Origin of the sequence: Klebsiella sp. K5-45 (assembly GCF_030128605.1) — a bacterium.
In the GTDB taxonomy this organism is placed as follows: Bacteria; Pseudomonadota; Gammaproteobacteria; order Enterobacterales; family Enterobacteriaceae; genus Klebsiella; species Klebsiella quasipneumoniae.
This window is the reverse complement of sequence record NZ_JAKUZW010000003.1, coordinates 287,331-395,776: the sequence shown is the minus strand read 5'-3', so window position 1 is coordinate 395,776 and position 108,446 is coordinate 287,331. Positions and strand designations below refer to the sequence as shown.

The 108,446-nt window shown below is 55.6% G+C and carries 130 protein-coding genes, 1 tRNA gene, 2 pseudogenes and 1 other annotated feature (1 of these 134 only partly in view); of the genes and pseudogenes, 84 read left to right on the top strand and 49 right to left on the bottom strand.

The genetic code is table 11. The features are described 5' to 3' along the window. On the top strand, positions 1-1,098 hold the 3' portion of the coding sequence (locus tag MKS11_RS08695; protein WP_087771464.1) for a beta-galactosidase. It extends 960 nt beyond the left edge of the window; the window shows 1,098 of its 2,058 coding nt (coding positions 961-2,058); its start codon lies off the left edge, out of view; its stop codon occupies positions 1,096-1,098. A gap of 64 nt (positions 1,099-1,162) precedes the next feature. Beyond that, a complete protein-coding gene (locus tag MKS11_RS08690; protein WP_004204757.1) occupies positions 1,163-1,477 on the top strand; it encodes a glucose PTS transporter subunit EIIB in 315 nt (104 codons plus the stop codon). A gap of 136 nt (positions 1,478-1,613) precedes the next feature. On the opposite strand, the gene MKS11_RS08685 is transcribed toward MKS11_RS08690, so the two are convergent. Beyond that, entirely contained in the window at positions 1,614-2,885 is a 1,272-nt protein-coding gene (locus tag MKS11_RS08685; RefSeq protein ID WP_004204756.1) for a maltoporin, read from the bottom strand. A gap of 270 nt (positions 2,886-3,155) precedes the next feature. Between MKS11_RS08685 and MKS11_RS08680 the strand changes: the two genes are divergently transcribed. The 3 genes from MKS11_RS08680 to ykgO all read left to right on the top strand — a co-directional run bounded on the left by MKS11_RS08680 (position 3,156) and on the right by ykgO (position 4,746). Next, on the top strand, positions 3,156-4,226 hold the full coding sequence (locus tag MKS11_RS08680) for a LacI family DNA-binding transcriptional regulator (protein WP_004204755.1): 1,071 nt from the start codon (positions 3,156-3,158) through the stop codon (positions 4,224-4,226). Between the two features lie 116 nt (positions 4,227-4,342). Then, positions 4,343-4,606, top strand: a complete 264-nt coding sequence (locus tag MKS11_RS08675; protein WP_004204754.1) for a type B 50S ribosomal protein L31 — start codon at positions 4,343-4,345, stop codon at positions 4,604-4,606. Next, positions 4,606-4,746 (top strand): type B 50S ribosomal protein L36, encoded by a 141-nt coding sequence (gene ykgO, locus MKS11_RS08670; RefSeq protein ID WP_002892018.1) that lies wholly within the window; start codon positions 4,606-4,608, stop codon positions 4,744-4,746. The genes MKS11_RS08675 and ykgO overlap by 1 nt, the downstream gene beginning before the upstream one ends. Here ykgO and MKS11_RS08665 read toward each other — a convergent pair. Further along, positions 4,743-5,441 carry a GNAT family N-acetyltransferase gene (locus MKS11_RS08665; RefSeq protein ID WP_064187826.1) on the bottom strand — a complete coding sequence of 233 codons (699 nt, stop codon included), beginning with the start codon at positions 5,439-5,441 and terminating at the stop codon, positions 4,743-4,745. The two genes, ykgO and MKS11_RS08665, sit on opposite strands and share 4 nt — an antisense overlap. 100 nt (positions 5,442-5,541) lie before the next feature. Here MKS11_RS08665 and MKS11_RS08660 point away from each other — a divergent pair, with 100 nt between their 5' ends. Next, the gene (locus tag MKS11_RS08660; RefSeq protein ID WP_087771463.1) at positions 5,542-6,999 is read left to right on the top strand and encodes a PLP-dependent aminotransferase family protein; all 1,458 of its coding nucleotides are present in this window, start codon (positions 5,542-5,544) and stop codon (positions 6,997-6,999) included. Here MKS11_RS08660 and MKS11_RS08655 read toward each other — a convergent pair. After that, entirely contained in the window at positions 6,968-7,438 is a 471-nt protein-coding gene (locus tag MKS11_RS08655; protein ID WP_049093338.1) for a YlaC family protein, read from the bottom strand. The two genes, MKS11_RS08660 and MKS11_RS08655, sit on opposite strands and share 32 nt — an antisense overlap. A 42-nt stretch (positions 7,439-7,480) precedes the next feature. Between MKS11_RS08655 and MKS11_RS08650 the strand changes: the two genes are divergently transcribed. Continuing rightward, a complete protein-coding gene (locus MKS11_RS08650; RefSeq protein ID WP_032426076.1) occupies positions 7,481-7,603 on the top strand; it encodes a hypothetical protein in 123 nt (40 codons plus the stop codon). On the opposite strand, the gene maa is transcribed toward MKS11_RS08650, so the two are convergent. From maa to acrA, 5 genes are all read right to left on the bottom strand, one after another. Then, positions 7,575-8,141 (bottom strand): maltose O-acetyltransferase, encoded by a 567-nt coding sequence (gene maa, locus MKS11_RS08645; RefSeq protein WP_004204750.1) that lies wholly within the window; start codon positions 8,139-8,141, stop codon positions 7,575-7,577. The genes MKS11_RS08650 and maa overlap by 29 nt on opposite strands. Before the next feature lie 157 nt (positions 8,142-8,298). Further along, positions 8,299-8,517 (bottom strand): HHA domain-containing protein, encoded by a 219-nt coding sequence (locus MKS11_RS08640; RefSeq protein WP_002892050.1) that lies wholly within the window; start codon positions 8,515-8,517, stop codon positions 8,299-8,301. Between the two features lie 26 nt (positions 8,518-8,543). Continuing rightward, positions 8,544-8,918 (bottom strand): Hha toxicity modulator TomB, encoded by a 375-nt coding sequence (tomB, locus tag MKS11_RS08635; RefSeq protein WP_002892066.1) that lies wholly within the window; start codon positions 8,916-8,918, stop codon positions 8,544-8,546. 484 nt (positions 8,919-9,402) lie between these two features. After that, positions 9,403-12,549: a multidrug efflux RND transporter permease subunit AcrB gene (acrB, locus tag MKS11_RS08630; protein WP_284109500.1), complete on the bottom strand. Its 3,147-nt coding sequence runs from the start codon at positions 12,547-12,549 to the stop codon at positions 9,403-9,405. Positions 12,550-12,571: 22 nt separating this feature from the next. Next, positions 12,572-13,765: a multidrug efflux RND transporter periplasmic adaptor subunit AcrA gene (gene acrA / locus MKS11_RS08625; protein WP_004204747.1), complete on the bottom strand. Its 1,194-nt coding sequence runs from the start codon at positions 13,763-13,765 to the stop codon at positions 12,572-12,574. Between the two features lie 142 nt (positions 13,766-13,907). Here acrA and acrR point away from each other — a divergent pair, with 142 nt between their 5' ends. Both acrR and mscK read left to right on the top strand, forming a co-directional pair. Then, positions 13,908-14,558, top strand: a complete 651-nt coding sequence (gene acrR / locus MKS11_RS08620; RefSeq protein ID WP_004204746.1) for a multidrug efflux transporter transcriptional repressor AcrR — start codon at positions 13,908-13,910, stop codon at positions 14,556-14,558. 128 nt (positions 14,559-14,686) lie between these two features. Continuing rightward, positions 14,687-18,034, top strand: coding sequence for a mechanosensitive channel MscK (mscK, locus tag MKS11_RS08615; RefSeq protein WP_087771462.1), 3,348 nt, complete (start codon positions 14,687-14,689; stop codon positions 18,032-18,034). A 35-nt stretch (positions 18,035-18,069) separates the two neighbouring features. Here the strand turns inward: mscK and MKS11_RS08610 are convergent, their stop codons facing one another. From MKS11_RS08610 to priC, 3 genes are all read right to left on the bottom strand, one after another. After that, positions 18,070-18,981 carry an Rpn family recombination-promoting nuclease/putative transposase gene (locus MKS11_RS08610; RefSeq protein ID WP_048294268.1) on the bottom strand — a complete coding sequence of 304 codons (912 nt, stop codon included), beginning with the start codon at positions 18,979-18,981 and terminating at the stop codon, positions 18,070-18,072. A 67-nt stretch (positions 18,982-19,048) separates the two neighbouring features. After that, positions 19,049-19,222, bottom strand: coding sequence for a pleiotropic regulatory protein RsmS (rsmS, locus tag MKS11_RS08605; protein WP_004204742.1), 174 nt, complete (start codon positions 19,220-19,222; stop codon positions 19,049-19,051). 12 nt (positions 19,223-19,234) lie between these two features. Continuing rightward, positions 19,235-19,762: a primosomal replication protein N'' gene (gene priC / locus MKS11_RS08600; protein WP_048294269.1), complete on the bottom strand. Its 528-nt coding sequence runs from the start codon at positions 19,760-19,762 to the stop codon at positions 19,235-19,237. A gap of 69 nt (positions 19,763-19,831) precedes the next feature. Between priC and MKS11_RS08595 the strand changes: the two genes are divergently transcribed. From MKS11_RS08595 to MKS11_RS08555, 9 genes are all read left to right on the top strand, one after another. Beyond that, the gene (locus MKS11_RS08595; RefSeq protein ID WP_004204740.1) at positions 19,832-20,209 is read left to right on the top strand and encodes a DUF454 family protein; all 378 of its coding nucleotides are present in this window, start codon (positions 19,832-19,834) and stop codon (positions 20,207-20,209) included. A 150-nt stretch (positions 20,210-20,359) separates the two neighbouring features. Then, complete coding sequence (apt, locus tag MKS11_RS08590) at positions 20,360-20,911, top strand: adenine phosphoribosyltransferase (protein WP_087771461.1); 552 nt, start codon at positions 20,360-20,362, stop codon at positions 20,909-20,911. 92 nt (positions 20,912-21,003) lie between these two features. Further along, positions 21,004-22,911, top strand: a complete 1,908-nt coding sequence (gene dnaX, locus MKS11_RS08585; RefSeq protein WP_023319861.1) for a DNA polymerase III subunit gamma/tau — start codon at positions 21,004-21,006, stop codon at positions 22,909-22,911. Next, positions 22,244-22,308 (top strand) — a sequence feature (DnaX frameshifting element). (Overlaps the previous gene by 65 nt.) A 57-nt stretch (positions 22,912-22,968) precedes the next feature. Further along, a complete protein-coding gene (locus MKS11_RS08580) occupies positions 22,969-23,301 on the top strand; it encodes a YbaB/EbfC family nucleoid-associated protein (RefSeq protein ID WP_002892173.1) in 333 nt (110 codons plus the stop codon). Further along, the gene (gene recR, locus MKS11_RS08575) at positions 23,301-23,906 is read left to right on the top strand and encodes a recombination mediator RecR (RefSeq protein WP_002892177.1); all 606 of its coding nucleotides are present in this window, start codon (positions 23,301-23,303) and stop codon (positions 23,904-23,906) included. Before MKS11_RS08580 ends, recR begins: the two co-directional genes overlap by 1 nt. A gap of 111 nt (positions 23,907-24,017) precedes the next feature. After that, positions 24,018-25,892, top strand: a complete 1,875-nt coding sequence (gene htpG / locus MKS11_RS08570; RefSeq protein ID WP_004177228.1) for a molecular chaperone HtpG — start codon at positions 24,018-24,020, stop codon at positions 25,890-25,892. 222 nt (positions 25,893-26,114) lie between these two features. After that, complete coding sequence (gene adk / locus MKS11_RS08565; RefSeq protein ID WP_284109499.1) at positions 26,115-26,759, top strand: adenylate kinase; 645 nt, start codon at positions 26,115-26,117, stop codon at positions 26,757-26,759. A gap of 128 nt (positions 26,760-26,887) precedes the next feature. After that, positions 26,888-27,850 (top strand): ferrochelatase, encoded by a 963-nt coding sequence (gene hemH, locus MKS11_RS08560; RefSeq protein WP_017898889.1) that lies wholly within the window; start codon positions 26,888-26,890, stop codon positions 27,848-27,850. A 63-nt stretch (positions 27,851-27,913) separates the two neighbouring features. Next, on the top strand, positions 27,914-29,218 hold the full coding sequence (locus MKS11_RS08555) for an inosine/guanosine kinase (protein WP_032455647.1): 1,305 nt from the start codon (positions 27,914-27,916) through the stop codon (positions 29,216-29,218). Positions 29,219-29,252: 34 nt separating this feature from the next. Here the strand turns inward: MKS11_RS08555 and ybaL are convergent, their stop codons facing one another. Then, positions 29,253-30,929 carry a YbaL family putative K(+) efflux transporter gene (gene ybaL / locus MKS11_RS08550; protein WP_004204732.1) on the bottom strand — a complete coding sequence of 559 codons (1,677 nt, stop codon included), beginning with the start codon at positions 30,927-30,929 and terminating at the stop codon, positions 29,253-29,255. 225 nt (positions 30,930-31,154) lie between these two features. Then, positions 31,155-32,375, bottom strand: a complete 1,221-nt coding sequence (locus MKS11_RS08545) for an MFS transporter (RefSeq protein WP_004204731.1) — start codon at positions 32,373-32,375, stop codon at positions 31,155-31,157. A 268-nt stretch (positions 32,376-32,643) separates the two neighbouring features. On the opposite strand from MKS11_RS08545, the gene ushA reads away from it, so the two are divergent. Beyond that, on the top strand, positions 32,644-34,296 hold the full coding sequence (ushA, locus tag MKS11_RS08540) for a bifunctional UDP-sugar hydrolase/5'-nucleotidase UshA (RefSeq protein ID WP_004204729.1): 1,653 nt from the start codon (positions 32,644-32,646) through the stop codon (positions 34,294-34,296). 105 nt (positions 34,297-34,401) lie between these two features. Here the strand turns inward: ushA and ybaK are convergent, their stop codons facing one another. From ybaK to copA, 3 genes are all read right to left on the bottom strand, one after another. Next, on the bottom strand, positions 34,402-34,881 hold the full coding sequence (ybaK, locus tag MKS11_RS08535; protein WP_048294272.1) for a Cys-tRNA(Pro)/Cys-tRNA(Cys) deacylase YbaK: 480 nt from the start codon (positions 34,879-34,881) through the stop codon (positions 34,402-34,404). Positions 34,882-35,082: 201 nt separating this feature from the next. Beyond that, positions 35,083-35,877 (bottom strand): TraB/GumN family protein, encoded by a 795-nt coding sequence (locus tag MKS11_RS08530; RefSeq protein WP_023319864.1) that lies wholly within the window; start codon positions 35,875-35,877, stop codon positions 35,083-35,085. 131 nt (positions 35,878-36,008) lie between these two features. Continuing rightward, positions 36,009-38,510, bottom strand: a complete 2,502-nt coding sequence (gene copA, locus MKS11_RS08525; protein WP_087771499.1) for a copper-exporting P-type ATPase CopA — start codon at positions 38,508-38,510, stop codon at positions 36,009-36,011. Positions 38,511-38,616: 106 nt separating this feature from the next. Between copA and cueR the strand changes: the two genes are divergently transcribed. Next, positions 38,617-39,027 carry a Cu(I)-responsive transcriptional regulator gene (gene cueR, locus MKS11_RS08520; RefSeq protein WP_004204725.1) on the top strand — a complete coding sequence of 137 codons (411 nt, stop codon included), beginning with the start codon at positions 38,617-38,619 and terminating at the stop codon, positions 39,025-39,027. Here the strand turns inward: cueR and MKS11_RS08515 are convergent. Both MKS11_RS08515 and MKS11_RS08510 read right to left on the bottom strand, forming a co-directional pair. Beyond that, positions 39,024-39,482 carry an NfeD family protein gene (locus tag MKS11_RS08515; protein ID WP_017898886.1) on the bottom strand — a complete coding sequence of 153 codons (459 nt, stop codon included), beginning with the start codon at positions 39,480-39,482 and terminating at the stop codon, positions 39,024-39,026. The genes cueR and MKS11_RS08515 overlap by 4 nt on opposite strands. Then, complete coding sequence (locus MKS11_RS08510; RefSeq protein WP_004204723.1) at positions 39,479-40,396, bottom strand: SPFH domain-containing protein; 918 nt, start codon at positions 40,394-40,396, stop codon at positions 39,479-39,481. Before MKS11_RS08510 ends, MKS11_RS08515 begins: the two co-directional genes overlap by 4 nt. Before the next feature lie 140 nt (positions 40,397-40,536). On the opposite strand from MKS11_RS08510, the gene fetA reads away from it, so the two are divergent. Both fetA and fetB read left to right on the top strand, forming a co-directional pair. Next, positions 40,537-41,214, top strand: a complete 678-nt coding sequence (gene fetA / locus MKS11_RS08505) for an iron efflux ABC transporter ATP-binding subunit FetA (RefSeq protein WP_004204722.1) — start codon at positions 40,537-40,539, stop codon at positions 41,212-41,214. After that, complete coding sequence (gene fetB / locus MKS11_RS08500; RefSeq protein ID WP_087771459.1) at positions 41,201-41,983, top strand: iron efflux ABC transporter permease subunit FetB; 783 nt, start codon at positions 41,201-41,203, stop codon at positions 41,981-41,983. The genes fetA and fetB overlap by 14 nt, the downstream gene beginning before the upstream one ends. Positions 41,984-42,090: 107 nt before the next feature. Here the strand turns inward: fetB and MKS11_RS08495 are convergent, their stop codons facing one another. From MKS11_RS08495 to tesA, 3 genes are read right to left on the bottom strand one after another with little or no spacing between them, the layout of a single operon-like run. Next, positions 42,091-42,945, bottom strand: coding sequence for a co-chaperone YbbN (locus MKS11_RS08495; RefSeq protein ID WP_004204720.1), 855 nt, complete (start codon positions 42,943-42,945; stop codon positions 42,091-42,093). 58 nt (positions 42,946-43,003) lie between these two features. Next, positions 43,004-43,813, bottom strand: coding sequence for an SDR family oxidoreductase (locus MKS11_RS08490; protein ID WP_072140396.1), 810 nt, complete (start codon positions 43,811-43,813; stop codon positions 43,004-43,006). After that, positions 43,803-44,426, bottom strand: coding sequence for a multifunctional acyl-CoA thioesterase I/protease I/lysophospholipase L1 (gene tesA / locus MKS11_RS08485; RefSeq protein WP_284109506.1), 624 nt, complete (start codon positions 44,424-44,426; stop codon positions 43,803-43,805). Before tesA ends, MKS11_RS08490 begins: the two co-directional genes overlap by 11 nt. Between tesA and ybbA the strand changes: the two genes are divergently transcribed. Both ybbA and ybbP read left to right on the top strand, forming a co-directional pair. Then, positions 44,397-45,083, top strand: a complete 687-nt coding sequence (gene ybbA / locus MKS11_RS08480) for a putative ABC transporter ATP-binding protein YbbA (RefSeq protein WP_004146399.1) — start codon at positions 44,397-44,399, stop codon at positions 45,081-45,083. The genes tesA and ybbA overlap by 30 nt on opposite strands. Then, positions 45,080-47,494, top strand: a complete 2,415-nt coding sequence (ybbP, locus tag MKS11_RS08475) for a putative ABC transporter permease subunit YbbP (protein ID WP_087771458.1) — start codon at positions 45,080-45,082, stop codon at positions 47,492-47,494. The genes ybbA and ybbP overlap by 4 nt, the downstream gene beginning before the upstream one ends. On the opposite strand, the gene MKS11_RS08470 is transcribed toward ybbP, so the two are convergent. Beyond that, positions 47,456-47,584 carry a hypothetical protein gene (locus tag MKS11_RS08470; RefSeq protein ID WP_032426074.1) on the bottom strand — a complete coding sequence of 43 codons (129 nt, stop codon included), beginning with the start codon at positions 47,582-47,584 and terminating at the stop codon, positions 47,456-47,458. The two genes, ybbP and MKS11_RS08470, sit on opposite strands and share 39 nt — an antisense overlap. A 91-nt stretch (positions 47,585-47,675) precedes the next feature. Between MKS11_RS08470 and MKS11_RS08465 the strand changes: the two genes are divergently transcribed. Next, entirely contained in the window at positions 47,676-48,821 is a 1,146-nt protein-coding gene (locus MKS11_RS08465; RefSeq protein ID WP_087771457.1) for a porin, read from the top strand. A gap of 108 nt (positions 48,822-48,929) precedes the next feature. On the opposite strand, the gene mnmH is transcribed toward MKS11_RS08465, so the two are convergent. The 6 genes from mnmH to ppiB all read right to left on the bottom strand — a co-directional run bounded on the left by mnmH (position 48,930) and on the right by ppiB (position 53,454). Continuing rightward, the gene (mnmH, locus tag MKS11_RS08460) at positions 48,930-50,006 is read right to left on the bottom strand and encodes a tRNA 2-selenouridine(34) synthase MnmH (protein ID WP_048294276.1); all 1,077 of its coding nucleotides are present in this window, start codon (positions 50,004-50,006) and stop codon (positions 48,930-48,932) included. Between the two features lie 111 nt (positions 50,007-50,117). After that, a complete protein-coding gene (purK, locus tag MKS11_RS08455; RefSeq protein WP_004204712.1) occupies positions 50,118-51,185 on the bottom strand; it encodes a 5-(carboxyamino)imidazole ribonucleotide synthase in 1,068 nt (355 codons plus the stop codon). Further along, entirely contained in the window at positions 51,182-51,691 is a 510-nt protein-coding gene (purE, locus tag MKS11_RS08450; RefSeq protein WP_004204711.1) for a 5-(carboxyamino)imidazole ribonucleotide mutase, read from the bottom strand. Before purE ends, purK begins: the two co-directional genes overlap by 4 nt. Positions 51,692-51,787: 96 nt before the next feature. Further along, on the bottom strand, positions 51,788-52,126 hold the full coding sequence (locus MKS11_RS08445; protein WP_049117071.1) for a hypothetical protein: 339 nt from the start codon (positions 52,124-52,126) through the stop codon (positions 51,788-51,790). A 107-nt stretch (positions 52,127-52,233) separates the two neighbouring features. Then, positions 52,234-52,956 (bottom strand): UDP-2,3-diacylglucosamine diphosphatase, encoded by a 723-nt coding sequence (gene lpxH, locus MKS11_RS08440; protein WP_004204708.1) that lies wholly within the window; start codon positions 52,954-52,956, stop codon positions 52,234-52,236. Positions 52,957-52,959: 3 nt separating this feature from the next. After that, a complete protein-coding gene (ppiB, locus tag MKS11_RS08435; RefSeq protein ID WP_004151319.1) occupies positions 52,960-53,454 on the bottom strand; it encodes a peptidylprolyl isomerase B in 495 nt (164 codons plus the stop codon). Between the two features lie 175 nt (positions 53,455-53,629). On the opposite strand from ppiB, the gene cysS reads away from it, so the two are divergent. Then, complete coding sequence (gene cysS, locus MKS11_RS08430) at positions 53,630-55,015, top strand: cysteine--tRNA ligase (RefSeq protein WP_004204706.1); 1,386 nt, start codon at positions 53,630-53,632, stop codon at positions 55,013-55,015. A 45-nt stretch (positions 55,016-55,060) separates the two neighbouring features. On the opposite strand, the gene ybcJ is transcribed toward cysS, so the two are convergent. Both ybcJ and folD read right to left on the bottom strand, forming a co-directional pair. After that, on the bottom strand, positions 55,061-55,273 hold the full coding sequence (ybcJ, locus tag MKS11_RS08425) for a ribosome-associated protein YbcJ (RefSeq protein WP_004143016.1): 213 nt from the start codon (positions 55,271-55,273) through the stop codon (positions 55,061-55,063). A gap of 1 nt (position 55,274) precedes the next feature. Next, the gene (gene folD / locus MKS11_RS08420) at positions 55,275-56,141 is read right to left on the bottom strand and encodes a bifunctional methylenetetrahydrofolate dehydrogenase/methenyltetrahydrofolate cyclohydrolase FolD (protein ID WP_004143017.1); all 867 of its coding nucleotides are present in this window, start codon (positions 56,139-56,141) and stop codon (positions 55,275-55,277) included. 339 nt (positions 56,142-56,480) lie between these two features. Between folD and MKS11_RS08415 the strand changes: the two genes are divergently transcribed. Beyond that, a tRNA-Arg gene (locus tag MKS11_RS08415) sits at positions 56,481-56,557 on the top strand. Between the two features lie 18 nt (positions 56,558-56,575). Here MKS11_RS08415 and MKS11_RS08410 read toward each other — a convergent pair. From MKS11_RS08410 to MKS11_RS08350, 13 genes and pseudogenes are all read right to left on the bottom strand, one after another. Next, positions 56,576-57,736, bottom strand: a complete 1,161-nt coding sequence (locus tag MKS11_RS08410) for a site-specific integrase (protein ID WP_284109498.1) — start codon at positions 57,734-57,736, stop codon at positions 56,576-56,578. A 134-nt stretch (positions 57,737-57,870) separates the two neighbouring features. Continuing rightward, positions 57,871-57,963: pseudogene (locus tag MKS11_RS08405) on the bottom strand (helix-turn-helix domain-containing protein); the annotation flags it as partial. 3 nt (positions 57,964-57,966) lie between these two features. After that, entirely contained in the window at positions 57,967-58,182 is a 216-nt protein-coding gene (locus MKS11_RS08400; protein WP_063079899.1) for a TraR/DksA family transcriptional regulator, read from the bottom strand. 1 nt (position 58,183) lies between these two features. Then, positions 58,184-58,402, bottom strand: a complete 219-nt coding sequence (locus MKS11_RS08395) for a hypothetical protein (protein ID WP_284109497.1) — start codon at positions 58,400-58,402, stop codon at positions 58,184-58,186. Further along, positions 58,399-58,926: a phage N-6-adenine-methyltransferase gene (locus tag MKS11_RS08390; RefSeq protein ID WP_117121043.1), complete on the bottom strand. Its 528-nt coding sequence runs from the start codon at positions 58,924-58,926 to the stop codon at positions 58,399-58,401. Before MKS11_RS08390 ends, MKS11_RS08395 begins: the two co-directional genes overlap by 4 nt. After that, positions 58,923-59,081, bottom strand: a complete 159-nt coding sequence (locus MKS11_RS08385; RefSeq protein WP_023283323.1) for a DUF1317 family protein — start codon at positions 59,079-59,081, stop codon at positions 58,923-58,925. The genes MKS11_RS08390 and MKS11_RS08385 overlap by 4 nt, the downstream gene beginning before the upstream one ends. Then, the gene (locus tag MKS11_RS08380; protein ID WP_064169424.1) at positions 59,078-59,758 is read right to left on the bottom strand and encodes a lambda exonuclease family protein; all 681 of its coding nucleotides are present in this window, start codon (positions 59,756-59,758) and stop codon (positions 59,078-59,080) included. Before MKS11_RS08380 ends, MKS11_RS08385 begins: the two co-directional genes overlap by 4 nt. Beyond that, the gene (bet, locus tag MKS11_RS08375; RefSeq protein ID WP_284109496.1) at positions 59,755-60,600 is read right to left on the bottom strand and encodes a phage recombination protein Bet; all 846 of its coding nucleotides are present in this window, start codon (positions 60,598-60,600) and stop codon (positions 59,755-59,757) included. The genes MKS11_RS08380 and bet overlap by 4 nt, the downstream gene beginning before the upstream one ends. 15 nt (positions 60,601-60,615) lie before the next feature. After that, complete coding sequence (gene gamL / locus MKS11_RS08370) at positions 60,616-60,900, bottom strand: host nuclease inhibitor GamL (protein ID WP_284109495.1); 285 nt, start codon at positions 60,898-60,900, stop codon at positions 60,616-60,618. Between the two features lie 7 nt (positions 60,901-60,907). Then, entirely contained in the window at positions 60,908-61,879 is a 972-nt protein-coding gene (locus MKS11_RS08365; protein WP_284109494.1) for a hypothetical protein, read from the bottom strand. An 87-nt stretch (positions 61,880-61,966) separates the two neighbouring features. Continuing rightward, positions 61,967-62,161 (bottom strand): hypothetical protein, encoded by a 195-nt coding sequence (locus tag MKS11_RS08360; protein ID WP_019704100.1) that lies wholly within the window; start codon positions 62,159-62,161, stop codon positions 61,967-61,969. Further along, a complete protein-coding gene (locus MKS11_RS08355; protein WP_004201106.1) occupies positions 62,154-62,264 on the bottom strand; it encodes a hypothetical protein in 111 nt (36 codons plus the stop codon). Before MKS11_RS08355 ends, MKS11_RS08360 begins: the two co-directional genes overlap by 8 nt. Beyond that, on the bottom strand, positions 62,261-62,476 hold the full coding sequence (locus MKS11_RS08350) for a hypothetical protein (protein ID WP_284109493.1): 216 nt from the start codon (positions 62,474-62,476) through the stop codon (positions 62,261-62,263). Before MKS11_RS08350 ends, MKS11_RS08355 begins: the two co-directional genes overlap by 4 nt. A 324-nt stretch (positions 62,477-62,800) precedes the next feature. On the opposite strand from MKS11_RS08350, the gene MKS11_RS08345 reads away from it, so the two are divergent. Next, positions 62,801-63,004 (top strand): hypothetical protein, encoded by a 204-nt coding sequence (locus MKS11_RS08345; RefSeq protein WP_096645176.1) that lies wholly within the window; start codon positions 62,801-62,803, stop codon positions 63,002-63,004. 30 nt (positions 63,005-63,034) lie between these two features. Here MKS11_RS08345 and MKS11_RS08340 read toward each other — a convergent pair whose 3' ends face one another. From MKS11_RS08340 to MKS11_RS08330, 3 genes are read right to left on the bottom strand one after another with little or no spacing between them, the layout of a single operon-like run. After that, a complete protein-coding gene (locus MKS11_RS08340) occupies positions 63,035-63,415 on the bottom strand; it encodes a hypothetical protein (RefSeq protein WP_224347532.1) in 381 nt (126 codons plus the stop codon). Between the two features lies 1 nt (position 63,416). After that, positions 63,417-63,845, bottom strand: a complete 429-nt coding sequence (locus MKS11_RS08335; protein WP_064392090.1) for a hypothetical protein — start codon at positions 63,843-63,845, stop codon at positions 63,417-63,419. A 49-nt stretch (positions 63,846-63,894) separates the two neighbouring features. Beyond that, a complete protein-coding gene (locus tag MKS11_RS08330; protein ID WP_032420811.1) occupies positions 63,895-64,605 on the bottom strand; it encodes a LexA family transcriptional regulator in 711 nt (236 codons plus the stop codon). Positions 64,606-64,709: 104 nt separating this feature from the next. On the opposite strand from MKS11_RS08330, the gene MKS11_RS08325 reads away from it, so the two are divergent. The 49 genes from MKS11_RS08325 (at position 64,710) to MKS11_RS08085 (ending at position 99,930) form a co-directional block, all read left to right on the top strand. Then, positions 64,710-64,901 (top strand): Cro/CI family transcriptional regulator, encoded by a 192-nt coding sequence (locus MKS11_RS08325; protein WP_001548452.1) that lies wholly within the window; start codon positions 64,710-64,712, stop codon positions 64,899-64,901. A gap of 79 nt (positions 64,902-64,980) precedes the next feature. Continuing rightward, the gene (locus MKS11_RS08320; protein ID WP_001548453.1) at positions 64,981-65,202 is read left to right on the top strand and encodes a CII family transcriptional regulator; all 222 of its coding nucleotides are present in this window, start codon (positions 64,981-64,983) and stop codon (positions 65,200-65,202) included. A gap of 133 nt (positions 65,203-65,335) precedes the next feature. Continuing rightward, positions 65,336-66,064, top strand: coding sequence for a helix-turn-helix domain-containing protein (locus MKS11_RS08315; RefSeq protein ID WP_284109505.1), 729 nt, complete (start codon positions 65,336-65,338; stop codon positions 66,062-66,064). Then, entirely contained in the window at positions 66,061-66,837 is a 777-nt protein-coding gene (locus MKS11_RS08310) for a replication protein P (protein WP_004178817.1), read from the top strand. The genes MKS11_RS08315 and MKS11_RS08310 overlap by 4 nt, the downstream gene beginning before the upstream one ends. Beyond that, positions 66,837-67,139 (top strand): helix-turn-helix domain-containing protein, encoded by a 303-nt coding sequence (locus tag MKS11_RS08305; RefSeq protein ID WP_095463523.1) that lies wholly within the window; start codon positions 66,837-66,839, stop codon positions 67,137-67,139. The genes MKS11_RS08310 and MKS11_RS08305 overlap by 1 nt, the downstream gene beginning before the upstream one ends. Beyond that, a complete protein-coding gene (locus MKS11_RS08300) occupies positions 67,136-67,642 on the top strand; it encodes a hypothetical protein (protein WP_284109492.1) in 507 nt (168 codons plus the stop codon). Before MKS11_RS08305 ends, MKS11_RS08300 begins: the two co-directional genes overlap by 4 nt. After that, on the top strand, positions 67,642-67,830 hold the full coding sequence (locus MKS11_RS08295) for a hypothetical protein (RefSeq protein ID WP_023339691.1): 189 nt from the start codon (positions 67,642-67,644) through the stop codon (positions 67,828-67,830). Before MKS11_RS08300 ends, MKS11_RS08295 begins: the two co-directional genes overlap by 1 nt. A 4-nt stretch (positions 67,831-67,834) precedes the next feature. After that, positions 67,835-68,878, top strand: coding sequence for a DUF551 domain-containing protein (locus tag MKS11_RS08290; protein ID WP_284109491.1), 1,044 nt, complete (start codon positions 67,835-67,837; stop codon positions 68,876-68,878). Beyond that, a complete protein-coding gene (locus MKS11_RS08285; protein ID WP_284109504.1) occupies positions 68,878-69,066 on the top strand; it encodes a hypothetical protein in 189 nt (62 codons plus the stop codon). Before MKS11_RS08290 ends, MKS11_RS08285 begins: the two co-directional genes overlap by 1 nt. Next, positions 69,059-69,367, top strand: coding sequence for a hypothetical protein (locus MKS11_RS08280; RefSeq protein ID WP_284109490.1), 309 nt, complete (start codon positions 69,059-69,061; stop codon positions 69,365-69,367). Before MKS11_RS08285 ends, MKS11_RS08280 begins: the two co-directional genes overlap by 8 nt. A 302-nt stretch (positions 69,368-69,669) precedes the next feature. Continuing rightward, on the top strand, positions 69,670-69,957 hold the full coding sequence (locus tag MKS11_RS08275; protein ID WP_135717520.1) for a hypothetical protein: 288 nt from the start codon (positions 69,670-69,672) through the stop codon (positions 69,955-69,957). Then, entirely contained in the window at positions 69,945-70,253 is a 309-nt protein-coding gene (locus MKS11_RS08270; protein ID WP_135717519.1) for a hypothetical protein, read from the top strand. Before MKS11_RS08275 ends, MKS11_RS08270 begins: the two co-directional genes overlap by 13 nt. Before the next feature lie 19 nt (positions 70,254-70,272). Continuing rightward, positions 70,273-70,710: a hypothetical protein gene (locus tag MKS11_RS08265; protein WP_086627755.1), complete on the top strand. Its 438-nt coding sequence runs from the start codon at positions 70,273-70,275 to the stop codon at positions 70,708-70,710. Positions 70,711-70,886: 176 nt separating this feature from the next. After that, on the top strand, positions 70,887-71,483 hold the full coding sequence (locus MKS11_RS08260; protein ID WP_023283341.1) for a DUF1367 family protein: 597 nt from the start codon (positions 70,887-70,889) through the stop codon (positions 71,481-71,483). Between the two features lie 5 nt (positions 71,484-71,488). Further along, positions 71,489-71,659 (top strand): NinE family protein, encoded by a 171-nt coding sequence (locus tag MKS11_RS08255; RefSeq protein ID WP_032413853.1) that lies wholly within the window; start codon positions 71,489-71,491, stop codon positions 71,657-71,659. Then, on the top strand, positions 71,652-72,290 hold the full coding sequence (locus MKS11_RS08250) for a recombination protein NinG (RefSeq protein ID WP_284109489.1): 639 nt from the start codon (positions 71,652-71,654) through the stop codon (positions 72,288-72,290). The genes MKS11_RS08255 and MKS11_RS08250 overlap by 8 nt, the downstream gene beginning before the upstream one ends. Continuing rightward, positions 72,287-72,427 carry a YlcG family protein gene (locus tag MKS11_RS08245; protein ID WP_211775953.1) on the top strand — a complete coding sequence of 47 codons (141 nt, stop codon included), beginning with the start codon at positions 72,287-72,289 and terminating at the stop codon, positions 72,425-72,427. The genes MKS11_RS08250 and MKS11_RS08245 overlap by 4 nt, the downstream gene beginning before the upstream one ends. Beyond that, complete coding sequence (locus tag MKS11_RS08240; protein WP_211775952.1) at positions 72,424-73,113, top strand: bacteriophage antitermination protein Q; 690 nt, start codon at positions 72,424-72,426, stop codon at positions 73,111-73,113. The genes MKS11_RS08245 and MKS11_RS08240 overlap by 4 nt, the downstream gene beginning before the upstream one ends. A gap of 590 nt (positions 73,114-73,703) precedes the next feature. Continuing rightward, positions 73,704-73,973: an HP1 family phage holin gene (locus MKS11_RS08235; protein WP_012542609.1), complete on the top strand. Its 270-nt coding sequence runs from the start codon at positions 73,704-73,706 to the stop codon at positions 73,971-73,973. Then, a complete protein-coding gene (locus MKS11_RS08230; protein WP_284109503.1) occupies positions 73,951-74,448 on the top strand; it encodes a lysozyme in 498 nt (165 codons plus the stop codon). Before MKS11_RS08235 ends, MKS11_RS08230 begins: the two co-directional genes overlap by 23 nt. Beyond that, complete coding sequence (locus tag MKS11_RS08225; RefSeq protein WP_284109488.1) at positions 74,445-74,834, top strand: DUF2570 domain-containing protein; 390 nt, start codon at positions 74,445-74,447, stop codon at positions 74,832-74,834. The genes MKS11_RS08230 and MKS11_RS08225 overlap by 4 nt, the downstream gene beginning before the upstream one ends. Further along, the gene (locus tag MKS11_RS08220) at positions 74,719-74,976 is read left to right on the top strand and encodes an Rz1 lytic protein (RefSeq protein WP_284109487.1); all 258 of its coding nucleotides are present in this window, start codon (positions 74,719-74,721) and stop codon (positions 74,974-74,976) included. The genes MKS11_RS08225 and MKS11_RS08220 overlap by 116 nt, the downstream gene beginning before the upstream one ends. A gap of 137 nt (positions 74,977-75,113) precedes the next feature. Further along, the gene (locus tag MKS11_RS08215; RefSeq protein ID WP_284109486.1) at positions 75,114-75,866 is read left to right on the top strand and encodes a hypothetical protein; all 753 of its coding nucleotides are present in this window, start codon (positions 75,114-75,116) and stop codon (positions 75,864-75,866) included. Between the two features lie 60 nt (positions 75,867-75,926). Next, positions 75,927-76,667, top strand: coding sequence for a hypothetical protein (locus tag MKS11_RS08210; RefSeq protein WP_284109485.1), 741 nt, complete (start codon positions 75,927-75,929; stop codon positions 76,665-76,667). Positions 76,668-76,670: 3 nt separating this feature from the next. Beyond that, positions 76,671-78,002: a terminase large subunit domain-containing protein gene (locus MKS11_RS08205; protein WP_284109484.1), complete on the top strand. Its 1,332-nt coding sequence runs from the start codon at positions 76,671-76,673 to the stop codon at positions 78,000-78,002. An 11-nt stretch (positions 78,003-78,013) separates the two neighbouring features. Then, a complete protein-coding gene (locus MKS11_RS08200; RefSeq protein ID WP_284109482.1) occupies positions 78,014-79,429 on the top strand; it encodes an anti-CBASS protein Acb1 family protein in 1,416 nt (471 codons plus the stop codon). After that, complete coding sequence (locus tag MKS11_RS08195) at positions 79,426-80,256, top strand: hypothetical protein (RefSeq protein ID WP_064174991.1); 831 nt, start codon at positions 79,426-79,428, stop codon at positions 80,254-80,256. Before MKS11_RS08200 ends, MKS11_RS08195 begins: the two co-directional genes overlap by 4 nt. 12 nt (positions 80,257-80,268) lie before the next feature. After that, positions 80,269-81,885 (top strand): NUDIX hydrolase, encoded by a 1,617-nt coding sequence (locus MKS11_RS08190; RefSeq protein ID WP_135725379.1) that lies wholly within the window; start codon positions 80,269-80,271, stop codon positions 81,883-81,885. 15 nt (positions 81,886-81,900) lie between these two features. Continuing rightward, positions 81,901-82,761: a hypothetical protein gene (locus tag MKS11_RS08185; RefSeq protein ID WP_284109481.1), complete on the top strand. Its 861-nt coding sequence runs from the start codon at positions 81,901-81,903 to the stop codon at positions 82,759-82,761. Between the two features lie 13 nt (positions 82,762-82,774). Then, positions 82,775-83,806, top strand: coding sequence for a DUF2184 domain-containing protein (locus MKS11_RS08180; RefSeq protein WP_284109480.1), 1,032 nt, complete (start codon positions 82,775-82,777; stop codon positions 83,804-83,806). 71 nt (positions 83,807-83,877) lie between these two features. Beyond that, positions 83,878-84,360, top strand: coding sequence for a hypothetical protein (locus MKS11_RS08175; protein ID WP_017898838.1), 483 nt, complete (start codon positions 83,878-83,880; stop codon positions 84,358-84,360). Then, on the top strand, positions 84,357-84,785 hold the full coding sequence (locus MKS11_RS08170) for a hypothetical protein (protein WP_065801574.1): 429 nt from the start codon (positions 84,357-84,359) through the stop codon (positions 84,783-84,785). The genes MKS11_RS08175 and MKS11_RS08170 overlap by 4 nt, the downstream gene beginning before the upstream one ends. Then, positions 84,782-85,216 carry a hypothetical protein gene (locus MKS11_RS08165; protein ID WP_017898836.1) on the top strand — a complete coding sequence of 145 codons (435 nt, stop codon included), beginning with the start codon at positions 84,782-84,784 and terminating at the stop codon, positions 85,214-85,216. Before MKS11_RS08170 ends, MKS11_RS08165 begins: the two co-directional genes overlap by 4 nt. After that, positions 85,200-86,138, top strand: coding sequence for a hypothetical protein (locus MKS11_RS08160; RefSeq protein ID WP_284109479.1), 939 nt, complete (start codon positions 85,200-85,202; stop codon positions 86,136-86,138). The genes MKS11_RS08165 and MKS11_RS08160 overlap by 17 nt, the downstream gene beginning before the upstream one ends. Positions 86,139-86,142: 4 nt before the next feature. Beyond that, on the top strand, positions 86,143-87,537 hold the full coding sequence (locus MKS11_RS08155) for a hypothetical protein (protein WP_284109478.1): 1,395 nt from the start codon (positions 86,143-86,145) through the stop codon (positions 87,535-87,537). A 3-nt stretch (positions 87,538-87,540) separates the two neighbouring features. Further along, positions 87,541-87,978, top strand: coding sequence for a hypothetical protein (locus tag MKS11_RS08150; protein WP_284109477.1), 438 nt, complete (start codon positions 87,541-87,543; stop codon positions 87,976-87,978). Positions 87,979-87,981: 3 nt separating this feature from the next. After that, the gene (locus MKS11_RS08145; protein ID WP_148619372.1) at positions 87,982-88,554 is read left to right on the top strand and encodes a hypothetical protein; all 573 of its coding nucleotides are present in this window, start codon (positions 87,982-87,984) and stop codon (positions 88,552-88,554) included. A 123-nt stretch (positions 88,555-88,677) separates the two neighbouring features. Next, positions 88,678-90,576, top strand: coding sequence for a lytic transglycosylase domain-containing protein (locus tag MKS11_RS08140; RefSeq protein WP_284109476.1), 1,899 nt, complete (start codon positions 88,678-88,680; stop codon positions 90,574-90,576). Between the two features lie 2 nt (positions 90,577-90,578). After that, positions 90,579-91,304 (top strand): hypothetical protein, encoded by a 726-nt coding sequence (locus MKS11_RS08135; protein WP_017898830.1) that lies wholly within the window; start codon positions 90,579-90,581, stop codon positions 91,302-91,304. Next, entirely contained in the window at positions 91,301-91,576 is a 276-nt protein-coding gene (locus MKS11_RS08130; protein WP_060656995.1) for a phage baseplate plug protein, read from the top strand. Before MKS11_RS08135 ends, MKS11_RS08130 begins: the two co-directional genes overlap by 4 nt. After that, complete coding sequence (locus MKS11_RS08125) at positions 91,576-92,544, top strand: hypothetical protein (protein ID WP_071198381.1); 969 nt, start codon at positions 91,576-91,578, stop codon at positions 92,542-92,544. Before MKS11_RS08130 ends, MKS11_RS08125 begins: the two co-directional genes overlap by 1 nt. A gap of 2 nt (positions 92,545-92,546) precedes the next feature. Next, positions 92,547-93,263 carry a hypothetical protein gene (locus tag MKS11_RS08120; protein ID WP_217259352.1) on the top strand — a complete coding sequence of 239 codons (717 nt, stop codon included), beginning with the start codon at positions 92,547-92,549 and terminating at the stop codon, positions 93,261-93,263. After that, complete coding sequence (locus tag MKS11_RS08115; protein WP_004884185.1) at positions 93,260-93,592, top strand: hypothetical protein; 333 nt, start codon at positions 93,260-93,262, stop codon at positions 93,590-93,592. The genes MKS11_RS08120 and MKS11_RS08115 overlap by 4 nt, the downstream gene beginning before the upstream one ends. Continuing rightward, entirely contained in the window at positions 93,589-95,007 is a 1,419-nt protein-coding gene (locus tag MKS11_RS08110) for a ubiquitin-activating E1 FCCH domain-containing protein (RefSeq protein WP_284109475.1), read from the top strand. The genes MKS11_RS08115 and MKS11_RS08110 overlap by 4 nt, the downstream gene beginning before the upstream one ends. 1 nt (position 95,008) lies before the next feature. Next, on the top strand, positions 95,009-95,713 hold the full coding sequence (locus tag MKS11_RS08105; protein ID WP_004884181.1) for a hypothetical protein: 705 nt from the start codon (positions 95,009-95,011) through the stop codon (positions 95,711-95,713). 54 nt (positions 95,714-95,767) lie between these two features. Continuing rightward, entirely contained in the window at positions 95,768-96,286 is a 519-nt protein-coding gene (locus MKS11_RS08100) for a hypothetical protein (protein ID WP_243817504.1), read from the top strand. A gap of 63 nt (positions 96,287-96,349) precedes the next feature. Further along, on the top strand, positions 96,350-98,962 hold the full coding sequence (locus tag MKS11_RS08095) for a hypothetical protein (protein ID WP_284109474.1): 2,613 nt from the start codon (positions 96,350-96,352) through the stop codon (positions 98,960-98,962). Between the two features lie 10 nt (positions 98,963-98,972). Next, complete coding sequence (locus MKS11_RS08090) at positions 98,973-99,176, top strand: hypothetical protein (protein ID WP_284109473.1); 204 nt, start codon at positions 98,973-98,975, stop codon at positions 99,174-99,176. A 31-nt stretch (positions 99,177-99,207) separates the two neighbouring features. Beyond that, positions 99,208-99,930, top strand: a complete 723-nt coding sequence (locus MKS11_RS08085) for a gp53-like domain-containing protein (RefSeq protein ID WP_284109472.1) — start codon at positions 99,208-99,210, stop codon at positions 99,928-99,930. 225 nt (positions 99,931-100,155) lie between these two features. Here MKS11_RS08085 and MKS11_RS08080 read toward each other — a convergent pair. Then, positions 100,156-100,293: pseudogene (locus tag MKS11_RS08080) on the bottom strand (integrase); the annotation flags it as partial. A gap of 298 nt (positions 100,294-100,591) precedes the next feature. Between MKS11_RS08080 and MKS11_RS08075 the strand changes: the two are divergent. Beyond that, the gene (locus tag MKS11_RS08075) at positions 100,592-100,885 is read left to right on the top strand and encodes a hypothetical protein (RefSeq protein WP_004202381.1); all 294 of its coding nucleotides are present in this window, start codon (positions 100,592-100,594) and stop codon (positions 100,883-100,885) included. A 392-nt stretch (positions 100,886-101,277) separates the two neighbouring features. After that, complete coding sequence (gene uraH / locus MKS11_RS08070; protein WP_002892366.1) at positions 101,278-101,679, top strand: hydroxyisourate hydrolase; 402 nt, start codon at positions 101,278-101,280, stop codon at positions 101,677-101,679. A gap of 78 nt (positions 101,680-101,757) precedes the next feature. On the opposite strand, the gene MKS11_RS08065 is transcribed toward uraH, so the two are convergent. Further along, positions 101,758-101,928, bottom strand: a complete 171-nt coding sequence (locus tag MKS11_RS08065; protein WP_023319874.1) for a hypothetical protein — start codon at positions 101,926-101,928, stop codon at positions 101,758-101,760. Positions 101,929-102,230: 302 nt separating this feature from the next. On the opposite strand from MKS11_RS08065, the gene MKS11_RS08060 reads away from it, so the two are divergent. Both MKS11_RS08060 and MKS11_RS08055 read left to right on the top strand, forming a co-directional pair. Continuing rightward, positions 102,231-102,371, top strand: coding sequence for a hypothetical protein (locus tag MKS11_RS08060; protein WP_165453490.1), 141 nt, complete (start codon positions 102,231-102,233; stop codon positions 102,369-102,371). A 45-nt stretch (positions 102,372-102,416) separates the two neighbouring features. Next, entirely contained in the window at positions 102,417-103,721 is a 1,305-nt protein-coding gene (locus MKS11_RS08055) for a citrate synthase (RefSeq protein WP_087771455.1), read from the top strand. A gap of 72 nt (positions 103,722-103,793) precedes the next feature. On the opposite strand, the gene MKS11_RS08050 is transcribed toward MKS11_RS08055, so the two are convergent. Next, complete coding sequence (locus MKS11_RS08050) at positions 103,794-104,660, bottom strand: GNAT family N-acetyltransferase (RefSeq protein WP_004202384.1); 867 nt, start codon at positions 104,658-104,660, stop codon at positions 103,794-103,796. Positions 104,661-105,168: 508 nt separating this feature from the next. Between MKS11_RS08050 and MKS11_RS08045 the strand changes: the two genes are divergently transcribed. The 3 genes from MKS11_RS08045 to cadC all read left to right on the top strand — a co-directional run bounded on the left by MKS11_RS08045 (position 105,169) and on the right by cadC (position 108,320). Then, a complete protein-coding gene (locus MKS11_RS08045; RefSeq protein WP_284109471.1) occupies positions 105,169-106,089 on the top strand; it encodes a Kdo(2)-lipid IV(A) acyltransferase in 921 nt (306 codons plus the stop codon). Positions 106,090-106,189: 100 nt separating this feature from the next. After that, positions 106,190-106,462, top strand: a complete 273-nt coding sequence (locus MKS11_RS08040) for a DUF1471 domain-containing protein (RefSeq protein ID WP_004202387.1) — start codon at positions 106,190-106,192, stop codon at positions 106,460-106,462. A gap of 289 nt (positions 106,463-106,751) precedes the next feature. Continuing rightward, positions 106,752-108,320 carry a lysine decarboxylation/transport transcriptional activator CadC gene (gene cadC / locus MKS11_RS08035; protein ID WP_284109470.1) on the top strand — a complete coding sequence of 523 codons (1,569 nt, stop codon included), beginning with the start codon at positions 106,752-106,754 and terminating at the stop codon, positions 108,318-108,320. Positions 108,321-108,446: the final 126 nt, after the last annotated feature.

Sequence of the window (108,446 nt, the reverse complement as noted above, 5' to 3'; positions counted from 1 at the left end):
AACTGGCAACCGACCAGCAAACTGAAGAAACCGGGCATGCATATTCTCTCCTCGCTGCAGGCGGTGGCGCATGGCGCCGACTCGGTGCAGTATTTCCAGTGGCGGAAAAGTCGCGGTTCGGTTGAGAAATTTCACGGCGCGGTGGTCGACCATGTCGGGCACATCGATACCCGTATTGGCCGTGAAGTCAGCAAACTCGGTGAGATACTGAGCAAGCTACCGGAGGTCCGGGGCTGTCGCACCGAGGCGAAAGTGGCGATTATCTTCGACCAGCAGAACCGCTGGGCGCTTGATGACGCCCAGGGACCGCGCAATCTGGGGATGGAGTATGAGAAGACGGTCAATGAGCACTACCGTCCGTTCTGGGAGCAGGGCATCGCCGTCGATGTGATTGACGCCGACGCTGATTTAACGCCATACCGGCTGGTCATTGCCCCGATGTTATACATGGTGCGCGACGGCTTTGCCGCGCGGGCGGAGGCGTTTGTCGCCAGCGGCGGCCATCTGGTGACCACTTACTGGACCGGCATCGTCAACGAATCCGATCTCTGCTATCTCGGCGGCTTCCCTGGCCCGCTGCGCAATCTGCTGGGCATCTGGGCGGAAGAGATCGACTGCCTGAATGACGGCGAGTTTAATCTGGTGCAGGGCCTGGCCGGGAATCAGTGCGGTCTGCAGGGCCCGTATCAGGTGCGCCATCTCTGTGAACTGATCCATACCGAAAGCGCGCAGACGCTGGCCACCTACCGGGATGATTTTTATGCCGGAAGGCCAGCGGTGACGGTGAACGGCTTCGGGAAAGGTAAAGCCTGGCATGTGGCCTCCCGCAACGATTTGGCCTTCCAGCGCGACTTCTTTGCCGCCCTGAGCAAGGAGCTGGCGCTACCGCGGGCGATCGCGGCGGATTTACCGCCCGGCGTGGTGGCTACTGCGCGCACCGACGGTGAGAGCACGTTTGTCTTCCTGCAGAACTACAGCGCGCAAAGCCATACCCTGAGCCTGCCGTCAGGGTATCGGGATTGCCTGACCGACGCGGCGGTGTCGGACCCGCTGACCCTGTCAGCATGGGATTGCCGTATTCTCCGTCGCCACGCCTAATCTTTTTTCTCCACGCCTGCTCTGACGAGCAGGCTTTTTTTTATCTATTACCCTGGAGTTTATGATGGTGAGTTTAAAATCTTTCCTGCACTATTTCTCTCCTGCACGTCCGGCACAGCCGTTAAGCGAAGCGGAAAAACAGCAAATCGAGGCGTTGGTTCAGGCCTTCGGCGGTGAAGCGAATATTACCCAAGTGGACGCCTGTATTACCCGTCTACGGGTAACGGTTCGTCATCTGGCAGCCGTGGACTCGGACGCATTACAGCAGCAGGGCGCGCTGGGTGTCATTATTCTTGGCCAGCAGGTTCATGCTATTTTCGGTAAGCAGTCCGATGCGCTACGTCAATTGCTGGATGACCATTTTGCTGCGCGGAAATAAATAAAACGGGATAACCTGAAAACAGGTTATCCCGAAAATAAGACAAAGACAGCAGTGGCAATAATGATTACCGGAGGGAAATTAATGACCTTACAGTTGGAGATATAAATAACGTATTTGTCTTACCAGCGCGATATTACCACCAGGCCTCAACCTGCACGCCGAAATTCCAGGTATTATTCGCCGTCTGGTCTTCAAACGGTTTACCATCTTCGGAATCATTCAGATACGACGCGAAAATACGTAATTCCGGGCGTGACATAAAGTCCGGCCCGTCCGCCAGGCCCAGCGCAATGGTATATTTCTCACCGGCCTGTTTGTAGCTGGTGCCATTGTTATAGCTGTCTTTCTGATAGAAACCGCCGACTTCGCCAATCAGGCGCACGTAGTCGGTGAACTGATACTGCCCGCGGGCGACCAGCGACAGCATCCGCGTTTTATCGGTATAGTCGGTAATGTCATCCGCCGAGCCCCAGGTCAGAACGTGGTTGATGGAGAACTTCTCGGTAATGGGGATCAGACCGGTGTTAATCACGCGATAGCCGGTGGCGTCGTTCACGTAGTTCCACATATCGTACCAGCCGCCGCCCTGGGAGACCATATTCTGCGCCAGACCTTTGTTGGCATACTGCAGCACGGTTTTGTTATAGCCGCCCAGCATATCCTGACTGATTTCACCGGTCAGCATCACGCCATTTTCGGCATCGTACAGTCCGCCGTAGCTGTCCTGTTTTTTGGTGGTGTTCGGCATGGCGTAGTCGATGCCGAATTCGGTCCACGACCCGGACCACGGCTTCCATCCCGCGTAGCGTAAATCGATATAGTTGATATTGACGTTGCTGTCGCCATCGACGCGATAGTCAACGTCGTTGGCATCGCCGCGGATCCACGCCAGCGAGACGGCGCCCGGGCCAAGGGTGTAGTTTTCCACCCCGGCCCCGGAGCCGGAAATGTTCCAGTATTTAGTATCGATGATGTGCAGGTCGTGACGCTGGTAGTAACGTTTGCCGCCCCAGATCACCGCATTCGGATCGCCCGGGATCAGCCCTTTGATCTGCAGGTTCAGCTGACGTAAGCCGAACTGCGCGTCATCGTTCAGCGTGGTTTCATTATCGTTAGAGCCATCGGAGACCATGCTGACCATGCTGTCGAGATAGAAACTGACATCATCTTTTTTGTAGACCTCGGAGCCTAACTCCAGCTCGCCATAGGTATCCGATTCGTTCCCCAACCGGCCCAGCTTGTTCTTTTGCCATTCCGCTTCGCTACCGTCGCCGGAGACCCCAACCCCGGCACGCAAATAGCCATGAAAATCAACGGTCGGGATCGCAGCGGTAGCCGCAAAGGCGGAAGGGGCGATTAGCGCAGCGGCTAATGCTGTGGAAAGGACGCGCAGTGTCGTATTCATCTCTATCCTCTTATTGTTTTGTATTACGTTCACATAACTGATGTCATAAAATGCCTAAATGTAACTTCAGGCAAATGAGATATGATTATTGTGTGACTAAGTGCAAATAATAACGCTGGTTTTTGTTGTGATGAGTGAAGTGTTTCACAATTAACCTGGTTGTGAACGTAATACTTTTTGTGGTGTAATTTTGCGATGAGAGGTAGCGGTGAGCGTTTTTTCAAATGGCCCCTGTTACAATCATGGGATAACAACATAAGGAACCGGACCATGAAGTCTAAAAGCGCTACTCTGGAAGACGTCGCTCGTCATGCGGGCGTCTCTTACCAGACCGTGTCCAGGGTACTCAACAAATCTGCCAATGTATCCGAAGCGACGCGCCGCAAGGTGGAGAAATCGATAGAGGCTCTGCGCTATGTGCCAAACCGGCTGGCGCAGCAGCTGGTGGGGAAGGAGAGCCAGACGGTCGGACTGGTGACGATTTCGCTGGCCTGGCATGCCCCCTCCCAGGTGGCGGCGGCGGTAAAACGCTATGCTAATCTGGAAGGTTACCAGGTCCTGATTTCAATGATTGATGAGAGCGTCAACCAAAGCATCCAGGATTCCATCAATGAGCTGAAGTCTCAGCGGGTGGATAAGGTCATTATCAACGTGCCGCTGGAGACCGAACAGGCGCAGAAAATCGCCGCTGACAATGATGATATCGTCTGCCTGTTTCTCGACGTTGATCCCTACAGCTCCGTGTTTAACGTTTCGTTTAACCCGGCGGACGGCACCCGGGCCAGCGTCAAATATCTCTATGAGATGGGGCATCGGGAGATTGCGTTGCTGGCAGGCCCGGACAGCTCCGTATCGGCGAAACTGCGGCTGAAAAGCTGGCTCGAGACCCTGGATGGCTACGGTCTGAAGCCGGTGACCGTCCTGCGCGGCAACTGGGATGCGCAGAGCGGCTACGCCGGCGCGCTGCAGATGCTGCGGGAAACGCCTAATTTCAGCGCCGTGCTGGTGGGCAATGACCAGATGGCGCTGGGGGTGCTCAGCGCCTTCCATCAGCATCAGGTGGCGGTGCCGGGAGAGAAGTCGGTGATTGGCTATGACGATACCTACGAAAGCTCCTTTTTCTATCCGGCATTGAGTACGGTCTCGCTGGACCTCGACCTGCAGGGGAAAGAGGCGGTGCGGCGGATCCTCGCCAGTACCAGCGGTGCGGCGCATACCTCATCCATCCTGCCGGCGCGCCTGGTGATTCGCCATTCCAGCGGCGCCAGAGTCGAGCAGGGGAAAGATCTGCAGGCTATCGCGGAGCAACTTCGCGCTATCGCCCACCGTCTGGCGCCCTGAAGCCAAAGGCGAGGAAACTCGCCTCTTTGTTATTACCCCTGATATGACCATGGTTGATCTTTGTCGTGGAACGGCGTACCTTAATTGTAATGTTATAACATAATGACGAGGTCATGATGAAAGCCCATATCCATCCTCCCTATCGCACGGTGGTGTTTCACGACACCAGCGCCAATGAATATTTTAAAGTTGGCTCAACCATCCGCACCGAACGCGTGATTGAGCTCGACGGTGAGACGTATCCGTATGTGACGATCGACGTCTCCTCGAAATCTCATCCCTACTACACCGGCAAACAAAAAACGTTCGCCAGCGAGGGTAGCGCGGCCCGTTTCCGCCAGCGCTTTGGCGGCTTCATTGATGCAAAAAGGAAGGCATGATGCAGGTCGTTAACTCATTACGCAGCGCCAAACAGCGCCACCCGGATTGCCAGCTGGTCAAACGCAAAGGGCGGCTGTACGTGATCTGTAAGAGCAACCCCCGCTTCAAAGCAGTGCAGGGGCGCAAAAAACGTCGTTAACGGAAGCTTTCCAGGGGACGGCGCTGCTGGCCGTCGGCGGTAAAATTGTCGGCGGCCAGCCATTGGCGCATGGCGCTATCCAGCTGCGGCCATTCGCCATCAATCACTGAAAACCAGTCCGTGTCCCGGTTGTGTCCTTTGCTCACCAGCGCCTGACGAAAACGTCCTTCGTACTGAAATCCCAGTCGCCTTGCCGCCCGGCCTGACGGCGTATTGAGGCTATTGCATTTCCATTCATAGCGACGGTAGCCGAGCGTCTCGAACACATACTGCATCAACAGCCAGTGCGCTTCGGTGGCCATAGCCGTTCGGCTTAGCAGCGGAGAGAAATGGACATGCCCCACCTCGACCACGCCATGGGTGGCATCGATGCGCATTAACGCCAGCGAACCGACCGCCGTTCCACGCTGCTGGTCAACGACGGCGAAATGGATCGGATCGGCCAGCGTAGCAACCTGCGCCACCCAGGCGCTAAATTCAGCCAGGCTGGTTTCCGGTTCGCGCAGCAGCCACGTCCAGCTGCGGGCGTCGGGCGCCAGCTGATGGGCAGCAAACAGATCGCTGGCGTGGGCGAGGGTGAGTGGTTCGAGCCGACAGCGGCTGCCCTGAAGTACCAGCCGGGTCGGCCAGGGGCGGGGTTGCCAGTCGGGCAGCGCGGCGCCGAGCGCCTGTCCAAACTGATTGTATTCACACATTGCGGTTTCCTTATTGGGGATGTACAGGCAGCGTACGCGCTGGCTGGTTCCATAAAAAGTGCCATTAGAGTATGTTTTTATGGATCCACGAGGAGGCGACATGAATATACCGGACGATGCGTTTTATGGGTTGGTGACGCAGGGGATGCGGCAGCGAACGGACGAAACCCTGCAGCGCGCCCTTTACCACACTTTGCGCTATGCCATCCTGCAGGGAAACCTGGCGGCCAGCTGCCGTTTGCCAGGATCGCGCGTGATTGCCGGTCGACTGCATCTGTCGCGTAATACGGTGAATGCCGCACTGGAGCAACTGACGCTGGAGGGATACCTGACGCGATGCCGTCAGGGGACGCTGGTGGTGCCGCTCGCCGCTAGCGGTCGGCAGGAGGTAATAGCGCCACCCGTTGTGCTGTCTGAGCGGCTGCAGGGGCTGCCAGCCGCTATGCGCCGTGACTCGCCGGCGCTGCCGTTTACGCCTGGCATGCCGGCGGTGAACTATTTCCCGCTGCCGCTGTGGCGGCGGTTAATCGATAAGGCATTGCGCGACGAAGGCAGCACGCTGTTGGGCTACGGTGAGGCCGCGGGCGATCCCCAACTGCGGGAGGCTATCGCCCGCCATCTGGCGCTCTCCCGGGGCATCCGGTGCGATATCCGGCAGATCGTCATCACCGAGGGGGCGCTGGAAGGGGTCAACTTATGCGCCTCGCTGTTGACCAACCCGGGCGACAGCGTGTGGCTGGAAGAGCCGGGGTACCTGGGCGCCAGGAGTGGTTTCCAGCGAGCGGGGCTGCGGGTCTGTGGGATGGCCGTCGATGGTGAAGGGATGTGTATCGCCAACGGCGTGGCAGAGCCACCCCGGCTGATTTTCACCTCTCCCTCTCATCAGTATCCCCTTGGGAGCGTCATGAGCGCCGCGCGGCGTCTGGCGCTGGTGGAGTATGCCCATCGGCACGGCGCGTGGATTGTGGAGGATGACTACGACAGCGAGTTTCGCCACAGCGGAGAGCCGATCCCGGCGATGCTGGGGATGGTCCCGGATGCCCCGGTGGTCTATCTCGGCACCTTCAGCAAAACCCTGTTTCCGGCGCTGCGTATCGGTTTTATGGTCATGCCGTCCGCGCTGGCGGATGCCGCTCAGGAGGCCATTGGCGCGCTGCTGCGCGGCGGGCATCGCGCTGAACAGCGTGCGCTGGCCAGCTTTATCGAGAAGGGACACTATGCGCGTCATCTGGCAGCGATGCGTCGTCTGTACCGCAAACGTCAGCAACAGCTGCGCGAGGCGCTGGCGCAAGAGATTACCGTGCCGTGCGAAGTCCTCGGTGGGGAAGGGGGACTCCATCTGACGTTGGCCATAGAGGGGATCGACGATCGAACGATTGCGCAGCAGGCGCGTCAGTTTCAGCTGGCGCCCGCTGCGCTAAGCCATTTCTATCTCGACCCGCGGCGGGGGCGGAGCGGGCTGGTGCTGGGGTATGGCAATACTTCGGCTTCCCGCTATCCGCTGGCGCTGCGGACGCTGAATCGTCTTATTGCGCAGTACCGGCGCGGGTCAGCGTAAAGACATCGTAAAAGGAGAGCTCGCCTTTGGTGTCGACCATTTTTTTAAGCTGTGCCTTCTGCTCGCTATCGACGTCCGGCGACTGCAGGATACGGTCGATCAGCTGTCGGGGGACAAAGCGGGTGTTGTACCATTCGCCGTTGTAACACACGCGAAAGTCGAGGACATCGATATCTTCGTAACGATAGCGTGGATAGACGTCAAAGAAGAAAAAAGCGTTGAACAGGATGAACAGCACCACCAACAACCAGACCGAATCCACCAGCGTTTCAGAGCGCATCATGACCACCAGCGTCGCCAGAAACGCGGCATACATGGCAACAAACAGGCCCGGATGGTTGCGGATAAAACTGATGCTAAAACGCGGGCGATTATCGCGTTTTTCCTGCACGTTAAGTTCGTCAATGGTGTGAGTCAGCAGGCGTTGTATTTCTGTCATCTTGGTCCCCGAATTCTGCAATAAGCCCGCCCCGTGCGCCCGATGGATCAGGTGCGGCAGGCTCAGCCTGAAGGTTATTTTATGTTGCAGTATTCTGCGGAGAAAGTAACAGATCAGTTACAGAAAAGCATAACAGTTACGCATTCGGCGGCGGAAGGCGCTTGATGATCTGCGCCGGGTTGCCGCCGACAACGGTACTGGCGGGAACGTCTTTAGTGACCACCGCTCCGGAGGCGATGACCGCATTATCGCCAATGGTCACCCCGGGATTGATCACCGCCCGACCACCAATCCACACATTGTGGCCAATGGTCACCGGTTTGCCATATTCCTGGCCGCTGTTTCGGGCCTCAGCATCCAGCGGATGGGTGGCGGTATAGATATGGACGCCCGGCGCCAGCATGCAGTTATCGCCAATATGGATAGGGCAGACGTCCAGCATCACACAGTCGAAATTGGCGTAAAAACCGGCGCCGAGAAAGATATTGTAGCCGTAGTCGCAGCGAAAGCTTGGCTCGATATACGCATCGCCAGCGCGACCGAACAGCTCGGCCAGAATATGCTGACGTTCTTCCTGGGCATTCGGGGCGGAATGATTATAACGGTGCAGCAGCTGTCTGGCGCGCAGGCGATCGGCGCGAAGCGTTGGGTCGCCAGATAAATAGAGCTCACCGGCGATCATTTTGCGTTTTTCTTCACTCATTGGTCTTCCTTATACCTGACGTTAGAGGTCGCAACAGTATAAAAAAGAAACCGGTTACAAGTTTGCTGTTTGCTGAATGCTGTGATGACTATCACAAAGATGTCCTGCTGAGGCTGGCGATTACCATCCGGTCAGCAGACCGCGTCGGGCGCACTAATTAGCGGATAAATTTCCAGACGGACGTCGGGATTTTATCGTACAGCTTATTCATAGTCAGTTCAGCCAGACGATGATCGGCGGCTGAGTAAAATACCGCCAGCTCATTATCAGAAAGTTCATATTTGTTTTTTTCAATGACGCGCTCCAGCGTGTCAATTGTCTGGCAACGACGTAAGCGCATCAAATAGTCTGTTTTAGTTAATGGCTTATCAGACATAATTCCACCTTTTGATTGTAATAATCCTAACACGAAAGACTGGCCGGATTTTCCCGGCTGGCGTTGACAAAACAACGAAATAACCGATTACCGGATTTTTTCCACTTTTGCAAATCCGTAGAGTTAATGCCGTAGTTACTGAACAACGTAAATGTGTCGTCCAGATATTCGTCAACCTGAGCGATCAGCTTATTATCCTCAGCGTACTTAATTTTATAATTAAGGGCGAATGTGGCAATGTGCTCGATCAGTTCATTTAACTGGAGATTGACAGCCGATGTCGGGTCGTTGACCCAGCCATGGTTGCTCTCTTCCAGGTTTGCAAGGCAGTCATGATACAGCGTTTCGCAGAGAAAGCGTAGTTGTGCGATATCATGTCTTTTTGGCGAGTATTCGTCCATAACGCATCCCCTTTTGAGTGGTTTAAACGACGACTAACAAACACCGTTGTGGGATGAACACGACTAACTGACCTGACACTAACTGAGTAATCCTGCTGATTTAACTATAATCCACTCTCCAGGAGATTTCATCGTGCTATTACGAAAAATTACAATTATCAGAGAGAAATTATCTTAAAAATAGACGAATTAATTTCTGCGGCCCGGGCGCGCAGCCTGAAAAATAGAGATGTCTTATCAATCATTGGTTTAAGACAGGCAGTCGTCGCGTTCAGAAACCGCCGGCCGTGAATGATGATATTAGGATTATTCCTGGTAAATGAGCGTAAGAAGATCCTAAGGGCTAAACAGCGCGATAGATATAGTCTGCAACACATCAATAGATATTAAATGCAGCGCGAAAAATAAACAATGGCAATATGTGCCCTGTCGGTAATGAACAAAAAAAGGGCCGCGGTGGCGGCCCTTTGTTCAGTAGTGCAGATTAATGATGCTCAACCTGATGGCTGTGCTCAATATCTTCCGTTTTCTTACTAAAGCGGCGACGAACCACCACAAAGAACACCGGCACGAAGAAGATAGCCAGGATCGTCGCGGTCACCATCCCGCCCATTACGCCTGTACCGACGGCGTTCTGCGCACCGGAGCCAGCACCGGAGCTGATAACCAGCGGCATAACCCCAAGGATAAACGCCAGGGAGGTCATCAGGATCGGACGCAGACGCATACGCACCGCTTCAAGCGTCGCCTCAATCAGCCCTTTGCCCTCTTTCTCCATCAGGTCTTTGGCGAATTCAACGATCAGTATCGCGTTTTTCGCCGACAGGCCGATGGTGGTCAACAGGCCAACCTGGAAGTAAACGTCATTGGTTAAACCGCGGAGGGTGGCGGCTAACAGCGCGCCGACCACACCTAACGGTACGACCAGCATGACCGAGAACGGAATCGACCAGCTCTCATACAGCGCTGCCAGACACAGGAAGACGACAATCAGCGAGATGGCATACAGGGCAGGGGCCTGGTTACCGGACAGCCGCTCCTGATAAGACATCCCGGTCCAGTCGTAGCCGATACCCGACGGCAGTTTACCCGCCAGCTCTTCCATCAGGCTCATCGCCTCACCGGTACTCTTGCCTGGCGCTGCCTGGCCAAGAATTTCCATCGATGGCAGACCGTTGTAGCGTTCCAGACGCGGCGAACCGTATTCCCAACGCGAGGTGGAGAAGGCGGAGAACGGCACCATCTGGCCATCACTGCCGCGAACATACCACTTGCCGATGTCCTCAGGCAGCATACGGTATTTCGCTTCGGACATGATGTACACTTTCTTCACGCGGCCGCGGTCGATAAAGTCGTTGACATAGCTTCCGCCCCAGGCAGCGCCTAGCGTGGTGTTAATGTCGCTGATGGAGACGCCCAGCGCCTGGGCTTTTTCCTGATCGATATCGACTTTGAACTGCGGTGTATCTTCCAGACCGTTAGGACGCACGCCGGTCAGCACGTCAGGATGCTGCGCCACCATGCCAAACAGCTGATTACGTGCCTGGGTCAGTTTTTCGTGTCCCAGGCCGCCCTGATCAATCAGCTGGAAGTCAAAGCCGGTCGCGGTACCCAGTTCAACGATAGCCGGCAGGTTAAAGGCGAAGACCATCGCGTCTTTAATCTGCGAGAAGTAGCCCATCGCCCGACCGGTGATCGCTTCAACTTTGTTTTCTTCGCCCGGACGTTGGCTCCAGTCTTTCAGCGAGACGAACGCGATACCGGTGTTCTGGCCGCGGCCGGCGAAGCCGAAGCCGTTAACCGCAAACACGGATTCCACGTTGTCCTTCTCTTTGGTGAGATAGTAATTCGTCATCTCATCCAGCACTTTCTGCGTGCGCTCCTGGGTGGCGCCGGCAGGCAGCTGGGCCATACTCAGGAATACCCCCTGGTCTTCGTCCGGCAGGAACGAGCTCGGCAGACGAACGAACAGCCACGCCATGCCCACCACGATGATCAGATACAGCACCAGATAGCGACCGGTGCTGCGCAGAATGTTGCCTACGCTGTCGGTGTAATGGTGCGTGCTCTTATCGAACATGCGGTTAAACCAGCCGAAGAAACCGGTGGTCGCGCCGTGGCTGCCTTTCTGGATAGGCTTCAGCATCGTGGCGCACAGCGCCGGCGTCAGGATCAGCGCGACCAGTACCGATAGCGCCATTGCGGAAACAATGGTGATGGAGAACTGGCGATAGATGGCGCCGGTTGAACCGCCGAAGAATGCCATCGGGATAAATACCACCGACAGCACCATGGCGATACCTACCAGCGCGCCCTGAATCTGCCCCATCGATTTACGCGTCGCTTCTTTCGGCGGCAGGCCTTCTTCGGCCATGACGCGCTCGACGTTCTCGACCACCACGATGGCGTCATCCACCAGCAGGCCGATGGCGAGCACCATCCCGAACATCGTCAGGGTGTTTATCGAGAAGCCAAACGCCGCCAGCACCGCGAAGGTCCCTAACAGGACCACCGGCACCGCGATGGTCGGGATCAGCGTAGCGCGGAAGTTCTGCAGGAACAGATACATCACCAGGAAGACCAGGATGATCGCTTCCACCAGCGTTTTAACCACTTCGTGAATAGAGATTTTCACGAACGGGGTGGTGTCATACGGGTAAACGATTTTCATCCCCGACGGGAAAAACGGCTCCATCTTCGCCAGTTCAGCGCGGATCGCGTTGGCGGTATCCAGCGCGTTCGCGCCGGTAGCCAGTTTAATACCCAGACCGGACGCTGGCTGGCCGTTATACTTCGCCACCACGTCATAGCTTTCGCCACCCAGCTCAATTTTGGCGACATCACGCAGACGAACCTGGGAACCATCCTGGTTCACCTTCAGCAGGATGTTGCCAAACTCTTCCGTATTGGTCAGACGCGTCTGTGCGACGATGGACGCGTTGAGCTGCTGGCCTTTCACCGGCGGCGTACCGCCTAACTGACCAGCGGCTACCTGGGCGTTCTGCGCTTTCAGAGCGCTGATCACGTCCACCGGCGTGAGCTGGAAGTTATTCAGTTTATTCGGATCCATCCAGATACGCATCGCGTACTGGGAACCGAAAAGCTGAACGTCGCCGACGCCGCTGGTACGGCTGATCGGGTCCTTCATGTTGGCCGCCACGTAGTCCGAAATATCGTCCTGGTTCATGGTGCCGTTGGTGTTAATAACGCCGACAACCATCAGGAAGCTGCTGGACGCTTTCTCAACGCTGATCCCTTGCTGCTGTACTTCTTGCGGCAGCAGAGGGGTGGCCAGGGCCAGCTTGTTCTGAACCTGAACCTGGGCGATGTCCGGATCGGTACCGGATTCGAAGGTCAGGGTGATGGTCGCCGTACCGGTGGAGTCGCCATTCGAGGACATGTACATCAGGTGATCGATACCGTTCATATTCTGTTCGATAACCTGAGTCACGGTGTTTTGCACGGTTTCGGCGTCAGCACCGGGGTACATGGCGGTAATGGAAATTGCTGGCGGCGCAATCGTCGGATATTGCGCCACCGGCAATTTGAGGATCGATAATCCCCCAGCCAGCATGATGATGATGGCGATCACCCATGCAAATATGGGGCGATCGATAAAGAAATTAGGCATGTCTTAACGGCTCCTGTTTAAGTTAAGACTTGGTTTGTTCTGATGGCGCGTTGCCTGCGGCTTGCTGTTTATCATCAGAAGCTACTTCCTGCGCTTTTACCTGCACGCCTGGTTTGATTTTTTGCAGGCCAGTGACGATAACGCGATCGCCGGATTTCAGACCGTCAGTGACCAGCCATTTATCGCCAATCGCTTGAGAAGCAGTGACCTGGCGGACTTCGACCTTATCGCCTTCACCCACTACCATGACGCTGGCATCGCCGCGCGGCGTACGGGTGACACCCTGTTGCGGCACCAGCAGGGCGTCAGGGTTAACCCCTTCTTCCAGACGGGCACGGACAAACATCCCCGGTAGCAGGGTGTGATCCGGGTTAGGGAAAATAGCGCGCAGCGTGATAGAGCCGGTGGTCTGATCGACGGTGACATCCGAGAATTCCAGCGTGCCAGCCTGCGGATACTTAAGACCGTCGTTAGTCACCAGCTCCACTTTCGCTTTCCCGTTTTCCTGTTTCAGACGGCCATCGGCCAGCTCCTGTTTCAGGCGCAGGAAATCATTGCTCGACTGGGTGACGTCGACATAGATCGGATCCAACTGCTGAACGGTTGCCAGGGCGGTTGTTTGACCATTTTGCACCAGCGCCCCTTCGGTCACCGCGGATTTACCAATGCGGCCGCTAATCGGCGAGGTGACTTTGGTGTAGGCCAGATTGATGCGCGCGGTTTCAACGGCTGCTTTCGCCGCGACCACGGCCGCATTGCTCTGCTGCGCCGTCGCGACGGCGGTATCGTAGTCTTGTTGACTGATATATTTAGTGCCTAACAGTTTCTGATAACGCTTGACCGTAAGTTGATCCATGTTTGCCGCCGCCTGGGCTTTTGCCAGGTCGCCTTTGGCGCTGTCATAGCTGGCCTGATAGGTGGCTGGATCGATCTGATACAGGGAAACGCCGGCCTGGATATCGCTACCTTCCACGAAGTTACGTTTTAAAATAATGCCACTGACCTGAGGACGAACTTCCGCAATGCGATAGGCGCTGGTTCGGCCTGGCAGTTCGGTGGTTATTTGTAGAGGTGCGGATTTGAGCGTCACAATACCGACTTCCGGCATGTGCTGGGCTCCTTGTTGAGCCGGTTTATCGTCACATCCTGTTAGCGCTAAGCTGCCTGAGAGCATCAGAACGACCGCCAGAGGCGTTAACCCTCTGTTTTTGTTCATATGTAAACCTCGAGTGTCCAATTTCAAAATGTTCAGTGGCTCAAACAACCACAAACCCACTACAGTCTTTCTATTATGGTCGTGCTATGGTACATACATTCACAAATGTATGTAAACGTAACCTCTGTAAAGTCATTAACCTATGGCACGAAAAACCAAACAACAGGCACGTGAAACCCGGCAACTGATTCTGGATGTTGCTCTGCGTCTGTTTTCGCAGCAAGGCGTATCATCTACCTCGTTGGCAACAATTGCAAAAGCTGCGGGTGTAACGAGGGGGGCTATCTACTGGCATTTCAAGAATAAATCAGATTTATTCAACGAAATTTGGGAGCTGTCAGACGCCAGTATTAGCGATCTCGAAATTGAGTATCGGGCAAAATTCCCCAACGATCCACTCTCAGTTATCAGGGAGATATTAGTCTATGTTCTTGAAGCGACAGTGACAGAAGAGCGTCGTCGGTTGATGATGGAGATTATCTTCCATAAGTGTGAATTCGTCGGAGAAATGACCGTAGTGCAGCAGGCCCAGCGGCAGCTCTCCCTGGCGAGCTACGAGCGTATCGAGCAGACCTTAAAAGAGTGTATCGCGGCGAAGCTGTTGCCTGCCAATTTACTCACCCGGCGAGCGGCGATTTTAATGCGCAGCTACCTTTCAGGCCTGATGGAGAACTGGCTGTTTGCTCCCGACTCGTTCGACCTGCATGCGGAAGCGCGTGACTACGTCGCCATCCTGCTGGAGATGTATCAATTCTGCCCCACGCTTCGCGGCCCGGAGAGCCTGCCAGCTTAACGAAGCGTGCGGATGAGCGTGAATTTTTAGCGCAGTCCGCCGCTATTCGCCAGCGATGAGAAGTGCTATTCTGCGCGCTTGCGACGACCCCCGGTATTCTCCGGCATTTGCATTCATTCATATTAACTATGCTGCACACGATCTCCAGGCAACGCGCCACGTTCATCTTTACCATTATGCTGCTCTGTTTTATTGGCCTTTTCAGTCCAGTTCAGGGCCGCGCCGCAGACCTCCCTGACCGGGCGGAGGTGCAGAGTCAGCTCAACACATTAAACAAGCAAAAGGAACTGACTCCGCAGGATAAACTGGTCCAGCAGGATTTGACCCAGACCCTGGAAACGCTGGATAAAATCGATCGCATCAAGAGCGAGACGACGCAGCTCCGCCAGCAGGTCGAGCAAGCCCCGTCGAAGCTGCGCCAGGCGGTGGATAACCTTAACAACCTGAGCGATGTCCCGAACGACGACGCGACGCGCAAGACGCTGAGCACGCTCTCCCTGCGTCAGCTGGAATCACGCGTCACCCAAACGCTGGACGATCTGCAGAATGCGCAAAACGATCTGGCAACCTACAACAGCCAGCTGGTTTCCCTGCAAACGCAGCCGGAACGGGTGCAAAATGCGATGTACAACGCCTCCCAGCAGCTGCAGCAGATCCGTAATCGTCTGAATGGCACCTCGGTGGGCGATGAGACTCTGCGTCCGACCCAGCAGGTGTTGCTGCAGGCCCAGCAGGCGTTGCTCAACGCGCAGATCGAGCAGCAGCGTAAGAGCCTCGAAGGCAACACTATCCTGCAGGATACCCTGCAGAAGCAGCGTGACTATGTGACCGCCTGGAGCAACCGGCTGGAGCATCAGCTGCAGCTGCTGCAGGAGGCGGTGAACAGCAAGCGGCTGACGCTGACTGAGAAAACCGCCCAGGAGGCGGTCACGCCGGATGAAACCACGCGTATTCAGGCCAACCCGCTGGTCAAGCAGGAGCTGGATGTTAACCACCAGTTGAGCGAGAAGCTGATCCAGGCGACGGAGAATGGCAACCAGCTGGTGCAGCGCAATATCCAGGTAAAGAACTGGCTCGACCGCGCCCTGCAGTCTGAGCGGGATATTAAAGAGCAAATTTCCGTGCTCAAGGGCAGCCTGCTGCTGTCGCGCATTCTTTATCAGCAGCAGCAGACGCTGCCGTCGGCGGATGAGCTGCAGGATATGACTAATCGCATAGCCGACCTGCGGCTTGAACAGTTTGAAGTTAACCAGCAGCGCGACGCCCTGTTCCAGAGCGATGCCTATGTCGCTAAGCTGGAAGAGGGGCACAGCGCTGAAGTAACCGATGAAGTGCACGCCGCGCTGCTGGAAGTGATCGACATGCGTCGCGAGCTGCTTGACCAGTTCAATAAACAGCTGGGGAACCAGCTGATGATGGCCATCAACCTGCAGATCAACCAGCAGCAGCTGATGAGCGTCTCCAGCAGCCTGAAAGAAATCCTGACCCAGCAAATTTTCTGGGTGAACAGCAATAAACCGATGGACTGGGAGTGGATTAAGGCCTTCCCGGAAGCGCTGAAAGGTCAGTTTAAGGCGATGAAAATCACCGTGAACTGGGAAAAAGCGTGGCCGGCGGTATTTATCGCTTTCCTCGCCGGATTACCGCTGCTGCTAATTGCCGGCCTGATCCGCTGGCGTTTGCAGTGGCTCAAGGATTATCAGGCGAAGCTGGCTTCTCAGGTAGGCCAACTACGCAATGATACCCAACTGCATACGCCGAAGGCGATCTTTATCGACCTGATCCGCGCCTTACCGGTGGTGCTGGTGATTCTGGCGATTGGCCTGATCTTACTCACCATGCAGTTAAATATCAGCGGACTGCTGTGGGCGTACAGTAAAAAACTGGCGATGTTCTGGCTGGTGTTTGGCCTGTGCTGGAAAGTGCTGGAAAAGAACGGCGTGGCGGTCAGCCACTTTAATATGCCGGCGCAGTTGACCAGCCACTGGCGGCGGCAGATTGTCCGCGTCAGCCTGGCGCTGCTGCCGCTGAATTTCTGGTCGGTGATTTCCGAGCTGTCGCCGCTGAACCTGATGGACGATGTGCTGGGGCAGCTGGTGATTTTCTTCAACTTACTGCTGATCGCGGTGCTGGTCTGGCCGATGTGCCGGGAAAGCTGGCGCGATAAAGAGTCGCACAGCCTGCGCCTGCTGACGATCACGGTGCTGTCTATCGTTCCGGTGGCCCTGATGGTGCTGACGGCGACCGGCTACTTCTACACCACGCTGCGCCTGGCGGGACGCTGGATCGAGACGGTTTATCTGGTAATGCTCTGGAACCTGCTGTACCAGACCGTGCTGCGTGGCCTGAGCGTGGCGGCGCGGCGTATCGCCTGGCGCCGGGCGCTGGCGCGCCGTCAGCATCTGGTGAAGGAGGGCGCGGAAGGCGCCGAGCCGCAGGAGGAGCCGACTATCGCCCTCGAGCAGGTTAACCAGCAGACGTTGCGCATCACCATGCTGGTGATGATCGCGCTGTTCGCGGTCATGTTCTGGGCGATTTGGTCGGATTTGATCACCGTTTTCGCCTATCTTGACAGCATCACCCTCTGGCATTACAACGGCACCGAGGCGGGGGCCAGCGTGGTGCGCAGCGTGACGATGGGCAGCCTGCTGTTTGCCATTGTGGCGTCGATGGTTGCCTGGGCGCTAATCCGCAACCTGCCGGGGCTGCTGGAGGTGCTGGTCCTGTCGCGGCTCAATATGCGCCAGGGGACTTCCTACGCCATCACCACCATTCTTAACTATGCGATTATCGCCATTGGGGCGATGACGGTATTCGGATCGCTGGGCGTCTCCTGGGACAAACTGCAATGGCTGGCGGCCGCGCTGTCGGTTGGTTTGGGTTTTGGTCTGCAGGAGATCTTCGGTAACTTTGTCTCCGGCCTGATTATTCTGTTCGAACGTCCGGTGCGCATTGGGGATACGGTGACTATCGGCACCTTCTCCGGTACGGTAAGCAAAATCCGTATTCGCGCCACCACCATTACCGACTTCGATCGCAAAGAGGTGATCATCCCGAACAAGGCGTTCGTTACCGAGCGCTTGATCAACTGGTCGCTCTCCGACACCGTGACCCGCGTGGTGATCCGCCTCGGCGTCGCCTATGGTTCCGACCTGGATAAGGTGAAGGAGGTGCTGCTGAAGGTGGCGCACGATCATCCGAAAGTGATGCAGGAGCCAGCGCCGGCGGTCTTCTTCACCACCTTCGGCCCCAGTACGCTGGATCATGAACTACGTCTGTATGTCCGTGAACTGCGCGATCGCAGCTACACGGTGGATGAGCTCAACCGCGCCATCGACCGTCTGTGCCGGGAGAATGACATCAACATTGCCTTTAACCAGCTGGAAGTCCATCTGCGAAATGAAAAGGGTGATGAAGTCACGGAAGTGAAGCGGGATGGAAAGGGCGACGATTTAGCTCCGTCCGTCGCGTCTTAACTGAAGAGGGGCGGCGCAACGCCGCCCCTGCTGCATCAGGGCGCCAGCGCGGCGAGCTCCTCGTCGCTAAGCCCGGTGAGTTCCCGCACGATTTGTCGTTCGAGGCCGCGCGCCAGCATTCTGGCGGCGATGCTGCGAGTGGCGGCTTCTCGACCTTCCTGCTCGCCCTCCTGCTGCCCCTGTTTACGGCCTTTCTCTTCCAGCCATTCGGCAATGGTCATCATCAGCTCCTTATGCCTGGGCGACTGCGCCGCCAGCGCGCGGATCAGCGCCCCCGGATGTTCCGTTGTACCCGCCTGCAACATATAGCGCAGCAGCGTATTCAACTGCGCTTCTGTCAGATAGCCTTGCGTCATCAGCGCGATCAGCGGCACCTGCAGCTCGGCCAGATCGCGATGGCGGATATGCTTTTGCAACAGCTCCAGCATGGCCATCCGCCGATGACGGACTATCTGATTATCTGGCATAACGGTGAGGTCCACCAGCGGAAAATCACCGCTATAGAGCGCCTTCGCCAGCGCCGGTTCGGCGAATAGCTGTTGCCAGTTGCGGGGCCAGGGCCAGGGGGTGACCTTGCCGTGATAAAACAGAATCGGCACCACCAGCGGCAGCGTATCGTGGCCAGCGTCCAGATGACGCTGCATGGCGGCCAGCGCGTAGCGCAGCAGGCGAAACGCCATCAGCTTGTCCGGGGTACTCTGGTGCTCAATCAGCGCGTAAACATAGCCCGGTCCGTGGCGGGTGCGCAGTGAGTAAAGGATATCGGAATAGCTGGCGCGCAGGTCCTCTTCAACAAAGCTACCGGAGACCAGCTGCAGCGAATCCAGCTCGCAGATTGCCAGAAACGGCGCGGGCAGATACAGCTGCAGGAAATCCTTCGCCACCGCCTGATGCATCAGCATCTGGCGAAAAACCGCATCGTGCGGGGTTTGACTGACCTTTTCCATCAATATTGCCTCCATCGGCGTCATGCGCAGAGGACCACTCTGCCAGCACTCCGCCGTGGGCAACATCTTACTTCTGCGGCGTTTGCGAGGCGCTTTCCGCGTTTTTTAACTTGTTTGCATAATCCCGCCTGACAATTTCCAGCGCGTCCAGCACGGTTTGCGCCGGGATCTGATGTGATTCCAGCAACATGATTAAATCGACGGCCAGTTTGACCTCATCGGGGGCATTTTCCAGCGACATCGGACTCTCCTGTTAGCGCGTCAGCCGCGCCAGTACGTTTTCAATCTTATCCAGCGCCTGTCGGCAGCGCGCCAGCCGTCCACTGTAGACCTCGACTTCCCTGGCCAGCCGCTGCTGCTCGTCGAGGCTGGTAGCCTGCGTCAGCTGGCGCTGGCGTTGGTCGCGCATCGCCAGTAGGCGGCGCTCATACTCCTGATGCTGTAGGCGACGGCGCTGCCAGCGGCTCAGCGTTGGCGAGGCATGGTCCCAACTGCGCAGCGACCAGGTGGCGGTTTCGCGACGCAGCGCAGCGATTTGCGCCGCCAGACGCTCGGCGATCCAGGCTACCTGCGGCAACTGCTGGCGCTCGACGGCCTGGCGGAGCTGGAGAAAGTTGTGTTGGGCTTCCGCCAGATAGGCCTGCATCAGCGTGCTGCGGGTGTGAAAGAGCTGGCGGTCAAAGCGCGGGCTGAGGGTCGCGTGCTCCGCCAGCGGCGCCACCTGCGCGGCCAGCTCGCTGAGCTGATTGTTCAGCGTTTGTAAAAGTTGAGCTGTTTTCACCAACCCCCTCCATTCTCCATCAGCCAACTGTGCTACAGTAGCCGTATCTGTTTGATAACGATTCGCATTATGCCACCTGTTATTTTAACCATTATCGGCTGGCTGGCGGTAGCGCTGGGTACGCTGGGCGTCTTCTTACCGTTGCTGCCGACGACGCCGTTTATTCTGCTTGCTGCCTGGTGCTTTGCCCGCTCATCGCCGCGCTTTCACCAGTGGCTGCTGTATCGCTCATGGTTCGGCGGCTATCTTCGCCACTGGCAACAGTACCGCGCCATGCCTCGCGGCGCTAAACCGCGCGCCATTGCCATGATCGTGGCGACTTTTGCTATTTCGCTGTGGCTGGTTAAGCTTACGTGGGTGCGCATCATGCTGTTGGTCATTCTGGCCTGTCTGCTGATCTTTATGTGGCGCATTCCGGTGGTTGACGCAAAGCAACAAAAGCACTGATGCGCAATAATGCCTGTTGCAATTGTTGCTGACAGCCAGTAAATTCTGGCGTTTTCGAGCGCGGGTAAGCCTGGTCAAAGGTTAAACAAATGTTTCTTTGGCCCCTTTTGCACGCCCGTGGGTAACACCGTTTCAATCAGGCATACACTTATGACCGCAACTGCACAGCAGCTTGAATATCTGAAGAACAGCATCCAGAGTATCGAGGATTATCCAAAACCGGGCATTCTTTTCCGCGATGTCACCAGTTTACTGGAAGACCCGAAAGCTTACGCGCTCAGCATTGAACTGATGACCGAGCGCTACAAAGACGCGGGAATTACCAAAGTGGTAGGGACTGAGGCGCGTGGCTTCCTTTTCGGCGCACCGGTTGCGCTGGCGCTGGGCGTGGGCTTTGTTCCGGTACGCAAGCCGCGTAAGTTGCCGCGTGAAACCATCGCTGAGAGCTATGAGCTGGAGTACGGCACCGATCAGCTGGAGATCCACGTTGACGCCATCAAACCGGGCGACAAAGTGCTGGTGGTGGACGATCTGCTGGCGACCGGCGGAACCATCGACGCGACGGTCAAACTGATCCGCCGTCTCGGCGGCGAAGTGCAGGATGCCGCTTTCATTATCAATCTCTTCGATCTGGGCGGCGAACAGCGCCTGGAGAAGCTGGGGATCCACTGCTTCAGTCTGGTGCCGTTCCCGGGCCACTAAGCAAATCCCTCCACATAGCCTCGCCGATCGGGCGGGGCTGTGATAGCATGACCCCTTCGTGATTTCACCTTCCAGCGTTTCAGAGCCAGCCCATGAGTTATCAGGTCTTAGCCCGTAAATGGCGCCCACAAACCTTTGCTGACGTCGTCGGCCAGGAACATGTGCTGACCGCACTGGCGAACGGCTTGTCGTTAGGGCGCATTCATCACGCTTATCTCTTTTCCGGTACCCGCGGAGTCGGTAAGACCTCCATCGCCCGCCTGCTGGCGAAAGGGTTAAACTGTGAAACCGGCATCACCGCCACCCCCTGCGGCGTGTGCGATAACTGCCGGGAAATTGAACAGGGGCGCTTTGTCGATCTGATTGAGATTGACGCCGCCTCACGCACCAAAGTCGAAGATACCCGCGACCTGCTGGATAACGTCCAGTACGCGCCGGCCCGCGGCCGCTTTAAGGTCTATCTCATCGACGAAGTCCATATGCTGTCGCGCCACAGCTTCAACGCGTTATTAAAGACGCTGGAGGAGCCGCCGGCGCACGTCAAATTCCTGCTGGCGACGACGGATCCGCAGAAGCTGCCGGTGACGATCTTATCCCGCTGCCTGCAGTTCCACCTGAAGGCGCTGGACGTTGAACAGATCCGCCATCAGCTGGAGCATATTCTTGGCGAAGAGCAGATTGCCTTCGAGCCCCGCGCGCTGCAGCTGTTGTCGCGCGCCGCCGACGGCAGCCTGCGCGATGCCTTAAGCCTGACCGATCAGGCTATTGCGAGTGGAGAAGGGCAACTGACGGCGGCGTCGGTGAGCACCATGCTCGGCACCCTCGATGACGATCAGGCACTGTCGTTGATTGAAGCCCTGGTCGCTGCCGATGGTGAGCGAGTCATGGCGGGCGTCAATGACGCCGCCGCGCGCGGCGTTGAATGGGAGGCGCTGCTGGTGGAGATGCAGAGCCTGCTGCACCGCATCGCCATGGTTCAGCTGTCCCCTTCGGCGCTGGGCGCCGACATGGCCGCGGTCGAAGTGCGGATGCGCGAACTGGCGCGCACCGTACCGCCGGGCGACGTTCAGCTCTACTACCAAACGCTGCTGATTGGCCGCAAAGAGCTACCCTATGCCCCGGACCGGCGGATGGGCGTCGAAATGACGCTGCTGCGCGCCCTGGCGTTTCATCCGCGTAAGCCGCTGCCGGAGCCCGAGGTGCAGCCGGCGCAGGCCGCCGCGCCCGCGCCGCGCCAGCCGGTTTCCCCCGCAGCGCCGCCGCCACAGCCGCCGCAGAGTTTGCCGCCGACCACCAGCCAGGTGCTGGCGGCCCGCAGCCACCTGCAGCGCAGCCAGGGAGCAACCACCCCAAAAAAGAGTGAACCGGCAGCCGCTTCCCGCGCGCGGCCGGTGAATAACGCTGCGCTGGAGCGACTGAGTTCGATTACCGAGCGCGTCCAGGCTCGTCCGGCCGCGGCGGCGCTGGAGCAGGCCCCGGCGAAGAAAGAGGCTTATCGCTGGAAGGCGACGACGGTGGTTGAAGAGACCAAAGTCGAAGTCGCCACGCCTAAAGCGCTGAAAAAAGCGCTGGAGCATGAAAAAACGCCTGAGCTGGCGGCCAAGCTTGCCGTTGAAGCGGTCGAGCGCGACAGCTGGGCGGCAGAAGTGAGCCAGTTGGCAGTACCGAAGCTGGTCGAGCAGGTGGCGCTCAACGCGTGGAAAGAGCAGGAGGGCAATCGCGTCTGTCTGCATCTGCGCTCCAGCCAGCGCCACCTCAATTCCGCCGGCGCACAGCAAAAGCTGGCTGAAGCGCTGGGGGTGTTGTACGGTACGCCCGTTGAATTGACCATCGTGGAAGACGATAATCCCGCGATGCGCACGCCGCTGGAGTGGCGGCAGGCTATTTATGAAGAGAAGCTCGCGCAGGCGCGCGAAGCGATTATTGCGGATAATAACATTCAGACCCTGCGTCGTTTCTTTGACGCCGATCTGGATGAAGAGAGTATCCGCCCCATTTGACTGCAAGTTTGACTTGCAGTCAGTACCTTTAATGATGACTGACTGAGAGAGAAGCCTATGTTTGGTGGAAAAGGCGGCCTGGGTAACCTGATGAAGCAGGCCCAGCAGATGCAAGAAAAAATGCAGAAGATGCAGGAAGAGATCGCTCAGCTGGAAGTGACCGGCGAATCCGGCGCGGGTCTGGTGAAAGTGACCATTAACGGCGCGCACAACTGCCGCCGCGTGGAGATCGACCCAAGCCTGCTGGAAGATGACAAAGAGATGCTGGAAGATCTGGTGGCTGCCGCGTTCAACGACGCTGCGCGCCGTATCGAAGAGACTCAGAAAGAGAAGATGGCTTCCGTCTCTGCCGGTATGCAGCTGCCGCCAGGCTTCAAGATGCCGTTCTGATGCAAACCAGCCCGCTGTTAACTCAGCTTATGGAAGCACTGCGCTGTCTGCCGGGCGTCGGCCCGAAGTCGGCGCAGCGCATGGCGTTTACCCTGCTGCAGCGCGATCGCAGCGGCGGGATGCGTCTGGCGCAGGCGCTGACGCGCGCGATGTCGGAGATCGGCCACTGTGCCGATTGCCGCACCTTCACCGAGCAGGAGGTGTGCAATATCTGCAGCAACCCGCGTCGCCAGGAAAACGGCCAGATCTGCGTGGTGGAGAGTCCGGCGGACATCTACGCCATTGAGCAGACCGGGCAGTATTCCGGCCGCTACTTCGTGCTGATGGGGCACCTGTCGCCGCTCGACGGCATCGGGCCTGATGACATCGGGCTCGATCGCCTGGAGCAACGGCTGGAGGCGGAGTCGATCACCGAGGTGATCCTTGCCACCAACCCGACCGTTGAGGGCGAGGCGACAGCCAACTATATCGCGGAGCTGTGCGCGCAGTATGGCGTCGACGCCAGCCGAATCGCCCACGGCGTGCCGGTGGGCGGCGAGCTGGAGATGGTCGACGGCACCACGCTGTCCCACTCGCTGGCCGGTCGCCACAAGATTACTTTCTGAACAAATGGAGGCGGCTATCGCCGCCTCCGCTTGAAAAATTTCCCCGCTGTCCCCATCTCCCACTCAACGGTTTTTTACCCATTTAAAATGGCATTGTTGAGGTTGAATCAGATGAAAGGACAAGAAACTCGTGGTTTTCAGTCAGAAGTAAAACAGCTTCTGCACCTGATGATCCATTCCCTCTATTCCAACAAAGAAATCTTTCTGCGTGAGCTGATTTCCAACGCCTCTGATGCGGCCGATAAGCTGCGTTTCCGCGCGCTGTCGCAGCCGGATTTGTATGAGGGAGACGGCGAGCTGCGCGTGCGGGTTTCGTTTGATAAAGACAACCGTACCCTGACCATTGCCGATAACGGTATCGGTATGAACCGGGAAGAGGTTATCGACCATCTCGGCACCATCGCCAAATCCGGCACCAAAGCGTTCCTCGAATCGATGGGTTCCGACCAGGCAAAAGATAGCCAGCTGATTGGCCAGTTCGGTGTCGGCTTCTATTCGGCCTTCATCGTGGCGGATAAAGTGACCGTCCGTACCCGTGCGGCAGGCGATAAACCTGAGAACGGCGTGTTCTGGGAATCCGCCGGCGAAGGGGAATATACCGTGGCTGACATCACCAAAGCCGATCGCGGGACCGAAATCACCCTGCATCTGCGCGAAGGTGAGGACGATTTCCTCAACGACTGGCGCGTGCGCTCCATCATCAGCAAGTATTCCGACCATATCGCGCTGCCGGTTGAGATTGAGAAACGGGAAGAGAAAGACGGCGAAACCGTTATCAGTTGGGAAAAAATCAACAAGGCGCAGGCCCTGTGGACTCGCAGCAAGTCTGAAGTTAACGACGACGAATACAAAGAATTCTACAAGCACATTGCCCATGACTACAGCGACCCGCTGACCTGGAGCCACAACCGCGTGGAAGGTAAGCAGGAGTACACCAGCCTGCTGTATATCCCGTCGCAGGCGCCGTGGGATATGTGGAACCGCGATCATAAACACGGCCTGAAGCTGTACGTCCAGCGTGTGTTCATCATGGACGACGCCGAGCAGTTTATGCCGAACTACCTGCGCTTCGTACGCGGCCTGATAGACTCCAACGATCTGCCGCTGAACGTCTCCCGTGAAATTCTGCAGGACAGCAGCGTGACCCGCAACCTGCGCACCGCGCTGACCAAACGCGCGCTGCAGATGCTGGATAAGCTGGCGAAAGACGACGCCGAAAAATATCAGACCTTCTGGAAACAGTTCGGCCTGGTGCTGAAAGAGGGTCCGGCGGAAGATCCGAGCAACCAGGAGGCGATCGCCAAACTGCTGCGCTTCGCGACCACCCATACTGACTCCTCCGCGCAGACCGTGTCGCTGGAAGAGTACGTCTCGCGCATGAAAGAAGGTCAGGAGAAGATCTACTACATCACTGCCGACAGCTATGCGGCGGCGAAGAGCAGCCCGCACCTCGAGCTGCTGCGTAAGAAAGGGATCGAAGTGCTGCTGCTCTCCGATCGCATCGACGAGTGGATGATGAGCTACCTGACCGAGTTCGACGGTAAAGCGTTCCAGTCTGTCGCTAAAGCCGACGAGTCGCTGGACAAGCTGGCGGATGAAGTGGACGAGTCCACCAAAGAAGCCGAAAAAGCGCTGGAGCCGTTCGTTGAGCGTGTGAAAAACCTGCTTGGCGACCGGGTCAAAGAGGTGCGTCTGACCCATCGTCTGACCGATACCCCGGCGATTGTCACCACCGATGCCGACGAGATGAGCACCCAGATGGCGAAGCTTTTCGCGGCTGCGGGCCAGGCGGCGCCGGAAGTGAAATACATCTTCGAACTGAACCCGGCGCATCAGCTGGTGAAACGCGCAGCCGATACCCAGGATGACGCGCAGTTCGGCGAATGGGTGGAACTGCTGCTGGATCAGGCGCTGCTGGCCGAGCGCGGCACGCTGGAAGATCCGAACCAGTTTATCCGCCGTATGAACCAGCTGCTGGCTTCCTGACGCGAACCTGAACGAGTAGCCCGGCCGAGCGACGCGACGCCGGGAACGGGATAAATGCCCCGTCTGAGCGATTTGCTCAGACGGGGCATTTCACATTGGATTGCATAAAATATCTCACCATTAACCGTTTCAGCCGCACCGCCTTCCTTGAGCCATCGCCGTTCTGGTGGTATGGTTTAGCGTTTTTGAAAAATTGAATCGACTTTTGAGGGGATTTTCGTAATGCGTATTATTCTGCTTGGCGCTCCGGGCGCGGGTAAAGGAACTCAGGCTCAGTTCATCATGGAGAAATACGGTATTCCGCAAATCTCCACCGGCGATATGCTGCGCGCTGCGGTAAAATCCGGCTCTGAGCTCGGTAAGCAGGCGAAAGACATCATGGACGCCGGCAAGCTGGTGACCGATGAGCTGGTTATCGCGCTGGTTAAAGAGCGTATCGCCCAGGACGATTGCCGTAACGGCTTCCTGCTGGACGGTTTCCCGCGCACTATTCCGCAGGCTGACGCCATGAAAGAAGCGGGCATTGCCGTTGATTACGTGCTGGAATTCGACGTGCCGGACGAACTGATTGTCGACCGTATCGTTGGCCGTCGCGTTCACGCGGCATCCGGTCGCGTATACCACATCAAATTCAATCCGCCGAAGGTGGAAGGCAAAGACGACGTGACCGGCGAAGAGCTGACCACCCGTAAAGACGACCAGGAAGAGACCGTGCGTAAGCGTCTGGTGGAATATCATCAGATGACGGCGCCGCTGATCGGCTACTACACCAAAGAAGCGCAGGCGGGCAACACCAAATACGCCAAAGTCGACGGCACCAAAGCGGTGGCTGACGTGCGCGCCGAACTGGAAAAAATCCTCGGCTGATAAAGCCTTTTCTCATCCTGCTGCGGCAGGATGAGAACTCCTCTCATTCCTACCTTTTGCTATGATTGGTTCCGTTTAGCGCCATTTCAGCTACAATTGGCTGCGATTCAAATGGTTAAGAGGCGGTAATGCATCAGACGAAAACAGGTATCTTGCTGGCCAATTTAGGCACTCCCGATGCGCCCACCCCCGGTGCGGTGAAGCGTTATCTGCGACAATTCCTCAGCGACAAACGGGTGGTGGATACGTCTCGTCTGCTATGGTGGCCGCTGCTGCGCGGCGTCATACTGCCGATTCGCTCTCCCCGCGTGGCTAAACTCTATCAGTCCGTCTGGATGGAAGAGGGGTCGCCGCTGATGGTATACAGCCGTCGCCAGCAGCAGGCGCTGGCCGCCAGACTGCCGGATACCCCGGTGGCGCTGGGCATGAGCTATGGAACGCCGTCGCTGGCCAGCGCGGTGGATGATTTACTGGCGCAAGGGGTGGGGCACATCGTGGTGCTGCCGCTGTATCCGCAATATTCCTGCTCGACGGTGGCTGCCGTCTGGGATGAGCTGGCGCGGATCCTCGCGAAAAAACGCGCCATTCCCGGTATCTCGTTTATTCGCGATTACGCCGGGCACCCGGACTATATCCATGCTCTGGCGGCCAGCGTGCGCGCCTCGTTTGCCGTTCATGGGGAACCGGATCTGCTGCTGCTTTCCTATCATGGGATCCCGCAGCGCTATGCCAACCAGGGAGATGATTATCCTCAGCGCTGTCGTGATACCACGCGGGAACTGGTCTCCGCGCTGGGGCTGCCACCGGAGCGGGTGATGATGACCTTCCAGTCGCGCTTTGGCCGGGAACCCTGGCTGACGCCGTACACCGATGAGACGCTGAAGATGCTCGGCGAGAAAGGGACGAAGCATATTCAGGTGCTGTGCCCGGGCTTTGCCGCCGACTGTCTCGAAACGCTGGAAGAGATCGCCGTCCAGAACCGGGAAATCTTCCTCGAAGCGGGTGGCAAGCAATATGAATACATTCCGGCGCTTAACGCGGACGCCGCGCATATTGAGATGATGGTCAACCTGACCGCGCCTTATCGCTGATCGCGCGCAGGGCGGGGAATATGCTACTATTTCCCGCTTGTTCCCTGTTATTTAAGCGCCACTATGAAATTTCCCGGTAAACGCAAATCCAAACACTATTTTCCCGTTAACGCCCGCGACCCGCTGCTACAGCAAATTCAGCCGGAGAATGAATCCAGCGTCTCCTGGGTGGTGGGTATCGACCAGACGCTGGTGGATATCGAAGCGAAAGTGGATGAGGCGTTTATCGTGCGCTACGGCCTGAGCGCGGGCCACTCTCTGGTGATTGAAGATGATGTCGCCGAGGCGCTGTACCAGGAGCTGGTGCGCAATAATCTTATTACTCATCAGTTTGCCGGCGGCACGATCGGCAATACCATGCACAACTACTCGGTGCTGGCGGACGATCGCTCGGTGCTGCTTGGCGTCATGTGCAGTAATATCGAAATCGGCGGCTATGCCTATCGCTACCTGTGCAATACCTCCAGCCGTACCGATCTGAACTATCTGCAGGGCGTTGACGGCGCCATTGGCCGCTGCTTCACCCTGATCAGCGATAGCGGCGAGCGCACCTTCGCCATTAGCCCGGGTCATATGAACAAGCTTCGCCCGGAAAGCATTCCGGAAGCGGTGATCGCTGGCGCCTCGGCGCTGGTGCTGACCTCCTACCTGGTACGCTGCAAGCCGGGCGAGCCGATGCCGGACGCGACGATGAAAGCCATCGAGTATGCCAAAAAGCATGATGTGCCGGTGGTGTTAACTCTTGGTACCAAATACGTGATTGCCGATAACCCGGCGTGGTGGCAGCAGTTCCTGCAGGATCATGTCTCGATTCTGGCGATGAATGAAGAGGAAGGGGAAGCGCTGACCGGTTTTGCCGATCCGCTGTCGGCGGCGGACAAAGCGCTGGACTGGGTCGACCTGGTGCTGTGCACCGCCGGACCGGCGGGGCTATATATGGCGGGCTTCACCGAAGAAGAGGCGAAGCGTAAAACCCAGCATCCGCTGCTGCCGGGGGCGATCCCGGAATTTAACCAGTTTGAATTCAGTCGCGCGATGCGTCACCAGGACTGCGTCAATCCGCTGCGTATTTATTCGCACATCGCGCCGTATATGGGCGGCCCGGAGAAGATCATGAACACCAACGGCGCAGGCGACGGCGCGCTGGCGGCGCTGCTGCATGACATCACCGCCAATAACTACCATCGCAATAACGTACCCAACTCCAGCAAACACAAATGCAAATGGCTGACCTACTCCTCGCTGGCGCAGGTGTGTAAATATGCCAACCGCGTGAGCTATCAGGTGCTGAACCAGCACTCGCCGCGTTTAACCCGCGGCCTGCCGGAACGTGAGGACAGCCTGGAAGAGGCGTACTGGGATCGATAAGCGAGTCCCTCTCCCGACGGGAGAGGGCTGTACATCAGCCAGTGACCACTTCACCGGCGGGTGGCGTTTCCAGAAGCTGCAGCATGGCGCGGGCAATTTCCCGCTCGCCCATCACCACCTGATTGGCCCCACGGTCGATAATGTAATCCACTTCATCATCGTAATGGGCGCGGGCGATAATCTCGATATTCGGACATTTTTCCCGTGCGGAGGCGACAATCTCGCCGGCCTCATAGCCGTTGGGAATGGTCAGCAGCAGCCAGCGAGCGCAGTCGAGATGCGCCAGCTCCATGATCTCTTCATTGGCGGCATTGCCCAGCACCGCGCTGATCCCGCGCTCGCGTAGCTCATCCACGCGGGTGCGCGAGGTTTCAACCACCACCAGCGGGATCCCCTGGGCCATCAGCTTCTCGCCCAGCAGGCTGCCGACGCGGCCGAAGCCGACCAGCAGCGCGTGGTTGCAGATATCGACCGGCACCTGCTTCTCGTCTTCCAGCACCTCTTCCAGGGTCTGCTCGTCGAGGGTTTCGGTTTTATCGAGATATTTTTCCAGCAGGGTAAACAGCACCGGGTTGAGCATAATCGAGATGATCGCCCCGGCCAGCACCAGGTTTTGCCCGGCCTGCGGCAGCAGGTTAAGCGCCATCCCCAGGCCGGCGAGAATAAAGGCAAATTCACCAATCTGCGCCAGGCTGGCGGCAATCGTCAGTGCGGTACGCGGCGAGTGGCCAAACATACGCACGAGGAAAAAGGCGGCTGCGGATTTACCAAAGATAATGATCGCCAGCGTCGCCAGCACCGCCAGCGGCTGCTGGACCAGCACCATTGGGTCAAACAGCATGCCGACGGAGACAAAGAACAGCACCGCGAAGGCGTCGCGCAGCGGCAGGGTGTCATGGGCGGCGCGGTGGCTCAGCTCGGATTCATTAAGCACCATGCCGGCAAAGAAGGCGCCGAGGGCGAAGGAGACATCAAACAGCTCCACGGCGCCGAAGGCGATGCCCAGCGCCAGGGCCAGCACCGACAGGGTGAACAGCTCGCGCGAGCCGGTGGCCGCGCTGCGGGACATGATCCACGGCACCAGCCGACGGCCGACCAGCATCATGATGGCGATAAAGGCCACCACTTTGCCAATGGTGATCCCGAGGTCGAGGGCGAGGGAAGCGAAGCCAACGTTGCCTTTCTCCGCCATACCGGCCACTGCCGGCAGCAGGACCAGCGTCAGGACCATCACCAGGTCTTCCACAATCAGCCAGCCGATGGCGATCTGCCCGCGCTGACTGTCAATCAGCTGTCGTTCCTCCAGGGCGCGCAGCAGCACCACGGTACTGGCGGTGGAGAGACACAGGCCAAAGACGATGCCGGTCATCAGCGACCAGCCAAGGGCGGCGGAGAGCGCCATACCCAACAGCGTCGCCACAGCTATCTGGGCGATGGCCCCGGGAATGGCGATCGACTTTACCGCCATCAGATCCTTGAGGGAAAAATGCAGCCCGACGCCGAACATCAGCAGGATCACGCCGAGTTCCGCCAGTTCCGGAGCCAGTTTGGTGTCAGCAACAAAGCCAGGGGTGAAAGGTCCGGCCAGCACACCCGCTAAGAGATATCCCACCAGAGGAGAAATACGTAGCTTATTGGCAATCATGCCGAGAATAAAGGCGAGCACGAGGCCGCCGACAATGGTGGTGATTAGCGGTGTTGCGTGGTGCATTCCGTCTCCTTTCCAGTGGTGAATCGGTCCATTTTGCTACCCTGTCCGCGTAATAGTTTATGACAAAAACGTTCACTTTGTTTATGAATAATTCTTGAATTGTGCAAAAAAATGCAATTAGGGGATGAAAAGGCACAGAAGGGAAAATCGAGGGAGGAATGCGCGCATCAGGCCGATGGCGCAAGGGGTAACGGCGGCCAACGTTACACTTTGGCCGCCGGATAATCAGGCTTTTTGCCGGTTATCAGGAAGAAATATCGTCAGGAATCCCAGCAGCGGCAGGAAGGCGCAGATTTTATACACCAGGTCGATACTGGTATGGTCCGCCAGCAGGCCCAGCACCGCGGCGCCAAGGCCGCCCATGCCAAAGGCGAAGCCGAAAAACAGACCAGAAACCATACCGATACGTCCCGGCAGCAGCTCCTGGGCATAGACCAGGATAGCGGAGAAGGCCGAGGCGAGGATAAAACCAATGATCACCGTTAAAATCCCGGTCCATTCAAGGCTGGCATAGGGTAAAACAAGGGTGAAGGGCGCCACGCCGAGGATAGAGCCCCAAATAACATATTTTCGCCCAATCTTATCGCCAACGGGCCCGCCAATCACCGTCCCGGCGGCCACCGCGAACAGGAAGGCAAACAGATGCAGCTGGGCATTTTGCACCGATAAGCCGAACTTATGCATCAGATAAAATGTGTAATAGCTGCTGATGCTCGCCATATAGAAATATTTCGAGAAAATCAGCATCAGCAGAATACCTACCGCCAGAATCACCTTATTGCGCGGCAGCGGATTGACGATCGCCGGCTTCGGTTTGCCCTTATTCATCCGGTGCTGTGCGGCGTACCAGCGGCTGATTTGCGACAGCACGACGATAGCCAGCAGGGCGGCCAGTACGAACCAGGCGACGTTGCCTTTACCATACGGGGCGATGATCACCGCCGCCAGCAGCGGACCAAGCGAACTGCCGAAGTTGCCGCCGACCTGGAACAGCGACTGGGCCAGGCCGTGACGGCCGCCGGAGGCCATCCGCGCCACGCGGGACGATTCCGGATGGAAAACCGAGGAGCCGGTACCCACCAGCGCGGCGGCCAGCAGCACCATACCGAAGCTACCGGCCAGCGCCAGGAGGATCAAACCGCAGAGGGTAAAGCACATGCCCACCGGCAGCGACCACGGCATCGATCGTTTATCGGTAATATAGCCAATCACCGGCTGGAACAGCGATGAGGTGAGCTGGAAGGTGAGGGTGATCATCCCGATCTGCACAAAGGTAAGGGAGAACTCGGCCTGCAGCAGCGGGTAGATCGCGAGAATGAGCGACTGGATCATATCGTTAAGCAAATGGGACAGGCTGATCGCGCCTAAGATGCCAAACGAGGTGCGCGCTTTTTGCGGCGGCGCAGCGGGGCCGGACACGGGTTGAGCGGTCTGATTGATTGCCATAGGTTCACGTCACTTTTTTATATAGCTTTCGTTATTTGTACGCCATGCGACTGCCCTGATTTTCCCGGCTACTGCATGGGAAATATGACGAACGGGCTAACGCACTGCCATACAACGCGAAGGCGTATAGAGGATGCAGGTGGAATTATTATCCAACTAACATACCTGCTGACAAGGTTTGAAGGAAGTCGCAATTCTGAAAACATATTTGTCAATGCGACTAACTCGCTATACTTTCGGCACTTGGGATTAAGTCAGGGAGTGAAGCATGCATTGTTTAAAACACAGCGTGGCGCTGGCGTTATTCGCCGCGTTATCGCTGGGCAGCCTGTCCGCGCAGGCCTATGAGCAGGATAAAACCTATAAAATTACCATCCTGCACACCAACGATCACCACGGCCATTTCTGGCGCAATGACTACGGCGAATATGGCCTGGCGGCGCAGAAAACGCTGGTGGACGGTATTCGTAAAGAGGTGGCGGCTGAAGGCGGTAGCGTTCTGCTGCTGTCCGGCGGGGATATCAATACCGGGGTGCCGGAGTCTGATTTACAGGATGCAGAGCCCGATTTTCGCGGCATGAACCTGATCGGCTACGACGCGATGGCGGTGGGGAACCACGAGTTTGATAATCCGCTGAGCGTGCTGCGCCAGCAGGAAAAGTGGGCGAAGTTCCCGTTCCTGTCGGCCAATATTTATCAGAAAAGCACCGGCGAACGGCTGTTCAAACCCTGGGCGCTGTTTAAGCGCGGCGGGTTAAAAATCGCGGTGATTGGCTTAACCACTGACGATACGGCCAAGATTGGCAATCCAGAATATTTCACCGATATCGAATTCCGCAAACCGGCGGAAGAGGCGAAGCTGGTGATCCAGGAGCTGCAGCAGAATGAAAAGCCGGACGTGATCCTGGCCACCACCCATATGGGCCACTATGACAACGGCAACCACGGCTCTAACGCGCCGGGGGATGTCGAGATGGCGCGGAGTTTACCCGCGGGCTCGCTGGCGATGATCGTCGGCGGTCACTCGCAGGATCCGGTGTGCATGGCGTCGGAAAATAAAAAGCAGGTCGACTATGTGCCAGGGACGCCGTGCGCCCCAGATCGTCAGAACGGCATCTGGATCGTCCAGGCGCATGAGTGGGGCAAATACGTCGGCCGCGCCGATTTTGAGTTCCGCAACGGCGAGATGAAGCTGGTGCACTATCAGCTGATCCCGGTCAACCTGAAGAAAAAAGTGACTTACGATAACGGCCAAAGCGAGCGGGTGCTGTATACGCCGCAGATCGCGGAGAACCCGCAGATGATGTCGCTGCTGACGCCGTTCCAGAACAAAGGTAAGGCGCAACTGCAGGTCAAGATCGGCAGCGTGAATGGTCATCTGGAGGGCGATCGCAGTAAAGTGCGTTTCGTGCAGACCAATATGGGCCACCTGCTGCTGGCGGCGCAGATGGCGCGCAGTAATGCGGATTTCGCGGTGATGAGCGGCGGCGGGATCCGCGACTCCATTGAGGCGGGCGATATCACCTACAAGGATGTGATGAAGGTCCAGCCGTTCGGCAATGTGCTGACCTATGTCGATATGAGCGGCAAGGAGGTGGTGGATTACCTGACCGCCGTCGCGCAGATGAAGCCAGATTCCGGCGCCTATCCGCAGTTTGCCAACGTTAGCTTTGTGGCCAAAGACGGCAAGTTGAACGATCTGAAAATCAAAGGCGAACCGGTGGATCCGTCGAAGACCTATCGGATGGCGACGCTGAGCTTTAACGCCACCGGCGGCGATGGTTACCCGAACATCGCCGATAAACCTGGGTATGTGAATACCGGCTTTATCGATGCCGAAGTGCTGAAAGAGTATATCGAGAAGAACTCGCCGCTGGATGCCGCCGCCTATGAGCCGAAAGGCGAGGTGAGCTGGCAGTAAGCCTGGGTTTCGGGTGAGCTATTTCCACGGTGGCGCTACGCTTACCGTGGCTATGAGTTGGGGAGCCCGGATAAGGCGCGTGCGCCGTTATCCGGGATAGTGTTATCAATCGCGGCGGGCGATATCGGCGAACTTCGCATCCAGAAGCTGCGCCAGATCGCTGGCCGCCAGCTCAATATCCAGCCCGCGTTTGCCGCCGGAAATATAGATAGTGGCAAATTCCTGCGCCGGGGAGTCAATCACCGTCGGCAGGCGCTTCTTCTGCCCCAGCGGACTGATACCGCCCACCAGATAGCCGGTGATACGCTGCGCCACCATCGGGTCGGCCATGTCGACTTTCTTGGCGCCCAGCGCTTTCGCCACTTTCTTCAAATCCAGTTGCCCGGCGACCGGGGTGACAGCGACCGCCAGATGCTTCATATCGCCATTAACGGCGACCAGCAGGGTCTTGTAAACCTGATCGGCATTGAGGCCGAGCTTGCGCACCACTTCATCACCGAAGTTGGTCTCATTGGGATCGTGATCGTAACTGTGGATCTGAAAGGGAATTTTGTTTTTTTCGAGTAATTTAACGGCGGGAGTCATAGCTATCCTTCTTACCAACCGGTTTTGCGTGACGTCAGAATACGCCCGCAGGTTGTCTAAAAAATAGTACCATCTTGCGCAATAGTGTTGGCAGTGATGGTCACTTTGAGCGACAATCAGACGATCCGGGATACAAATCCCGGGATAATAATAATGATGAAATTCCTCTTTGACGGGCCAATAGCAATATTGGCCATTTTTTTATGTCAGCATATCCGGCAGATTCCCTTCGCCATACAGATGCAGCGCGCCGACGGCGACCACGTAGCGCCCCGGCGGCAAGGCCAGCAGCGTCTCGCGCCAGGCGAGATTGCGCTGATGCATCAGCACATCATATAAAGACTGGCTGAAGGTCGTCGGCAGCGATACCGCACCGCGCGACGGCGGTTGCTCCAGCCACCAGCCGATCATGACCTGCAGTAAACGGGCGTTGGTGCGCCAGTGGGTCAGCGTATCTTCCAGCAGCGCCATTCCGCCATCGGGCAGGTCGCGCAGCAGCGCGATCTGGCTGTCGGCGCCTTCCAGCTCCATCACCGCTATGTTGCTCTCGCGGGCGGCCATCAGCAACTGATAATCGATACCGTAATCCGGCCGCAGCCCCAGCTTCTGCGCCTGGGTGGCCTGCAGAACCATCGCCACCTGCCACAGCGGCTGGCTGTCGAACAGCTCGACCGACAGGCCCAGCTCGCCGGCTCGCGCTTGTAGCTCGCTCAGCTGCGCGTCGCTCAGGCGCTCCGCCAGCGGCGGATAAGCGGGGAGATTGCTAAACGGGGTTTCATTGCCGCTGATATCGGCCTCGACGATTAACGCATCGGCCTGACGTATTTTTTTCAGCAGTTTCGCTGGCGGCGGCGCCATGTCGCGGGTGCCCATATGGATGCTGCCGACGAGGTGCAGATAGCGTTCGCCGGGCAGGACGATATCCATCGCAGGCCAGGAATAAGACGAGCCGACGGCGGCTCGCCACAGCATTTTTATCCGGTTTAACAGGCCCATACGCGCTCCGAAGTGTGAGGCATTCATGCTAGCGCATATGGTGATACACGTCACCCTTCCGGCGGGCTTTTCTTGTCCCGGAAAAAAAGCGGGCGCCGATCCTGTCAGCGTCCGCTTTCCTGCAGCAGCGTTTACTCTTTTGGTTTAAAGCGCAACAGGCGGTTAGCGTTACTCACCACGGTGATCGACGATAGCGCCATCGCCGCGCCGGCGACCACCGGATTGAGCAGCGTGCCGGTCAGCGGCCAGAGGATCCCGGCGGCAATCGGGATGCCCAGCGAGTTGTAGACAAAGGCCCCCAGCAGGTTCTGCTTCATATTGCGTAAGGTCGCCTTCGAAATCGCCAGCGCATCGGCCACGCCGTGAAGACTATGGCGCATCAGGGTGATCGCCGCGGTTTCAATAGCGACATCGCTGCCGCCGCCCATGGCGATCCCGACATCCGCCTGCGCCAGCGCGGGGGCATCGTTAATCCCATCGCCAACCATCGCCACTTTGTGTCCCTGGCTCTGCAGACGCTTAATGGCGTCGGCTTTACCGTCCGGCAGCACGCCGGCAATCACTTCATCAATGCCGGCTTCTTTGGCGATGGCATTCGCGGTAGTGGGGTTATCCCCGGTGAGCATCACCAGGCGGTAGCCCTGACGATGCAGGCGCGCCAGGGCGTCGACGCTGTCTTCGCGCAGTGGGTCACGGATGGCGAACAGCGCGGCCGCCTGACCATCCACCGCCAGCAGCACCGGCGTAGCGCCGCGCGAGGCCTGCGCCATCATCTCGCTTTCTATATCGCTGGTGGCGATATGCTGCTCGTTGAGCAGCGCCTGGTTGCCGAGCAGCAGGCGATGACCTTCCGCCTCACCGCTGACGCCAAGGCCGCGCAGGGTGCGGAAGCCGCTCACTTCCGGCAACGGGCTGTCTCCGGCTTTATCGAGGATCGCTCGCGCCAGCGGATGGCTTGAGCCCTGCTCGAGCGCGGCGGCAAGACGCAGCGCGGTAATCTCATCAACGCCAGCGAAAGTTTTCACCGCCACCACCTGCGGCTTACCTTCGGTCAGGGTGCCGGTTTTATCGAACACCAGGGTGTCGAGTTCACTGGCGCGCTGCAGCGCATCGGCGTCGCGCACCAGTACGCCGTATTCCGCCGCCCGGCCAACGCCGGAGATGATCGACATTGGCGTCGCCAGCCCTAAGGCGCACGGACAGGCGATAATCAGCACCGTGGTGGCGATCACCAGGGTATAGACGATCTGCGGCGCCGGGCCGAAGAAGTACCAGATCGCCGCGCTAATCAGCGCAATGGCGACCACCGCCGGGACAAACACCGCGGAGATTTTATCCGCCAGCTGGCCGATCTCCGGCTTGCTGCTCTGCGCCTGGCGCACCATGCGGATAATACGTGCCAGCGTGGTCTGGCTGCCGACGGCGCTGGCGGTGAACAGCACGCTGCCGTCCTGCACCACGGTGCCGGCGTGAATGGCATCGCCATCGCCTTTTTGCTGTGGTACCGGTTCGCCGGTGAGCATCGCTTCATCAAACCAGGCTTCGCCCTGGCTTATCACGCCGTCAACCGGAACGCGATCGCCAGTGGTCAGGCGCAGCGTCATGCCGGCCTGAACTTCAGCGAGCGGCAGATCCTTTTCTCCCTCAGGGGTCACCACGCGGGCTGAAGGCGGCGTCAGGTCGAGCAGTTTTTCCAGCGCTTTTGAGGAGCGCTGGCGGGCGCGGGCCTCCAGCATATGGCCGAGGTTAATCAGGCCGATAATCATTGCGCTGGCTTCGTAATAGAGATGGCGGGCTTCCATCGGGAACCACTGTGGCCACAGGTTGACGCTCATCGAGTACAGCCAGGCGACGCCGGTACCGAGGGCCACCAGCGTATCCATGGTGGCGGTGCCGTTTTTCAGGCTTTTCCACGCGCTGCGGTAGAAGTGCCCACCGGCGAAGACCATCACCGCAAGGGTGACGAGGCCGATGACCAGCCACAGCGAACGGTTGTCGTCGCTGACCATCATGTTATCGCCGATCATGCCCCAGACCATCACCGGCACGCCGACCAGCAGGGCGACAATCGCCTGCCAGCGAAAACGTTTCATGGTGGCGATGGCGGTTTCCTGCTGACGTTCGCGGCGTTCCAGATCGTCCTCGATCGCCTCCGCGCCGTAGCCCGCTTTCTCCACCGCCTGCACTAATTCTGCGGCGGACGCACTGCCCATCACCAGCGCCGTGCGTTCCGCCAGGTTAACCCGCGCCTGTGAGACGCCCGGAACCGCGGCAAGCGCGTTCTGTACCCGGGAGACGCAGCTGGCGCAGCTCATGCCGTTGATCAGCAGCTGTTGACTGTCATCTTCGTCATGGGCTGCCGGAAGCTCAGGAGTGGCCGCTGTCAGTGCTTCCGACGGGATTGATGATTCTGCCAGCGGTTTAGCCTTTGGGTGGCTGAGCTCCGCGCCGTATCCGGCTTGTTTAACGGCTTCAATCAGCGCTTGTGCGCTGGCGCTGCCCGTCACATGGGCTTCAGTGAGGGTGACTTCCGCTTGCTCAACGTCAGGACGCTGTTCCAGACTCTCTTTCACGCGTTTGACGCAGTGGCCGCAGGAGAGGCCATCCAGCGTCAGGTCGATAGTGTTAGACATAAATAACTCCTGAATAATTTTCCGGTCAACGATTGACCAGAACCACTCTTTCATCGAGTATTAAGAAGGTTAAACCTTCCAGCAAGGGGAAGGTCAAGGAGAAAAAATGAATATCAGCGATGTGGCGAAAAAAACCGGCTTAACCAGCAAAGCGATTCGTTTTTACGAAGAAAAGGGGCTGGTGACGCCGCCGTTGCGCAGCGAAAATGGCTACCGCACCTACGGTCAGCAGCATCTCGATGAACTGACGCTGCTGCGCCAGGCGCGGCAGGTGGGGTTTAACCTGGAAGAGTGCCGCGAGCTGGTGGCCTTGTTCAACGACCCGTCGCGGCACAGCGCCGATGTGAAAAAACGCACGCTGGAGAAAGTGGCGGATATCGAGAACCATATCCGCGAGCTGCAAAATATGCGCGCGCACCTGCTGGCGCTGGCCGAATCCTGTCCCGGCGACGACAGCGCGGAATGCCCGATTATCGATAATCTTTCCGGCTGCTGTCATCGCAAGGCGCAGGCTTAACGAACGACGGGTCTGATCCGTAGCGTAATCCCTTCCACGGCGACCACTTCGACTTGACTGCCTGGGGCGAGGTCCTCGTCAGCCATCACCGGCCATGAGCTGTCGCCCACGCGCACGTGGCCGCGGCCGTTTACCAGCGGGGCATCCAGCGTCAAACGGCGGCCTATCAGCTGCTGCCCGCGCTGGTTGAGTTGAGCATCGGCAGGACGCTGCAGTTTGACGCGCTTGCGCAGCCACTTCGACCACAGCCACGCCGCCAGCAGAGTGAGGACGGCAAACAGCGTGCCTTGCCATTCCCAGCTCAGCGGCAGGAGCCAGGTCAGGGCGCCGGTCACCACGCCGGCGACGCCGCTCCACAGCAGGTATCCGCTGCCGCCCAGCATCTCGGCCGCCAGCAGCAGCCCACCGAGGCTTAGCCAGAACAGATGAGGGTGGGCGAGGATCATGTCGATCATGATTTTTTCCGATCGCCAGCGCCTTCTTTGATCAGCTCGCTGATCCCGGCGATCGATCCCATCAGGCTGCTGGCATCCAGCGGCATCAGCACCACTTTACTGTTGTTGGCGGCGCCAATCTGCTGCAGCGCATCGGTGTATTTCTGCGCCACGAAGTAGTTGATCGCCTGAATATCGCCTGAGGCGATCGCCGAGGAGACCATCTGGGTGGCGCGGGCTTCCGCTTCAGCGGAACGCTCGCGGGCCTCCGCCTGCAGGAAGGCGGACTGCCGCTCGCCCTCCGCCTTGAGGATCTGCGACTGCTTTTCCCCTTCCGCTTTCAGAATTTCCGCCTGACGCACCCCTTCGGCCTCAAGGATATAGGCGCGTTTGGTACGTTCGGCTTTCATCTGGGCGTTCATCGAGGCGATAAGCTCCGCCGGTGGGCGAACGTCGCGAATTTCGACGCGGGTGATTTTCACCCCCCACGGGTTGGTGGCGTCGTCAACGATATGCAGCAGGCGGGTGTTAATGCTGTCGCGCTGGGAGAGCATTTCGTCCAGCTCCATCGAGCCGAGCACGGTACGAATGTTGGTCATCGTCAGGTTGACGATCGCCTGCTCAAGATTGCTGACCTCGTAGGCGGCCTTTGGCGCGTCAACCACCTGAATAAAGCAAACGGCGTCGATGGTGACGTTGGCGTTATCTCTGGAGATAACCTCCTGTGAGGGGATGTCGAGCACCTGCTCCATCATGTTCACTTTGCGGCCGATGCGGTCCATAAACGGCACGACTAAGCTTAATCCCGGCTGCAGCGTCTGGGTAAAACGCCCGAAGCGCTCCACCGTCCACTGGTAGCCCTGCGGGACGATTTTCACCGCCGCGGCCACAATGACCAGCGCGACGAAAATAAGGATAGGAATAAAAATCAGCATCAAAAACCTCCTGTCTTGTTGCCTGGTGAAGCGCTACAAAGAAATAGCGCGTGTTTAAACTGAGTATATCTTTCTCCACCACCGGGAGAAAGGAAAGTGCGGTAAACTAGCGGTGTTTCAGAAAATAATCAGGAAGCCTCATGAAGGAAAATAACGCGCTTTTGCGTCTCGAGGGTGTGGGATTTAAGACCGACGACGCAGTTATTTTACACAATATCAATCTTGAGCTCAGACCCGGGGAATTTAAGTTGATTACCGGGCCATCCGGCTGCGGGAAAAGCACCTTGCTAAAAATTATCGCCTCGCTGCTCAGTCCGACCTCCGGACGCCTGTTTTTCGACAATGCCGATGTCGCGACGCTGTCGCCGGAAAGGTATCGCCAGCAGGTCTCTTACTGTGCGCAGACGCCGGCACTGTTCGGGGATTCGGTTTACGATAACCTGATTTTTCCGTGGCAGATCCGCAATAAACAACCGGATCCGCAGGCGCTGGTGGCCGACCTGCAGCGCTTTGGTCTGGGCGAAAATATGCTGGAAAAATCGATTAATGAACTATCCGGCGGGGAAAAGCAACGCGTCTCGCTGATCCGCAATTTACAATTCCTGCCGCGCGTGCTGCTGCTGGACGAAATTACCAGCGCGCTGGATGACAGTAATAAACAGAATGTGAATGACATTATTCATGGCTACGCGACGGAAAAGCAGGTCGCTGTTCTGTGGGTCACCCACGATCGCAACGAAATTTCGCATGCCGATGAAGTGATTACCTTGCAGCCTGCCGGCGGAAACATGCAGGAGGTACGGCATGAACGGGCATAACATTACGAACGAATCGCTGGCGCTGTCGATGGTGCTGGTGCTGATCGCTATTCTGGTGAGCTATCGGGAAAAGCTGGCGCTGGAAAAAGATATTCTCTGGAGCATCTGCCGGGCGATCGTGCAGCTGATTATCGTCGGCTATGTATTGAAATATATCTTTAACGTCAATCATGCGGTTCTGACGCTGTTGATGGTGCTGTTTATCTGCTTTAACGCGGCGTGGAATGCCAAAAAGCGCAGCAAGTATATCGATCAGGCTTTTGTCTCGTCATTTATCGCCATCACCACCGGCGCCGGGCTGACGCTGGCGGTGCTGGTGTTCTCTGGATCGATAGCCTTCGTCCCGATGCAGGTGATCCCGATTGCCGGGATGGTGGCCGGGAACGCCATGGTAGCGGTGGGACTGTGCTACAACAATATGGGCCAGCGCTTCAGCAGCGAGCAGCAGCAGATTCAGGAGAAGCTGAGCCTCGGCGCGACGCCGAAAATGGCCTCGGCGCGGCTGATCCGCGACAGCATTCGGGCGTCATTGATACCCACCGTCGATTCAGCGAAAACGGTGGGGCTGGTGAGCTTGCCAGGGATGATGTCGGGGCTAATTTTTGCCGGTATTGACCCGGTAAAGGCGATTAAGTACCAGATCATGGTGACCTTTATGCTGCTGTCGACCGCCAGTCTGTCGACGATTATCGCCGGCTATCTGACCTACCGGAAGTTCTTCAACGCCCGCCATCAGCTGGTGGTGACGCAGCTGAAAAAGCGCCCGTGAACGATCCCGGGTTGCGGCGTTCACACCTCACCCGGGCGACTAAGGCTAGGTTCCGCATCGTTCGCGTAGCCCGGATAAGCGCAGCGCTATCCGGGGCTGGCAACGGATTAGTACAGCAGCGAATAGAGCTGACGGCGGTATTTGGCGGCCAGCGCATCGCCGGTACCGAGGGCGGCGAGGATCTCCTGCAGCATCTTGCGCGCCTGGCCGTCGCCAGCGCCTAAATCCTTCTGCAGATGGCTGAACAGCAGCGCCAGCGCTTCTTCGTTACGCCCGACCTGATGCAGCTGTAGCGCCAGCTGGGAGGCCAGCTGCGCGTCCTCCGGATTCTGTTCCACCTGCTGCTGCAGCTGCTGGATTTCCGGCGTGTCGGCGGCCTGTTTGAGTAGCTCAATCTGCGCCACCAGACCCTGATAGTGGGTATCCTGATCCTGCAGCGGAATAGTCTTCAGTACGTTTTCCGCTTCATCGGAACGGTGCAGAGCAATCAGCGTTTCCGCCAACAGCAGGCCAATCTGGCTGTCCTGATTCGACAGCTGCCAGGCTTCCTTCAGCAGCGGCAGGGCATCGGCGTATTTTTCTTCCTGCATCAGGGCCAGGGCCTGCTGCGCTTTCAGCTCCTCTTCGCGGGGCAGGACTTTATCCAGCAGGGCGCGGATCGCTTCTTCCGGCTGCGGGCCTTCAAAACCGTCCACTGGTTGGCCGTTCTGGAACAGATAAACTGTAGGGATGGCGCGCAGACCAAACTGTGAAGCGAGCATCTGCTCGGCGTCGCAATCGACCTTCGCCAGCGTAAACTGGCCGTTGTATTGAGCGGCCAGGCGCTCAAGAACCGGGGTCAGCTGTTCGCAGTGCTGGCTGCGGGCAGACCAGAAGTAAAACAGCACCGGGACGTTCATGGACTGCTGTAGCGTCTGCTGCAGGTTCGCTTCGCTAATGTTGACAATATTCTGTTCGGACATGGGCATTTCTCGTTAGTCGATTTCTGTTTTACATGGGGGCGGCATGCCGCGCTTCAACTCAGCCGTGGATAATTTTGTCCATCGCGCGGGCTGGCAGCAGGCGTTTAAGCAGCGCCACCGCGTGGGTGACCAGGGTGACCGGGTAGCGCAGCTTCGGCTTATCGCTGATAAAAGCGTGGCGCACTTTTTCCACTACCGCCTCCGGCCCGAGGGTAAAACGGGCGGCGATGCCCGGGTTTTCAACGGGCTTGTCGCTTTGCGTCTGGTTGACGTTATCGGTAAAGCGGGTGCGGATCGGGCCCGGCTCAATCAGGCTGACCTTGATACCGCTGTGACGCAGCTCCATGCGCAGTGCGTCGGACCATGCCTCGAGGGCGTATTTACTGGCGGCGTAGGCGCCGCGGCCGGGGCTGGCGATAAGCCCCATCACCGACGAGGTCATCACGATGCGACCTTCGCCGTGCGGCGTCATCGCTGGCAGCAGCAGCATGGTGAGCTGATGGACGCCGAAAAAGTTAGCGGAAAACTGCTGTTCCATCTGCTGGCGGCTGATGGTGTTCAGCGGGCCATAGACGCCGTATCCGGCGTTATTGAACAGGCCGTAGAGACGATTATCGGTCAGCGCAAGCACCTCCGCCGCCGCGCGCTCCACGCTCTGCGGGTCGTCCAGATCGAGCAAAATACCGGTTAGCCCCAGCTCCTGCATCCGCGCCACGTCCTCTGCCTTGCGGCAGGCCGCCAGCACGCGAAAGCCCTGGCGGGTTAAATCCAGTGCGCTTTCCAGACCAATTCCGCTGGAACAGCCTGTCACTAAAACCGTTTTTTGCATAACTTTACCTGTCAGCGACCCCTGGCGTTCAGGAGTCATGATTAACTAAGGGAGCCAGCCGGTTCGCCATCCACTCGGCGATAAACGGCTGCGCGTCGCGATTCGGGTGAATGCCGTCGTCCTGCATCCACTGGGGTTTCAGATACACCTCCTCCATAAAAAAGGGCAGGAGAGGAATAGCGAACTCTTTGGCCAGGGCCGGGTAAATCGCGCCGAAGGCTTCATTATAGCGGCGGCCATAGTTCGCCGGCAGGTGAATTTGCATCAGCAGCGGCTCGGCGTTGGCCGCTTTGATATCCTTAATAATGGTGCGCAGCGTCTGCTCGGTATGCTGCGGCGGAAAGCCGCGTAGCCCGTCATTGCCGCCGAGCTCAACCAGCACCCAGCGCGGCTGATGCTGTTTAAGCAGCGCAGGCAGACGGGCCAGCCCTTTCTGGGAGGTATCGCCGCTGATGCTGGCGTTCACCACTGGCGTTTTCGCCTGCCACTTCTCATTGAGCAGCGCAGGCCACGCGGCGTTGGCCGCCATCCGATAGCCAGCGCTCAGGCTGTCGCCGAGGATCAGCAGCGTATCCGCCGCCATCGCGCGGCAGGTAAACAGGAACAAAAACAGGAAAGGCACATGCCAGCGGAAAACATACTTGAAGTTCATCATCTTAAGAAGTCCGTCGGTCAGGGGGAGCATCAGCTCTCCATCCTTACCGGAGTTGAGCTGGTTGTCAAACCGCGGCAGACCATCGCCCTGATCGGCGAGTCGGGCTCCGGTAAATCGACCCTGTTGGCGATCCTCGCCGGCCTGGACGATGGCAGCAGTGGGGAAGTATCGATGCTGGGCAAACCGCTGCATCGGATGGATGAGGAGGCGCGGGCGGCGCTGCGGGCGCAGCACGTCGGCTTTGTCTTTCAGTCGTTTATGCTGATCCCGACGCTCAACGCCCTGGAGAACGTCGAGCTGCCGGCGCTGCTGCGTGGCGCCAGCGACAGCCAGAGCCGGGGCGATGCCCGCGCGCTGCTTGAGCAACTGGGGCTTGGCAAACGCCTGCACCACCTGCCAGCACAGCTCTCCGGCGGTGAACAGCAGCGGGTCGCGCTGGCCCGGGCCTTCAATGGTCGTCCGGCCATTCTGTTCGCCGATGAGCCCACCGGCAACCTCGATCGCCAGACCGGGGATAAAATTGCCGATCTGCTGTTCTCGCTTAATCGCGAACACGGCACCACCCTGATCCTCGTCACTCACGATCCGCTGCTGGCGGCGCGCTGCGACCGTCGTCTGCGCCTGGTGGATGGCCAGCTGCGGGAGGAAGCATGATCGCCCGCTGGTTCTGGCGCGAATGGCGCTCGCCGTCGCTGCTGATCGTCTGGCTGGCGTTAAGCCTCGCCGTGGCCTGCGTGCTGGCCCTGGGGTCGATAAGCGATCGGATGGAGAAAGGCCTCAGCCAGCAAAGCCGTGAGTTTATGGCAGGCGACCGCACGCTGCGCAGTTCGCGCGAGGTGCCCGCTGAGTGGATCGCGCATGCGCGCCAGTCAGGGCTGAGCGTCAGCGAACAGCTGAGCTTCGCCACTATGACCTTTGCGGGCGATACGCCGCAGCTGGCGGACGTCAAGGCGGTGGATGACCGCTATCCGCTGTATGGCACTCTCGAGACGCAGCCGCCGGGGCTGAAGCCCCAGGCGGGCAGCGTGCTGCTGGCGCCAAGGTTGATGGCGCTGCTGAACCTGAAAACCGGCGATACGATTGACGTTGGCGACGCCACGCTGCGCATTGCCGGGGAAGTGATTCAGGAGCCGGATGCGGGGTTCAACCCCTTCCAGATGGCGCCGCGGCTGATGATGAATATGGCCGACGTGGCAAAGACCGGCGCCGTGCAGCCCGGGAGTCGCGTCGCATGGCGCTATAAGTTCGCCGGCGACGCTGAACAGCTGGCCAATTATGAGCAGTGGCTGCTGCCGAAACTCGGCCCGGAGCATCGCTGGATTGGTCTTGACCAGGACGACAGCGCGCTGGGCAAATCCCTCGAACGCTCGCAGCAATTCCTGTTGTTATCCGCGCTGCTGACGCTGCTGCTGGCCGTCGCGGCGGTGGCCGTGGCGATGGGCCACTACTGCCGCAGCCGCTACGATCTGGTCGCCATACTCAAGACGCTGGGCGCCGGACGGGCGCAGCTGCGCAAGCTGATTGTCGGCCAATGGCTGCTGCTGTTGACGCTGTCGCTGATAACCGGCGGGGCAGCAGGGCTAGCGCTGGAGCGCCTGCTGTTGCTGATGCTCAAACCGGTTCTGCCCGCCGCGCTCCCGCCGGCCAGCGGCTGGCCGTGGCTGTGGGCGGTGGGCGCGACCGGCGTGATTTCCCTGCTGGTGGGCCTGCGCCCCTATCGGCTGCTGCTGGCGACCCTGCCGCTGCGGGTGCTGCGCCAGGACGTGGTGGCTAACGTCTGGCCGCTGAAAATCTGGATCCCGACGGTCAGCGCCGTGGTGGTGGGCCTGCTGGCCTGGCTGATGGGCGGCAGCCCCCTGCTGTGGTCGGTGCTGGCCGGGGCGGTGGTGCTGGCGCTGCTGTGCGGCCTGGTGGGCTGGGGATTGCTGTGGCTGCTCAAACGCCTGACGCTCAGCGCCTTGCCGCTGCGTCTGGCGGTGAACCGCCTGCTGCGCCAGCCGTGGTCGACCCTCAGCCAGCTGGCGGCGTTTTCCCTGTCGTTTATGCTGCTGGCGCTGCTGCTGGTGCTGCGCGGCGATCTGCTCGACCGCTGGCAGCAGCAGCTGCCCCCGGAGAGCCCAAACTACTTCCTGATCAATATCGCCCCTGAGCAGATAATGCCGGTGAAGACCTTCCTCGCCGAACATCAGACGCGGGCGGCGGAATTTTATCCGATCGTCCGGGCTCGTCTGACGCAGATCAACGGCCACTCCACGGACGGGAACAAAGACGAAGCGCTGAATCGCGAGCTTAATCTCACCTGGAGCGAACAGCGTCCGGATCATAATCCGCTGGTGGCCGGCAGCTGGCCGCCGAAGCCGGGCGAGGTATCGATTGAGGAGGGGCTGGCGCAGCGGCTGGGGGTGAAGATCGGCGATACGGTGACCTTTACCGGCGATACTCAGGACTTCAGCGCGAAGGTGAGCAGCGTGCGCAAAGTTGACTGGGAGAGCCTGCGGCCCAACTTCTTCTTTATTTTCCCCTCCGGGGCGCTGGACGGGCAGCCGCAGAGCTGGCTCACCAGCTTCCGCTGGGATAACGGTCCCGCGATGTTGACCCAGTTGAACCGCGAGTTTCCTACAGTCAGCCTGCTGGATATCGGCGCCATCCTGCGTCAGGTCGGCCAGGTGCTCTCCCAGGTCAGCCGGGCGCTGGAGGTGATGGTGGGCCTGGTCACGGCCTGCGGCGTGCTGCTGTTGCTGGCGCAGGTCCAGGTCGGTATGCGCCAGCGGCATCAGGAGCTGGTGGTCTGGCGCACGCTGGGGGCCGGAAAATCGCTGCTGCGCGCCACGCTGTGGGCGGAGTTTGCCCTGCTGGGGCTGGTTTCCGGCCTGGTGGCGGCGATAGGCGCCGAAGTGGCGCTGGCGATGCTGCAGACGAAAGTCTTTGATTTTCCCTGGGCGCCGGACTGGCGGCTGTGGGTGATGCTGCCGCTGACGGGGGCGGTGTTGTTATCCCTGTGCGGCGGCGGGCTGGGGCTGCGTTTGTTAAAAGGGAAAGCGTTGTTCCGTCAGTTTAGCCAGTAAGATTATTGCATTTTGATGATGCGCCGCCGTTTTTGGTGGCGCTTTTATTTTAAGCGCACAAATTGATAACTCGTTGATTTTTAAGCGCACAAAACATTAAAAAACCGACAACACGCTGTACTGATTCGCGGTTAATATTCAGCTGGTAAATATAAGGTTGCTTATTAATCAAGGAAAAACTATGGCACATAAAATAAAAGCGCTGGCGATCTCGATCGGCGCAACACTGGTGTTCATTTCATTTGCTTCTCACGCGGAGATCACGCTGCTGAAACAAGATCCGCAGGCGGGCGATCCGTTAAGCCGGCTTAACTTTACCGTCGGCGGGAGTATTCGTCCGCAATTCAACATGATGACCGGCGATGGCGATAAAGGCTCCTATAAGCGTAACGGTTTCGACGGCGGCACCCGTTTCCGCTTCGCGGCGGATTACTACCTGTTCGATGATATTAGCTGGATCAGCTACTACGAACTGGGGGTGAACATTCCGGCGCTGTTCGACTGGGATAACCACTACGCGGAAGGGGCGAACAATACTACCCGCCGCATGCTGTATACCGGCCTGAAAAGCGATACCTGGGGGACGTTAACCTACGGTCAGCAAAACAGTATTTACTATGATGTGGTCGGGGTGAAAACCGATATCTGGGACTACGATATGATTGCCCAGGCGCCGGGCAACGGCATTAACGGCGATTACGATGGTTCTTATCGTTCACGTAATATGCTGAAATATAAGAAAACCGTTGGCGATGTCGATCTTTACGGCTCTTATCTGTTCGAAGACAGCGAATACCTGCCGGGTAACGGTCTGCGCTATAAACGTAAAGGCGGCGGTTCTGTTGGCGCGGACTACCACATCATGAAGGATCTGACCTGGGGGACCGCATGGAACTACACCCGCGCCGAAATGCGCGACCCGTCAACTTCCGACAGCAAAACCTATGACCAGAACATCGTCGGTACCGCGCTGAGCTGGACCCCGGATAACTGGACCTTCTCCTTCGGCGGCGGCTGGTATCAGAACTTCCTCACCACCAAAAAAACCGATGTGCATAATTACTTCGCCGGCGACGCCTGGGGGATTGAATATTTTGCGGGCTATAAATTCCCGATCAATCAGTATGCCGTTAAATCTGTTCAGCCGTACTTTATGGGCGACCGCCTGCAGTACGTGAATGGCCGCAACTACCAGCGTATCGATAACGGTCTGGGGATTAGCTTCCAGCTGGATTATGGTTTCCGCGTTGACTACGAGCACGTGTTTACCTCCAGCACCGACAATCTGGGCGATATGAACCTGGTGCGTCTGCGCTACGACTTCTAAGCGGTCACATCTCCCCGGTCGCGATGCGCTCACCGGGGCTACAAATCATGCCGACCGGTAGCCCGGCTAAGGCGTTTACGCCGCAAGCCGGGACAATCGAGCATGCGATTACTTCTCCAGCCAGGCGGCGACCTCCTGCCAGCTGCCGCGAAAAATAATCTTCCCGGCTTTTTTCCCCAACTGATAGCGATACATCGGGTCGTAGTATTCTTCCAGTAGCGGCACCAGCCAGGCGAAGTGCGCCTCGGTGCTGGCGGTGCGCTGCTGCTGCGCCAGCGCCTCATCGAGGCGTTCAGTGAGCTGGGCAAAACGCTGCAGCCCCAGGCGACGGCGGATGGCAAACAGGCCGTGATGCAGATACTCGCCGTATGCCTGCCAGCCTTTCTCTTCGCCATAGGCGGCGATAAAGTCGCGATACATGCGATCGAAATACTCCTCGCGCAGCCGTTCGAGGCGAACGTCAAACGGATCTTCCACCACCGCCAGCGGCGATTGCGCCATGCGGATGCGCAGGCACTCCGGCAGATGGTTAGCGCCGATCATATGGCCTTCATCTTCCAGCACCCAGCGCGTCTGCTGTTCGGCTTTTTTGAGCAGGCTGACCGCCAGGTGGTTTTCAAAGGTGGCTTGCGGATGCTGCGGCTGTAGCGTGCGGCCAAACGAAGAGCCGCGGTGGTGGGCATGGCCCTCCAAATCGATACCGTCCGGTCGCGAGCAAACCAGCTGGGTTTTGCCGTTGCCGGTGCAGCCGCCAATCAGCACGATCGGCCGCTGTACCAGCGCGTCGGTAGCCTGGATCGCCGCCTGGCGCAGCGCTTTATAGCCGCCGACGATCAGGGGGTAATCCACGCCAGCTTCTTTCAGCCACTGCTGGACAATATGCGAGCGCTGGCCGCCGCGGGCGCAGCACAGGTAACCGTGCGGGTAACGGGCGCATGCTTCCAGCCATGCCCGGATCCGGCTGGCGCGCAGATCGCCCTGAACCAGCTTATGGCCGAGCGCCAGCGCCGCTTCCGGCCCCTGGCGCTTGTAGCAGGTGCCGACCGCGGCGCGTTCTTCATCATTCATCAGCGGCAGGTTGATCGCCGCCGGCATCGCGCTTTGGCTAAACTCCACCGGGGCGCGTACATCAATCAGTGGCGTATCGCTGGCGAGAATGGCGCGATAATCCGTCCCATTGGTCATGGGGTATCCTCTGAAGTCAAAACAGAAATGGGCTTTACAGCAAGGGGGGGATTGTACGCGCCTCAAGGTGTGCCGGGGAAGGGGATAGATCAAATCCCCGGCACGAAGAGTTTAGCTGAGCTGCGATTGCGCCCAGAACAGACCGCTGGTGTACTCCGCTGGCAGCAGCGGCTTGATCGCTTCCAGCGTCGCGCTCAGACGGTCAGTATCGCTGTCGGTCAGGTTCAGGTGGCCGACTTTACGACCCGGGCGCACCTCTTTATCGTACCAGTGCAGGTGGACCAGCGGCAGCTTCAGCCAGTCGTAATTGAGATCGGTGCCGATCAGGTTGATCATTACCGACGGGCTGTTAACCACTGGCGGCGGCAGCGGCAGGCCGGTAATCGCTCGCAGATGCAGCTCAAACTGGCTGATGGAGGCGCCATTTTGCGTCCAGTGGCCGCTGTTGTGCACGCGCGGCGCCAGCTCGTTGATCAGCAGTCCCTCGGCAGTGACGAAGCACTCCATCGCCATCACACCGACGTAGTTCAGCTCGTTCATGATCGCCGTCAGCATGCTTTCCGCTTGCTCCTGCTGGCGGACATTGGCCTGCGGGAAGGCGACGCTGGCGCGCAGAATACCGTCCTGATGCAGGTTGCGGGTCAGCGGGTAGAAGACGGTGCTGCCGTCATGGGCGCGGGCACCCACCAGCGACACTTCGCCGGAGAAGTTAATCCCCTGCTCGACGATGCACTCGCCGTAGTTATCGGCCGGTAGCTGATCGATCTCGTTTTCCCGCAGACGCCACTGGCCGCGGCCGTCGTAACCGCCAACGCGACGCTTAACGATCGCCAGTTCGCCAAGGCGGGCAAACACCGCCGGCCACTCGCTTTTATCCGCCAGCAGCTGCCACGGGGCAGTGGCGAGACCAAGCTTGTCAAACAGCTGCTTTTGCGTCAGGCGATCGGCGATAATTGGGAAGACGTCGCGGTTGACGAACGCCGGGTGGCGGGCCAGCTCGCGGGTGAGGGCGGTTTCCGGCCAGCGTTCAATTTCTGCCGTGATGACGCTCTGCTGGAATGGCACCGCTTCCGGATCGGCTTCCAGCCCCACCGGCCAGACGGCGATACCCAGCGGCTCGCCGGCCTGGCGCAGCATACGGCCTAACTGGCCGTTGCCGAGTACGCATACCTGTTTCATGCCGCACCCCGCGGGTCCGGGTTATCCAGCACTTCATCGGTTTGCGCCTGGCGCCAGGCGCTCAGGCGCTGGTGGAGTTCAGCATCATGCTGGGCGAGGATCTGCGCGGCAAGCAGACCGGCGTTCGCGGCGCCGGCTTTGCCGATGGCCAGTGTGCCGACCGGAATACCGCGCGGCATCTGAACAATGGAGTAAAGGCTGTCGACACCGCTTAAGGCTGCGCTCTGAACCGGTACGCCGAGCACTGGCACCAGGGTTTTCGCCGCAATCATGCCCGGCAGATGCGCCGCGCCGCCTGCCCCAGCAATAATCACCTGATAGCCATTGCTTTCGGCGCTTTCAGCGAAGCTGAACAGCTTATCGGGCGTGCGATGGGCGGAGACCACTTCGACATGGTACGGAACGTTCAGGGCATCAAGAATTTCTGCGGTAAATTGCATGGTAGCCCAGTCGCTTTTGGACCCCATCACGATGGCGATACGCGCCGAATTATTGCGGGAAGACATACGTCTTAAAACTCCTGTGGGTGTGTTTCACACTGCTTTAGAGGCCACAGAGAATAGCATGAACTGCCGGCAAGGAAAACGGTTGCGTGTGCATGGTTAGCCGTCTTTTGTCTCGCTCTGCGATGACGACGATCGCGGCTTATTGGCCTTGATCTCATTCATGCAACAAGTGATAAGCAGTACTAACCCCCAGGGGAGCATCAGGGTACCCATCATCAATAAATAGATTTGTACCAGTCGGCTCTCGTGAGGGCGAGTACAGAGCAAATAAATGGCATAGAAATAAATAGCCCACGCCAGCATCGCACACCAGACAAACGTCAGCGTGTTGCCGAGAGCGACGCCGATTAAGGCGATATAACTTATCCCTAACGGATTGAGGATCGCGATGATCATTCCCCAGATCAGCGGCTGGCTCCACTTTTTCCTGCTCATGCTCGTTCCTTGAGAGTGATGTTGTGGAAGACTAGCATGCGCAATGCCGGCAGGAGCATACCTCCGTCCAGGCAAGAGGGGATTTCAGAATTGTGCTCGCGCAGGAATTAGAACGGGAAATGGATCAGTTCGACGTCGTCCGGCGTCACCTTCACCATCGAACCTTCGCTGTGCCAGGCGCCGAGTACCACGCGCCATGCGGGCTGGCCGTTGGCCTGCAGGTCATGGACCGCCGGGCGATGGGTATGGCCGTGGATCAGCCACTGCACGTGATGCCGCTCCATGGCGTTAACCACCGCCTGTGGATTCACATCCATAATTTCCATTGATTTGCTGCTGTTGGCGGCTTTGCTGTCGGCGCGCATGCGGGCGGCGATGCGGCGGCGGACAAACAGCGGCAGAGCCAGGAATAGACGCTGGATCCACGGGGTGTGGACTTTCGCGCGAAACGCCAGATAGCCTTGGTCATCGGTGCACAGCGTGTCGCCATGCATAATCAAGACGTCACGGCCATAGAGGTCCAGTCGCTCTTCTTCGGCGAGCAGGATCATCCCGCTCTGACGGGCGAAGCGCTGGCCGACGAGAAAATCGCGGTTGCCGTGAATGAAGTAGCAGGGCACGCCGGCGTCGACGACGGCTTTGATTGCCGTAGCGATTTGCTGATGCAACGGGTTGGGATCGTCATCGCCGATCCACGCCTCAAACAGATCGCCAAGGATATACAGGGCGTCCGCCTGACGGGCTTCCCCCTGTAAAAAACGCAGAAAACCGGCGGTGATCGCCGGTTCTTCTGTTTGCAGGTGCAAATCTGCAATAAAAAGTGTCGCCACGAATTACTCGCTGACGGTGACGCTTTTGATGATCACATCGTCTTTCGGCACATCCTGGTGCATGCCGCTGCGGCCGGTGGCAACCGCTTTGATTTTGTCAACCACGTCCATGCCTTCAACCACTTCCGCGAAGACGCAGTAGCCCCAGCCCTGCAGGCTTTCGCCGGAGAAGTTCAGGAAGTCGTTGTCAACCACGTTGATGAAGAACTGCGCGGTGGCAGAGTGCGGCGCCTGAGTACGGGCCATCGCCAGCGTGCCGCGGGTGTTTTTCAGACCGTTGTTTGCTTCGTTCTGAATCGGAGATTTGGTCGCTTTTTGTTTCATGCCAGGTTCAAAACCGCCGCCCTGAATCATGAAGCCGTTGATAACACGGTGGAAAATGGTGTTGTCGTAGAAACCTTCGCGGCAGTAGTCCAGGAAGTTTTTAACTGTTTCCGGCGCTTTGTCGTCAAACGTTTTGATTACGATATCGCCATGATTGGTGTGGAAAGTAACCATTTTTGCATCCTGTTCCGATGAGTGTGGTGCCAGCACCCGGTGTCGGGTGAGATATAGGGGGGTGTTATAGCATAACCGCGGGGGTCGATGCACCTTGCAATGTGTGCTGCGTCCTGTCTGAATTATGGGTATTATAGAGGCTTCATTACCCACACACGTCTACACGGAATCTTCGATGTTAAAAATTTTTAATACACTGACGCGCCAGAAAGAGGAATTTAAACCTATCCATGCCGGGGAAGTCGGCATGTACGTGTGTGGTATTACCGTTTACGATCTCTGTCACATCGGCCATGGGCGTACCTTCGTCTCCTTTGACGTTGTGGCGCGTTATCTGCGTTTTCTCGGCTATAAGCTGAAGTACGTGCGCAATATCACCGATATCGACGACAAAATCATTAAGCGCGCTAATGAAAACGGCGAAAGCTTTGTCGCGCTGGTCGATCGGATGATCGCCGAAATGCACAAGGATTTTGACGCCCTGAATATTTTGCGTCCCGACAGCGAGCCGCGCGCGACGCATCATATTGCGGAGATCATCGAGATTACCGAGCAATTGATCGCCAAAGGCCATGCCTATGTGGCGGATAACGGCGACGTAATGTTCGATGTGCCGACAGACCCGAACTACGGTTTGCTGTCGCGTCAGGATCTCGATCAGCTGCAGGCGGGGGCGCGCGTCGACGTGGTTGACGTCAAGCGTAATCCGATGGACTTCGTCCTGTGGAAGATGTCGAAAGAGGGCGAGCCAAGCTGGCCGTCGCCGTGGGGCGCAGGCCGTCCGGGATGGCATATCGAGTGCTCGGCGATGAACTGCAAACAGCTGGGCAACCATTTTGACATTCACGGCGGCGGTTCCGATCTGATGTTCCCGCATCACGAAAACGAAATCGCTCAGTCCACCTGCGCCCATGACGGCGAGTACGTTAACTACTGGATGCACTCCGGCATGGTGATGGTCGACCGCGAGAAGATGTCGAAATCGCTGGGCAACTTCTTTACCGTCCGCGACGTGCTGAAGTATTACGATGCCGAGACCATTCGCTACTTCCTGATGTCCGGCCACTATCGCAGCCAGCTGAACTATAGCGAAGAGAACCTCAAGCAGGCGCGTTCGGCGCTGGAGCGTCTGTATACTGCGCTGCGCGGTACCGACAAATCCGTCGATGCGGCGGGCGGCGAAGCCTTCGAAGCACGCTTTATCGAGGCGATGGACGATGACTTCAACACCCCGGAAGCCTACTCGGTGCTGTTCGATATGGCTCGCGAAGTGAACCGTCTGAAAACCGAGGACGCGGCCGCGGCGAACGCCATGGCGGCCCACCTGCGTAAGCTTGCGTCGGTGCTGGGGCTGCTGGAGCAGGAGCCGGACGCCTTCCTGCAGAGCGGTGCGCAGGCTGACGACGCGGAAGTGGCGGAAATTGAATCGCTTATCCAGCAGCGTCTGGACGCGCGTAAAGCGAAAGACTGGGCGGCGGCGGATGCGGCGCGCGATCGTCTTAACGAGATGGGTATCGTGCTGGAAGATGGCCCGCAGGGCACCACCTGGCGCCGGAAGTAAGCCATAAAAAAACGCCCGCTTAAGCGGGCGTTTTCCTTTTCGCTGTCAGGCCGTGACGGTGACGCTCTGGCCTTCAAAGCTCACCGTCTGACCGGCGACGATTTTGCAGCGTTTGCGGGTTTCCACCGCGCCGTCGACTTTTACCAGCCCGTCGGCGATGGCGATCTTCGCCTGGGCGCCGCTTTCGCTCCAGCCTTCGAGTTTCAGCAGATCGCACAGCTCAACGTGCGGGTGTTTTCCTAAGGAAAATGTCGCCATCTCAGGCCTCCTCAACGTCGTGGTACTCTTCGCACGCCTGCAGCGTGTTCTGAATCAGAGTGGCGACGGTCATCGGGCCAACGCCGCCGGGAACCGGGGTGATGTAGGAGGCGCGTTCAGCGGCATCTTCATACACCACGTCGCCGACCACTTTGCCGCTTTCCAGACGGTTAATGCCGACATCGACCACAATCGCCCCTTCTTTGATCCATTCGCCAGGAATAAAGCCCGGTTTACCCACCGCGACGATCAGCAGGTCGGCGTTTTCGACATGATGGCGCAGGTTTTTGGTAAAGCGGTGGGTGACGGTGGTGGTGCAGCCGGCCAGCAGCAGCTCCATGCTCATCGGGCGGCCGACGATATTGGAGGCGCCAATGACCACCGCATTCAGGCCGTAGGTGTCGATATTGTAGCGTTCCAGCAGCGTCACGATACCGCGTGGGGTGCACGGACGCAGGCGCGGCGCCCGCTGGCACAGGCGGCCAACGTTGTAAGGATGGAAGCCGTCAACGTCTTTATCCGGCGCGATGCGCTCAAGAACTTTGACGTTATCTATCCCTGCAGGCAGGGGCAGCTGAACCAGAATACCGTCGATGGTCTTATCGGCATTCAGGGTGTCGATAAGCTCCAGCAGCTCGGCTTCGCTGGTGGTTTCCGGGAGATCGTAAGAGCGGGAGACGAAGCCCACTTCTTCACATGCTTTGCGCTTGCTGCCGACATAAATCTGCGAGGCCGGGTTGCTGCCGACCAGCACGACGGCCAGCCCAGGGGCGCGTTTTCCGGCCGCAACGCGAGCCTTCACTTTTTCCGCAACCTCAGAGCGTACCTGCTGCGCAATCGTTTTACCGTCAATAATTTTTGCTGCCATCAGAGAGAGGATTCCATCTGTATCTTTACGAAAGGGGGATGAGGATATTTTGTCAGAAGCCGGCCTCGCTGTCAGTCCTCGTTTGCTGTTTTATCCTGTCTGAGGCTAATTTAGCCTGTTATGACCCTGGTTATTACATGGTTATAGGTGCGTTGCGCCTGGCCACTGAGTCGATTTACGCGCGCATTAGGCCCGGCGGTATGCTTCTTGTACAGTTGGTGGAGGATATTTCGCCAGCGTCGTATAAGCCCCGCAGTTTCCTGGCAAAATGGATTGACTCAACCGACGTGGACCGTATAATTCCAGGCGTTTCACTCCGCGAAGCACTCGCTTCTCAGGGCGCCCTTAGCTCAGCTGGATAGAGCAACGGCCTTCTAAGCCGTAGGTCACAGGTTCGAATCCTGTAGGGCGTGCCATTAATAATCAAGCACTTATCAAATTCCTCCAGCCACTGAATTTTCCTTGTGGGGCATATTTGGGACATCTTCTGCAAAAATAGAGTCAATTTGACGTGCATGCTCAGTTAAATGGTTAGGTGCCAGGTGAGCATATCGACGGACCATTTCGATGCTTTCCCAACCACCCATTTCCTGAAGCACAGAAAGCGGAACGCCAGACTGAATTAACCAGCTTGCCCAGGTGTGTCTCAGGTCATGGAAACGGAAATCCTCAATTCCTGCCCGTTTGCATGCCGAGTTCCACGCCCGATTGTCATCAACGCGCATCTTCCTTACAGATGGGGTTAATGAGCGATCCGGGCGATGCCATGCTTTTGTATGGACGAACACCCATTTATGATGGTTCCCTATCTGATCGCGCAGAACCTTACAGGCAGTATCATTAAGCGCTACGCCAATAGCGCGGTTTGATTTGCTGTCCTCAGGGTTAACCCAGGCAACCCGACGCTGCATGTCGATTTGCTGCCATTCCAGATTGATGATGTTCGACCTTCTGAGGCCGGTCGCCAGCGCAAACTTAACGACCGACTTCAGCGGCTCCGGACATTCATCAATCAGCCTTTTCGCCTCTTCATGCTCAAGCCACCGAACGCGCTTATTTCTTACTGACGGTATCTTGATAACTGGCGCTTTCTCCAGCCATTTCCAGTCGCGCTCTGCTGCGCGCAGGATAGCTTTCATCAGCGCCAGGTGCTTAGCCTTTGTCGATGTAGTGACAGGCTTTGGCTCAAACACTGGGATCTCCTTACCCTTCCTCTTTGCCGCTTCAACTCTTTTCTGCCAGGTCTCCCTTGCTTTCCTGTTCTGCATCCTGCTAACCGCGGCATAAATCTTTGCCTCGGTAATATCCTTTAGCGTCACGCCTTCGAAATGCTCAAGCCAGAATCCCATCCGGCCTTTATCGGTATCGAGCGATTTCTTGTCTGCTTTCTCTTCCAGCCAGCGGAGGCATGCTTCTTCAAAAGTCACTTCAGGAAAGTCGCCGAGCCTGTCTACTCGCCAGAGTTCGGCCTTTCTTTTATCGTGCAACTCCTGAGCTTGCCGCTTGTCCGCTGTCCCAAGAGATTCCTTAATTCGCTTCCCGCCCGGGAGCGAGTACGAGGCGTACCATATTTCACCTCTGCGGAAGATGGACATTTTCGATCCTCTTTATGTGCATCACCCGCGCTCACTCCGACAGTATGCAGTGGCGAGTTTAGTGCTGCAATGCATGCCTGTCTGGTTGTGAGGTATGGTGACTTTGGTTTACTTGGGTCTTTTCTGGTTGCGATAAGCCTGCCTGATCGTATCCAGTTAGTGGCCGTAGGACGTGATATCTGCAGAAGCTCACAGGCTTCGGCCAGAGTAAGGCTATGTGATTCCATCCATCACCTCCGATGCTTACCGCGTAATTCCTCTTCTTCCTGACAGTCAGCACAGCGCTGGCATCCCGCCACCAGTTCCCGGCGCCGCTCGGGTATCTCTTCCCCGCAGTCGCGGCAGTGAGTAGCTGAAACTGCCGCATGGTTGATGCGCATGTTCTGGATGGTCATTTCCAGCCGGCGCTCTGCCAGCTCGTTGGCCTGATCGATGATCTCTGGCATGTCAGCGCTCCTTTATCTTTCCGTTCAAAATGCCTATTTCCACATAGAGATGGCTTGGCGTTAACCCAAGCTGCCTTATCAGCTGCATGCATCCGTTGAGGATCGGTCGTGATATCTCATCGCAACTTAAAGCGGGAGATGACCGTCGTTTTGCCTTAACCTCATCGTTAGCCCTGCGCGCGATGCTTCTGAGCGCATTTTTCTTTTCTTCTGGCGTCATGCTGCCTCCAGAGTCCCGATCCGCTTTAACTCAGCCAGCGATACAGACGTGATTATGTGTCGCGGGGTGATGTACGGACGCCAGATAAACAGAAGCGAGCCTTTGGGGTTGCTCTGGCGCTTTCCTGTAACGGATGCCGGAACAAACTGAACACGGCCGCCGGTTATGAGCCTGAGTTCATCAGCTGATTGCATGGCTGAAATAAACCAGCCAGTAGAGATGTCAGCTGGTAGCAACATCACTACGGCCTGAGACTGCGCCCGGGATTGCTCAGCAGCCTTTTCCACCCACGGCCCAATATCGGAATAGGGTGGGTTACACCAGATCGCCCCGTATGATGTCCATTCGCTGTTCAGCGAGTCATCCAGCTCAGTGAGATAGTGAGCGCATAGCGCGTTACTCTCAGAGGCTGCAGCATCCAGCCAGAAGCCAAACTCGCGGTCGAGCGCGTTGAAAATTTCAATCGGTGTTTGCCAGTAGTCACGTTCATTTTTTGGAGTTTTCGATCCGCCGAAATCAGTCATTGCGCACCTCTTTTCGTGTCCAGCTCTTCAGCCAGCCGCTGAGCCTTTAACGGGTTTCTTACCACTTCACCAGATGGCATTAGCCAGCCACGATGAAGGACGGAGTACATGCACTTCACTTTTCCTACGGTTATGGCGTCGCGGTAATGTTTCATTTCCACTGCTCCCCGAAGGTGAAACCGATCTCCGACAGCGATTCATCCATCTTGCTGATGAACTCCGGCACCATTTCGTTGAAGTCGGACATGTATTTGTCGTCGCGCTCAACAACCACGTGGTGAATACCTTCTCGCTTCATGCGAGGGTCATAATTCGCGAAGTACCAGGCATCCTTCCCGGTTACCCACATACTGAATTGCACCTGGGCCATGTAGGCGGATTTGATAGCCTCGAAGCCGCCAAGCCTGAATTTCATGAAGTCGCGAGAGGTGAAAGGGCACTTCAGCTCAAGGCCGCGACCATCACTGCACAGACCGTCTGGTGAGCAGGCGGTGCGCATACCTTCGTCACGGAAAAGGATCGGCGACTCGGTTACCTGCACGTCGGTGGTGAACTCAAACAGGGTGCGAGCGTCGGCCTCATACTGTTTCCCCCAGGCCAGCGCCTTGGCGTTAACTTCCGGCGCCGCGCCGGTGCAAACCTCTGCGAGCAGCGTGTGGAAATAAGACATTTTCATGTCAGTCCACTTGGTGCCTGATCTCGGCTTCGAAATGACGTTATGGACTTCCGAGGCGGTGATCACGCCCAGGCGTAAGCGGTGCCAGGATTCATCACCCTGCTCAACGCGGGTAACGTCAATGCCAGTGCGTGCAAGGATAATTTCTGGTGTCATGCTGCCACCTGCGCTTTTTTCTGGAGGAAGCTAAAGCCTTTCTGCGCTTCTTCTTCGGTGAGTTGTGATGCCTGGAAAATGTCACGCTTGAAGATGTTGCTGCACAGAGGCAGGAAGTCCTGCTCCCAGTCCTTATTCAGGGACGTCAGGAGGTCGGTAATTGCCTGCAGCGTTTCCTCACTGGCCACCAGGGGGAGCGCCTCTGTCGTGCTGCGCGGCGTTACGTCACGCGCATCCACTTCCAGCGTTTTACCTTCCATCTCCTCGGCAGTGGGCTGTTGTCCAATTTCAGGCCACGCCTTACGCAGAGCCTGGGCCTCGGCACACTTCGCCAGCTGGCCATAAGGGCGCTTTTTCCACATAGCATTTGGCGCGGTAGTGTCGCGGCCGGCGGTGGCGTAGTTTTCAACCCAGTATTCTTTCGCACTGAATTCGACGATCTCCCCGCTCGGCATGCGCTTGCTGACCGTGTACTTGCACCATTGAGGGACTGTCACCTCAACACCGGTAAGCGTCAGAGTGACGTCCGGGCCGAACTCTGGTTCTTTTGCGCCAGCGTAATCACCGGAGCGATCGGCCTGAATCCGATAAAGCCCGATGCCAGGCATAACCACATCGCGCCACTCGCTTTTACCCGACTTCGAGTCCTTAACGCTCATTGGCACCAGATGAACGGGCTTCAGAAGCGGATCGAGGTTTCTGGCCCGGCAGTAGTCCAGCGCCATCATCACCGACTCATCCTTGGCGCCAGGGTAAATACTGTTTTTGAGGGCGCTCCAGGTGGCGCCGTCAATGCCTCGCTCAGCAAGAGAGCTGGTTGTAATCACAAGTTCGTTAGCCATTGCTATTCCCCAAAGTTAAAACGGGCAGCCGGTGCGGTGATCCCAGTCGTATTCCGCCTGGGCGTAAGCTACTGCCGAGATGAGATCGTTATATGCCTCTCCGGCGGAATCGCTGCGGAGGCCTTCGTATGGGCTTTTGTCCATCGGTACAGAGAAGCGGAACAGGCCTGACGGCTCTTTCGGCAGGGTGTCGATAATTTCCTGTGCCCGATCGTCAATCCACTTTTCCTTCTCTTCGGTGAGCAACTGTTCAGCCCACTTACGCTCTTCGATTACGTCATATGCGCGGTATGCGTTCATAAGCACCTCAGTAACTGATTCCGGTATGAGGAATGCGGTCGTCTTTAACCGCGGTGAGCACCTCGATAGCCTGATCCCGAGTAAGGCTGGTATTGGCCATAAGAGCTTTGACGATTTCAGTGCCTACAGCCTTGCGGTGCTTAACGTCAGCTTCGCGTCGCGCCTGCTCATCGGCTTTACGTTTCTCCTCAGCCAGGCGGGCCTGTTCGCGTTGCTCTGCCTCGCGGCGGATGCGATCTGCTTCTTCCTGTGCTTTGCGGCGTTCCGCTTCAACAGCGGCCTGCTTTTCGCGCTCCGCACGCTCTGCTGCTTCTCTCTGTTCACGTTCGGCTCGCTCTTTGGCCAAAATCGCTTCGCGCTCCCTGGCGGCTGCGGCGTCAATTTCACGCTGCGCCTGTTCTGCTGCCTCACGCTTCGCTTTCTCTTCTGCCAGGCGCTTAATCTCTAGTTCTCGGGCAACGCGCTGGCGTTCGGCTTCTGCTTTTTTCTCAGCCTGATCACGGTCGAAAGCGTCATTCATCAGCAGGGCCATTTCGTGGTCAGACTCAATACGAGCAGCCATCTGGCGATCGAACTCTTCATTCATGACCAGCGCTTCGACGTGAAGGGCGTTCATGGTTTCTTCTGCCTTAATGCGTTCCTGCTCGGCTTCCCATTCAGTCAGCGGGCGACGCACTTCATCTTTCAGCGCATCGAGACGTTCACGGACAACGCGGCGGCTTTCGTCAATCTGCTTTGGCAGAGCCTTCAGCTCAGCGACCAGGTCTTTACCTGCGTTGTCGATGTAGGTTTTAGAGCGCGCGACCTTGTGAGCCATGGATGCGATAGCGTCACGGCCTTTTTTGGTGGTCACGTCCGGCACCAGGCTGCGAGCCTCTTTTTCGATCGCTTCGATAAGCGGGTCGAGCTGGTCGTTATTGGTGAAAACCGCCATCGCGTTCTTTTTCTCGATGACGACTAAATCCATTATTTCGCTCATGACTTCCCCTGAAATTTGGTTGTGAAACGCCCGGCACCGTAATGGCTGCCTGATAGCTCAGTTAAATTCGTGCGCTGATATGCGCGGTTAATGCGTACCGGCTGGTACCAGGTTCGGCAGCAGGTCACGTGCCTCAAATGCTTTGCGAATGTGGCGCAGGTTGCCCTGTGGCTCGAACCAGAAGGTTTCTTTCAGGTAGTCACGTGAAACCTTCCAGGTGGCGCCAGTTTTAGCGTTACGCATCATCACGGCGCGTCCGCTGTTAGGAATTGAGTTAGCCATTGAACACCCCCGTAACGTGCAGAATTTTGATAATCAACGCTGTCCAGATAACGCCGCAGATCAGCAGGCAGTAAATCAGTGAACGAATGCCTTGTTTGCTCATGCTTCCTCCCGCGCTTTCAACATTGCATCAGCCATCAGGTAAGAAAGTTCAGCAACCATGTTTTCATGGTGAGTAGCCACAGGGTGCTGATTGCTCTCTGGATAACTTGCCAGCCAGCCCTGCATCGCTTTTGCTGCAAAGTAATCACGAACAGTCAAACCTTCGTACCCTTGCGTTGGATATGCAGGGCCGCCATTGTTTTCTTTGCTCATTTTCCACCCCAGCATGCGAAGCTAAAAAAAAGGACAGCAACCAAAAACGGAACGACCTTTAACCAAAAATTACGCCATGCAGGCTTGTCTTCTTCGCGGATCATCTCTTCACCTTTGCCTTATCGCGGCTAACGGGACGTTTTGACTTCACCCCGGCGTTGCCGGTGTTGTTTGGATAAGATGATAATACTCCGGGTATTATTTTATATCAATACCGCTAGTATTATAAAATTTAATAAAACTACTAACGGTATGATTTTAAAGTTGATTTATTTTTGTAAAGAGTGCTGTTATGCTCAAAAAAACGCCAAAGAGGGCAGCGCCATGTCGAATGAGGATGAGTTTTTCGCAGAAATGCACCCGCAGATTGCGCAGGTTATCGGGATAGCGGTTATGCAGCTGCTGGTTGAGAAGCGCGAGCCATCAAGAGAGGCGCTGATAGAGATGATTCAGATGTTGTGGCAGGGAAACAGGGTAGAACTGGCAGTAGAGCTGGCACTGGATGTGCTGATGCTGAGGGAAGAGTAGGGCACTAAAACCCGGCGCGATGGCCGGGCTTCAGGAGTGAAGAACCTTGATGACGATACCAGAGGCAATAGAGACAATTGCCAGCACTGAACCAATTGTCCAGATTATTTGAGAGACTTTGGCTTCTGCGATTTTTTTATCAACAGCGTCAGAAGATGGTTTTTTTGCTAATGATTCTTTTATGCCATCAAGGCGCTCAAGGATTACAGCCGTGTTTTTATCAACTACTGCAACAGTGTTCTTCAATTCAGTAACATCAGATTCAATGTGAGACACTTTGGCCTCAAGAACCGCTAGACGCTGCTCCATATCACCACCTCCCCCATTGCCGTCACTATGCTTTAAAGTATGCACATTGAACTCTTCATTGGCAACAGGTTGTACTCTGCGAAGATAAGCGGAATTCGACATATCAAATTTTCCATTCTTTTGATAAATAGAAAAAACACTCACTGCTATGAACCATGTTGCTTTTTTCTTGCTTGTCGTCCATTACATGTAAAGATAGTGTAACCTTATAAATTCCCTCATCTTTTACAGCTACGTTCATTAGCGACATGTTCTCGATGCTAACTGATTCATTTCCGGAAGTCGTACCTGCTATTATCGGTTCAGATTGTAAGGATTGGTTGCTGCCGAAATCAACTCTTTGATCCCCAAAGAACATATCCACATCGACACGATAATTGACTTTGGTTTTAATTATTAATCCAAATGATACATCAATGCTGATTTTCCCTGACTCATCATCAGGTTTGATCCATGGTTGTGGGTAGTTAACTGAACGCGCTATCTTTCCGGGAAAAATTTGAGATACGTATAAAAATGCAATTTTTTCCATAAGTTAAATCCTCACCCATGCTTCCTGTACGTTTGCGGCATGCTGCCGATCACACAAGTCTCAACTTAGTTTCTACAGCCACACCAATGATTCGACAGTTTCCGTTGATGGGAACCAATGGCCATTGAGGGTTTAAGCCCTTCAGGTACTTCTGGTCACCATCAATGATCAGTTTTTTAAATGTCGCCTCGTTTGATTCCGAGAGTTTTGCAATAACGAGGCTTCCGTTGACCGGCTCCCTTCCGGTATCAAAAAGAACATATGTACCCTCAGGTATGCTGAGCCCGACCGGGGCAGTCATGGATTCCCCCTCGACCAACAACCAGAACGCTTCCCCCTGGATGTGAGCGTCTGATTCGAGCCATAGATCGATATCTTTAAGTGCATACGGCTCGCACGCTTCCGACCAATTCCCAGCCTGAATCTTGCTTAATACAGGGTATTTAATGCCTGGGGCGTACTGGCCTACATACTTGGCATTCGATGTAGCGGCAGCACTCATTGCAGATATTTCTTTCGCAAGGCTGGGGCTAAAATCAGAGACATCCACCTGGAGGGCTCTGGCAAAAACAGCAGCCACGGCAGCATTAAGGGCATTCCTGCCATTCAAGTAATGCCCAACGCCACCCTGAGATATGTCTAGCATGTCAGCTATTGATTGCTGTGTGATCCCAAGCTCTTTTTTCTTGGCTTCATAGAGGGCTTTCAGCCTTTCTGCGTCAGCGATCTGAGCCGATGTCAGTGTCTTTTTCTTTTCCATTTTCAAATAGTAATACCAATGCTCTTATTTTAAAAATACTTGCGGTATTGCAATGTTTAATACTTGTGGTATTGTTTGCTCATGAGTTGATAGGAGCTAACCACATGAAAATTTCTTTAGCTGAATACGTTGACGAAGTTGGACAGGCAAGAGCTGCTGATGCCATCGGCGTTCACCAGACCGCAATTAGTAAAGCTATCCGGGTGGGAAGGAAGATTTTCGTTAACACGCTGCCTGATGGAAAAATTAAGGCTGAAGAGATCAAGCCTTTCCCACACAACAGAAATCCTGATTAAACAAAGCTGAATTGAGCAGTCAGCGGGTTCTGACTGAGTAATTCAGCTATTCCAATCACCACCAGAGGAAGTATCACAAATGGAGAGTTCAACGACACGCAACAAAGTGGAGGCTCGCAGGATAGAAAGCTGGTTACACAGCCAGATAGCTGAACTGGGAACCACGAATATCGCCAAAGTGGCCGGAGTGAATAAGTCGACGGTGAGTCGCTGGCGGGAAAGTCTGCTGCCGAACATGTCGCTGCTGCTGGCCATCCTGATTTCTAACAGACCGGGAGAGAAAGGTGACTTTGAAGCATAAGTGGGAACAGAAAGGCGAAAGCCGCAGTGCGCTAACACTAACGGCTTTCAGGTGCAAAAACGAAGAGGTAATTGCGAGGTAATTATGCCTGGTAAATCTGTAAGAGTAAACAATCCGGAGGTAGCACGTGAGCATGTCACTTATGGCGAAAGCAATGGGGGTCAAAGTGGGAAACTCACTGCGTAAGCTCGTTCTTATCAAGCTGGCCGACAACGCCAACGACAAGGGCGAATGCTGGCCTTCGTATCAACACATTGCTGATCAGTGCGAATGCAGCAAATCCGCTGTTCGCAACCATATTGATGCGCTTGAGGATATGGGGCTGCTCAAGCGTGAAAATCGCGTTGGGGTCAACAACGGGAAGGGTAATACATCCAACGTGTATTATCTGAACCTTGATGCCACCCCTATGCCATCAAAAAGCACAGGGGTATGCCATGAAATAGCACCCCCTATGCCATCTGATGGCACACCCCCTATGCCACCAGATGGCACCAGAACCAGTCACTCTTTTGAACCAGTCACTGAACCAGACTCTCTCTCTGCGCGAGGGAAGTTTATCAGCGAGGCTGCAAAGCGACGGATCGGGATTTCACCCAACGGGGAAATACCTTTCCCTCCTGCCTTCAAGCCATCGGCAGATCACATTGCGATTGCCTCGGAGAAAGGGATCAACATTGAAACCGAGTTGCTGAACTTTCGTGATTATCACCAGGCCCGCGGCACAAAGCTGATCGACTGGAACTCGGCATTCCGGGTATGGCTCAGGAACGCGAGAGTTAATCCGCTTTCCGGGCGCCAGAGAAGCGAATCTGATTCCCCACACTGGAACAGCCCTGAAGGCTGGAAGGACTTCATATGACCGCACAGCTTATGACCGCGATCAGCAATCGCGATGGTGATGCGCTGGCCAGAATGGCCGCAGGGAGCACGGAGCCGCAGAGGCTTCTCGATTTCGAAGCTGAAAGGCTGGTTGACTCTCTGTTCCGTCAGCTGAAGCAGATCTTCCCGGCCTCTACCCAGACTAACCTGCGGACCGATGCCGAAGAGAAGACAGCAAAGCGCCAGTGGATTGCTGCTTTTGCCGAAAACGGAATCCGCACCCGTGAGCAGTTATCCGCCGGCGTACGCCATGCGAGAGCCAGTGAATCGCCGTTCTGGCCATCGCCTGGCCAGTTCATCAAGTGGTGCAAGGACAGCGGCACTGTGCTCGGTGTGACCCTTGTCGACGTGATGAATGAGTTCCACCGCTACAGCCGTGAAAAAGGGCTGCATACCGGCGGTGCTGAGCGCTTCCCATGGTCTCACCCTGTCATGTACTGGGTTGTTACCGATACCCGGCGAGCAATGTACCAGCGCCAGCTCAGCGAGGCAGAAACCGAGAAATATGCCGCTAAAAAGCTGGAAGACTGGGCGCTGAAAGTCGCCGCCGGAGAACAAATACCGTCGCCGGTACTGGCTCTGGAGAACAACCAGGAAGCCATTCCGACAAACCATGTCAGCCGGCAGCAGGGGTTTCACCCTGAAGGCAAAAGCTTCGGATGTATGCCAAGCGCGGCATCGCTCGGTGCGTTAACTCCGGCTCAGTGGCTGCGGGATGAATACCTGCGCGGGAAAGAGAGAGGGCTTATCTGATGAAAAAGAACTCGGGCAAACAAGCCGTTATTAACTTCATCGGCCAGCATCCTGGCTGCAGCTTTCAGGATATCCGCCGCGGTACCGGCCTTGACTCTTCAGTGGTCAATTCCTCCCTGTGGCAGATGCACCGTGACGGACAGGTTAAGCGTGAAGGTGAGTGCAGGAGCTACCGCTACACCCTGATTGACACAACAGCCGTAACCGAAAGCGATCCGTCTGTTCAGTACCGCCATCGTCCTGACGGCGCAAACCCAATGACCAAACTGTTTAACTATTGCCTGGCGGGAGTAAGAAAATGACTATCACACTACAGGCAGTAAACGAGCTCATCGCCTCCCTGGAGAGCGCAGGCGAGCTGTCGATCAGAGAGCAGAAGTTCCTGAAGCTGGCTAAAGAGTTCAGCATTTGCAGCGCTTCACTGGATGCCGCCATAAAAACCGGGAATATGCTGGCAGACCAAAATGCTCAACTGGCTGCGGAGAATGTGGCTCTGGTAGAGGCGCTGGAGAAGGCGCAGACCATCAACGCAGCAGCCGAGAAACTTGTCCGCTGCAAAGGTCGCTATCACAGCGAGCAGAACTATCGCGCACTGGCGGCGCTGTTTGGCGTGAACACTCCAGATCTGCCACCGCTGGATGACGAGTCCCGCGCCGTCACCGTGAAGCTGACCGATATCAATGAGTACCTGGCAGAGGTTCACGATAAAACGCTAAATCGGGCCTTCCGGCTACTGGCTGAAGGTGTGCGTTCTGGTGATGTCGCCGCTATGCGCGCCGCTGGCATCAAGGTGGAGGCTGAGTGATGAAAATGGGTGAACACATGGAGCCGGTTGTCGAGCTCCTGGAAGAACTGAACGGCAACAACACCGACGCCAAATTGAAACTACTCGCCCTGGTTATCTCGGAATACATGCTAAATGCGGATGTTACTGGATTTGAGGTCACCGCAGGGAAGATGAAAGTTTCCGTAGATATAAGCGTGGAGGAATAGCCCAATGACCAAATCAACCATAACCAGAGAGCGCCTGCAGGAATTAGCTGAAGGTCAAAGCGGGTTCAATCTTCGAACTGCCACGCACGAAGAGTCTCAGGAGTTGGCCCGCATGGCGCTAGCCGCAATGGACAGCAGCGAGTCGGTTGAGCTGCCTCTTGACTACCTGCAGGGACACAAAGACGGTCTGGAGTGGGCCGCTCGACTGGCAGAAGCCAATCACCCTGACACCGGAGACTGGCTTTACGATGACCCTATCGAGCTGGCAAAAGCCATTCGCAAAGGTCCAGATATGCCGCCATCGCAGCCGGTAGCGGACAGCGAGCCGGTGGCGTGGACAGATGAACAGGAGTTGCGAGACGTTGATCGTGGTGGTTGCGGGTACCTTTTCACTGTTAACCCTGTTACTCCGCATGCAGACGAGCGCCGAATTATTCTGCTCTATCGCCACGCGCAGCCAGCGCCGGTAGTGCCGAATGGCCTGCGTTTGGCCCTCAGTAACGCCGGTATAGCAGCACCTGAATCAGATGAGATGCTAGCGGCAACCTGTGAAAAGCATATTCAGGCGCTGGTTACCTGGGTGAAGGACAGGAAGCCGTTCCAGTCAGCACCGGTAGTGCCATCTTTTGAAGAATGGCTTTCAGCTGCTAATCGGAAGCCCCTCGGATGGGTTAAAGACGCAATGCGTGAGGCGTATGACGCCTGCCGCGCCGCCATGCTGCAGGAATTAAAAAAAAGTGCAGGAACTGAAGCGATCTGCAGGAGTGACGAAAATGTGCAGGTGCTGCACACCAAATCTCCGGCGCAATCCGATTGCTGCCCGGCGCAAAACAGCGTCACTCCGGCGCAAAACCAAGGATGGATTCCGGTAAGCGAGCGGATGCCCGAAGACCGCACACAGGTAATCCTATGGGATGCTGAAATTGGAGAAGTAACAAGCGGTCACTACAGCCATAAAACACAGACTTTTTATCATTGCGGCGATGCTATCGAAAACGAGATAACCCACTGGATGCTGCCTCCATGCGCCCCGCAGGAGGTGAAGTGATGACGTACATCTTCCTGATTTTCGTCATCAGCAGCAATACATCGAATATGCAGGTGGTTCCCATGCAGAGTATGGAGCAGTGCAAAGCAGCCATTAAGGCGATGAAAGTTGCAGATGACAGGAGGGCGTGGAGCGATATTTCACCACACGTAGATAATATTCAATGCGTAGAGGTGAGCCATGGCTGAGTTACGCGCGGGTGGGTTGGCATTGGTGATCGCGTCTGAAAATAAAAATGAGATTGGTAAATCAGTAACATTGATCCGAAAGGTTTTAAACGGTGAGTTCCATCAATTCCCAAACGGGATTAGCTGCGCAATGAAGACCAATACAGGTGAATCAGGGTGGGTCGTATCTGGTGATGTTTCGATTTACAAAAGCAAGCCATCTGGTGGTATGTGTATTTTCCCATCCAGCCACCTGATGCCCATTGATGGTGACGACTTCAGCAATGAAGACGAGCGCCAGAAGGAGCGGGAGCATGCCTAAATCCCCCGCAGAACGCAAAGCCGCAACCCACCGTTAGGTGGGTTTTTTGTCGTATGGCCTCAACTGAAGAGCAAAACGTGCTGTCCATGCTAAAAACGAAGCTCTTGCAACCACGTCCAGAACGAAGCCAGAAGCTCTACAAGAGGCGAAGATTTGAGATGCATCCTGGTACACGGTGATTTTTCGTGTTTTTGGACGATTTCTAAGGCCATTCTGAGGGCGATAGATTCAACCAAAGGTTGAAGGATTACCATTAAGGTAATAAACTCACCCCAAAGTTAACAACTGAATGCGAGACGATTATGTCAATGACTGAAGGGAATCTTGCCCCAGTTCCAGTTATGAGCAATGAGATAGACTTCAGTGCTGATGTGGTATCCATGACTCCATACCAGACATCAAGTGGAGATGTAGTCAATTTTGCTTTCATGGGACCAAAAGTTTCGCATTTCCTTGATGCATCGGGACAGGTTTCTCAAGCTAAGATTGATATCGTTAAGCTAGGGTCTGTTACGATGACAAAATCTGCCGTTCAGGAATTTCATGAAGCCTTAACAAGCTTAATCAACGAGCGGGGGTGGAAAAAATGATTTGTACTATGCCTATCAAGACATTTTCATCAGGTTCGTTTGATTTGATGATGATTAACCTGATTGGGTTCGGTGATGGGGAAGTGTCCTCTAAAAAGAAACCAGTTACATCTAAACTGTATGTTACTGAATACTCAGGTGTGCTGCCTGTAGCCTCGAACCGATCAAAGATTGCAGTAGAATTTTGGGATGGCCTTTATAATGGTATCCGCGGGCGCTCGAGAAAGAGTGAGCGAGATTTTATCGTTGACCCTTCAATGAGTGTTGATGATATCCTTAAAGCCATTGGTGGCTGATGGATTTAGGGGTCACCAGATGGCATTTAAAGGGACACTTTCTGGATACTTTCGCGATGGCGAAAATGATACTGAATTCTGCACTGACTGGAAATTCTTAACTAAAGAAGAAAAAACTGAAATCATTAATTTCATAAAAGAAATTGCTGAGAAAGAGTTTATCACTGGTAAAAATAAGGAGTCTTGGGTGGATGATAATCACCAGGATATCCCCGGAGCCGATGGTTATAGAGATGAGAACTATTGGCATTACCATTGCGGTCCGGATTGGGCCGGCGGGCGACTGAAAAGTATGACAAAGTGCCTTTTCTTCAACCCTGGCGGAATGGCTTCACAACAGTGTATACACTACTATCCATTAGAAAATGAAGAGAATGAGATAGTTATAATTGGGTATTCAAGAAACCATATCCCTTTTTTGTTGCCTGATGACCCAAATAACAAGTTTTTTTCCTGAACAATCAAACCCGCCATCCGGCGGGTTTTTGCTTTCTGTAACCACTAAATCACAAACCTCACTTCGTCTGGGTTTTTATCGCCTATGCTCGTTTTGCAATTCGGGATTTAGCCCGTCATAATTACCTGGTCAGTCTGGACAACTGACAACTTTACCCCGGCGCCAAGTGGGGACACATGGCGCAAACACTGCAATTTGAGAAAAGTTATCAAAACGTACTGATTCCCGCAGAGCCGGGAACCAGCGAATACCTGCAACTTATCCCCGTAGGGCAACTGCTTTGCGGCGAATTCCGTAAGCCCCGGAATTACGCATTCCACAAGAAGTTCTTCAAGCTTCTGACTCTCGGGTATCACTACTGGACCCCTTCCGGTGGTCTCATTGAGCCCGCGGAGCGTACCCTCATATCCGGGTTTATCGACTTTCTCTCATCCGACCTCGATCAGCGCGCTGCACTCCAGAACGCCTCCGAGATGTATCTCTCATCGGTCGGTATTTCCCGTTCCCGCGATATGGCGCTTCTGAAACACTTCGAATCCTTCCGCGAGTGGGCAACTATTCAGGCTGGCTTTTACGACGAATACCAGATGCCTGACGGCAGCCGTCGTCGTGTCGCAAAGTCGATCTCCTTCGCCAGCATGGACGACAGCCAGTTTAACGGCGTCTACAAATCAGTGCTGAATGTGCTCTGGAACTACATTCTGCGTCGCAAATTCCACTCGCCGGCTGAGGCTGAAAACGCCGCCAGTCAGCTGCTGAGCTTTGCGGGGTGATGGCTATGCAATGTCTTCTCGCCAAAGTAATGGAGCGCGGCATCTTCCGCGTGCCGGCGCGCCGCAAGCGCAAGGTCGAAGTTAAGCCTTCCGACATACCGACCCTTAAAGACTACACAGCCCGTCTGGTCGATAAGAAGTGGCTCCGCCTGAGAGCAAGGAGGCCACATGCGTAAACCTGCACGTCGTAAATGCGCCCACTGCCGCGAATGGTTCCATCCTGCCCGGGAGGGGCAGGTGGTATGCAGTTTTGAATGCGCCAGCGCGATCGGCAAAAAACAGACAGCAAAAGCCCGGGAAGTGGCGAAGGCCAGGGCGGTGAAGCGCCAGCGCGAATTCGAGAAAGAGGGGCGCCAGCGTCGCCGAGCTAAGCGTGAGTCATTCAAGACAAAGGCCCAGTGGGATAAAGAGGCTCAGTCAGCCTTTAACCGGTACATTCGAATTCGTGACGAAGGTAAGCCCTGCGTAAGCTGCGGAAGCCCGCTTATCGGCAAGAGCAACTACCTGACCGGCAGCGCTATTGACGCCAGTCATTACCGTTCCCGCGGCGCAGCGTCTCACCTGAAATTCAACGTGTTCAATGTTCATTCCGCCTGCACCCGCTGCAATCGGCAGTTGAGCGGAAATGCCGTTGAATACCGCATTCACCTGATTGAGCGCATTGGCCAGGATCGCGTTGAGCGCCTTGAGGCTGATAACGTGCCGCGGCGGTTCGACATTCCCTACCTGCAGCGCATCAAATCCATATTCACCCGCAGAGCCCGCGCGCTGGAGAAGCGCCGCGCCCGCCATCAGGAGGCCGCATGAGCCGTGACGTTATCGAACGCATCCGCAACCGCTGGCAAAAGCTCCGCCTCTGTCGGCACCGCGGCACCGTACTGGTTGACTACAAAATATTACGCAATTTCGTCCGTATCTATAAGCGCCTGGGAGAGACAGCATGACAGCTCAATACTTGGAATTTGTTCGCCAGCAGCTGATAGTGGCCACCGCTGATCTGAGCGGTGCGACGAAAGGGCAACTGGTGGCTTTCGCAGAAAACGCACAATTCACCGCTACGGCGCGCAGCCGGGGTAGGAAGAAAGTTTATAGCGAGGTCAAACAACGCATGGTTAACCCATCCAGCCCGCCAATTCCCGGGCAGCAGTCCCGCGCTAAGGGTTCATCAATCGCTCTAGTTCTGCCTGTTGAGTATTCGACGGCCAGCTGGCGCCGGGCTCTGCTGTCGCTGGAAGAGCATCAGAAAGCGTGGCTGCTGTGGAACTACAGCGATAATATCCGCTGGGAGCACCAGGAGACGATCACCCGGTGGGCATGGGAGCAATTCAGCGACAAGCTGGCTGGCGTGCGCATTGCAAAGAAAACAGTCGATCGCCTCCGTCAACTCATCTGGCTGGCGGCGCAGGACGTCAAAGCCGAGCTAGCAGGCCTGGAGGCGTATGAATACCAAAAGCTTGCCGCCCTGGTCGGGGTGACCCCGAAGAACTGGTCAGAAACGTTTACGGAGCGGTGGGAGGAGATGAAAACCACCTTGCGGCGCCTTGATAGCGATTCTCTTTTGCAGGTTACGCGATCACGTTCACAACAAAAGGCGACAAATTTAGACTCAACTCTTGCAAAACTGGATTAAATGCGTCATATTTGAGTCTACTTTGATATGCTGCCTTAACTTTAAGTGGCGGCATGAAGATGATAGTCACATACCAGTTTGTAAAATTAGCCTCGGCATCCCGCCGGGGCTTTTTTATGCCTGCGATCCGGTCAGGGCTCTTGGGTAGAGACGTGCTGCACGACACGTCGACACCCGCCGCGCAAGAACCCTGAACCAGATTAGACTTGCAAGAGCCTTTGGTCGGGCTTGGGGCAGCTGTGAGGTAATGGCTCATTGAGACAGAACGGCCAGAATGCAAAATGCATTCGTACTGTCCCCACCCAATAATGGCCTGACCTGATGACGGGCTCATAATCCAACTTATCAGGGGCGCTGCTGCAACAGCGTCGCAGGCCACCATATCCCTCTACCTTGGGACCATTACGGCTACCGCGCCGTCACTTTTTACCCTTGGTATTTCTTCCCGCCTTGAGCGGGTTTTTTATTGAGCATGCCCAGACCCTCGGGAATCATCCCCGACGTGCTTTGTTGATAAATCAGCCCGCAGGGTCTGGGCCTCTTTTCCCCTTTTACGCACAGCGCCATCCGTCATCAACGGAGGTGAGGTTATGACAAAAATGAGCACCATTTACAGCAGACTTTCATACGGCACCGGGACCGCACTGACGGGCTGCGGTGTCTCAGCAAAGGCGTATGCCGGGGCAGTTAAGGCAGAGGTATGGATTTTGGCCGACAAAATAGCGGGGATGACCCTGAGTGACTGGGCAATTATTGTCGGTATAGCCTGCACCATTACGACCTGTGGGGTGAACTGGTACTACCGGCGGAAAGAACGTGAGGATCGGCTCAATGGCTATGACACCAAAACTGAGGAATAGCGTTATCGCTGCCGTCGGCGGTGGCGCCATAGCCATTGCTTCTGCGCTCATCACCGGCCCAACCGGGAACGATGGTCTTGAAGGTGTGCGATATGTTCCCTATCAGGATGTGGTAGGCGTCTGGACTGTCTGCTATGGCCATACTGGCAAAGACATCATGCTCGGCAAGAAGTACACCGAGGCTGAATGCCGTGCGCTGCTCAATAAAGACCTGAACACCGTCGCCCGCCAGATTGACCCATACATCCAGAAGCCGATCCCCGAGACAATGCGCGGGGCTCTTTACTCGTTCGCCTATAACGTCGGCGCTGGCAATTTCCAGACCTCCACGCTGCTGCGCAAAATTAACCAGGGCGACCAGAAAGGTGCATGTGATCAGCTGCGCCGCTGGACCTACGCCAAGGGTAAGCAGTGGAAGGGTCTGGTAACTCGCCGCGAGATTGAGCGCGAAGTTTGTCTTTGGGGGCAGAAATGAGCCGTTTAGCCGCCATTATCAGTGCCGTTGTGATCTGCCTGATGGTTTGCCTTGGATGGCTGGCAATGCATTACCACAACGCTGCCAGTAAGCAGGAAGCCAGAGCAGAAAACGCTGAGCAGCAGGTAAATACCGCTCAGGCCATCACCTCCAATGTTCTGACAACCATGACCATCTTCAACACCATCGCCGAGGCCAATCAGCATGCAAAAGAGCAGATCGCACTGGACGCATCGGGAGCCTCGGCTGATATCCGGGTTGCTGTTGCGAATGATGATTGCACTAATCGCCCTGTGCCTGCTGGCGCAGTTAAGCGGCTGCAACAATTCGCGAACGGTCTACGTCAAAGTGCCGGTGGTCCCGTTACCAGCCAGCCTGACGGCTGACACCCCGCAACCGGAAATCCCCGACAATCTGACGTGGGGCCAGAGCCTTGATTTAAACGTCAGTCTGCTATCAGCGCTGGGGCAGTGCAACCTGGATAAAGCGGATATCAGGCAAGCAGAGAAAAAACGAGCCTCGCAATAGCGGGGCTTTTTAATGCGTATCGTACACGCAAACCATCGAGAGTCTTTCAGTCGTGAGCCTGAGGAACGCCGTTAAAGGTGGCGACCTCTCTCGGGCGGCGTTCCTGTACGACAGGCTCACACCTAAAGGAAAACAGCATGAAAGTTATCAAGTATTGGAAAGTTCAGCTTCTGCAGTTGTCTCAGCCTTCCGGCAAGCTTCCCGGCATTATCAACGCCCGCACTCTGGTCGAAAGCCTGTTGTTTGAGGGGTACTCGAAAGATAAACCGAAAATTAACCTCGGTTCCGGAGTAAATATTGAGTTGTTTACAGCACCCGATTCGCTGGAAACCCGTATCTTTCGTGACCACCTCGTTGACAGTGTGCGTTGCTTCCCGGTGTGTGAAGATGATGGTGACAAAAGTGAGAGGGTAGAGTTTACCATCTGGCTTGAGCCTCAGATTTACAACTGCCGAGCCGTCATGGGTGGTGCTGGCGCAGCAAAAGCACCTGAAAAGCATGAAGGTGACGACGAAACTGACGGAACTCAGGAAGAACAGACTAAGCCGCCCTCACGCGAAGCCATGATTGAATATATCAAGCAGGCTATCGGGGAAGGCTACCAGCCCAAAACCTGCGATGAGCTCATTAGCAACCATGATCTGATTTGGCTCTTGCATGACGAGGCGGTCGATTATGAATATCGCGCTTGTTGGAACTGGTGCCAAAACTACCACGTATCCGACGTTAATAAGGCTCGCAGTTCCTCCTTCGAAGACGTCGTGAAGCCGGTAATCAAATGGCTTAACGAAAACGCCAACCCTCATACATCAGTGAGCATCGACGCGACCAGTGCTCATCTGCTTACTGGCGAAATCGGCATTCACACGGAAGAGTTCATTAAGGACTGATCGGGCATTACAGAGCCACTTCCAGAGGTGGCTCGATAATGTCACAACGAGGTAAGGACTATGGCAAAACCGGACTGGGGAGCACTGCAACACCAGTTCCTCGCCGAGCATGCCAAAACAGGAATATCCCCGAAAGACTGGTGCGCAGCGCAGGGACTGAATTACTCATCTGCGAAACGCTATATCAAAGTAACGACTTACGGTGCGAATTCGCAAAAAAAAAGTGCGAATAAATCTGCGAATTCGCAGAAGGAGAAAGGCGGGGCCAATAAAAACGGGAAGGTGAAAAAAAACCAGCCCGACACAGGCACCCGCTCAAAATCTCCAGAAACGAAACCGATACGCGGATCACGAACCGCACCGCCGACGAACGCCTTCCAGCCAGGCAACCAGAATGCATTAAAGCACGGTGGCTACGGCCGCAGGATGCTGCTCTCTGACGCTATCACCGAAGATGCCCAGATGCTCACGCTCGACGATGAGTTGTTCTGGTTGCGCGCTGCGAACCTGACTGCTGCGGAGAATATCGGGCGCTGGCAGACAGAGCTGGAGACGGCAGACAGCGAGCAGGTCAAAGATTTGCACGACCTCATATCTCAGGCGCAGAAAGCCATGCATCGCAATACTGCTCGCATTGAATCACTGGAGTACACCAAGGCGGCGATTATCAAGCAGCGCGTTGATGCCGCTTACCGCGAAGCCGCGACCGAAAAGGTTGAGCTCGAAATCGATGTGCTGAAAGACGGCGACAAGGATAACGCGATCGTCGTGCATAACTCGCTGCCTATCCCGGGAAGATAAATCATGGCCGACATTTACCTGCCTACCTTGCATGAAGGGCAATTAAAGGTCTGGGCCGATTCCTGGGATGAGCGACTTAACGCTGTGCGCTGCGGTAGGCGTTGGGGCAAAACCTTCATGCTCGTCAGCGCTGCTGTGTCGTACGCGACCAGCAAATTTAAGCGCCCGGGCATGGACATTGAACTGGGCGGCCGCGTCGGTATCTTCACCGCTGAGTATCGCCAGTATCAGGAGATATTCGACAAACTGGTCGAGGTTCTCCAGCCGCTCATAAAAAGCTCCAGCCGCAGCGAAAAACGAATCCTGCTGAAGAACGGCGGGAAGATTGACTTCTGGGTCACCAACGACAACAAACTGGCCGGTCGTGGTCGTGAGTATGAAATTATCCTGATCGATGAGGCGGCGTTTACCAAGTCGCCTGAAATGCTGAAGGAAATCTGGCCGAAGTCGATTAAGCCGACGCTGCTGACGACGAAGGGCCGGGCCTACGTATTCTCAACGCCTGACGGTGTGGACGAAGAAAACTTCTTTTATGCCATCTGCCATAACAAAGACCTCGGCTTCCATGAGCATCACGCGCCGACGTCATCAAACCCCTTCGTTCCGCCCGAGGAGCTGGAGAAAGAGCGACAGAACAACGACCCTCGCGTTTTCAGGCAGGAGTTCCTGGCCGAGTTCGTCGACTGGTCCGCTGCGTCGCTGTTCGACGTCCGAAAGTGGTTCGAGGGTGAAAACCAGGATCAGCCTGTCGATTACCCTGAGATGTGCCAGGCCGTCTTCGCCGTCATGGATACCGCAGTTAAGGGCGGTACAGAGCATGACGGCACGGCGGTGGTTTACTACGCCGTCGACACCAGGCCAGGCATTCAGCGACTGACCATTCTCGACTGGGATGTGGTGCAGATCGACGGCGCGCTGCTGGAAGAGTGGATTCCGTCAGTTTTCACCCGGTTGAATGAGCTATCCGGCCAGTGCGTCGCTGTAAATGGCAGTCTCGGCGTTTTCATTGAAGACGCCAGCATGGGCAGCATCCTCCTGCAGAAAGGCGAAAGCCTGGGATGGCCGGTCAACAAAATTGAATCCGCCCTGACCAGCAAAGGGAAGGACGAACGCGCCATTATGGCCTCCGGTTATCACTACCGCGGGCTGGCGAAAATTTCCCGATACGCCTACGAGAAGACGGCCGTCTTCAAAGGCGAAACAGCAAACCATCTGCATAAGCAGGTTTCACGATTCCACCTTGCCGATAAGAACGCGCACAAGCGCGCCGACGATTTGCTGGATGATTACACCTACGGGCTGATCATCGCGTTCGGTAGCGGCGACGCACTCTAGCGAGAAAACCAATGAACGAAGATGATATCGCAATCGGCAGTTGCTCGCCGGAGCTGATCACGCTCCTGGACAGCGATGACATTCAGCCGGGTATGTCGGCTGGTTATCAGACCTGCAAAACGATTTACCTCTTCCACCCGTTGGGCGGGAAAATGGTGGATCGCCCGATCAAGATGGCGATGAACGAATCGCGCACCGTTCACATTTCTCAGGCGTATGGCATTGAGCAGCGTCTCCGCGATGCATTTGAGCGGGAGTGGAAAGCGCTGGGCGCCGATAAGCACATCGCTAATGCGGCGCGCATCTCTCGCATTTACGGTGTTTCGGCGATCGCAATGCTGGTTGATAACCAGGAGCCGTCCACGGCGGTGGACTACCGCACGCTGTATAAGCACAACGTGACATTCAACATTCTCGATCCACTGAACACCGCGGGGAGCATCGTGCTTAACCAGGACCCGAACGCGCAGGACTTCCAGAAGGTTGACGGGATCAGGGTGGCGGGCAAGCCGTATCACAAATCCCGCTGCGTTGTGCAGCAGAACGAGGACCCGATTTATCTGGCCTATAACTCTGCGACCTTTGGCTTTACCGGTCGCAGCGTATACCAGCGCGCACTGTTCCCGCTGAAATCCTTCATCCAGACCATGCGCACCGACGACATGGTTGCGGTGAAAGGTGGTCTGCTGATAACCAAAATTGCCGGGGCCGGCGCTGTAGTAAACAAGGTTATGCAGGCTCTTGGCGGCATCAAACGAATGATGCTGAAGAGAGGAAAGACGGGAGAAGTTCTTCAGATTGGTCCGCAGGACGATATCAGCTCGATCGACCTGAGCAATCTGGAAAAGCCGCTCGACTCAGCTCGCAATCACATCCTGGAGAACATCGCGGCTGCAGGAGATATGCCGGCTATCATCCTGAACTCGGAAACGTTCGCCCAGGGCTTCGGAGAGGGCACGGAAGATGCTCGATCGGTTGCGGTCTACATCGACAATATTCGCGAATGGCTTGAGCCGCTGTATGACTATTTCATCCGCATTTGCCAGTACCGCGCGTGGAGCATTGAGTTCTTCCAGTCGCTGCGTGCTGACTTCCCGGATCTGAAAAACACCTACAGCCTGTACTTCTCCTCATGGATTAACAACTTCGAATATCGCTGGCCGTCATCCCTGAAAGAGCCAGAAAGCGAAAAAGTGAAGGTCGATGAAACCCGCTTTAAGGCGATCGTCAGCATGCTGGAAGTGCTGCTTCCCCAGGTCAACACGGATGATGAGAACCGCGCTCTGCTTATCGAGTGGGCGCAGGCCAACGCGAACGCTAACGAAAACCTTTTCCCGCAGCGGCTCGATCTCGATATCGACTCGTTAAAGGCTAATCGGCCTCAACAGACGCAGGGAGAAGAGCCCGGCGGCGGGATGATGCTATGAAGACTTTCACGCGTACCGTACGTGAGGCGGTGAAGTTTTTTCTGCGCAATGGCTACACCTCGCGGCAGGAGCTGGAGCAATGGCAGGCCATTATCCGGCAGGCGGCCGAAAGCGAAACCGATGACGACTACATGAGCATGGTGTCAGATCGGTTGCGTAAGACCTATGACCTGCAGGTGAGCAAGGCTGGAGCGCTGGAGCGCCACAAGGGTCTTTCACGCTTCACTTTGAACTACATGGAGCCGAAGTTACGCAGTGAGCTGGATCGCCGCATCCTGGCCAGCGCTGACCTGATAAAGCTGAATCGCACCGCGGCGATTAACAAAACCGTGCAGCGTTTCAGCGGTTGGGCAACCAGCATACCGGTGCAGGATTATGTCGGTGGCGGTCTGTCACCATCGTCGCGAAGCGGGGTTAACTACAACTGCGATCATATCCAGAAGAGTGCCCAGCAGGTCGACTATGAAGCGCGCCGCGTGATGATTGACCAGAGCCATAAGCTGATCGCCAATATCGACAACATCATCGCGACGAGCAATAACGCGATTGCTGCCGAATGGCATAGCCACTGGCGCCAGCCAGGGTACGACTACCGGGAAGATCACAAGGAACGTGACAAGCTGGTCTATCTCATCCGCGGAAACTGGGCGCAGAAAAATGGCTATGTCAAAGCTGGCCCTGCCGGCTATCTCGACGAAATCACGCAGCCTGGCGAAGAGGTTTTCTGTCGGTGCTACGTCACCTATCTCTACAACCTCCGCAGCATTCCCGAGGACATGCTGACCCAGAAGGGTCGCAAGTTCCTGGAGTCCATGAAAGCAGCATAGGAGCATTAACACGTGGCTATTTTTGGCAGCGGGATAATGTTCCGTCAGGGGAAGTTCGTCTTCCTGATCCAGCGCTCGGATGATGGCACATGGTGCCAGCCGGGCGGGACGATAGAGCCGGGAGAGTTAGCCATAGACGCCGCACGGCGCGAGGTGCTGGAGGAAACAGGCTATCAGTACGATGGCCCGCTGACGCCGCACAGCGTACATGGTGACTACCTGACCTACCGCGCCGACGTGCCGGAGCAGTTCGAAGCGAAGATAAACGACGAATCGCTGGCCGCCGGATGGTTCCATATTGACGATCTGCCAAAGCCGCTTCATCAGCCATTCGCTGAAATGCTGGCGCAGCAGGCGCTCAACGAAACCGACGTGGCCGCGCTCATCGCTGACGGAACGCTCAGCAGCCCGCAATATTTTTACAACATGTGGATGTTCGCCATTCGGGTGACCGGAACAGGGGTTACCTGGCGATCTGCAGATCAGGAGATGACGTTCCGTAACCCGGACGACTATCTCACCCCGGAATTTCTCCAGCGGGTAGCTGGCGTACCACTTATCTGGCTTCACCCCGAAAAAAGAACACTTGATAGCGACGAGTTCTCAAAGCGCGTTATTGGCACCCTGACAAATGCCTGGGTTGCCGATAAGGGCGAAGTGTGGGCCGTTGCGCGTGTGTACGACGCCGAAGCTGCTGAAATTATGGCAACAAGGCAATTAAGCACCTCGCCAACTGTGAAGTTCTCAGAGGTTGCTCAATCAATCATTGTCGACGGTCAGCCTCTACTGGTGGAGCCATCCCCCGAGCTGCTCGACCACGTTGCAATTTGTGAACAGGGCGTATGGGACAAGCTCCTTAACCCCACCGGTGTTAAATCTGATTCCATTCCCAAAGAGGCTGAAAATATGGATAAGGAAGAACTCGTAGCGCTGATTAATCAGACGCTCGATGCACGTATGGCGAAGGCTGATTCAGAAGCAGCAGACCTGAAAGCCAAAGCTGATGCCGAAGAAGCAGCCAAAAAAGAAAAGGCTGATGCTGAGGCAAAAGAAGCGGAAGAGGCAAAAGCCAAAGCCGACGCGGAAGAAAAAGCCGCTAAGGAAAAAGCTGACGCTGAAGCCAAAGAAAAGGCAGATGCCGAAGCGGCTGAGAAAATGGCAAAAGAAAAGGCCGACTCTCAAATCCTCCAGGAAATTGCTGAGCTTCGCTCCCGCATTCCTACCGAACTGAGCGACGAAGAGCGCAACGAAGTTGCAGAAGCGCAGGTGAAAGCCGATAGCGTCTTCTCCAGCTTTGGCAAGCGCGCTCCGATCCCGCTGTCCGGTGAAAAACCGATGGCGTATCGCCGCCGCCTGATGATTCAACTGCAGGAGCATTCGCCGGACTACAAAGCCGTCGATCTCTCTGCCATCGCTGATTCTCAACTGCTGAGCACTGCCGAAAAGCATATCTACGCTGATGCCCAGAAGGCGGCCAGCCTGTCAGTCGGCCCGGGCATGTTGCGCGAGATTAAGCGCGCTGATGCAACTGGCCGCCAGATCAGCACCTTTGAAGGCGATCCCGCCGTCACCTGGGCGCCGTTCCAGTCTGGCAAGCGTCAGGTCACCAGTTTTAACAACCAGGCTTAACGGGAGCTCTGAAGCATGGCTAATTTATCTCTTAACCCGATGGCGACCACTAATGCCGCTGGTTCCTTCGGTGTGCAGTCTGATGGCTTCATTCAGGGCGTTGCTCTGGATGATCCGGCAAACCGCTTTAATCTGGCGTCCGGCACCGTCGCCGCCACCGAAACCAAGCCGCTGTGGGGTGGCCTGCCGGTTGCCGAGTTGCTGCCCGGCGTGAATTCCAGTCCTCGCGGGTCGACTATTCGTCGCGCTGCGTCACTGGCTGAGCTCGAAGGCTTCACCGTCTTCAACCAGGCCCACAACGGGCTTACCACTCCGCAATCACCAGTTCCGCTGTATGCGTCCGGCATGAGCGTTTCATTCTATCGCCTTGGCTCCAACATGCGCGTTCCGCTGAAAGCTTCAGCGCAGGTGGTCGCGCTGGGGACCGCTGGCGCATCGGTGAAAACGCCGCTGGCATGGGACTTCGTCAACAACCAGGTGACCACCGCAGCCGCGGCGGCTTTTGCCGGTGCTGACATTGCCACCACTGCCGTGACCTACTCGAACGGCGTGGCAACCGCCACCACCGCCTCCGCGCATGGGCTGACTGCTGGCCAGTACGTGAAGATCAGCGGCGTAGCTCCGGCGGCCTATAACGGCACCGTCGTTGTGCTGTCCGTGCCGAATGCGACAACCTTCACCTATGCGCCTGCCAGTGCACCGGGCGGCTCCGCGACCACGCAGGGCAATATCGGCGCTGTGGCTCAGGCAGACATCACCCTGCCGGTGAAAGTCATCTCCATCGAGAGCGGGAACTCGAAAACTGTCAACTATGACAGCGCGACGGGCTTCCTTACCTGGAACAACACCGACAGCTGCGCGCTGGTCTTACTTTAATCGGGAGCTTTAAATGGCTGCAATTACCCCCAGCTACACCATCGTCAACCCGTCGTACATTGCGCCGGAGTTGATCATTGGTTACCAGCAGGCGTCCGGTGCGTTCGAAACCATCGCCAGCGGTAACCCGCAGGTCCGCCTTGGCGTAGGCGACCAGTACGTTTATATGCGCCGCCTGGATATTCGTACCCAGGTAACCTCCAGCCAGTCCGGCAATGCCAACCAGCTGCCGAGCGTGGCGCTCGAGGCGCGCATGATCTCCACTCCAACCTACCTGTTCCGCTGCCGTGGTATCTACGATCACCACGACACCGCGGCGGCCGGTAACTGGAACGTGGCTCTGCCAGAAGCTCAGCGTCTCGGCATGCGTCAGGGCATCTTCCAGCAGTTGCGCTCAGCGCTGCTGTACGGCATGAACCCAGCGGGCGGCGAAGGTCTGCTGAACACTGCAGGCGCGACCACCGAAACCCTGCCGCCGGACAGCAACAGCAACACCACTGTGCTGACCTATGACCACGGACAGATGGCGGTCTATCTGCTGGGCCATGTACAGGCCGCGCTGACCCGCACCATGCAGTTGGGTCGCCAGCAGCGTGTCGTTATCCTCGGGCCGCAGCGCGTGCTGGGCGCGATGGAAATTCAGCAGATCGTTCAGCTGACCTCTTATCAGCGTCCTGGTGGTGGTACTGATACCGTCGGCGGCACCGTGAAAGAGGTTCTCCGTGGCGCGAATGTCCAGGTTGACTGGGTGTACGACGACACGCTGATCGGCGCAGGTGCCGGCGGTACTGACGCGGTGGTTATCACCATCCCGGAAGTGGAAGTGCCGATGGTTAACTCTACCGTGAACACCAACGAATTCGCCAAACTGAGCCCGTCTCTGGCGGCGAATGCCCTGATGTTCACCGACATGGCGGCACCGATGGAAATCCCGACGCCAATCCCCGGGGGCGCTATCGACGTGCTGTCAGAAATGCGCTCTACGGCTGGCTGGGCAGTACGTCCGGAAGCTATCACCATCCTGTCGATGGCATACAACTCCTAAAACGCGAAATTGAGAAGTGCTTAAGCCTCTGCATGGTTCGCCGTGCAGGGGCTTTTTTACGAGGGTAAACAATGAAACTGTACATCGCCAACACTACCAAGCAGCGCCACATCTTCACCTTCCGCCAGCTGGAAACCGGGCGCCTCCGCCAGATCCCCATTGAGCACGGTTCGCAGATGCAGGTTCTGGATGGCTCGACCGAAGAAGTCGAAGCGGTTATTCAGCATCATCAGGTTTACGGCCTGGTCGACTCAACCAAAATCGATCAGAGCCAGGCATTTGTCGGCCTGTGTTACAGCATCAACAAACCCGTTTCCGCCAGCGTTATTGAGAAAACCATTCGCGATAACGATGGCCATCTGACCCGCGGAGCTCATAACCGCCGGCAGGCATCTGTCGCCGCACTGGATAACACACTGCGCGAAAGTGGTATCGGCTACGAGGGTGACATGGAATTCAGCGCAGAGCAGGCCAAGGGGCGCGATGACCATTCTGACGATCCGACCATCAACGAAAAAATTGTCACGCCGAAAGCCGGGAGCAAGAAGAAATGACCACCAGTCTGTCGGGATTTATCGAATTCGTTCGATCTGATATGGGCATCACCCCCGACCAGGTTCCCGACGACTCGCCGTCTTTTTCTCTCGCCTATGGCGGCGCCGTTGAATGGGTAAACCCTGACATCGCGTGCGTTATGCCGAACATGTACAGCATCGCGGTTTATAACCTTGGGGCGTCGTTTCTCATCAATTACGGGACAGAGGCCGTGTTCGCCAATTTCCGTAGTCAGTATGGGCTGAATGACTTCAAAGCCGGGGTTATTACGGGCGCCGGGGATAACTCTACCAGCGCACAGCGCCTGGTCCCTGATTTCTTCAAAGACCTGTCGCTGGCAGACCTGCAGATGCTCCAGGACCCGTGGGGCCGTCGCTACCTGATGATCGCTCAGCAGTTCGGGAGCCTGTGGGGCTTGTCATGATCACCTTTCATCTGGGCGTTATCGATATCCCCTACGAGGACGAGGACACCACGACGGGGAGCGTAGCGGAAGAGCTGGAAGCAAGGTATCAGATTATGCAGACGTTCTTTGACCGCTACGGGAACGACATCGCTGACCTGATGAGCAAAGACCTGGCCGCAGCGTTTGAAAACATGTTCGCTGGCGCGCCGCCGGCAAAAGACCCGCTCGCTGAGTCAATGTCCAAAGTTCACGATCTCTTTGTCGGCTTCCTCGATAACACCGAGATGAACGGCCTCCCTGGAGTTCCAACGCGCCGCGCGCTTGAGGGTATATCGAAGCGCTTTAAAGGCAAAAAGGGGCCGCCGCGCCCTTCGTTCATTGACACAGGAACCTATCAGGCAGCTATGCGCGCCTGGGTAAGCGGGGTGCTGAATGCCTTCCCTGAGTGAGTTACAGAACGCCAAAACCGAGCTTAACGCTACCCTGACTCAGGGTCTGGATGATCTGAGCCGGTTTCAGGTGGTGACGTTCACGAAGTACATCAGAAAGGTGCTTCCGCTCGATGGCTTCGTGTTCTGGGTGAAAGCCTCGGTCCTGTCTGACGATCCGAACAATGGGCCGGACACGGTGGATGTGAAGGGCTATCTGCACCTGACGACAGAAACCATTCAGGACGACGAGCAGCTGTACGATCGCAACGTGGTGACGTTCACCGCGCAGGCGGACATTGACCCGTTTAACGACATCGGGTCAGAGGTGCTGTACATCGGCGAGTTTTTTGGCGTTCAGTTCTCATTCTCCCGGCGTACCGGGCTGAATGAGCCGGCGAACCTGTACCACTACACCGGAGAGGCGATTTTCCCGCACATGCGGTCGCAGATCATCAACTCTGCGGATGACATAGACCTCTCTGACGTAGTGGTGTCGAGCTCGTTGCCGATCTGGCTGACCCTGAATCAGTACATGCCGATGTTCCCGGCGATGCTCTCAACGCAGAACCTTTCGCCGCCCTATGCGACAGTGAAATGCAGTAACACGTCACCGATCGCCGGCGCGTTCTATCTGGACGAGAAGCAAAACCAGTATCAGCTGGTATCGGAAGATGTGACGCTTTCGGTCACCGGCCTGCGTAACGCCAGCATTGAAGACTTTGTGCGGTATGTGCAGGACTACACAACAGGCGATGCCCCGGAGATGGGGATCATGAATATTCCCGTCGTGCAGGATGAGCGAGTCACTCAGAACGAGCTCAACATCATCGCCATGCGTAAGACCATCAAATTCAAAATCAATTATTACCAGCAACGGATGCGTAACTTAGCGCGCCAGCTGATCACGTCTGCAATTCCGTCCATTGACCCGGAGAAATAAGTAAATGGCAATTGTTAATATTAACGTGTCGGTGACGAATCCGCCGAAGCCCTCGCAGTTGTTAAAGTCCGGGGCGATGATTTCTATGGGCGGCACGACGCTGAATGCCGGTGAATATCAGCTGCTGACCAGTGAAACCGACCTGGCCGACATTCTCGCACCGGCGAAGACTATCTCAACGCTCGCCTGGACTACTGGCGTGGTAACCGTCACGCTGGCTGCCGCTCACGGATGGACTAACGGGTCACAGGTCCCGGTGATCATCTCCGGAGCGACTCCATCGGGTTACAATGGCGCCTTTACCGCTACGGTGACAGGTACCAACACCTTCACCTATCCGCTGACGGCCAACCCAGGCACCGCAACGGCAATGGGTACGGTAAAAACGGTAGTACAGACCGAAATTTCCCAGATGAATACCTCGTTCTGGGCTCAGGGGAAAACGCGGGCAGTTTATGTGCTGGAACTGGGCGATGTGTCTATGGAAGCGGCTGTCGCAGCGCTGACAACCTTCATTGCTGAAGACGTCTCTCTGGGCAACACCTACCAGAAGTTTTTCTCCTATCTGGTGCCGCGCGAATGGGATTCGGTCGATGAATTTAAAACCCTGACCGGGCTTTATACCTCGCCGGGCAGCCTGGTTTACTTCTTTGTCACCACAACGATCGCTACCTATCAGGATTGGGTCGCGACGAAAAACAAAACTGTCTTTGCCGGCGTCGAGGCTCCGGATATTCCGGCGAGCGAGTTTTCCATGGCCGGCCCGTTCCAGTCATCCCTGGCGAACGACCCGGGTTCGAGCAACATGGTACCGCCGATGTCGTACCGCTTTATGTACGGCCTGACGGCGTACCCTCTGGAAGGCAACAGCGCGCTGCTGAAATCGCTGCAGGACAACAACATCAACTACATCGGCACCGGCGCAGAAGGTGGTCTCAGCAACAAAGTTCTGTTCACCGGGCGCATGCTCGACGGGAACCCGTTCAACTACTGGTATTCGGTGGCGTGGACGGCGATCAACCTTGAACTCGACCTGGCGAATGAAATTATCAACGGCTCCAACACGACCGTTAACCCGCTGTACTACGAGCAGAAGGGCATTGACCGCCTGCAGCGTCGCGCGCTGAAAACCTTGCGTAATGGCATCAGCTACGGGCTGATCCTCGGACGCGTCATTGACACGCAACTGACGCAGGAAGATTTCAATACCGAGTATGACAAAGGCACGTACGCCGGCAACGCCGTGATCAACGCCGTTCCGTTCAGTAACTACAACAGCCTGAACCCCTCCGATTACCAGGAAGGCAAATATAACGGGCTGAGCGCCGTCATGACGCCGCGCCGCGGCTTCGAATCCATCACGTTTAACGTGAACGTAACGAACTTTGTAGGGGCGTAAAAAATGGCGAACCCATTAGTACAGCAGGGCTTTCTTAACCGCGTACGCGGGGCTCTTTCCGTCACGGATACACCGGCGCTGAACGTCTCGGCGTCGTACCTGGCAAAGGACGGCATTAGCCTGCGTCCGGATGGCCCAGCGACCGACATCATCCCTACGATGACCGGCACCGTAGGCAGCCAGGCGCCGTATCAGCAGGTAACGCTGACCGTGCATCTCCTGAAAACGCAGGGGCTGGGCGAAAGCTACCGGCAGCGCTTTTTAACCGACACGTCGCTGGGTGAAATCGTGGTGACACCGGATGCAACGACGTTCGGCAATATCACGCTGCTCAACTGCTATCTGGTCAACTTTAACGAGCTGGCTTTCAGCGGGATGGACCCGGCTTTTGTGGTAACCATCGGTGGCTATATGGTCACTAACGACAACATGTGGGTGTAATGCATGAAAATTGACAAGAAACTGAATCTGGTCACCAGCGTTACCCGCGAAGACGGCTCGATCGTATACCTGCATGTGACGCCGTTTCCCTATGAGGTGGTGGAAGAGCACTGCATCCTGCTGGGGAACCTGTTCACCAAATTCATCTCGCAGGTTGGTGGTCTTGGCGCCGCCAGAATCGCAGCGATGATGCTGAGGCAGAGCCTGAAAGCGGAAATTGATAACGGTCGGACTGGCCCGAACATCGTTGATGAAATTCAGCGATTGACGGTCGTTATCCATAACGTCGGCGGCCAGTGGAAAAGCACGCCCCTTGAGGTGGCATTCAATCAGGGGATTATCGACCCTGATGAGTATCGCGAGGTCGAAGGCGAAGTGGTTTTTTTTATGGTTTCCTCTGCTATTCAGAAGGCAAACCTGATCGCGCCGACCGTCGGAACGGTAATCAAAATGTACGATGGGCAACTAACCTCATCGAGCGGTACGGCGTTCCGCGATTCGTTGCAGACGTCGAAGCCGGATACCGATACCCCGACCCAGAATGCCCAGCCGGAAACGTCATTTATACCCTCTTAGACTGGGCGTCTAATGAGGGCTTCTGGCAGGTGATAAGGGAGATCACCGGCGAGGAGTATGCCAGCCCGGCGCAGTACCGGCAGCGCTACCTTCTCGCCGCGCTCAAAGAAAGAGGTTTCTTCAATGGTAGCTAAGTCGATCGTAGACATTGACGTAAATGACGACAAGTTTGTCGCGTTTATGGAAAGGTTTCGCGAGTACCAGAGCGCGCTGGATGATTTACCGGAAGCCTGGCGAGTGGCTGCCGTTGGTATTGGCGAAAGCAGCAAGCAGACCGAAAAAGCCAAAGGTGAGGCGAAGGAGTTAGGCGCGGAGTTTAACGCCGTGGCCGAGGCCATTCTGACCATCAACAGCGGTATCGATCGGCTCAATACCAACCTGGAAGACTCGAAGAAAAAGCAGGACGAATTCAACAAAAGCACCCGATCTGCGAAGGGCTTCCTCAGTGATGCGACGAAAGACGCTAAATCGCTGGCAGGTCACATCAAGGAAGCGACGGCCAGCCTTCTGTCCTGGGGTGGTATTGTCGGGATATTTACCGGCGTCCTGGGCGTTGGCGGCCTGTTTGGCATCAACCGGCTGGCGGCCACCACCGGCGCCCAGCGGTTTACTTCTCTCGGACTCGGGACGAGTATCGGCGCGCTGGATTCCACCGCCATAAACTACCAGAAAGCGCTGGGTAATCCGGCGGGGACGCTGGGCGCTATCCGCGATTCCCAGATGGACCTGTCGAAGCGCTGGACGTTTCAGGCGATGGGGATTAACAATCCCGACCAGGACCCGGCAAAACTGCTCCCGCAGATGATCCGCAACGCGCGTGATATTTTCGTGCAGAACGGCAGCACGCTGCAGGGCGCACAGGCGCACGGCCTGACAAACTTCTTTACACTGGACGACCTGAACCGCTTCAAAAACATGAGCGATGAGGAGATCACCGCCACGGAGAAGCGCGCGCAGCAGGATGCGCGCATGTTGCAAATTACCGACCAGCAGGCGCGTCAGTGGCAGGATTTTAACGTCCAGCTCGACTACAGCAGCCAGAGCATCAGGAACACTTTTGTGCGCGGCCTGGGTCCGCTCACGCCGCAACTGAGCAAACTGTCTGATGCGCTGGCAGGCGCGATCGATACCGTCCTGAAATCCCCCGAACTCGGCAAGTGGATTGATGCGCTTGCAGGTGGTATTGAGCGATTCGGTAATTACCTGGCTTCGCCTACGTTCAAAAGCGACGTTGAGTCGTTTATGTCGGGCGTTGAGCGGCTTGGGCGCGTCATCATGAAAGTGCTCGGCTGGCTCGATGGCGGATCGTCGGCGATGGACGATATCAAGTCCGGTTCCTCATTCCTGAATAATGACGTCCAGACCGATGCCGGCGGAAACCACTTCGTAAAAGGCGGTCTCAGCGATCCGAACACGCCAGCATTTTCGAAATGGCTGACTCGCCACCTCTACAGCTGGAGCGGAACGGCGCCGAAGGAGTATGACCAGTATTTCCTTGATGCAGCCAATAAGTACAACGTCGACCCGCGCTGGCTTAAAGCCATCGCTGCGGGGGAATCTTCTTGGGATCAGAATGCTGTCAGCAAAGCAGGCGCTAAAGGGTTAATGCAGGTGATGCCTGGCAACTTCCAGCCGGGAGAAAATCCATTTGACCCGCGGGACAACATCATGGCCGGCGCGAGAGTATTTAAAGATGGTCTCGACTGGGCAAGTCGTAATGCTGGCGGCGATTTTGACGAAGCATTGCGTTATTACAATGGTGGAGTCCGCCGCGGCAGTGCGGAAAACAGGGCTTATCCCGGCAGAATCAGGGAGAAGTATGCCGCGATGTATGGAACACCGAAGAGCAATGATGCTACCGGCGTCGATAGTTCAGAGATTGCCAAGAACACCTCGAAAACTAACCAGCTCCTGCAGCAAATCGTCGATAACCACGGTAATAGCGGTAGGGAGATCGTCGTTTACAACAACACGGGTGGGAACGCCATTGTCTCCGGCGCCCTTCTTAGCGGAGTGCGATAGATATGGGATTCACTCGCGAACTGTATAAGCTGGGTTTTGAAGTCTCGCCGGTGATTCTGTGCAACGGGATTGCGCAGAGCATCCCCGGCGGAATGCTGCCCATTGTAGCTTTGACGCAGAGCGCGAGCTTTGTCACAGGGCTTTTGGGCGGCGCATTCAACCTTACTGACCTCGATAAATATTTTTGCCACTGGAAGCCGGTTCAGGGTGGGACGATGGTCGACTACGACATCGCCAAATACCCGTTTGCTAACCAGACCGTGGCCGCTAACGCGCTACTTGCTCAGCCTTTGCGCATTGCGTTGATGATGGATGCCCCGGTGAATGAAAATACTGGAGCGATGACGAAATTCGTCACTCTCAGTGCGCTGCAAGCTGTTCTGCAGGCGCATGCAAACCTTGGAGGAACCTATATCGTCGCTACGCCAGCGCTGTTTTATAGCGGCTGTATATTGCGTACGGTTAAGGACATGACCAGTTTTAATGAGGCTGTGCCTCAGCGATCCTGGTTATGGGATTTTGAGCAGCCGCTGGTATCTGAAACAGGCGCCGAGCAGGCGGTTAACAGTTTCCTGAGCAAAATCGATGGAGGAACCCGGCAAACGGATGCGTCATGGACAAACACTGTCGCAGCCCTCGGGAATACCTCTCTCGGCGGCACCGTGTCAGGCGCCGCGAATGACATAGTAGGCCTCATCGGTAAGCTGAGCGGGGAGTTTGGCCTATGACGACGGATACCTACACGTTTACCGGCAATGAAAGAGAGAGCGTAGCTTTTACTCCGACACTGGATGGAACAGTTTATAACTGCCAGGTGAAGTGGAATATCGCTGCACAACGCTGGTACATCCTGATCACCGACAATTCCGGCAATACCATTCTGAACACCCCCGCGGTGGGCTCTACCAATGGAACCGGTATAAATCTGATAGCTGGCGTTTTCTCCGGAACAACCATGATCTGGCGGGAGCAAAACGGCGTAATTGAGGTGACCAGCTGATGAGGTATTACGATTTCCAGATTTTTGACCAGAAAGGGAAGTTATACCGCCAATACAAAAGCCTTGATGCCTATGGCAATTATAACCCTGGATGCCTGATGGTGGAGTTCGACATTCAGCGATATGGAATGTCCACGCCTATAGGGTCAAGTCTCGTAAGGGTGTATGGCGTCAGCATTAAAGAAATGCAGCAGGCAGAGCAAAACATGTTCGGCATGACCATTAAGGGATTTGTCGGTATGTCGAAAGGTTTGCCGCTGGCCAAATCCTCCCAGAGCGGGATGATTCTGGAAGGCATTATTCAACAACCATTCGGTAACTGGCAGGGGCTCGATCTGTCTCTGGACATGATTATTACGGCTGGGGCTGGATCAGTGGATAATCCGGCGAACATTACAATGCCGTGGATAAAGGGGCAAAAGCTGTCTGTTGCGCTATTTTTTGCGCTTCAACGCGCCTTCCCAGGATACAAAATAAATATCAACATCAGTGATTTACTGGTTCTGAATTACGATTCGCCGATTTACTGTTCAACCATGCAGCAACTTGCGTCTAACCTGAAAAATCTGAGCCGTAGCATTATCCGTGATGAGAATTATCTCGGCGTGGAAATGGCCATGTTCCCGGGGAAAGAAATCAGGGTATGGGACAGCGCCGCTACTGAGAAAAAGAAAACTCCCATTCAGCTCGAGTTTACCGATCTCGTCGGCCAGCCGGTGTGGATTGAATACAACCGGGTGATGATCACCTGCGTAATGAGGGCTGATATTCAGGTGGGCGACTACGTGAGGATGCCTGCAGGCGCAATGGCAGTAACGCAGGCCTCATCATATTCTCAGTATCGCAGTAAAAGCGCCTTTTCCGGCGTGTTCGCTGTGCAGACCTGCAGATGTGTAGGAAACAGCAGGCAGCCAGACGCTGCAAGTTGGGTAACCATCTATGAGGCGTATGTGACGCAGGAGGCCTGATCATGACTATTAGTCAGCGGCTTAACTTCGCCAAGAGCATGAATAATTTCGCTGAGGTGAAAATTGCCGAAGCAATGGAGCTGGTCGGGAAGGTATTGCCTGCAACTGTCGTCAGGCAGTCAGGGAAAATGATCACTGTCTCGTTCAGCCTGACTAATATCCCATTCACCTTGCCACAGGTAACCATTCCTCTCTTTGGCCCGGAGTATGTGCGCTATCCAATGCAGCCAGGAGATCGGGGGATTGTGATCCCTGCTGATACCTATATCGGCGGAATGAGCGGCCTGGGAGGCGGCGTTGCCGATCTGACTCAGCCGACGAACCTCAGCGCACTGGTTTATCTGCCGATCAGCAATACCGAGTGGCAGGACGTCGACGGACAGGTGGTGACGGTATACGGGCCGGAGGGTGTAACGCTGCGCGACAGCGGCAGCAATACTACTTTTCTCCTGAAGCCTGACAGCATCGCTATTTCCACACCTGACAGCTTCACCGTCACCGTTGGCGGGACGGTCATCTCACTAATCGGGACAAAATGGAGCATTTCAGGCGAGGCAGGGCATCTGCAGGACTCTGTGGCCAGCACCAGCCCGGCAATCATGCACGCCGGGTGGCAATCGCTTCTGGCCTGGTTGAACAGCCATGAACATTCAAACGGCAACGATGGAAATGATACCGGGGGGCCGACTTCAACGTTTAACGGGAGTATCACCGAGTGAGAACCTATGGCCGAAACTCTGAGGGGAAGTGGGTCTTGGTGGAAACCGACGAAAATGGGTTTAATGACTCGGTGTATTTGACCACTCTGATCCAGAATCTGAAACTGGCGCCTCAGGAGTCGCCCTTTTATGCGAACAACGGAATACCGGCCGCCGGGTCGGTGATCCAGCAAATCCTGCCGACGTATTACGTAAACCGTATTCAAAAACAGTTCAGCCAGTATTTTTCCTCGCTGCAGATTGCACTGATCAGCGACGACCCGCCTGTTTATAACATCTCGGCAATCACAAACGCAGGTTCAAAAATAATTACACAGGTGGCTGTATGAGCGATTTACCAGTCAGCTATACGTCAGCAGGCCCGGTTCCTCTGACGCCGGAAGAACTAAGAGCACAGCTCGTTTCACAGGCAATTGCGTTATCTCCGGGACTCACCACGGATTTGCCTGGCTCTCTGATTGAAGACGTGGCCAGCACTGATGTCGGCGCACTTATCGTCTGCGATCAGGCGAGGGTTGACCTGATTAACTCGGTGGGGCCACTAAAGGCTAACCTGGCCATGCTGGAGCTTCTCGCACAGCAGGCTGGTATCCCTAGGCAGAAAACGGCTGGCACAACAACAGTCCCGGTTCAGTTTTCCGGCCCCGCGGGATTTGTTATCCCACAGGGGTTTATTGTTTCTGATGGGACCTACACCTATTCAGTCAGTGATGCGACGATTATCTCGTCGTCAGGAGTGTCTGCCAGCGTGTCATGCGAAGGCACGGAGACCGGAACCTGGGCAGTACCGGCAAATACGGTTAACCAGATAATCACCAGCCTTCCTTCTGGAGTCACCATCACTTGTACCAACCCGATCGCCGGCACTCCTGGTGCTGACCCGGAAACGAACTATCAGTTTCGTGATCGCGTATGGCAGGCGCAGATGGCCACCGTTCAGGGATATCCTGGATTTATCAGGCAACATCTCACCAGCCTTGATAACGTGCAGGCGCGCCTGGTTTCTGTTATTCAGGACGGCGATAAGTGGATAGTCATGTGCGCCGGCGGTGATATTTACGATATTGCTGGCGCGCTCTATAAGTCGGTGGGGGATATCAGCCGGCTGAAAGGGTGTTCACTGAACGTAACGGGGATCACGAATGCAAATCCTGGCGTCGTCAGCACAGACCTGACTCATGGCTACACTGACGGCCAGGTTATCCGGATCACTGGCGTTACCGGGATGACGGGCATTAATGACGTTCCTCTGACTGTGACGGTACTGTCTCCTCACACTTTTTCCATCGGGATTGATACCACCTCATCCGGGACCTGGGGAGGCGGCGGCGAGGTGACGCCGAACGTCAGAAACAATACCGTGACGGTGAATGACTGGCCTGATAACTACGTGATCCCATTCGTGACACCATTGCTTCAGCGGGTCACAGTGACGTATCAGTGGGGGACCGAAAGTGTTAACTACCTGACTGATGCGACGGTCGCCTCTCTGGTCTCGGCTCCTACGATTCAGTATGTGAACGGCATATTCGCCGGAAAACCGCTGAACGTTAACAACCTGAAAGACGCATTCTTACAGGCGATTAACTCGACAATCGACATGGGGCTGATCAGCACTTTAAACGTCGTGGTCACCATCAATGGTGTGATTACTCCACCGGATGCCGGGACGAATATTATCAGCGGCGATAAGTTCAGTTATTTTTATATCGCGTCGGATGGCGTGATCGTAACAGGGGCGTAGCATGCTGGACGATATCATCCGGTCGTATATGTATACGCAATACAACGACGATGACAATCTGCGGGCGTTTTTTACTGCGTATAACTCGATGGCGCAGGGCATTTATGACTGGATGGTTAATGCCAACCTGCCGATTTTCATCGGTGACTACAACACTGGAGATCAGCTCCGATGGATTGCCCATGGCATTTATGGCGTTCTTCCGCCGGTGATTTCCAGCAGCGATCAGCAGGAGATAGGCCCATATAACACCTTCGAATTTAACCAGCTGGCATTCAATGAGTACCGGGTGATTGACCAGTCGAACCAGGTTGTTGTCTCCGATGACCTTTTTAAGCGGATCATGACCTGGAATTTTTATAAAGGTGACGGCTTCTATTTCTCTATCCCATGGATAAAACGGCGTATTCTGCGGTTCCTGTTGGGAGTGAATGGCACCGATATCCTCAATGACCAGCGGTGGAGTATATCGATCCAGTTTGTGGATGGCGGGATCGTGATATCCATCTATAAGGGGCGCCGCAGGTTCACGCGGAGCGCTATCTACAACGCATCGGCCTATAACTCCAGGAAGTACAACCAGAAGGACACGGCCTTTGTGATCACCGAGGATTTCGAGTTCGCCATTTTCTTCAAGCAGGCCATGGATAGCGGCCTGCTGCACATGCCGTTTTATCAGTCAATTAGCGTTGAAATAATTGATTGATTTTTTATCCCACTACTAATAAATTTATTTGAATTTATTTGATGGGGCATGGCTATGAAATTATTTCCTGTAGTGCTGTTTTTATGTTTTCTTTCATCTGGTTGCATGACTTCATCCGAGTATCATAAATACTTAATTGATAGGATTGATGAAGGAGAAAACCAAAAGGTCGCCAAAATATTAAAAGAAAATGAAGAACACCAAGGTGGTGAATTCTTATGTAAAACATTTGGCTCAGAATTTAAAGGCCTGAAACCAAATTCGGCAGTTAAAGTAATTGATGAAGTTGTTAGATTTAAAGTGTATGAACAAAACAACCTCGTATTTACAAGCCCTGAACTTTCCATAAGTTCAATAACCAAAGATAGGACGGCATCATTAGATGATGAAAATATTACTGCTAGTGTTTTCGCCGGTTACAGGGATGATGGCGTAGGGTACCGGTATGAAGTTAAGTTTGAAAGCAAAATAAAAGACGGTTCATTATATAAAGTTGTTTACGGAACGGCACATCAAATATTAACCCCAGTTTATGCAGGTAACATCACTATAAGTGAATGTAGAAAAATATAGAGCCTTTAATTTCACACTAACCCGCTTCGGCGGGTTTTTTTATGCCTATATCCCGGAGGAGACATGGCACTAACCCTTTTGGCTACAAACAACGCAGAAAGCACGCTGGCTTCTGCTATCAGCGCTACCGACACGTCGCTGATCGTTAGCGCTGGAACTGGTGCCGAGTTCCCTGATGCTGTGGCAGGTGAGAGCTACTTTAAGCTCACTCTCACCGATGCCGCCACTGGAGCGCAAGTTGAAATAGTTAATGTCATTGGAAGATCAGGTGACATTTTTACTATAGAAAGGGGAGCTGAAGGAACCACGCCAAGGGATTGGCTGGCTAATGATTTAGTTGCCAACATGATGACGGCAGAAACTATTAATGTAGTTGCAGAAAGTGCGAAACAAGCAGCAATGGCAGCCTCTCAGGCAAGTGCATCCGCTGATATAGCCGAATCCGCTGCTGATGCTGCGGTCACTACTCTTTCAAGCACCATTAAACAAACAATCACATTCCAAAGTGGTGGTGAGTTAAATTCAAAATTAGATCGAGTCAGTGATGGAACATATATTTATTACTGGACAGGATCATTTCCTAAAGTTATCCCTCCAGGCTCAACTGTTGAAGGCACTGGAGGAGAGGTTACTGGTGCATGGGCGTGCGACACATCTCTCCCTTTTCGTCAGAATCTGAGTTCAAGCGAAGGGTTTGGCTTCATTGGGAAATGCCCGAGCATTTCCACCCTCAGAGCTATCGAACCTTCCTATAACGGGCAGTCCATCATTCTGGAGCGGGCGGCCGCTGGGGCGGCCACCGTCAATGCCATTCTTACGCATGATCCGACAGACAGCACGTCGCCGGACGATGGCATTTCAATTTTTGTAACGCCAGGTGGCGCCCGATGGAAAGCTGATATCAGTCAGGGGTACGATCTGAGACTGGCTGGTCTTCTCGTTGATGGTTCAAACTTTAGTCCTGTATTAAAAAAGGCCAGGGACGCAATCATTAATAAGGTCGTTGCCAATGGAAGGGTTAACAACGTAGCCAGCATCATTAAAATAGTGCCGACTAACTTTGCCTGTGAATTTAAAATAACAGAGAAAGTAGACCTGCCGCCTTTTATCAGTTGCGGCACCGTTGGCGGACCATATTTTGAGGCGGGAGATTTTGTTGGTGATTATTGTTTCAGGATTTCTAATCAGGATTTTCCTCAACTGACAAAGGCTATGTATCAGGCCGAAACAAGCTGGAAAGGAGCTCCGAGCAAATACTTGACTCAGGCGGTTGGTAATAAGCCATTTTTTGCGATGGACGGGCAGAGGATGACACTGCGCGGACCTGGTTACGCACTGGATTCCAGCGGTAACCCGACGATTAAAACTGTGGGGATCGTCTTTGGTAATGATGTTCCGTGTGAGCTGGATGTGCGGAACCTGATGATTTGCGATATGAAAATCACAGGTTTTCATACCAACCATCGCTGGGGAACTTATTACACCTTCATGTGTGGCTTCAGGGATTGTTATTTCTCACGCTGCTGGAACGGGATGGAGGTGCCAGAAGCATTCTACAATTTCGGCGAAGATATGCGCTATGAAAACTGCACCTTCGGCAACATTGCGAATGATGCCTTCTGGATTAAGGGTGGAGGGGAGTTCACCCTGGAGGGTGTTAAAACAGATTTTGTTGGTCGGCATATGCTGCGTATTGGTCCGCTTTCCCCGGTTGAATTTAAATATGTTTCAGGGCACATAGAAGGCATTCAGGGGCGGACTGTCTTCAAAGATGCCCCGCAAAGCTATTCGCAATCAACGGTTCTCATTGACAAAGCAGTGAAGAGGGACGTAAGGAGAACGCTTGCTGGCCTGAGCGTTGAGTACTATGGCATCTATCAGGAATACGAGTGTCCGAGTTCGGTTTACGGACAGTCTCTGAAAGTCACCGACGAATCGTATACTTCTGGCCGGGCGGGGGTTAAGCCTTGCACCCCATATCCGACTCTGGCGGGTCCTCCGAGTAATACTGGTGTATTTATAGAAAACCCGAGAGGAATTGACCTAAGGACTCCTTTCCCAAACAGCTACAGCGATGCCTGCTCAAACAGGATAAACCGCGTTCTTGGGTTTACTGAGTTAAGTACGGGCGATGTTGGCGGTGATTTGCTCTCCACTGATTACGCGTGGGCTGCTCTAAAAACCGGCAATGCGAAATGCCGCTATGGCACGATGGCAGATGCTGACCCTGACGGCTATATGCCGTTTATCATTGAACTTACTGACCCATCGGAGGTGGTACAGCTGTTCTGTACGAATGAAGCGAAAGCAGGTACCAGTCTTGAGTTAATGTGGGGTACCGCATCTATCCGCATAGCTGATGCTGTGGGCGATGTTATGGTTTCTTCAGTGATGGCATGTTATCTGCGCAACAGCGTAAGGGTAACTCAGGACGCTGATACGAAGGTGTTTACAGCAACCAGCACCCCTATACGTCGAACCTTTTCTGAAAGTGCGGCGATAAACATGACAACTCAACGACAGGGGATGCCGATTACCAGTGCTGATTACCAGGCAATGCTCCCTCAGGCGGCCAGCAACTACTGGCAGGGGAATGACTTCATCCAGCCGGGTTTAAAATTCACAGGCTTTACCGGGCGGATTTACGTTACCCGTCCGTACTGGTACTTACCATAAGAGGTGATACATGCACTACTTCATTTATCCATCGACTTCAAAAATAGCTGAGGGTGAGACAGTTTTACTGGAAATAACCAGTAAAGAACGGGATGTTCAGTTATTCGCAGAGTTTGACTGCGAGGATATCCTGGACGTTGTTTTGGCGGGGCAGGCTGCCCTGTTTAGCAGTGGGTTTGATACAACCAGGACGGTTTTAACTTTCATTGATTAAATTTGCATCCATCCAGTAAAGAGCTGGGTGGATGCATATAAAACTCAATATTATAAGGTTTGAAAATATGGCGCTGAAGCTATTGGCAAATAACAACGCAAAGAGTGTTCTCGCTGCGGGTATTAGCGCATCTGCTACCGTTATTACCGTCGGTACGGGAGCGGGGGCTTTATTCCCCATTCCGGTATCTGGCCAGAGTTATTTCAAATTAACGATAACCGATGCAGCCACAAAAACCATTTCCGAAATCATGCACGTCACGTCTGTTTCTGGTGACGTGATGACAGTAATTCGTGGTCAGGAGGGGACCACACCGCGCGTATGGTCAACGAACGATATTGTTGCGAACTTGATGACCGCAGGAACTTTCACATCCTGCCTGCAAACTGCTAATAACCTCTCAGAAATAAAAGACGCTGGTAGCGAAGCTGTCGACCAGACGTTATCAAACATAGGGTTTGCAAAGAGAATATTCGGCGCCTCTGATTATATAAGGATTCCAGATGTTGATGGCGGGCTGATTATTCAGTTTGGCTCTGGAGTTATTAATTCACGTTCAGGTAGCGTTGTGTTCCCTACGCCATTCCCAAACTCTGCTTTGGTTTTTGTGCCTGTAAAAAACTCTGATGCAGCAGCTCGTTTTGTGTCTTTCTCAAACCTGACCAAAACGGGAGTGGATGTTTATGGCTGGATAGCCGGAGGGACCACTACAGCGAACGTCGATAACTTCAACTGGATAGCCATCGGTAACTGATGCCTCATGAGCCTGGAAGAATTAGCGCATGGGGCGGGGTGGGACGGTTTTGGGACAATCATAGTTTCTTAACCGTTTTCATCTCTTTCTAACTTTTCGCATCATGGGACGTGTGAGCGCAGGAATGACGCGGTAAGTGCATGAATTAGTGTATAGTTCTAGGAACTTCTAAGCCGTAGGTCACAGGTTCGAATCCTGTAGGGCGTGCCATTAAAAAACAATAAGTTATGTCAGTTTTAACCCAGCCTGATTTCCTCCTTGTGTCGTATTTGTGTCGCTAGCGACAAAAATGGCCTCAATTTTCCGTGCGTGTTCAGTCAGGTGGTTCGGCGCCAGGTGAGCATATCGACGGACCATTTCGATGATTCTAATGTCTTGCAGTATCTGTCGGACGATGGCCAGTGAGAGTACAGCATTACGGCTCTGTAATATCGAACAGAATGGTTAATGCTGGTTATAGCTGAGTGCAGAATAAGCGCTCTGCAGGAATGTGAAAATATGTTGACGGTAACAGGCTAATAGTCATTATAGCTTTAGGTTATGTCTGACTGGGTTAAGTATCGCATTTTAAGCTGGCGTGAAGTACAGTTGTTAAAGATCAATATTGAACACTATTTGAAAGCATACCCTCGATGTTCATCCACTGCCTGGAAAGATCCAAATGAACATCAAATTCGTCGCCATCTCCGTATTCGCTGTTGTGTGTGTCTTTGCATCAGATATTTCCATCGCCAAATCGAATTCCTTAAGCGATGATCAGGTCAGGCAAAGAATTATTGATGACTCTGTCGCATCCTATCCCGGTACCTGTGCCTGTCCCTTCAATACCGCCCGGAACGGCAGCTCGTGCGGTGGCCGCAGTGCCTGGAGCAAAGCTGGTGGGTACTCACCTATTTGCTACAAGAAAGAGGTAACAAAGGAAATGGTGAAGGCGTGGCGACAAGAGAATCAATGATAATAATCATTATCTGAACCAGGTGATTACTTACACTGGAATTGTAGGTTAAATAATATTAAATGATTATTTCGAATACGGCAGGCCATTTGCAGTAAGCACTGTTCTGTTAGAGGCGGCAGAGGCCACGGCATATATTATTTAACCTTGTGATATTTGACCCCAGCTAATCTTTTTCCCTCTCTGGCGGATTAAGTGCCACGTATCCTGTTACGAAGAGCACGGGGTTACTCACACATAAGACACTCCCTCTTCTCACGACAAAACCGGTTCAGCGTGTTGTGTGTGGAGACAGTACCCATCAACTCAATCTGATAACAAAAAGTTTAATTTTTTTCCCCGCCGCCCTGACTATAGTTAGGGCACTTTCACTTGCCCAAAAGGTCACGATTATGAAATTAGTTATCGCCTCCGTAATTTCCCTTCTCAGCTTCAGCGCGCTGGCGGCGCCAGAGGGCACGCTCAGCGTACACATTCTTAATCAGCAAACCGGGCTCCCTTCGCCGGGTGTGCAGATTGAGCTGGATAAGCAGCAAGGGGAGAGCTGGCAGCATATCGCCACCGGCAAAACGGATGCCGATGGGCGGATTAAATCGCTCTATCCGCAGGCGGAGAATATGGAGCCGGGGGTTTATAAAGTGACGTTTAAAACCGGTGACTATTTTAAAAGCCAAAACATGAATACGTTCTTCCCGGTGATTCCGGTTATTTTCAATGTCACAAAGCAAAATCAAAAACTGCATATCCCGCTGCTGCTCAGTCAGTACGGATACTCTACCTACCGCGGCAGCTGATGACCCAAGCCGCTATCCAGCCAACGCCTGCGCGTCTCCCGCAGGCGTCACCCTCTCCCCGCACAACGACCTCCATGCCTAACGCTCGGGCTCTTTCTCTTTAAAGTGTTTAACGGCTTCGTCGTATATCGCCAGCAGGCCGGAAATATCGCCTTCATATTGCGGCACGCGCTGGGCGCGAACCAGCTCAATCAGCAGCGCATAGGCTGCTTCTTCCGGGGCCGCATGTGGGTTGATCAGTCCAGACATATCACCTCCTTAACAGTGGGCCTTTAGCCTACCCCTGGGCGGAAAAACGCAACAGCCTGATATGCAACCAGTGCTTCTTGTCTGGCTCTGGTGAAACCTCAGCGGTGAAGACCACGGCGGAAGGGGGGCGTTATCCAGGCCACTGTGGGGCGGTTAGACCGGCAGGAGGCTCATCATCAGCCAGGCGATGGCGATGCAGATAAGCGTCATCGACAGCACAAAATTCATGGTAGCTCCTCTTCATCCTTTCTGTACTCAGCGTAAATTTTGACAGCGCTGATCGCCTTTATCCTTGGCGATTTGTGCCGCTATCCGACGATGGGATGGGGAAAGATGGCCTGTTTCCCCGGAAAGGCCAGCAAAATATCCTCTTTGTCAGAGTCATAGTGATGACATCAATGAATAAGCTGCATCACATTGGTTATGTTGGTCTTTCCGCCTGAAGAATGACTTCAGGTCGCTGATAAGCTGCTGGGGGAACTGACAGGATGAGCACCACACCGTTAACGCTTTCTATTGCCGGGCAACCGACGCCCATCACCCTGCCGCAGGTGCCGGGAACCCGGGGCCATGTGGGAGTCGACATACGCGAGCTGAATCACTCCGGATTCTGCAGCTACGACCCTGGCTTTGCCAACACCGCCGGATGCCAGTCGGCGATCTCGTGGATCGATACGGAAAACAGCGTGCTGCTGCACCGCGGCTATCCGGTGGATCAGCTGGCTCGCCAGTGTGATTTTCTCGAGGTGGCGTACATCATGCTGCGGGGCGACGCGCCGGATGAGGCCAGCTATCAAACGTTTCGCGAGACCATCACCCGCCATACCCTGGTGCACGAGCAGATAGCCCGCATGTGTAGCGGCTTTCGCCGCGATTCGCACCCGATGGCGCTGATGTGTGCTCTGGTGGGGGCGCTGGCGGCGTTCTATCATGATGTTCTGGACGTGGAAAATCCGCAGCATCGGGCGCTGGCCGCCACGCGGCTGCTGTCGAAAATGCCCACTATCGCCGCCATGAGCTACAAGTACACCATTGAACAACCCGCCGCCTATCCGCGCAACGATCTCTCCTATGCCGGAAATTTCCTGCAGATGCTGTTTGCTATCCCGGCCGAAAAGTACGTCCTCAATCCGGTTATCGAGCAGGCGATGAACCAGATCCTGGTCCTGCATGCCGATCACGGGCAGTGCGCCTCCACCACCACGGTGCGCGCGGCGGGCTCCTCCGGAGCGAACTTATTCGCCTGCGTCGCCGCCGGGCTGGCATCATTATGGGGACCGATGCACGGCGGCGCCAATGAGTCGAGCATGCGGATGCTGGAGGAAATTGAAAGCGTCGATCAGGTTCCGGCGTTTCTGCGTCAGGCAAAGCGCGACCCGCAGGCATTTCGCCGCCTCGGTTTTGGCAACTCGCGCTACCGTCACCGTGACCCGCGCGCCGATATCCTGCGTGAAACCAGCCATCGGGTCCTGGCGGAGGTAGGCATGTCTGACCGTCTGCTGCAGGTGGCGATGGCCCTTGAGGACGTGGCGCTGACCGATCCCTACTTTGTGGACAATGGCCTGTCGCCAAGCGTGGATTTTTATACCGCGGTGATCCTCAAGGCGATGAATCTGCCTTCGTCGATGTTTGCGGTGGTCACCGCGGTCGGCCGGACGGTCGGCTGGGTGGCGCACTGGAACGAGATGCACCAGGCGCCGCTGACCATCTACCGGCCACGGCAGATTTACGTTGGCGAGGAGTATCGGGATTACGTCTCCCGACGCGGCGAGCGGTCAACGGGCCCGCAGTGACAGCGGGTGAGGCGAACGCCAGCGCGACCTTCGTGGTGACCTATAACTGATCGGCCTGACGGCGCGGCGCCGTCAGGCATGCGCCAGCAAAGGAAACATCAACTTCCTGTCTTTAAACAAGTTTTCCTTCTGGTCATAGACAAAGAGGATATCTTCTCCCTCAATCTTCTCGTACTCGCCGAGCCGGTCTTCATTGGGGGTAAAGCCGAGGATAGCCTGGTAAACATGGTCATCGGCCAGCTCGTTGACCAGCGTCGACAGGCTTTTGCCCGCATCGCAGAACAGGTCAAAGCAGATCAGCACCGGACCGTTTTGCATGGCGATAACCACCGCCTCATTTTTTGCCGAATAGTAAACGAAATGCTTCATAAAGGCTGAGCAGTAAAACATCAGCAGGCCAAAGTTGTGCTCCACCCGCAGCGGTGAGAACGGGTTGGATTTTTCATAGTAATGGCGGAGCAGGGCGACATCGTCAGCGCTGTCCATATCCAGTTTGCGAAAATCACCGGCGCGCGGAGCGACCGGCATAATATATTGATGCTCTTCGCTGCGGGTGAAACCAAATTTGGGGTAAAAATCCACCGTGGTGGGATTGGCAAATAAAAAGAAGGCGTCCGCCTCCTGCTGCCAGTCCTGCAGAATATGGTGGATAAGCTGGCCGGCTAATCCCTTATTGCGGTGGTCCGGTTCGGTCATCACGGTACCAATCTGAATATACCGCCGGGGCTCGCCCTGCCAGCGCAGATCGATGATGTTGGCCGAGGCGTTAGCGATAATTTTATTACGTTCGACAAAGGCGTAGGGGATATAGGCGTCGGTCCAGTAACCTTGCTGATACCACTCTTCAAAAGACAGGTCGAAAGTCTTAACGGCAAGGTCAATGAAGCTTTTTCTTAATATGTTATTTTCTCTGACTTGCTTCACTAATTGATAATTCATTGTCATAGTTCCTTCTCACTATGGCTTCTGAAAGCGACGACGTCGGCAAAGGCACTTGCGTCGAATGAGCGCTGTAAACGTAGCATATCTGGGAAAAGGATCCGCAATGTCGATGCTTAACCTTTGCCCGAGTCACAAATAACCGCATGAAGGCGTCACAAATGACGTTGAACATCCCGCCGCGCAGCACGTTATCTCCGTGCTGCAGAGCAACCAAGGGGCCAATGCAACAGGCGATGAGAAAATATGCTGTTTGTTTTTTGGGCAACCAGTCGCGCTGTAGAGGTCTGGTTTATTTTTTTATGCGTAAAAAAGGAAGTTTTACGCGATGTGGCTAATAATAGAGTAGCCGCAATCGCAAGACTGAAATTAGTGATTGAACAACGTATAATATCGTGCTTTGTGTCTTAGTGTTACCGCACGAATTGGAAAAATACAACCGGCAGGATCCGCTACTTTATTTCGCGGTTTTTGCTCAGCTATTATTGAGTGAATTAACAGGATTACTATGTCAAATTTACCCAAATTTTCCCGCGCGCTGTTGCACCCGCGTTACTGGCTGTTATGGCTGGGAATTGGCCTCTTATGGCTGCTGGTGCAATTACCGTATCCGGTGATCTACCGACTGGGCACTGCGCTCGGGCGGCTGGCAATGCGGGTGATGAAAAGCCGCGCACGGATTGCCAGACGTAATCTCGAACTCTGCTTTCCCGCGATGAGCGTCGCCGAGCGTGAGGCACTGCTGGTGAAAAACTTTGAATCGCTGGGCATGGGGCTGATGGAGACCGGCATGGCCTGGTTCTGGCCGACGCACCGGGTGGCGCGCTGGACCGAGACCAGCGGCGTAAACGAGGTGGTCGAACTTCTGGAACAAAAGCAGGGCATCTTACTGATCGGTATCCATTTTCTGACCCTCGAAATGGGGGCGAGAATGTATGGCATGTTTACCCCGGGGATCGGCGTCTACCGGCCCAATGATAACCCGCTGATTGACTGGCTGCAGACCTGGGGACGCTTGCGCTCGAACAAGACCATGCTGGATCGAAAAAATCTGAAAGGCATGGTCAGGGCGCTGAAAGAGGGAGAGATCCTCTGGTACGCGCCGGATCATGATTACGGGCCGGCCAGCAGCGTTTTTGCGCCGCTGTTTGCTGTCGAGCAGGCGGCGACCACCACCGGCACCTGGATGCTGGCGAAGATGTCCGGGGCGACGATTGTGCCGTTTGTTCCGCGACGCAAGCCTAACGGTATGGGATATGAGCTGATCTCCCTGACGCCGGAGCGCACGCCGCCGCTGGCCAGCGCCGAGGTTACCGCGGCGTGGATGAACCAGATTATCGAACAGTACATCCTGATGGCGCCTGAACAATATATGTGGCTGCACCGGCGCTTTAAGACCCGCCCGGAAGGGGTGCCGCCGCGTTACTGAACGCTGCGGCCAAAAAATCAGCGCACCGGTAGCACGCTTATTAAATCGCCGTCTATACTGAAAGAGCCTGATCTAAGGCCCATTCCAAGGAGATTGCAGGATGAAAAAAGTGATAGTCGCGTTAGCCCTTTCCGCCGTTGCATTTGGCGCGTCCGCCGCGCAGTTGATCACCAAAGAAGAAGCTAAACACTTCAAACTGACCAAGGTCGGACCGATCTCGGTGGGGCCGTCAGGTGGGCAGTTCTCTTCACCTTCCGATCTGCACGATCAGCTCTCTAAGCTGGCCGATGAGAAAGGCGGAAAGTACTACGTGATTACTGCTGCGCGTGAGCACGGTCCTAACTTTGAAGCCACAGCGGAAGTGTATAAATAATCGATTCTTCCGCGTGCCATAACGGCACGCCATTGACTGAGCCTGGAGCGCATTACGCCTCCGGGCTTATTTTTTTCCGCTGCCCACGTTCCGACGGCTAAGCGGAAGCGAAAACGTTTTTTATCGCTATATATAGATTTCATGATCACGATGTTAATGAATTATTGCTTTTTATTGTTAATAAAGAGCCAATTCTGACCTAATGCCTGAGGGAGTGACCCCTGGCAAAAATAGGTAGGACAAATGTGTTATCATCGCGCCTTTCCCTTTTTGTCTGGGGCTTTCTTGTATGCTACAACCTGTTGTTCGCGTCGGTGAATGGCTGGTAACCCCCTCTGTAAACCAAATCAGCAGGAAGGGGCGCCAGCTTACCCTTGAACCGCGTTTAATCGACCTTCTGGTCTTTTTCGCTCGCCATCCGGGGGAAGTGCTTAGTCGGGACGAGCTTATCGAAAACGTCTGGACCCGGAACGTTGTGACCAGCCACGTCGTCACGCAGAGTATTTCTGAACTGCGCAAGTCGCTCAAAGACGGCGACGACGTTAGCCTTGAGTACATCGCGACGGTACCCAAACGGGGGTATAAGCTCACGGTGCCGGTGATCTGGTGCACCGAAGAAGGGGAGGAACTCGCCCCACAGATGGAGGCGCTGACGCCTTCGCCTTCGGTCGCCGCGACCGCGCCGCCGGCTGCCGGTGCGCCGCCCGATGCGCCCGTCTCCGCCGCCGATCCCGCCGTGCCAGCTCCCGCTCCGACAGTGGCCAGCGCGCCGTCAGTGCGTAAACGGCTCACCACCGCCCTGGTGTGGGGACTGTTCCTGTTGGCGCTGGGCACCTGCGTGGCGCTGGTGGCGCTGTCGAGCATGGAATCGCGGCCGCCGGTCAACAAGGCGCGCCTGTTGCTTAATCCGCGCGATATCGATATCCACCTGGTGAATGGTAACTCCTGCACCAACTGGTCGTCGCAGCACTCCTACGCGGTCGGCCTGGCCAGCCTGATCACCACCTCGCTGAACACCTTCTCGACCTTTATGGTGCATGACAAAACGGACTACAACATCAATGAGCCGAGCAGTTCCGGTAAAACGCTAACCATTGAGTTCGTCAATCAGCGCCACTACCGGGCGCAGCAGTGCTTTATGTCGGTCCAGTTGGTGGATAATGCCGACAGCTCGACGATGCTCGATAAGCGCTACTTTGTGACCAATGACAACCAGCTCACCATCCAGAACGATCTGATGAACAGCCTGTCGGATGCCCTGACGCAGCCGTGGCCGGCGCGGATGCAGGCGATGCTCAGGCAGTATCAGCCGTCGCAAAGCGTGGCGTTAACCTATTTCTACCAGTCGCATCAGCTGTTAATGAAGGGCGATGTTGACTCATTTAGCAAAGCCAGCAGCCTGCTGGATGATGTGATTAAACGGGCGCCTGATTTTATTTACGCGTATGCCGAAAAGACGCTGGTGGATGTATTACGTCATTCACAACAGCCGCTGGATGATAAACAGCTGGCAGCCCTCTATAGCGAAGTTGAACGGGTAGGGGAGATGCCAGGTATTAAAGACATGGCGATTTATTATCAAATAAAAGCGGTGGATTTGCTGGGGAAGGGCAAAGTCGATGAAGCGAATACCGCGATTAACAGTGCGATCGATTTAGAGATGTCGTGGCTGAATTATGTGCTGTTAGGCAAAGTCTATGAGATGAAAGGTGAGAACCGGCTGGCAGCAGATTCTTACATTACGGCGTTTAATTTACGCCCCGGGGGAGACACATTGTACTGGATTGAAAACGGGGTTTTCCAGACGTCGGTCAACCGGGTGGTTCCGTATCTCGATAATTTCCTCTCTTCAGAATAAGTAAACCCTCATCGTGTACAAGGTTTTGGGCATGGTGAGGTTAAATTTATGTTTCTCATGAAGCCTCTTGTTGTTATTTATATTTAGCATTCAGGAGGCTTTAAATAACAGTTCGGCAACACACTG

Bases quoted from the DNA above. Each gene is read 5' to 3' on its own strand.
- copA (WP_087771499.1), bottom strand. From the start codon at position 38,510: ATGTCTAACACTATCGACCTGACGCTGGATGGCCTCTCCTGCGGCCAC.
- MKS11_RS08105 (WP_004884181.1), top strand. From the start codon at position 95,009: ATGCTGGACGATATCATCCGGTCGTATATGTATACGCAATACAACGAC.
- MKS11_RS08120 (WP_217259352.1), top strand. From the start codon at position 92,547: ATGACTATTAGTCAGCGGCTTAACTTCGCCAAGAGCATGAATAATTTC.
- MKS11_RS08160 (WP_284109479.1), top strand. From the start codon at position 85,200: ATGCCTTCCCTGAGTGAGTTACAGAACGCCAAAACCGAGCTTAACGCT.
- tomB (WP_002892066.1), bottom strand. From the start codon at position 8,918: ATGGACGAATACTCGCCAAAAAGACATGATATCGCACAACTACGCTTT.
- MKS11_RS08130 (WP_060656995.1), top strand. From the start codon at position 91,301: ATGACGACGGATACCTACACGTTTACCGGCAATGAAAGAGAGAGCGTA.
- gamL (WP_284109495.1), bottom strand. From the start codon at position 60,900: ATGAACGCATACCGCGCATATGACGTAATCGAAGAGCGTAAGTGGGCT.
- MKS11_RS08045 (WP_284109471.1), top strand. From the start codon at position 105,169: ATGTCAAATTTACCCAAATTTTCCCGCGCGCTGTTGCACCCGCGTTAC.
- MKS11_RS08170 (WP_065801574.1), top strand. From the start codon at position 84,357: ATGACCACCAGTCTGTCGGGATTTATCGAATTCGTTCGATCTGATATG.
- MKS11_RS08055 (WP_087771455.1), top strand. From the start codon at position 102,417: ATGAGCACCACACCGTTAACGCTTTCTATTGCCGGGCAACCGACGCCC.
- MKS11_RS08595 (WP_004204740.1), top strand. From the start codon at position 19,832: ATGCCACCTGTTATTTTAACCATTATCGGCTGGCTGGCGGTAGCGCTG.
- ppiB (WP_004151319.1), bottom strand. From the start codon at position 53,454: ATGGTTACTTTCCACACCAATCATGGCGATATCGTAATCAAAACGTTT.
- MKS11_RS08195 (WP_064174991.1), top strand. From the start codon at position 79,426: ATGAAGACTTTCACGCGTACCGTACGTGAGGCGGTGAAGTTTTTTCTG.
- MKS11_RS08365 (WP_284109494.1), bottom strand. From the start codon at position 61,879: ATGAGCGAAATAATGGATTTAGTCGTCATCGAGAAAAAGAACGCGATG.
- uraH (WP_002892366.1), top strand. From the start codon at position 101,278: ATGAAATTAGTTATCGCCTCCGTAATTTCCCTTCTCAGCTTCAGCGCG.
- MKS11_RS08200 (WP_284109482.1), top strand. From the start codon at position 78,014: ATGAACGAAGATGATATCGCAATCGGCAGTTGCTCGCCGGAGCTGATC.
- MKS11_RS08385 (WP_023283323.1), bottom strand. From the start codon at position 59,081: ATGAAACATTACCGCGACGCCATAACCGTAGGAAAAGTGAAGTGCATG.
- MKS11_RS08305 (WP_095463523.1), top strand. From the start codon at position 66,837: ATGAAAAAGAACTCGGGCAAACAAGCCGTTATTAACTTCATCGGCCAG.
- MKS11_RS08330 (WP_032420811.1), bottom strand. From the start codon at position 64,605: ATGGAAAAGAAAAAGACACTGACATCGGCTCAGATCGCTGACGCAGAA.
- MKS11_RS08655 (WP_049093338.1), bottom strand. From the start codon at position 7,438: ATGACAGAAATACAACGCCTGCTGACTCACACCATTGACGAACTTAAC.
- MKS11_RS08065 (WP_023319874.1), bottom strand. From the start codon at position 101,928: ATGTCTGGACTGATCAACCCACATGCGGCCCCGGAAGAAGCAGCCTAT.
- cadC (WP_284109470.1), top strand. From the start codon at position 106,752: ATGCTACAACCTGTTGTTCGCGTCGGTGAATGGCTGGTAACCCCCTCT.
- MKS11_RS08100 (WP_243817504.1), top strand. From the start codon at position 95,768: ATGAAATTATTTCCTGTAGTGCTGTTTTTATGTTTTCTTTCATCTGGT.
- MKS11_RS08050 (WP_004202384.1), bottom strand. From the start codon at position 104,660: ATGAATTATCAATTAGTGAAGCAAGTCAGAGAAAATAACATATTAAGA.
- MKS11_RS08515 (WP_017898886.1), bottom strand. From the start codon at position 39,482: ATGATCGACATGATCCTCGCCCACCCTCATCTGTTCTGGCTAAGCCTC.
- MKS11_RS08110 (WP_284109475.1), top strand. From the start codon at position 93,589: ATGAGCGATTTACCAGTCAGCTATACGTCAGCAGGCCCGGTTCCTCTG.
- recR (WP_002892177.1), top strand. From the start codon at position 23,301: ATGCAAACCAGCCCGCTGTTAACTCAGCTTATGGAAGCACTGCGCTGT.
- MKS11_RS08530 (WP_023319864.1), bottom strand. From the start codon at position 35,877: ATGGGCCTGTTAAACCGGATAAAAATGCTGTGGCGAGCCGCCGTCGGC.
- mscK (WP_087771462.1), top strand. From the start codon at position 14,687: ATGCTGCACACGATCTCCAGGCAACGCGCCACGTTCATCTTTACCATT.
- MKS11_RS08310 (WP_004178817.1), top strand. From the start codon at position 66,061: ATGACCGCACAGCTTATGACCGCGATCAGCAATCGCGATGGTGATGCG.
- ybcJ (WP_004143016.1), bottom strand. From the start codon at position 55,273: ATGGCGACATTTTCCTTAGGAAAACACCCGCACGTTGAGCTGTGCGAT.
- MKS11_RS08660 (WP_087771463.1), top strand. From the start codon at position 5,542: ATGAATATACCGGACGATGCGTTTTATGGGTTGGTGACGCAGGGGATG.
- MKS11_RS08360 (WP_019704100.1), bottom strand. From the start codon at position 62,161: ATGGCTAACTCAATTCCTAACAGCGGACGCGCCGTGATGATGCGTAAC.
- MKS11_RS08340 (WP_224347532.1), bottom strand. From the start codon at position 63,415: ATGTCGAATTCCGCTTATCTTCGCAGAGTACAACCTGTTGCCAATGAA.
- MKS11_RS08465 (WP_087771457.1), top strand. From the start codon at position 47,676: ATGGCACATAAAATAAAAGCGCTGGCGATCTCGATCGGCGCAACACTG.
- MKS11_RS08210 (WP_284109485.1), top strand. From the start codon at position 75,927: ATGGCAAAACCGGACTGGGGAGCACTGCAACACCAGTTCCTCGCCGAG.
- MKS11_RS08175 (WP_017898838.1), top strand. From the start codon at position 83,878: ATGAAACTGTACATCGCCAACACTACCAAGCAGCGCCACATCTTCACC.
- MKS11_RS08315 (WP_284109505.1), top strand. From the start codon at position 65,336: ATGTCACTTATGGCGAAAGCAATGGGGGTCAAAGTGGGAAACTCACTG.
- maa (WP_004204750.1), bottom strand. From the start codon at position 8,141: ATGAGTGAAGAAAAACGCAAAATGATCGCCGGTGAGCTCTATTTATCT.
- MKS11_RS08675 (WP_004204754.1), top strand. From the start codon at position 4,343: ATGAAAGCCCATATCCATCCTCCCTATCGCACGGTGGTGTTTCACGAC.
- MKS11_RS08555 (WP_032455647.1), top strand. From the start codon at position 27,914: ATGAAATTTCCCGGTAAACGCAAATCCAAACACTATTTTCCCGTTAAC.
- MKS11_RS08150 (WP_284109477.1), top strand. From the start codon at position 87,541: ATGGCGAACCCATTAGTACAGCAGGGCTTTCTTAACCGCGTACGCGGG.
- MKS11_RS08580 (WP_002892173.1), top strand. From the start codon at position 22,969: ATGTTTGGTGGAAAAGGCGGCCTGGGTAACCTGATGAAGCAGGCCCAG.
- MKS11_RS08245 (WP_211775953.1), top strand. From the start codon at position 72,287: ATGAGCCGTGACGTTATCGAACGCATCCGCAACCGCTGGCAAAAGCTC.
- MKS11_RS08490 (WP_072140396.1), bottom strand. From the start codon at position 43,813: ATGACTCCTGAACGCCAGGGGTCGCTGACAGGTAAAGTTATGCAAAAA.
- MKS11_RS08395 (WP_284109497.1), bottom strand. From the start codon at position 58,402: ATGACGCCAGAAGAAAAGAAAAATGCGCTCAGAAGCATCGCGCGCAGG.
- MKS11_RS08280 (WP_284109490.1), top strand. From the start codon at position 69,059: ATGGCTGAGTTACGCGCGGGTGGGTTGGCATTGGTGATCGCGTCTGAA.
- MKS11_RS08165 (WP_017898836.1), top strand. From the start codon at position 84,782: ATGATCACCTTTCATCTGGGCGTTATCGATATCCCCTACGAGGACGAG.
- MKS11_RS08345 (WP_096645176.1), top strand. From the start codon at position 62,801: ATGTCGAATGAGGATGAGTTTTTCGCAGAAATGCACCCGCAGATTGCG.
- MKS11_RS08350 (WP_284109493.1), bottom strand. From the start codon at position 62,476: ATGAGCAAAGAAAACAATGGCGGCCCTGCATATCCAACGCAAGGGTAC.
- MKS11_RS08325 (WP_001548452.1), top strand. From the start codon at position 64,710: ATGAAAATTTCTTTAGCTGAATACGTTGACGAAGTTGGACAGGCAAGA.
- MKS11_RS08040 (WP_004202387.1), top strand. From the start codon at position 106,190: ATGAAAAAAGTGATAGTCGCGTTAGCCCTTTCCGCCGTTGCATTTGGC.
- MKS11_RS08320 (WP_001548453.1), top strand. From the start codon at position 64,981: ATGGAGAGTTCAACGACACGCAACAAAGTGGAGGCTCGCAGGATAGAA.
- ushA (WP_004204729.1), top strand. From the start codon at position 32,644: ATGCATTGTTTAAAACACAGCGTGGCGCTGGCGTTATTCGCCGCGTTA.
- acrR (WP_004204746.1), top strand. From the start codon at position 13,908: ATGGCACGAAAAACCAAACAACAGGCACGTGAAACCCGGCAACTGATT.
- MKS11_RS08140 (WP_284109476.1), top strand. From the start codon at position 88,678: ATGGTAGCTAAGTCGATCGTAGACATTGACGTAAATGACGACAAGTTT.
- MKS11_RS08240 (WP_211775952.1), top strand. From the start codon at position 72,424: ATGACAGCTCAATACTTGGAATTTGTTCGCCAGCAGCTGATAGTGGCC.
- MKS11_RS08610 (WP_048294268.1), bottom strand. From the start codon at position 18,981: ATGGAAAAGGTCAGTCAAACCCCGCACGATGCGGTTTTTCGCCAGATG.
- MKS11_RS08275 (WP_135717520.1), top strand. From the start codon at position 69,670: ATGTCAATGACTGAAGGGAATCTTGCCCCAGTTCCAGTTATGAGCAAT.
- rsmS (WP_004204742.1), bottom strand. From the start codon at position 19,222: ATGTCGCTGGAAAATGCCCCCGATGAGGTCAAACTGGCCGTCGATTTA.
- ybbA (WP_004146399.1), top strand. From the start codon at position 44,397: ATGCCAGCGGAAAACATACTTGAAGTTCATCATCTTAAGAAGTCCGTC.
- ykgO (WP_002892018.1), top strand. From the start codon at position 4,606: ATGCAGGTCGTTAACTCATTACGCAGCGCCAAACAGCGCCACCCGGAT.
- purE (WP_004204711.1), bottom strand. From the start codon at position 51,691: ATGTCTTCCCGCAATAATTCGGCGCGTATCGCCATCGTGATGGGGTCC.
- MKS11_RS08145 (WP_148619372.1), top strand. From the start codon at position 87,982: ATGAAAATTGACAAGAAACTGAATCTGGTCACCAGCGTTACCCGCGAA.
- acrB (WP_284109500.1), bottom strand. From the start codon at position 12,549: ATGCCTAATTTCTTTATCGATCGCCCCATATTTGCATGGGTGATCGCC.
- mnmH (WP_048294276.1), bottom strand. From the start codon at position 50,006: ATGACCAATGGGACGGATTATCGCGCCATTCTCGCCAGCGATACGCCA.
- fetA (WP_004204722.1), top strand. From the start codon at position 40,537: ATGAAGGAAAATAACGCGCTTTTGCGTCTCGAGGGTGTGGGATTTAAG.
- MKS11_RS08690 (WP_004204757.1), top strand. From the start codon at position 1,163: ATGGTGAGTTTAAAATCTTTCCTGCACTATTTCTCTCCTGCACGTCCG.
- MKS11_RS08265 (WP_086627755.1), top strand. From the start codon at position 70,273: ATGGCATTTAAAGGGACACTTTCTGGATACTTTCGCGATGGCGAAAAT.
- hemH (WP_017898889.1), top strand. From the start codon at position 26,888: ATGCATCAGACGAAAACAGGTATCTTGCTGGCCAATTTAGGCACTCCC.
- MKS11_RS08685 (WP_004204756.1), bottom strand. From the start codon at position 2,885: ATGAATACGACACTGCGCGTCCTTTCCACAGCATTAGCCGCTGCGCTA.
- MKS11_RS08260 (WP_023283341.1), top strand. From the start codon at position 70,887: ATGGCGCAAACACTGCAATTTGAGAAAAGTTATCAAAACGTACTGATT.
- htpG (WP_004177228.1), top strand. From the start codon at position 24,018: ATGAAAGGACAAGAAACTCGTGGTTTTCAGTCAGAAGTAAAACAGCTT.
- MKS11_RS08225 (WP_284109488.1), top strand. From the start codon at position 74,445: ATGAGCCGTTTAGCCGCCATTATCAGTGCCGTTGTGATCTGCCTGATG.
- MKS11_RS08640 (WP_002892050.1), bottom strand. From the start codon at position 8,517: ATGTCTGATAAGCCATTAACTAAAACAGACTATTTGATGCGCTTACGT.
- fetB (WP_087771459.1), top strand. From the start codon at position 41,201: ATGAACGGGCATAACATTACGAACGAATCGCTGGCGCTGTCGATGGTG.
- MKS11_RS08650 (WP_032426076.1), top strand. From the start codon at position 7,481: ATGGATCAGGTGCGGCAGGCTCAGCCTGAAGGTTATTTTATGTTGCAG.
- MKS11_RS08445 (WP_049117071.1), bottom strand. From the start codon at position 52,126: ATGAGCAGGAAAAAGTGGAGCCAGCCGCTGATCTGGGGAATGATCATC.
- MKS11_RS08085 (WP_284109472.1), top strand. From the start codon at position 99,208: ATGCATATAAAACTCAATATTATAAGGTTTGAAAATATGGCGCTGAAG.
- MKS11_RS08510 (WP_004204723.1), bottom strand. From the start codon at position 40,396: ATGCTGATTTTTATTCCTATCCTTATTTTCGTCGCGCTGGTCATTGTG.
- ybaL (WP_004204732.1), bottom strand. From the start codon at position 30,929: ATGCACCACGCAACACCGCTAATCACCACCATTGTCGGCGGCCTCGTG.
- MKS11_RS08220 (WP_284109487.1), top strand. From the start codon at position 74,719: ATGATGATTGCACTAATCGCCCTGTGCCTGCTGGCGCAGTTAAGCGGC.
- MKS11_RS08230 (WP_284109503.1), top strand. From the start codon at position 73,951: ATGACACCAAAACTGAGGAATAGCGTTATCGCTGCCGTCGGCGGTGGC.
- MKS11_RS08095 (WP_284109474.1), top strand. From the start codon at position 96,350: ATGGCACTAACCCTTTTGGCTACAAACAACGCAGAAAGCACGCTGGCT.
- MKS11_RS08090 (WP_284109473.1), top strand. From the start codon at position 98,973: ATGCACTACTTCATTTATCCATCGACTTCAAAAATAGCTGAGGGTGAG.
- MKS11_RS08355 (WP_004201106.1), bottom strand. From the start codon at position 62,264: ATGAGCAAACAAGGCATTCGTTCACTGATTTACTGCCTGCTGATCTGC.
- MKS11_RS08205 (WP_284109484.1), top strand. From the start codon at position 76,671: ATGGCCGACATTTACCTGCCTACCTTGCATGAAGGGCAATTAAAGGTC.
- adk (WP_284109499.1), top strand. From the start codon at position 26,115: ATGCGTATTATTCTGCTTGGCGCTCCGGGCGCGGGTAAAGGAACTCAG.
- MKS11_RS08250 (WP_284109489.1), top strand. From the start codon at position 71,652: ATGCGTAAACCTGCACGTCGTAAATGCGCCCACTGCCGCGAATGGTTC.
- apt (WP_087771461.1), top strand. From the start codon at position 20,360: ATGACCGCAACTGCACAGCAGCTTGAATATCTGAAGAACAGCATCCAG.
- MKS11_RS08380 (WP_064169424.1), bottom strand. From the start codon at position 59,758: ATGACACCAGAAATTATCCTTGCACGCACTGGCATTGACGTTACCCGC.
- MKS11_RS08285 (WP_284109504.1), top strand. From the start codon at position 68,878: ATGACGTACATCTTCCTGATTTTCGTCATCAGCAGCAATACATCGAAT.
- MKS11_RS08400 (WP_063079899.1), bottom strand. From the start codon at position 58,182: ATGCCAGAGATCATCGATCAGGCCAACGAGCTGGCAGAGCGCCGGCTG.
- MKS11_RS08235 (WP_012542609.1), top strand. From the start codon at position 73,704: ATGACAAAAATGAGCACCATTTACAGCAGACTTTCATACGGCACCGGG.
- MKS11_RS08495 (WP_004204720.1), bottom strand. From the start codon at position 42,945: ATGTCCGAACAGAATATTGTCAACATTAGCGAAGCGAACCTGCAGCAG.
- MKS11_RS08290 (WP_284109491.1), top strand. From the start codon at position 67,835: ATGACCAAATCAACCATAACCAGAGAGCGCCTGCAGGAATTAGCTGAA.
- MKS11_RS08185 (WP_284109481.1), top strand. From the start codon at position 81,901: ATGGCTAATTTATCTCTTAACCCGATGGCGACCACTAATGCCGCTGGT.
- MKS11_RS08335 (WP_064392090.1), bottom strand. From the start codon at position 63,845: ATGGAAAAAATTGCATTTTTATACGTATCTCAAATTTTTCCCGGAAAG.
- MKS11_RS08665 (WP_064187826.1), bottom strand. From the start codon at position 5,441: ATGTGTGAATACAATCAGTTTGGACAGGCGCTCGGCGCCGCGCTGCCC.
- ybbP (WP_087771458.1), top strand. From the start codon at position 45,080: ATGATCGCCCGCTGGTTCTGGCGCGAATGGCGCTCGCCGTCGCTGCTG.
- MKS11_RS08135 (WP_017898830.1), top strand. From the start codon at position 90,579: ATGGGATTCACTCGCGAACTGTATAAGCTGGGTTTTGAAGTCTCGCCG.
- MKS11_RS08180 (WP_284109480.1), top strand. From the start codon at position 82,775: ATGGCTGCAATTACCCCCAGCTACACCATCGTCAACCCGTCGTACATT.
- MKS11_RS08410 (WP_284109498.1), bottom strand. From the start codon at position 57,736: ATGTCCATCTTCCGCAGAGGTGAAATATGGTACGCCTCGTACTCGCTC.
- MKS11_RS08215 (WP_284109486.1), top strand. From the start codon at position 75,114: ATGAAAGTTATCAAGTATTGGAAAGTTCAGCTTCTGCAGTTGTCTCAG.
- MKS11_RS08300 (WP_284109492.1), top strand. From the start codon at position 67,136: ATGACTATCACACTACAGGCAGTAAACGAGCTCATCGCCTCCCTGGAG.
- acrA (WP_004204747.1), bottom strand. From the start codon at position 13,765: ATGAACAAAAACAGAGGGTTAACGCCTCTGGCGGTCGTTCTGATGCTC.
- MKS11_RS08390 (WP_117121043.1), bottom strand. From the start codon at position 58,926: ATGACTGATTTCGGCGGATCGAAAACTCCAAAAAATGAACGTGACTAC.
- MKS11_RS08255 (WP_032413853.1), top strand. From the start codon at position 71,489: ATGCAATGTCTTCTCGCCAAAGTAATGGAGCGCGGCATCTTCCGCGTG.
- purK (WP_004204712.1), bottom strand. From the start codon at position 51,185: ATGAAACAGGTATGCGTACTCGGCAACGGCCAGTTAGGCCGTATGCTG.
- ybaK (WP_048294272.1), bottom strand. From the start codon at position 34,881: ATGACTCCCGCCGTTAAATTACTCGAAAAAAACAAAATTCCCTTTCAG.
- MKS11_RS08125 (WP_071198381.1), top strand. From the start codon at position 91,576: ATGAGGTATTACGATTTCCAGATTTTTGACCAGAAAGGGAAGTTATAC.
- tesA (WP_284109506.1), bottom strand. From the start codon at position 44,426: ATGAACTTCAAGTATGTTTTCCGCTGGCATGTGCCTTTCCTGTTTTTG.
- bet (WP_284109496.1), bottom strand. From the start codon at position 60,600: ATGGCTAACGAACTTGTGATTACAACCAGCTCTCTTGCTGAGCGAGGC.
- MKS11_RS08545 (WP_004204731.1), bottom strand. From the start codon at position 32,375: ATGGCAATCAATCAGACCGCTCAACCCGTGTCCGGCCCCGCTGCGCCG.
- cysS (WP_004204706.1), top strand. From the start codon at position 53,630: ATGTTAAAAATTTTTAATACACTGACGCGCCAGAAAGAGGAATTTAAA.
- MKS11_RS08295 (WP_023339691.1), top strand. From the start codon at position 67,642: ATGAAAATGGGTGAACACATGGAGCCGGTTGTCGAGCTCCTGGAAGAA.
- MKS11_RS08680 (WP_004204755.1), top strand. From the start codon at position 3,156: ATGAAGTCTAAAAGCGCTACTCTGGAAGACGTCGCTCGTCATGCGGGC.
- MKS11_RS08075 (WP_004202381.1), top strand. From the start codon at position 100,592: ATGAACATCAAATTCGTCGCCATCTCCGTATTCGCTGTTGTGTGTGTC.
- cueR (WP_004204725.1), top strand. From the start codon at position 38,617: ATGAATATCAGCGATGTGGCGAAAAAAACCGGCTTAACCAGCAAAGCG.
- dnaX (WP_023319861.1), top strand. From the start codon at position 21,004: ATGAGTTATCAGGTCTTAGCCCGTAAATGGCGCCCACAAACCTTTGCT.
- MKS11_RS08155 (WP_284109478.1), top strand. From the start codon at position 86,143: ATGGCAATTGTTAATATTAACGTGTCGGTGACGAATCCGCCGAAGCCC.
- folD (WP_004143017.1), bottom strand. From the start codon at position 56,141: ATGGCAGCAAAAATTATTGACGGTAAAACGATTGCGCAGCAGGTACGC.